114 protein-coding genes, 1 tRNA gene and 1 pseudogene (2 of these 116 running past the window's edge) are annotated in these 111,028 nt (G+C 63.9%); 60 read left to right on the top strand and 56 right to left on the bottom strand.

Annotation, left to right across the window (positions count from 1 at the left end; all coding sequences use genetic code 11):
• Positions 1-597, bottom strand: the 5' portion of a protein-coding gene (locus tag RQH14_RS01910) for an MFS transporter (protein ID WP_311211645.1). Its footprint begins 1,029 nt before the window's first position; only the first 597 of its 1,626 coding nucleotides appear in the window; it begins with the start codon at positions 595-597; its stop codon lies off the left edge, out of view.
• Between the two features lie 263 nt (positions 598-860).
• Entirely contained in the window at positions 861-1,643 is a 783-nt protein-coding gene (locus RQH14_RS01905) for a putative protein N(5)-glutamine methyltransferase (protein WP_311211644.1), read from the bottom strand.
• A 304-nt stretch (positions 1,644-1,947) separates the two neighbouring features.
• Here RQH14_RS01905 and RQH14_RS01900 point away from each other — a divergent pair, with 304 nt between their 5' ends.
• Complete coding sequence (locus tag RQH14_RS01900) at positions 1,948-2,181, top strand: hypothetical protein (protein WP_311211643.1); 234 nt, start codon at positions 1,948-1,950, stop codon at positions 2,179-2,181.
• A 51-nt stretch (positions 2,182-2,232) separates the two neighbouring features.
• Positions 2,233-2,493 (top strand): hypothetical protein, encoded by a 261-nt coding sequence (locus tag RQH14_RS01895; RefSeq protein WP_311211642.1) that lies wholly within the window; start codon positions 2,233-2,235, stop codon positions 2,491-2,493.
• Between the two features lie 93 nt (positions 2,494-2,586).
• Here RQH14_RS01895 and RQH14_RS01890 read toward each other — a convergent pair whose 3' ends face one another.
• Entirely contained in the window at positions 2,587-5,166 is a 2,580-nt protein-coding gene (locus RQH14_RS01890) for an ATP-dependent DNA ligase (RefSeq protein ID WP_311211641.1), read from the bottom strand.
• A gap of 38 nt (positions 5,167-5,204) precedes the next feature.
• On the opposite strand from RQH14_RS01890, the pseudogene RQH14_RS01885 reads away from it, so the two are divergent.
• Positions 5,205-6,068, top strand: a pseudogene (locus tag RQH14_RS01885) (Ku protein); the annotation flags it as partial.
• 107 nt (positions 6,069-6,175) lie between these two features.
• Here RQH14_RS01885 and RQH14_RS01880 read toward each other — a convergent pair.
• Both RQH14_RS01880 and RQH14_RS01875 read right to left on the bottom strand, forming a co-directional pair.
• Positions 6,176-6,826, bottom strand: coding sequence for a DUF6766 family protein (locus tag RQH14_RS01880; RefSeq protein ID WP_311211639.1), 651 nt, complete (start codon positions 6,824-6,826; stop codon positions 6,176-6,178).
• Between the two features lie 63 nt (positions 6,827-6,889).
• The gene (locus tag RQH14_RS01875) at positions 6,890-7,414 is read right to left on the bottom strand and encodes a DUF6328 family protein (RefSeq protein WP_311211638.1); all 525 of its coding nucleotides are present in this window, start codon (positions 7,412-7,414) and stop codon (positions 6,890-6,892) included.
• Positions 7,415-7,530: 116 nt separating this feature from the next.
• On the opposite strand from RQH14_RS01875, the gene RQH14_RS01870 reads away from it, so the two are divergent.
• Positions 7,531-7,752 (top strand): hypothetical protein, encoded by a 222-nt coding sequence (locus tag RQH14_RS01870; protein ID WP_311211637.1) that lies wholly within the window; start codon positions 7,531-7,533, stop codon positions 7,750-7,752.
• A gap of 111 nt (positions 7,753-7,863) precedes the next feature.
• On the opposite strand, the gene RQH14_RS01865 is transcribed toward RQH14_RS01870, so the two are convergent.
• On the bottom strand, positions 7,864-8,034 hold the full coding sequence (locus tag RQH14_RS01865) for a DUF4175 domain-containing protein (protein WP_143711595.1): 171 nt from the start codon (positions 8,032-8,034) through the stop codon (positions 7,864-7,866).
• Between the two features lie 309 nt (positions 8,035-8,343).
• Here RQH14_RS01865 and RQH14_RS01860 point away from each other — a divergent pair, with 309 nt between their 5' ends.
• Complete coding sequence (locus RQH14_RS01860) at positions 8,344-8,823, top strand: Dps family protein (RefSeq protein ID WP_024819119.1); 480 nt, start codon at positions 8,344-8,346, stop codon at positions 8,821-8,823.
• Between the two features lie 42 nt (positions 8,824-8,865).
• Positions 8,866-9,822, top strand: coding sequence for a DNA topoisomerase IB (locus RQH14_RS01855; protein WP_311211636.1), 957 nt, complete (start codon positions 8,866-8,868; stop codon positions 9,820-9,822).
• A gap of 85 nt (positions 9,823-9,907) precedes the next feature.
• Here the strand turns inward: RQH14_RS01855 and RQH14_RS01850 are convergent, their stop codons facing one another.
• The 5 genes from RQH14_RS01850 to RQH14_RS01830 form a co-directional block, all read right to left on the bottom strand.
• Entirely contained in the window at positions 9,908-10,186 is a 279-nt protein-coding gene (locus tag RQH14_RS01850; RefSeq protein WP_017197107.1) for an HPr family phosphocarrier protein, read from the bottom strand.
• A 71-nt stretch (positions 10,187-10,257) separates the two neighbouring features.
• Positions 10,258-12,288 carry a fructose-specific PTS transporter subunit EIIC gene (locus tag RQH14_RS01845; RefSeq protein WP_311211634.1) on the bottom strand — a complete coding sequence of 677 codons (2,031 nt, stop codon included), beginning with the start codon at positions 12,286-12,288 and terminating at the stop codon, positions 10,258-10,260.
• Positions 12,285-13,277, bottom strand: a complete 993-nt coding sequence (locus tag RQH14_RS01840) for a hexose kinase (RefSeq protein WP_311211633.1) — start codon at positions 13,275-13,277, stop codon at positions 12,285-12,287. The genes RQH14_RS01845 and RQH14_RS01840 overlap by 4 nt, the downstream gene beginning before the upstream one ends.
• Positions 13,274-14,065 carry a DeoR/GlpR family DNA-binding transcription regulator gene (locus RQH14_RS01835; RefSeq protein WP_311211632.1) on the bottom strand — a complete coding sequence of 264 codons (792 nt, stop codon included), beginning with the start codon at positions 14,063-14,065 and terminating at the stop codon, positions 13,274-13,276. The genes RQH14_RS01840 and RQH14_RS01835 overlap by 4 nt, the downstream gene beginning before the upstream one ends.
• A gap of 741 nt (positions 14,066-14,806) precedes the next feature.
• On the bottom strand, positions 14,807-15,238 hold the full coding sequence (locus tag RQH14_RS01830) for a hypothetical protein (protein WP_311211631.1): 432 nt from the start codon (positions 15,236-15,238) through the stop codon (positions 14,807-14,809).
• A gap of 178 nt (positions 15,239-15,416) precedes the next feature.
• Between RQH14_RS01830 and RQH14_RS01825 the strand changes: the two genes are divergently transcribed.
• The 3 genes from RQH14_RS01825 to RQH14_RS01815 all read left to right on the top strand — a co-directional run bounded on the left by RQH14_RS01825 (position 15,417) and on the right by RQH14_RS01815 (position 18,084).
• A complete protein-coding gene (locus tag RQH14_RS01825; RefSeq protein ID WP_311211630.1) occupies positions 15,417-16,190 on the top strand; it encodes a GAF and ANTAR domain-containing protein in 774 nt (257 codons plus the stop codon).
• A gap of 240 nt (positions 16,191-16,430) precedes the next feature.
• Positions 16,431-16,886, top strand: a complete 456-nt coding sequence (locus tag RQH14_RS01820; RefSeq protein ID WP_311211629.1) for a hypothetical protein — start codon at positions 16,431-16,433, stop codon at positions 16,884-16,886.
• Between the two features lie 37 nt (positions 16,887-16,923).
• On the top strand, positions 16,924-18,084 hold the full coding sequence (locus RQH14_RS01815; RefSeq protein ID WP_311211628.1) for a glutamate--cysteine ligase: 1,161 nt from the start codon (positions 16,924-16,926) through the stop codon (positions 18,082-18,084).
• A gap of 106 nt (positions 18,085-18,190) precedes the next feature.
• Here the strand turns inward: RQH14_RS01815 and RQH14_RS01810 are convergent, their stop codons facing one another.
• Complete coding sequence (locus RQH14_RS01810) at positions 18,191-18,592, bottom strand: VOC family protein (RefSeq protein ID WP_207595927.1); 402 nt, start codon at positions 18,590-18,592, stop codon at positions 18,191-18,193.
• A gap of 10 nt (positions 18,593-18,602) precedes the next feature.
• Positions 18,603-19,070: a helix-turn-helix transcriptional regulator gene (locus tag RQH14_RS01805; protein WP_311211627.1), complete on the bottom strand. Its 468-nt coding sequence runs from the start codon at positions 19,068-19,070 to the stop codon at positions 18,603-18,605.
• Positions 19,071-19,096: 26 nt separating this feature from the next.
• Here RQH14_RS01805 and RQH14_RS01800 point away from each other — a divergent pair, with 26 nt between their 5' ends.
• The 4 genes from RQH14_RS01800 to RQH14_RS01785 all read left to right on the top strand — a co-directional run bounded on the left by RQH14_RS01800 (position 19,097) and on the right by RQH14_RS01785 (position 24,046).
• Positions 19,097-19,747 (top strand): phospholipase, encoded by a 651-nt coding sequence (locus RQH14_RS01800; RefSeq protein ID WP_311211626.1) that lies wholly within the window; start codon positions 19,097-19,099, stop codon positions 19,745-19,747.
• A 154-nt stretch (positions 19,748-19,901) separates the two neighbouring features.
• The gene (locus tag RQH14_RS01795; RefSeq protein ID WP_311211625.1) at positions 19,902-20,921 is read left to right on the top strand and encodes a LacI family DNA-binding transcriptional regulator; all 1,020 of its coding nucleotides are present in this window, start codon (positions 19,902-19,904) and stop codon (positions 20,919-20,921) included.
• A gap of 14 nt (positions 20,922-20,935) precedes the next feature.
• Complete coding sequence (locus tag RQH14_RS01790; protein WP_311211624.1) at positions 20,936-21,661, top strand: HAD-IA family hydrolase; 726 nt, start codon at positions 20,936-20,938, stop codon at positions 21,659-21,661.
• 30 nt (positions 21,662-21,691) lie between these two features.
• Entirely contained in the window at positions 21,692-24,046 is a 2,355-nt protein-coding gene (locus RQH14_RS01785; RefSeq protein WP_311211623.1) for a glycosyl hydrolase family 65 protein, read from the top strand.
• A 34-nt stretch (positions 24,047-24,080) separates the two neighbouring features.
• On the opposite strand, the gene RQH14_RS01780 is transcribed toward RQH14_RS01785, so the two are convergent.
• Positions 24,081-25,730 (bottom strand): helix-turn-helix domain-containing protein, encoded by a 1,650-nt coding sequence (locus RQH14_RS01780; protein WP_311211622.1) that lies wholly within the window; start codon positions 25,728-25,730, stop codon positions 24,081-24,083.
• A 129-nt stretch (positions 25,731-25,859) separates the two neighbouring features.
• Between RQH14_RS01780 and RQH14_RS01775 the strand changes: the two genes are divergently transcribed.
• The 6 genes from RQH14_RS01775 to RQH14_RS01750 all read left to right on the top strand — a co-directional run bounded on the left by RQH14_RS01775 (position 25,860) and on the right by RQH14_RS01750 (position 31,158).
• Positions 25,860-27,161 carry an alpha-hydroxy acid oxidase gene (locus tag RQH14_RS01775; RefSeq protein WP_311211621.1) on the top strand — a complete coding sequence of 434 codons (1,302 nt, stop codon included), beginning with the start codon at positions 25,860-25,862 and terminating at the stop codon, positions 27,159-27,161.
• A complete protein-coding gene (locus RQH14_RS01770; protein WP_311211620.1) occupies positions 27,161-28,102 on the top strand; it encodes an ABC transporter substrate-binding protein in 942 nt (313 codons plus the stop codon). The genes RQH14_RS01775 and RQH14_RS01770 overlap by 1 nt, the downstream gene beginning before the upstream one ends.
• Before the next feature lie 11 nt (positions 28,103-28,113).
• Positions 28,114-29,037, top strand: a complete 924-nt coding sequence (locus tag RQH14_RS01765) for an amino acid ABC transporter permease (RefSeq protein ID WP_311211619.1) — start codon at positions 28,114-28,116, stop codon at positions 29,035-29,037.
• A complete protein-coding gene (locus RQH14_RS01760; protein ID WP_311211785.1) occupies positions 29,037-29,801 on the top strand; it encodes an amino acid ABC transporter ATP-binding protein in 765 nt (254 codons plus the stop codon). Before RQH14_RS01765 ends, RQH14_RS01760 begins: the two co-directional genes overlap by 1 nt.
• Positions 29,802-29,841: 40 nt before the next feature.
• Entirely contained in the window at positions 29,842-30,222 is a 381-nt protein-coding gene (locus RQH14_RS01755; RefSeq protein ID WP_311211618.1) for a RidA family protein, read from the top strand.
• Between the two features lie 162 nt (positions 30,223-30,384).
• Positions 30,385-31,158: a sigma-70 family RNA polymerase sigma factor gene (locus RQH14_RS01750; protein ID WP_311211617.1), complete on the top strand. Its 774-nt coding sequence runs from the start codon at positions 30,385-30,387 to the stop codon at positions 31,156-31,158.
• A 15-nt stretch (positions 31,159-31,173) separates the two neighbouring features.
• Here the strand turns inward: RQH14_RS01750 and RQH14_RS01745 are convergent, their stop codons facing one another.
• A complete protein-coding gene (locus tag RQH14_RS01745) occupies positions 31,174-31,560 on the bottom strand; it encodes a hypothetical protein (RefSeq protein WP_311211616.1) in 387 nt (128 codons plus the stop codon).
• Positions 31,561-31,735: 175 nt separating this feature from the next.
• On the bottom strand, positions 31,736-33,223 hold the full coding sequence (locus RQH14_RS01740; RefSeq protein ID WP_311211615.1) for an MFS transporter: 1,488 nt from the start codon (positions 33,221-33,223) through the stop codon (positions 31,736-31,738).
• A 241-nt stretch (positions 33,224-33,464) separates the two neighbouring features.
• Here RQH14_RS01740 and RQH14_RS01735 point away from each other — a divergent pair, with 241 nt between their 5' ends.
• Positions 33,465-34,631, top strand: coding sequence for a glycosyl hydrolase (locus tag RQH14_RS01735; RefSeq protein ID WP_311211614.1), 1,167 nt, complete (start codon positions 33,465-33,467; stop codon positions 34,629-34,631).
• Here the strand turns inward: RQH14_RS01735 and RQH14_RS01730 are convergent.
• Positions 34,570-35,097: a MarR family transcriptional regulator gene (locus tag RQH14_RS01730; RefSeq protein ID WP_311211613.1), complete on the bottom strand. Its 528-nt coding sequence runs from the start codon at positions 35,095-35,097 to the stop codon at positions 34,570-34,572. The two genes, RQH14_RS01735 and RQH14_RS01730, sit on opposite strands and share 62 nt — an antisense overlap.
• A gap of 64 nt (positions 35,098-35,161) precedes the next feature.
• Here RQH14_RS01730 and RQH14_RS01725 point away from each other — a divergent pair, with 64 nt between their 5' ends.
• Positions 35,162-35,920 (top strand): class I SAM-dependent methyltransferase, encoded by a 759-nt coding sequence (locus RQH14_RS01725; protein WP_311211612.1) that lies wholly within the window; start codon positions 35,162-35,164, stop codon positions 35,918-35,920.
• Positions 35,921-36,029: 109 nt separating this feature from the next.
• Positions 36,030-36,365 carry a hypothetical protein gene (locus tag RQH14_RS01720; protein ID WP_311211611.1) on the top strand — a complete coding sequence of 112 codons (336 nt, stop codon included), beginning with the start codon at positions 36,030-36,032 and terminating at the stop codon, positions 36,363-36,365.
• 43 nt (positions 36,366-36,408) lie between these two features.
• On the opposite strand, the gene RQH14_RS01715 is transcribed toward RQH14_RS01720, so the two are convergent.
• Together RQH14_RS01715 and RQH14_RS01710 are read right to left on the bottom strand one after the other, a co-directional pair.
• Entirely contained in the window at positions 36,409-37,887 is a 1,479-nt protein-coding gene (locus RQH14_RS01715; RefSeq protein WP_311211610.1) for an HNH endonuclease, read from the bottom strand.
• Positions 37,888-38,021: 134 nt separating this feature from the next.
• Positions 38,022-38,840 (bottom strand): tryptophan-rich sensory protein, encoded by an 819-nt coding sequence (locus tag RQH14_RS01710; protein ID WP_311211609.1) that lies wholly within the window; start codon positions 38,838-38,840, stop codon positions 38,022-38,024.
• 113 nt (positions 38,841-38,953) lie between these two features.
• On the opposite strand from RQH14_RS01710, the gene RQH14_RS01705 reads away from it, so the two are divergent.
• On the top strand, positions 38,954-39,502 hold the full coding sequence (locus tag RQH14_RS01705; protein ID WP_311211608.1) for a MarR family transcriptional regulator: 549 nt from the start codon (positions 38,954-38,956) through the stop codon (positions 39,500-39,502).
• Here RQH14_RS01705 and RQH14_RS01700 read toward each other — a convergent pair.
• The 6 genes from RQH14_RS01700 to idi are packed head-to-tail and all read right to left on the bottom strand — an operon-like array spanning position 39,497 to position 45,296.
• Positions 39,497-40,726 carry a prenyltransferase gene (locus tag RQH14_RS01700; protein ID WP_311211607.1) on the bottom strand — a complete coding sequence of 410 codons (1,230 nt, stop codon included), beginning with the start codon at positions 40,724-40,726 and terminating at the stop codon, positions 39,497-39,499. The genes RQH14_RS01705 and RQH14_RS01700 overlap by 6 nt on opposite strands.
• Positions 40,723-41,079, bottom strand: a complete 357-nt coding sequence (locus tag RQH14_RS01695) for a lycopene cyclase domain-containing protein (protein ID WP_311211606.1) — start codon at positions 41,077-41,079, stop codon at positions 40,723-40,725. Before RQH14_RS01695 ends, RQH14_RS01700 begins: the two co-directional genes overlap by 4 nt.
• Positions 41,079-42,731 carry a phytoene desaturase family protein gene (gene crtI, locus RQH14_RS01690; RefSeq protein WP_311211605.1) on the bottom strand — a complete coding sequence of 551 codons (1,653 nt, stop codon included), beginning with the start codon at positions 42,729-42,731 and terminating at the stop codon, positions 41,079-41,081. The genes RQH14_RS01695 and crtI overlap by 1 nt, the downstream gene beginning before the upstream one ends.
• Positions 42,728-43,648, bottom strand: coding sequence for a squalene/phytoene synthase family protein (locus RQH14_RS01685; RefSeq protein ID WP_311211604.1), 921 nt, complete (start codon positions 43,646-43,648; stop codon positions 42,728-42,730). Before RQH14_RS01685 ends, crtI begins: the two co-directional genes overlap by 4 nt.
• The gene (locus RQH14_RS01680; protein ID WP_311211603.1) at positions 43,645-44,745 is read right to left on the bottom strand and encodes a polyprenyl synthetase family protein; all 1,101 of its coding nucleotides are present in this window, start codon (positions 44,743-44,745) and stop codon (positions 43,645-43,647) included. Before RQH14_RS01680 ends, RQH14_RS01685 begins: the two co-directional genes overlap by 4 nt.
• Complete coding sequence (gene idi, locus RQH14_RS01675; protein WP_311211602.1) at positions 44,742-45,296, bottom strand: isopentenyl-diphosphate Delta-isomerase; 555 nt, start codon at positions 45,294-45,296, stop codon at positions 44,742-44,744. Before idi ends, RQH14_RS01680 begins: the two co-directional genes overlap by 4 nt.
• A 104-nt stretch (positions 45,297-45,400) precedes the next feature.
• Here idi and RQH14_RS01670 point away from each other — a divergent pair, with 104 nt between their 5' ends.
• Complete coding sequence (locus tag RQH14_RS01670) at positions 45,401-46,009, top strand: MarR family transcriptional regulator (protein ID WP_311211601.1); 609 nt, start codon at positions 45,401-45,403, stop codon at positions 46,007-46,009.
• On the opposite strand, the gene RQH14_RS01665 is transcribed toward RQH14_RS01670, so the two are convergent.
• On the bottom strand, positions 46,006-46,824 hold the full coding sequence (locus RQH14_RS01665) for a CPBP family intramembrane glutamic endopeptidase (protein ID WP_311211600.1): 819 nt from the start codon (positions 46,822-46,824) through the stop codon (positions 46,006-46,008). The two genes, RQH14_RS01670 and RQH14_RS01665, sit on opposite strands and share 4 nt — an antisense overlap.
• A gap of 171 nt (positions 46,825-46,995) precedes the next feature.
• Here RQH14_RS01665 and RQH14_RS01660 point away from each other — a divergent pair, with 171 nt between their 5' ends.
• The gene (locus RQH14_RS01660; RefSeq protein WP_311211599.1) at positions 46,996-48,117 is read left to right on the top strand and encodes an EAL domain-containing protein; all 1,122 of its coding nucleotides are present in this window, start codon (positions 46,996-46,998) and stop codon (positions 48,115-48,117) included.
• Between the two features lie 90 nt (positions 48,118-48,207).
• Here RQH14_RS01660 and RQH14_RS01655 read toward each other — a convergent pair whose 3' ends face one another.
• A complete protein-coding gene (locus RQH14_RS01655) occupies positions 48,208-49,089 on the bottom strand; it encodes an SGNH/GDSL hydrolase family protein (protein ID WP_311211598.1) in 882 nt (293 codons plus the stop codon).
• 87 nt (positions 49,090-49,176) lie between these two features.
• Positions 49,177-50,406, bottom strand: a complete 1,230-nt coding sequence (locus RQH14_RS01650; protein ID WP_311211597.1) for a beta-ketoacyl-[acyl-carrier-protein] synthase family protein — start codon at positions 50,404-50,406, stop codon at positions 49,177-49,179.
• A 65-nt stretch (positions 50,407-50,471) separates the two neighbouring features.
• Between RQH14_RS01650 and RQH14_RS01645 the strand changes: the two genes are divergently transcribed.
• Complete coding sequence (locus RQH14_RS01645; RefSeq protein WP_311211596.1) at positions 50,472-51,074, top strand: TetR/AcrR family transcriptional regulator C-terminal domain-containing protein; 603 nt, start codon at positions 50,472-50,474, stop codon at positions 51,072-51,074.
• An 84-nt stretch (positions 51,075-51,158) separates the two neighbouring features.
• On the opposite strand, the gene RQH14_RS01640 is transcribed toward RQH14_RS01645, so the two are convergent.
• Positions 51,159-51,986: a helix-turn-helix transcriptional regulator gene (locus tag RQH14_RS01640; protein WP_311211595.1), complete on the bottom strand. Its 828-nt coding sequence runs from the start codon at positions 51,984-51,986 to the stop codon at positions 51,159-51,161.
• An 86-nt stretch (positions 51,987-52,072) separates the two neighbouring features.
• On the opposite strand from RQH14_RS01640, the gene ilvD reads away from it, so the two are divergent.
• A complete protein-coding gene (gene ilvD / locus RQH14_RS01635; RefSeq protein WP_311211594.1) occupies positions 52,073-53,935 on the top strand; it encodes a dihydroxy-acid dehydratase in 1,863 nt (620 codons plus the stop codon).
• Positions 53,936-54,026: 91 nt separating this feature from the next.
• Here ilvD and hxlA read toward each other — a convergent pair whose 3' ends face one another.
• Positions 54,027-54,650 (bottom strand): 3-hexulose-6-phosphate synthase, encoded by a 624-nt coding sequence (hxlA, locus tag RQH14_RS01630; protein WP_311211593.1) that lies wholly within the window; start codon positions 54,648-54,650, stop codon positions 54,027-54,029.
• Between the two features lie 91 nt (positions 54,651-54,741).
• Entirely contained in the window at positions 54,742-55,338 is a 597-nt protein-coding gene (hxlB, locus tag RQH14_RS01625) for a 6-phospho-3-hexuloisomerase (protein WP_311211592.1), read from the bottom strand.
• 141 nt (positions 55,339-55,479) lie between these two features.
• Here hxlB and RQH14_RS01620 point away from each other — a divergent pair, with 141 nt between their 5' ends.
• Positions 55,480-56,775 carry a LuxR C-terminal-related transcriptional regulator gene (locus RQH14_RS01620; protein WP_311211591.1) on the top strand — a complete coding sequence of 432 codons (1,296 nt, stop codon included), beginning with the start codon at positions 55,480-55,482 and terminating at the stop codon, positions 56,773-56,775.
• A 134-nt stretch (positions 56,776-56,909) separates the two neighbouring features.
• The gene (locus tag RQH14_RS01615) at positions 56,910-57,131 is read left to right on the top strand and encodes a hypothetical protein (RefSeq protein WP_311211590.1); all 222 of its coding nucleotides are present in this window, start codon (positions 56,910-56,912) and stop codon (positions 57,129-57,131) included.
• A gap of 84 nt (positions 57,132-57,215) precedes the next feature.
• Here RQH14_RS01615 and RQH14_RS01610 read toward each other — a convergent pair whose 3' ends face one another.
• Positions 57,216-57,713, bottom strand: a complete 498-nt coding sequence (locus RQH14_RS01610; protein WP_311211589.1) for a hypothetical protein — start codon at positions 57,711-57,713, stop codon at positions 57,216-57,218.
• Positions 57,714-57,947: 234 nt separating this feature from the next.
• Between RQH14_RS01610 and RQH14_RS01605 the strand changes: the two genes are divergently transcribed.
• Positions 57,948-58,685: a GAF and ANTAR domain-containing protein gene (locus RQH14_RS01605; protein WP_311211588.1), complete on the top strand. Its 738-nt coding sequence runs from the start codon at positions 57,948-57,950 to the stop codon at positions 58,683-58,685.
• A 20-nt stretch (positions 58,686-58,705) separates the two neighbouring features.
• Here RQH14_RS01605 and RQH14_RS01600 read toward each other — a convergent pair whose 3' ends face one another.
• Complete coding sequence (locus tag RQH14_RS01600; protein WP_311211587.1) at positions 58,706-59,557, bottom strand: LysR family transcriptional regulator; 852 nt, start codon at positions 59,555-59,557, stop codon at positions 58,706-58,708.
• 85 nt (positions 59,558-59,642) lie between these two features.
• Here RQH14_RS01600 and RQH14_RS01595 point away from each other — a divergent pair, with 85 nt between their 5' ends.
• On the top strand, positions 59,643-60,563 hold the full coding sequence (locus tag RQH14_RS01595; RefSeq protein ID WP_311211586.1) for an EamA family transporter: 921 nt from the start codon (positions 59,643-59,645) through the stop codon (positions 60,561-60,563).
• A 2-nt stretch (positions 60,564-60,565) separates the two neighbouring features.
• Here the strand turns inward: RQH14_RS01595 and RQH14_RS01590 are convergent, their stop codons facing one another.
• Together RQH14_RS01590 and RQH14_RS01585 are read right to left on the bottom strand one after the other, a co-directional pair.
• Positions 60,566-60,871, bottom strand: coding sequence for a hypothetical protein (locus RQH14_RS01590; RefSeq protein WP_311211585.1), 306 nt, complete (start codon positions 60,869-60,871; stop codon positions 60,566-60,568).
• A 95-nt stretch (positions 60,872-60,966) separates the two neighbouring features.
• A complete protein-coding gene (locus RQH14_RS01585) occupies positions 60,967-61,683 on the bottom strand; it encodes a hypothetical protein (protein ID WP_311211584.1) in 717 nt (238 codons plus the stop codon).
• A gap of 404 nt (positions 61,684-62,087) precedes the next feature.
• Here RQH14_RS01585 and RQH14_RS01580 point away from each other — a divergent pair, with 404 nt between their 5' ends.
• Positions 62,088-62,468: an META domain-containing protein gene (locus tag RQH14_RS01580; protein ID WP_311211583.1), complete on the top strand. Its 381-nt coding sequence runs from the start codon at positions 62,088-62,090 to the stop codon at positions 62,466-62,468.
• A gap of 44 nt (positions 62,469-62,512) precedes the next feature.
• Positions 62,513-63,535, top strand: coding sequence for a glutaminase A (gene glsA, locus RQH14_RS01575; protein WP_311211582.1), 1,023 nt, complete (start codon positions 62,513-62,515; stop codon positions 63,533-63,535).
• 35 nt (positions 63,536-63,570) lie between these two features.
• On the opposite strand, the gene RQH14_RS01570 is transcribed toward glsA, so the two are convergent.
• The 3 genes from RQH14_RS01570 to RQH14_RS01560 form a co-directional block, all read right to left on the bottom strand.
• Positions 63,571-63,978 carry a DUF6855 family protein gene (locus tag RQH14_RS01570; protein WP_311211581.1) on the bottom strand — a complete coding sequence of 136 codons (408 nt, stop codon included), beginning with the start codon at positions 63,976-63,978 and terminating at the stop codon, positions 63,571-63,573.
• A 29-nt stretch (positions 63,979-64,007) separates the two neighbouring features.
• Positions 64,008-65,330 (bottom strand): MFS transporter, encoded by a 1,323-nt coding sequence (locus tag RQH14_RS01565; RefSeq protein ID WP_311211580.1) that lies wholly within the window; start codon positions 65,328-65,330, stop codon positions 64,008-64,010.
• A 74-nt stretch (positions 65,331-65,404) separates the two neighbouring features.
• A complete protein-coding gene (locus tag RQH14_RS01560; RefSeq protein WP_311211579.1) occupies positions 65,405-65,572 on the bottom strand; it encodes a hypothetical protein in 168 nt (55 codons plus the stop codon).
• Positions 65,573-65,770: 198 nt separating this feature from the next.
• On the opposite strand from RQH14_RS01560, the gene RQH14_RS01555 reads away from it, so the two are divergent.
• Genes RQH14_RS01555 through RQH14_RS01545 form a run of 3 tightly spaced genes read left to right on the top strand, consistent with a single transcriptional unit; the run spans position 65,771 to position 68,203 of the window.
• Positions 65,771-66,604, top strand: coding sequence for a hypothetical protein (locus RQH14_RS01555; protein WP_311211578.1), 834 nt, complete (start codon positions 65,771-65,773; stop codon positions 66,602-66,604).
• Positions 66,588-67,337, top strand: coding sequence for a 5-oxoprolinase subunit PxpA (locus RQH14_RS01550; protein WP_311211577.1), 750 nt, complete (start codon positions 66,588-66,590; stop codon positions 67,335-67,337). Before RQH14_RS01555 ends, RQH14_RS01550 begins: the two co-directional genes overlap by 17 nt.
• A gap of 53 nt (positions 67,338-67,390) precedes the next feature.
• Complete coding sequence (locus RQH14_RS01545) at positions 67,391-68,203, top strand: biotin-dependent carboxyltransferase family protein (RefSeq protein ID WP_311211576.1); 813 nt, start codon at positions 67,391-67,393, stop codon at positions 68,201-68,203.
• A gap of 47 nt (positions 68,204-68,250) precedes the next feature.
• Here the strand turns inward: RQH14_RS01545 and RQH14_RS01540 are convergent, their stop codons facing one another.
• Genes RQH14_RS01540 through RQH14_RS01530 form a run of 3 tightly spaced genes read right to left on the bottom strand, consistent with a single transcriptional unit; the run spans position 68,251 to position 70,948 of the window.
• Positions 68,251-69,060 (bottom strand): MBL fold metallo-hydrolase, encoded by an 810-nt coding sequence (locus RQH14_RS01540; protein WP_311211575.1) that lies wholly within the window; start codon positions 69,058-69,060, stop codon positions 68,251-68,253.
• A gap of 14 nt (positions 69,061-69,074) precedes the next feature.
• A complete protein-coding gene (locus RQH14_RS01535) occupies positions 69,075-69,503 on the bottom strand; it encodes a VOC family protein (protein ID WP_311211574.1) in 429 nt (142 codons plus the stop codon).
• Positions 69,504-69,553: 50 nt separating this feature from the next.
• On the bottom strand, positions 69,554-70,948 hold the full coding sequence (locus RQH14_RS01530; protein ID WP_311211573.1) for a DUF445 domain-containing protein: 1,395 nt from the start codon (positions 70,946-70,948) through the stop codon (positions 69,554-69,556).
• 50 nt (positions 70,949-70,998) lie between these two features.
• On the opposite strand from RQH14_RS01530, the gene RQH14_RS01525 reads away from it, so the two are divergent.
• The 4 genes from RQH14_RS01525 to RQH14_RS01510 are packed head-to-tail and all read left to right on the top strand — an operon-like array spanning position 70,999 to position 73,429.
• On the top strand, positions 70,999-71,886 hold the full coding sequence (locus tag RQH14_RS01525) for a glycerophosphodiester phosphodiesterase family protein (RefSeq protein WP_311211572.1): 888 nt from the start codon (positions 70,999-71,001) through the stop codon (positions 71,884-71,886).
• Positions 71,887-71,922: 36 nt separating this feature from the next.
• Positions 71,923-72,357, top strand: coding sequence for a hypothetical protein (locus tag RQH14_RS01520; protein WP_311211571.1), 435 nt, complete (start codon positions 71,923-71,925; stop codon positions 72,355-72,357).
• The gene (locus RQH14_RS01515) at positions 72,354-73,121 is read left to right on the top strand and encodes an AzlC family ABC transporter permease (RefSeq protein ID WP_311211570.1); all 768 of its coding nucleotides are present in this window, start codon (positions 72,354-72,356) and stop codon (positions 73,119-73,121) included. Before RQH14_RS01520 ends, RQH14_RS01515 begins: the two co-directional genes overlap by 4 nt.
• Positions 73,118-73,429 (top strand): AzlD domain-containing protein, encoded by a 312-nt coding sequence (locus tag RQH14_RS01510; protein WP_089593385.1) that lies wholly within the window; start codon positions 73,118-73,120, stop codon positions 73,427-73,429. The genes RQH14_RS01515 and RQH14_RS01510 overlap by 4 nt, the downstream gene beginning before the upstream one ends.
• Here the strand turns inward: RQH14_RS01510 and RQH14_RS01505 are convergent.
• Both RQH14_RS01505 and RQH14_RS01500 read right to left on the bottom strand, forming a co-directional pair.
• Entirely contained in the window at positions 73,426-73,986 is a 561-nt protein-coding gene (locus RQH14_RS01505) for a DUF5684 domain-containing protein (protein WP_311211569.1), read from the bottom strand. The two genes, RQH14_RS01510 and RQH14_RS01505, sit on opposite strands and share 4 nt — an antisense overlap.
• A gap of 82 nt (positions 73,987-74,068) precedes the next feature.
• Complete coding sequence (locus tag RQH14_RS01500; RefSeq protein ID WP_311211568.1) at positions 74,069-74,698, bottom strand: helix-turn-helix domain-containing protein; 630 nt, start codon at positions 74,696-74,698, stop codon at positions 74,069-74,071.
• 92 nt (positions 74,699-74,790) lie between these two features.
• Here RQH14_RS01500 and RQH14_RS01495 point away from each other — a divergent pair, with 92 nt between their 5' ends.
• The 6 genes from RQH14_RS01495 to RQH14_RS01470 all read left to right on the top strand — a co-directional run bounded on the left by RQH14_RS01495 (position 74,791) and on the right by RQH14_RS01470 (position 78,878).
• Entirely contained in the window at positions 74,791-75,123 is a 333-nt protein-coding gene (locus tag RQH14_RS01495) for a thiamine-binding protein (protein ID WP_089593387.1), read from the top strand.
• 40 nt (positions 75,124-75,163) lie between these two features.
• Positions 75,164-75,835, top strand: coding sequence for an O-methyltransferase (locus RQH14_RS01490; protein WP_311211567.1), 672 nt, complete (start codon positions 75,164-75,166; stop codon positions 75,833-75,835).
• A complete protein-coding gene (locus RQH14_RS01485) occupies positions 75,835-76,332 on the top strand; it encodes a GNAT family N-acetyltransferase (RefSeq protein WP_311211566.1) in 498 nt (165 codons plus the stop codon). The genes RQH14_RS01490 and RQH14_RS01485 overlap by 1 nt, the downstream gene beginning before the upstream one ends.
• A gap of 103 nt (positions 76,333-76,435) precedes the next feature.
• The gene (locus RQH14_RS01480) at positions 76,436-76,765 is read left to right on the top strand and encodes a BatC protein (protein WP_311211565.1); all 330 of its coding nucleotides are present in this window, start codon (positions 76,436-76,438) and stop codon (positions 76,763-76,765) included.
• Between the two features lie 2 nt (positions 76,766-76,767).
• Positions 76,768-77,973 (top strand): cupin domain-containing protein, encoded by a 1,206-nt coding sequence (locus RQH14_RS01475; RefSeq protein ID WP_396136265.1) that lies wholly within the window; start codon positions 76,768-76,770, stop codon positions 77,971-77,973.
• Positions 77,974-78,038: 65 nt separating this feature from the next.
• Entirely contained in the window at positions 78,039-78,878 is an 840-nt protein-coding gene (locus RQH14_RS01470) for a sucrase ferredoxin (RefSeq protein ID WP_396136266.1), read from the top strand.
• Positions 78,879-78,906: 28 nt separating this feature from the next.
• Here the strand turns inward: RQH14_RS01470 and RQH14_RS01465 are convergent, their stop codons facing one another.
• Positions 78,907-79,062, bottom strand: a complete 156-nt coding sequence (locus tag RQH14_RS01465; protein WP_311211563.1) for a hypothetical protein — start codon at positions 79,060-79,062, stop codon at positions 78,907-78,909.
• A gap of 118 nt (positions 79,063-79,180) precedes the next feature.
• Between RQH14_RS01465 and RQH14_RS01460 the strand changes: the two genes are divergently transcribed.
• The gene (locus tag RQH14_RS01460; RefSeq protein ID WP_311211562.1) at positions 79,181-80,101 is read left to right on the top strand and encodes a fused MFS/spermidine synthase; all 921 of its coding nucleotides are present in this window, start codon (positions 79,181-79,183) and stop codon (positions 80,099-80,101) included.
• Here the strand turns inward: RQH14_RS01460 and RQH14_RS01455 are convergent.
• Together RQH14_RS01455 and RQH14_RS01450 are read right to left on the bottom strand one after the other, a co-directional pair.
• On the bottom strand, positions 80,084-81,838 hold the full coding sequence (locus RQH14_RS01455) for an ABC transporter ATP-binding protein (RefSeq protein ID WP_311211561.1): 1,755 nt from the start codon (positions 81,836-81,838) through the stop codon (positions 80,084-80,086). The genes RQH14_RS01460 and RQH14_RS01455 overlap by 18 nt on opposite strands.
• Positions 81,835-83,658 (bottom strand): ABC transporter ATP-binding protein, encoded by a 1,824-nt coding sequence (locus RQH14_RS01450; protein WP_311211560.1) that lies wholly within the window; start codon positions 83,656-83,658, stop codon positions 81,835-81,837. Before RQH14_RS01450 ends, RQH14_RS01455 begins: the two co-directional genes overlap by 4 nt.
• 40 nt (positions 83,659-83,698) lie before the next feature.
• On the opposite strand from RQH14_RS01450, the gene RQH14_RS01445 reads away from it, so the two are divergent.
• The 6 genes from RQH14_RS01445 (at position 83,699) to RQH14_RS01420 (ending at position 89,545) form a co-directional block, all read left to right on the top strand.
• Complete coding sequence (locus RQH14_RS01445; RefSeq protein ID WP_311211559.1) at positions 83,699-84,532, top strand: AraC family transcriptional regulator; 834 nt, start codon at positions 83,699-83,701, stop codon at positions 84,530-84,532.
• A gap of 135 nt (positions 84,533-84,667) precedes the next feature.
• Complete coding sequence (locus RQH14_RS01440) at positions 84,668-85,621, top strand: ABC transporter substrate-binding protein (RefSeq protein ID WP_311211558.1); 954 nt, start codon at positions 84,668-84,670, stop codon at positions 85,619-85,621.
• Positions 85,618-86,499, top strand: a complete 882-nt coding sequence (locus RQH14_RS01435; protein ID WP_311211557.1) for a siderophore-interacting protein — start codon at positions 85,618-85,620, stop codon at positions 86,497-86,499. Before RQH14_RS01440 ends, RQH14_RS01435 begins: the two co-directional genes overlap by 4 nt.
• The gene (locus RQH14_RS01430; protein ID WP_311211556.1) at positions 86,500-87,630 is read left to right on the top strand and encodes an iron chelate uptake ABC transporter family permease subunit; all 1,131 of its coding nucleotides are present in this window, start codon (positions 86,500-86,502) and stop codon (positions 87,628-87,630) included.
• Positions 87,594-88,697 (top strand): FecCD family ABC transporter permease, encoded by a 1,104-nt coding sequence (locus RQH14_RS01425; protein WP_396136264.1) that lies wholly within the window; start codon positions 87,594-87,596, stop codon positions 88,695-88,697. Before RQH14_RS01430 ends, RQH14_RS01425 begins: the two co-directional genes overlap by 37 nt.
• Positions 88,694-89,545 (top strand): ABC transporter ATP-binding protein, encoded by an 852-nt coding sequence (locus tag RQH14_RS01420; protein WP_311211554.1) that lies wholly within the window; start codon positions 88,694-88,696, stop codon positions 89,543-89,545. Before RQH14_RS01425 ends, RQH14_RS01420 begins: the two co-directional genes overlap by 4 nt.
• Before the next feature lie 19 nt (positions 89,546-89,564).
• Here RQH14_RS01420 and RQH14_RS01415 read toward each other — a convergent pair whose 3' ends face one another.
• Positions 89,565-90,461, bottom strand: a complete 897-nt coding sequence (locus tag RQH14_RS01415) for a LysR family transcriptional regulator (RefSeq protein WP_311211553.1) — start codon at positions 90,459-90,461, stop codon at positions 89,565-89,567.
• Between the two features lie 137 nt (positions 90,462-90,598).
• On the opposite strand from RQH14_RS01415, the gene RQH14_RS01410 reads away from it, so the two are divergent.
• Positions 90,599-91,987 carry an MFS transporter gene (locus tag RQH14_RS01410; protein ID WP_311211552.1) on the top strand — a complete coding sequence of 463 codons (1,389 nt, stop codon included), beginning with the start codon at positions 90,599-90,601 and terminating at the stop codon, positions 91,985-91,987.
• Positions 91,988-91,991: 4 nt separating this feature from the next.
• Positions 91,992-92,741, top strand: a complete 750-nt coding sequence (locus tag RQH14_RS01405) for a 3-hydroxybutyrate dehydrogenase (protein ID WP_311211551.1) — start codon at positions 91,992-91,994, stop codon at positions 92,739-92,741.
• A 106-nt stretch (positions 92,742-92,847) separates the two neighbouring features.
• Here RQH14_RS01405 and RQH14_RS01400 read toward each other — a convergent pair whose 3' ends face one another.
• Positions 92,848-94,308, bottom strand: a complete 1,461-nt coding sequence (locus tag RQH14_RS01400; RefSeq protein ID WP_311211550.1) for an amino acid permease — start codon at positions 94,306-94,308, stop codon at positions 92,848-92,850.
• Positions 94,309-94,576: 268 nt separating this feature from the next.
• On the opposite strand from RQH14_RS01400, the gene RQH14_RS01395 reads away from it, so the two are divergent.
• Both RQH14_RS01395 and RQH14_RS01390 read left to right on the top strand, forming a co-directional pair.
• Positions 94,577-96,685 (top strand): ALF repeat-containing protein, encoded by a 2,109-nt coding sequence (locus tag RQH14_RS01395; RefSeq protein ID WP_311211549.1) that lies wholly within the window; start codon positions 94,577-94,579, stop codon positions 96,683-96,685.
• Positions 96,686-96,869: 184 nt separating this feature from the next.
• Complete coding sequence (locus tag RQH14_RS01390; RefSeq protein WP_311211548.1) at positions 96,870-97,676, top strand: IclR family transcriptional regulator; 807 nt, start codon at positions 96,870-96,872, stop codon at positions 97,674-97,676.
• Between the two features lie 46 nt (positions 97,677-97,722).
• Here the strand turns inward: RQH14_RS01390 and RQH14_RS01385 are convergent, their stop codons facing one another.
• A complete protein-coding gene (locus RQH14_RS01385; protein ID WP_311211547.1) occupies positions 97,723-98,160 on the bottom strand; it encodes an SRPBCC domain-containing protein in 438 nt (145 codons plus the stop codon).
• Between the two features lie 162 nt (positions 98,161-98,322).
• Between RQH14_RS01385 and RQH14_RS01380 the strand changes: the two genes are divergently transcribed.
• The 3 genes from RQH14_RS01380 (at position 98,323) to RQH14_RS01370 (ending at position 102,097) form a co-directional block, all read left to right on the top strand.
• The gene (locus tag RQH14_RS01380) at positions 98,323-100,050 is read left to right on the top strand and encodes a urocanate hydratase (RefSeq protein WP_311211546.1); all 1,728 of its coding nucleotides are present in this window, start codon (positions 98,323-98,325) and stop codon (positions 100,048-100,050) included.
• 8 nt (positions 100,051-100,058) lie between these two features.
• Positions 100,059-101,651, top strand: coding sequence for a histidine ammonia-lyase (gene hutH / locus RQH14_RS01375; RefSeq protein WP_311211545.1), 1,593 nt, complete (start codon positions 100,059-100,061; stop codon positions 101,649-101,651).
• A 197-nt stretch (positions 101,652-101,848) separates the two neighbouring features.
• Entirely contained in the window at positions 101,849-102,097 is a 249-nt protein-coding gene (locus tag RQH14_RS01370) for a hypothetical protein (protein ID WP_311211544.1), read from the top strand.
• 178 nt (positions 102,098-102,275) lie between these two features.
• Here RQH14_RS01370 and RQH14_RS01365 read toward each other — a convergent pair whose 3' ends face one another.
• From RQH14_RS01365 to RQH14_RS01335, 7 genes are all read right to left on the bottom strand, one after another.
• A complete protein-coding gene (locus RQH14_RS01365) occupies positions 102,276-102,497 on the bottom strand; it encodes a hypothetical protein (RefSeq protein WP_311211543.1) in 222 nt (73 codons plus the stop codon).
• A 102-nt stretch (positions 102,498-102,599) separates the two neighbouring features.
• Positions 102,600-107,549, bottom strand: a complete 4,950-nt coding sequence (locus tag RQH14_RS01360; RefSeq protein WP_311211542.1) for an NAD-glutamate dehydrogenase — start codon at positions 107,547-107,549, stop codon at positions 102,600-102,602.
• 166 nt (positions 107,550-107,715) lie between these two features.
• Positions 107,716-107,789 (bottom strand) — tRNA-Cys (locus tag RQH14_RS01355).
• An 88-nt stretch (positions 107,790-107,877) separates the two neighbouring features.
• On the bottom strand, positions 107,878-108,843 hold the full coding sequence (locus RQH14_RS01350; RefSeq protein WP_311211541.1) for a glycoside hydrolase family 43 protein: 966 nt from the start codon (positions 108,841-108,843) through the stop codon (positions 107,878-107,880).
• 133 nt (positions 108,844-108,976) lie between these two features.
• Positions 108,977-109,456 carry a hypothetical protein gene (locus RQH14_RS01345; protein ID WP_311211540.1) on the bottom strand — a complete coding sequence of 160 codons (480 nt, stop codon included), beginning with the start codon at positions 109,454-109,456 and terminating at the stop codon, positions 108,977-108,979.
• Between the two features lie 57 nt (positions 109,457-109,513).
• The gene (hutG, locus tag RQH14_RS01340; protein WP_311211539.1) at positions 109,514-110,464 is read right to left on the bottom strand and encodes a formimidoylglutamase; all 951 of its coding nucleotides are present in this window, start codon (positions 110,462-110,464) and stop codon (positions 109,514-109,516) included.
• Between the two features lie 157 nt (positions 110,465-110,621).
• Positions 110,622-111,028, bottom strand: partial view of an NCS2 family permease gene (locus RQH14_RS01335; RefSeq protein ID WP_311211538.1) — the final stretch only. The gene runs 1,036 nt beyond the window's last position; only the last 407 of its 1,443 coding nucleotides appear in the window; its start codon lies beyond the right edge, outside the window — the gene reads right to left on this strand; it ends in the stop codon at positions 110,622-110,624.

Here is a 111,028-nt window from a genome sequence, read left to right as displayed (position 1 = left end):
GCGCTTATCCGGCGCGTACTCGCTGACGAAGGTTGTGGCACCGGCGTATTCGCCACCGGTGGAGAAGCCCTGGACGAGCTTCAGGATCACCAGCAACGCGGCGGCCCAGATGCCGATCTGCGCGTAGCCGGGAAGGAGACCGACGGCGAACGTACTGGCCGCCATCAGCAACAGTGTTGCTGCGAGTACCTTCTGGCGGCCTACCTTGTCGCCGAGCCAACCGAACACGATGCCACCGAGGGGGCGTGCGATGAAGGTTGCGGCGAAGGTGCCCAGAAGGAAGAGTGTTTGGACGGACTTGTCTGCTTCCGGCAGGAAGACAGGGCCCATGGTGGTGATGAGGTAGCCGAAAACACCGACGTCGTACCATTCCATGGTGTTGCCGACGATCGTGCCGCCGAGTGCTTTGCGCAGCATCGGCTTGTTCACCACGTTGACGTCGGACTCTTTGAGCCGGCGCTTCGGGCGAAGCTTCGTTTTCTTTGGTGCGTTCTTTACTGCGTTCGTGGCGGCCGGGGTTGGGCCTGCCGATACCTGGTTCCCGGTGGCGTTCCTTGCGCCATCCGGAGAGACGGTGTTGCTTTGGTCTGTGGGCATTTGGGCTTCTCCTAGGGAGGTCATTTGCTTGCGACTTCTGCTGCCCCGCTCTGGGCAGGGTTTCAATTTTACGCGTTTTGGGCCGAAAACCCGAGTTGAGATCGGATTATTGGGCTATTTGAGGGTGCAAATTGCCTAGGTGTGTTGCATCTCATTGCCCGCTCTTGCCCTGCAATCATGCGGATCCGGGCCTGTTTTTGCCCTCCGGAGCACCTTGTTACCAAATTGTTTAGCTGAGCCGACTTAACGGAGTCGATTCGGGCCTAGAAAGCTGATGAATGGGGTGAACCGAGGACCAGTGTCGCGTCGAGATCCTCGTCCGAAAGCACTGTCGGGAGCAATCCGGCCCTGGCCATGATCCCGGCCGTCCCGGACGCCTGTGTTTCCGACGTTTCCATCAACAACACCCCGCCGGGCGCCAGCCACGCAGCCGCCCCCTGCGCAACCCGACGCTGGACCGCCAAACCGTCAGCGCCGCCGTCGAACGCCACCAGCGGCTCGTGAAGCCGCGCCTCCGGTGGCATCATGCCGATGGAGTCCGTGGGAACATACGGCGCATTCGCGAGCAGCACGTCCGCCCGTCCCAGAAGTTCACGGGGGAGCGCAGCATAAAGATCGCCATGGTGGACCCTTCCGCCACGGGGCTCAACGTTGCGGCGTGCACAGTGGACCGCCGCTGGGTCGATGTCCGCGGCGTGCAGCTCGCAGCTCCCCAGAAGGTCGCTCACCGCCGCGCCCAACGCTCCGGAACCACAGCAAAGGTCGACGACGACGGCACCCGGCTTGGCGAGCATGATCGCCCGGCGCACCAGGAACTCCGTTCGACGCCGCGGGACGAACACGCCGGGTTCAACAGCCATGCGCGTCCCGCAAAACTCTGTCCAGCCCACAATGTGCTCCAGGGGCTGTCCACTGACCCTCTGTTCCACCATGCGGTTGAGCTCGTCCGGATGATTGGCGGCGTCCAGGAGGAGGCGGGCCTCGTCCTCGGCGAAGACGCAGCCCGCGGCACGAAGGGTGGTGGCTACGTCGGATCCCCGGGTCATGGTGGCCATGCTAGCCGAGGAGGAATCCCGGCGGTTGGAAGGCTGGTTGGACAGTGAATTGGAAGCAGCTGCAGGTGAGGGGTTCACAAATCTGCCGGGACTTGGTTAGGGTATGAAGCATGGGAACACTGATTTTTGAGTAGACCGGCCTCTGCCCGTGTGGCACAGCCGAGTTTCACCTGACAAAAATCCACGCCTGTTGAGGCCCTGCCTCCATGCCGTTCCCGTTCCCGACGCCTTTTTCCCGAACCGCAACGACATGGGATACGTGTCTCTTCAGGACTCAGACTTAAGGAGTCCACGAATGACTGCCAACCCTTCCGAAAACAACACCCCTGAGACCCCGACACCGGAGAGCTCAGCCCAAACTCCAGCGTCCGGCGGCATCAAGTCCAAGCTGACCGACGCCCAGAAGGCCATGCTGGCCAGCAAATCCGGGGGCGGTGCACCGGCCGGCTGGCAGAGCACCGGCAAGGGGCACAAGCCCACCTCCGCCAGCGGCAAGCAGGCTAAGACCGAGAAAAAGGTCCGCTGGTAAAACCTGCGGACAAATACACCGGAAATACAGGCACACTGGAAAGGAAGAACCATGACTGCGAATCACGATTCAGAACGCATCAATCCTGAGGTTGCAAGCCACTCGGTGGAGTCCATGGACATGGCCCCGATGCCCGAGCCGACCACCATCGCCGTTGCACTTGGCGGTGACCAGAGCCGGCAGTGGCCTGACGGTAACGGTAAACGCCGCCACCCGAAGGATCGCGACCAAGCCCACGGCCGTAGCGGCCAGGGAGCAGCTGTAACGGCGATCCACAGGACCAGCCGCCCGCAGATGCCGCACTCCTCCTAGCAACACCCGAACCACCCGAACCACCTGCGTAGCCAGCCCAACTGGGGGACAGTAAACGCCCTATTGAACCCTCAATAGAGCGTTTACTGTCCCTCAGTTGGGCTGGCTTACGTCCTCAGGGGACTTGTCCGGGCGCCACCCGCGCCACACGGGATGACGCAAACGGCCGGGCCCCGTCCATTCTCCGAAGGTCACCTCAGCTACCAGATCAGGGCTGACCCACGTGGCCCCCGCTGCATCTTCACGGGGGATGTCTGCGAACGGGGAAACCGCCGCTACCCGGGGCGTCAGGTTGTCCATGATGTCCCGCAGTTGCCAGTCCTTGAATCCGCTGCCGACCCTGCCCACATAGTGCAGTTTGTCGCCGTCCGGGATGCCCAACAACAGGGAACCGAACGTCCCGCTTCGAGCCCCCGCACCCGGACGCCAACCACCCACCACCACTTCCTGGCTTTGCTCGAGTTTGAGCTTGAGCCAGGACCTGCTGCGGCGTCCGATCACGTAACGGCTGTCGGCTTTCTTCGCCATCACGCCCTCCAGGCCCAGCTCGGCGGCGCTGGTCATCAGGTCCTCAACGTCATGGTCCAGCACTGCTGAAAGGTGAAGCGGGCAACCTTGGGGCAAGCGCTCCGCAAACCCCGAGAGTTTTTCCCGACGCTCTCGGAAAGGCAGACCGCTCAGGTCCGTGCCGTCGTCGTACAGAAGGTCGAACAGCATGAGCTGCACCGGGACCGCTGCCCGTGCCCGCTGGATGTCGGCGGTTTTGACCAGGTTCATCCGGAGTTGCAGCCGGCCAAAATCAGGCCGAGATCCTTTGCCGAGCGCCACAATTTCGCCGTCAGCCACAAAGTCGCCGTCGGGCCAGCAGGCGCGGTCCGTCAGCTCCGGGTACGTGGCCGTGAGGTCATTTCCATTACGGCTCATGAGGCGGATCCTGCCCTCGGTGCCGGTGATGATCGCCCGGATTCCATCCCATTTGAGCTCATACAGCCAGTCGTCGCCGTGGAGGTCAGCGGTGGTGCCCGAGGTAGCCAGCATGGGGGTGTAAGTCGGCATGGGTTGCGGGGCCGCCGTGGATGGAGGGGGCTGCGCCGGCCCGGACCGGGGTGCCGTGGCTTTGGCTGCAGATGCTCCGACCCGCCGCCCTCCGGGCTGCTCCTTCATCAGATGAATCAGCCAGTTCTGACCCGTATTGATGAGTGCGAACCGTTTGGTCCCGCCAAGCCCGCCGCCCGGATCGCCTGTAAGGGTGGCGATCACTTCCCTGCCGTCGCGCCACTTCTCGCAGGTGAATTCGCCGCGGTCCCAGATGCTGACCGTCCCCGCGCCGTACTCGCCCTTGGGGATGACGCCCGCGAAGTTGGCATAGTCCATGGGATGGTCTTCGGTGTGCACGGCCAGGTTGTTCCGGTCCGGAGTTTCCGGCACACCGCGGGGGAGCGCCCATGAAACCAGGACACCGTCGCGTTCCAGTCGGAAATCCAGATGGTAGCGGCGGGCGTGATGCTCCTGGATGACAAAGATGCCGCCCGGCGGCGGCGGGTCGCCGGGTTTCGGTTGCTCCGAGGAAGGGCCCCCGGTTTGCGGGGCGGCGGAAACGGCCGACGACGACGGGAACGGCTCCGGGGTCTTGCCCGGATCGCGCATCCCGACATACTTGGCGAGACGGTTCTCCACCGTCACCACGCGCTCGCGGGAGGTGCCCGAGCTGCTGCCGGTGCCCGCACGGCTTGCGGGAGCACCGTCGTCGTCCTTCTCATCTTCGCCGTGAGGCGGAAGGTGCCGCTCGGAAATCGGTGCGAAGTGGTCCTTGCCGGTCTTGACACGCTTCATCACGGCCGGAAAGTCCAAGTGCTCCAATGAGGCGGAGGTGAGCTCACGCCACGTGCGCGGCGCTGCGACGGTAGGGCGTGCCTTGCCCCGGAGTGAGTAGGGGACGATGGTGGTCTTGTTTCCACTGTTCTGGCTCCAGTCCACCAGCACCTTGCCGTGGCGGAGGGACTTTTTCATGTCGCTGACCACCAGTTCGGGGTGGTCGGACTCCAGGGCGCGGGCAAGCTCTTTGGCGAAGGCCGACACTTGCTCGGACTTCAGGGTCCCATCCAGGCCTGTGTAGAGGTGGATGCCCTTGCTGCCGCTGGTGACAGGGACCGGGTCCATGCCCATGTCCTGCAGGATGGAGCGGGCAAGCTTGGCCACCTCTACACACTCGGGCAGTCCCGCCCCGGGCCCGGGGTCAAGGTCCAGGACGAAGCGGTCGGGGCGGAGCGGCTTCCCGGAGGGATCCACTTGCCACTGCGGAACGTGGATTTCCAGCGAGGCGATCTGGGCCATCCACGTGAGCGTGGCCAGGTTGTTGACCATGGGATAAACGTTGGTGTGGTCCGAATGCTGAATGGCGGCACGGGGAATCCACCGGGGGGCGGAGTCCTCAAGGTTCTTCTGGAAGAACACCTGCCCGGGATGCTCAGCTGTGCCCACTCCGTTGACCCAACGCTTGCGGGTCACCGGCCTGTTGGCCGCAGCGGGAATGAGGAAAGGAGCGACGGCGGCATAGTACTCCAGCACTTCGGCCTTGGTGGTGCCGGTTTCCGGGTAGATGATTTTCCCCAGGTTGGTGAGGGTGAGCTCGTGGCCTTCCACGTTCACGCGCTCTTGCTGCTTGCCTGCCACCTCTTCTCCTCTGCTGTGTTGTGCTGTTGACTGGGTGCATGAGGGCCATATGGAAGGGATCCATCGCGTTCGGTCTGGTCAACGTACCAGTGAAGCTCTACAGTGCTACGGAGGATCACGATATTAGCCTGCACCAAGTCCACAATAAGGACGGCGGGCGTATTCGGTACCAGCGGAAATGCGAAATTTGCAGCGAAGTCGTGGCGTATGAGGATATCGACAAGGCTTACGAAGAAGAAGGCCGCACCGTTGTCCTGACGTCTGCGGAATTGAAGTCGCTGCCGGAGGAGAACAGCCGCGAAATTGAGGTGGTGGAGTTTATCCCCGCTGAACAGCTGGACCCCATCATGTATGAACGCAGCTATTTCCTGGAGCCGGATTCCAAGTCGCCCAAGGCCTACATGTTGCTGAGGCAGACGTTGGAGGACACGGACAGGATTGCCATTGTCCAGTACGCACTGCGGCAAAAGACCCGGTTGGGTGCGCTGAGGGTTCGCGGTGATGTGCTGCTGTTGCAGGCTTTGCTGTGGGGCGACGAAGTCCGCGAAGCTAAATTTCCCTCCCTGGAGACCGACATCAAGATTTCGAACAAGGAGCTGGAGATGTCCTCCGCCCTGGTGGAATCGATGGCTCATGACTTTGACCCCGATGAATACACCGATGACTACCAGGTCCAGTTGAAGACGTTGATCGAGGCCAAACTTGATAAGGGCGAGGCCCTGGACACTGAGGCCACGTTCGGCGTTGTTGAGGGCGAAGGTGAAGGCGGCGACGTCATCGACCTCATGGAGGCGCTCAAGCGCAGCCTGGACAAGAAGCGCGGCAAGGAAAAAGCGGACGACGACGACGCTGCCGCCGGCAAAACTGCCAGCAAGCCAAAGGCGAGGGCCAAGAAAAAGGCCTGAACCGGCGTCGTTATCTGCTTTTATCGGCTTTAGTGATTCCGCAGCATGGAAATGAGCTCGGACTTCTTCTTACCCGGCATGGTGCGGTCCTTTCCCTTAGTTGGCTAGGCACCAGTCTCGTAATGCGGCTCTGCCACTGGCTTCGACTCCGGCGAGCCTCTCTCGCGGAGATATACGGAGGCTCCCACCAGGACGGCGACGGCAAGGAACTCGCTTTGCCAGTTCTGGAAAGATTCGAACCAGAACTGGCTCGATCCGATGTACTCCCAAGTGGAGACTTCCGCCAAGCCGTGGCTGCGCTGCTCGTCGTTGTAAGCGGCCGCACCGCCCACCGCGTGCAAGGTGAAGGAGGCCAGGAACAACAGGCCCAGCAGGCCGGAGAGTGAGTGCTCATAGACCTTCAGCACCCAGCCGCCACGCCGTACCGGCCACGGGGTCTTGGCTGTCTTCTTGGCATCACGGGGGTCCTCGTCCTGGGGCGCATCCTTGTCCACCGGCTTTGATTCGGAGGAGCCCCTTTGGAACAGGAACACCGTAAGGACCACGTACATGGCCATCTGAAGGAACTCCGACTCCCAGTTCTCAAAGATCGCTTCCCAAAAGCTGCCTGACGTAAGAAATTCCGGGATGCCGGTGGCCGGCTGGCCGTGGGCCTGTTGTTCCTCGCTGTAAGTGGCCGCTCCTGAGACGATCATTCCGCCGAGGAAGACGACGAACAGGCCCGCGTTGACCAGCAACAAACCGTGGTCCTTCACCCAATGGCGCCTTTTCTCCTTGTCGGGTGTTTGAGGATCTTGAGCAGATCGCAGCATTTCCGTTCACACCTCTCGTGCGTCGCCGCCGTTGCCATTGCCGTTCCGGACGGCGCGGCGATGCAGCCATAGCGGGGTGCCCACTACAAGGAGCAGCAGCACCAGGATGATGAATCCGGCAGCCACAAGCCCGGCGGTCCGTCCAGCAGTGAAGTCGAAGACCAAAGTGGCGGAGCCAACGATCAACAAGGCCACGCCAGCCAACGCCCACTTGGTGACGACGTCGGCGCTGGACACGAGTGTGGCTTTGAGGCCCCTGCGGAACAGTCGGCGATGAACACTGACGGGAAGCACAATGAGGACGGTGGTCAGCGCTGCCACCATCACATTGAACAGGTAGAGATTCCGTTGCCAGTCGTCCAGGAGTTCGAACCGTTCCTGAAAGGGGAGCGTGAGCAGGAAGCCGCCAAGGATCTGTACCCCTGTTTGGAGAACCCGTAATTCCTGGATGAGTTCCATCCAGTTGCGGTCCATGCGTTCCTCGGTGGACTCGTTCCTGCCGATCCTGGGAGCCTGCTCCGGCTCTACCATCTGTGCACCTCCATGGTGGTTTTGGTGGACTGCGACCATGCACGGGACTACCGTCGAACTGTCAGCACTCCTCGGTCTTTGCATCGGGGCCTCATCGGATTTCCAAGGAGGACGCTATGAGCCAGGACGAACACCGGGTGGACCCGGAGAGCGAACCCGGGGGTTATGGAACGCCTACCCCCGAACAGGAAATGCCCGGTCAAGGGGATGAACGCGAGACGCCGGAACGGCCCGCGCAGGGTGCGCCTGAAGTTCCCGGCGACGAGTTTCCTACCCCAAAGGACCCTGATGCGGCCCCGCCGCCCTCGGCCACCGGGGATGCGCCGGGCCGGGAGTAGTGCAGGGCGGGGTCACGTCAGCGAGGAGGCGGGCTCGGCGCTGGGACTGGCTCGGCATGGAGAGCAGGATCGCCGGAGGCAAATGCCCCCGGCGATCGGCCCTGGCCGGGTCTATACCGTGTGTCCCCTGCGACCCGACATGAAGCTCAGCAACCAGCCAATGGCTGCGATGACGAGGAGGATGACGCCTACCCACAGCAACCAGTTAAGGGCTTGCGAGAAGCCGCCCACAAGGAGAAGAACAATTGCTACTACACCAGCAATGATCAGAAGCGTATTCATGGTCAGCACATTCCTTTCTGGGGGAATCTTTGACTAATGTCGACGGATCCCAACTATGCATTCCGATTACTTCGATTGAGTTATACCGGTACTTGGAGGCGTTCCGCCGCCTCAAAGTGCCTTTGTCGTTATTGCCTGCCGGCGGTCCTCCGGAGTGGAGTTCGCCAGTCGTGAACACTAACACTCCTCATTGTACTACTAAGCTTCCTTATGAAAGGCTTATTGAAGTCGTCACCTGATGATTGGGCAGTTGCTGCAGAAGTTTTGCGGCACGGTTTAGGCTCACATGAACGTCTATGAGAGGAACACATGAAAGCGTCACAGCAGCTTGCAGACAACCTTCAGATCGTCCTGACAGACCTTATTGAGCTACAGCTTCAAGGAAAGCAGGCGCACTGGAACATTGTGGGGCCGAACTTCCGCGACCTTCACCTCCAGCTGGACGAGCTGGTAGTGGCCACGCGCGAGTTCGCTGACGATACCGCCGAGCGCATGAGGGCCCTCCACGCACTTCCCGACGGCCGCAGTGCGACCATCGCCAAGGGCACCCGCCTGGAGGAATTCCCGGCAGGCCTGGTCAATACCAAGAACGCCGTCAAGCTGGTCACCGACCGCGTGGAACGCGCAGTCCAGACCATGCGTGATGTTCATGACGAAGTGGACGAGGAAGACCCCACGACGGCGGACCTGCTGCACGCGTTCATCTCCCGCCTTGAGCAGCTGGTGTGGATGATCAACGCCGAGATCATGAATGCCGGCGCTGCCGTGACGGACCCGGACGAGGCGTAGCCGGCAGCGGACCGGGCCGATCGCGAAAAGGGCCGAAGAACCGTGCCCAGGCTCAAGCGCACCGACCTGTCCAAGCCCGGCATCATCCGCCGCAAGGTAGGAAAAGGGTTCAGCTACCGGCACCCGGACGGGAGCCTGGTCAGCAAAGAGGATCGCCAGCGCATAAATGCGCTGGCGATCCCGCCTGCGTGGACCGATGTGTGGATCAGTCCTTTCGATAATGGACACATCCTCGCCACGGGCGTCGACGATGCAGGGCGCAGCCAGTACATCTACCACCCCACGTGGCGGGAGCGGAAGGACACCGAGAAGTTCATCCGGGCAGCCAAGCTGGGACTGGTCCTGCCGGCGATCCGGCGCAACGTCACCGTCCACCTGCAGAACACGGAAGATCCCCGGCAGCAGACCCTCGCCGCTGCAGTACGGCTGATGGACCTTGGCGCGCTTCGGGTTGGCTCCGAGGTCTATATGAAGCAAAACGGTTCTTATGGGCTCACTACGCTTCGATGCCGTCATGCACGGGTGGAAGGGCCGGACGTCTTCCTGAAGTTCCCCGGCAAAAGCGGCCAACTGTGGGACAAATCCATCCACGACCCCGCCCTGGCCGCCTTTTTGGAACCACTGGCCGAGCGCCCGGGCAAGGAACGCCTGCTTGCCTACCTCTCGGAGCGAACGTGGGTCTCCGTGGACGCGTCCATGATCAACGAATACCTGCGCGGCGTCGCAGGCGACGCATACTCCTCCAAGGATTTCCGCACGTGGAAGGGCACCGCGGCTGCGGCTCTTTGCCTGATCAAATCCGGTCACAAGGGAACTCCCCGGCAAGCGATTGTGCGGGCCATCAAGGAAGCTTCGGAGCTGCTGGGCAACACCCCGTCCGTGGCCCGCTCCTCCTACGTGGACCCCCGCATCATTGAGGCTTACCTCTCGGAAGAACTGAAAGACGTGAAGCCCACGGAGGCTTCCGTGGCGGGCTTCCTGAACGGCGAAGGCTCCTAGGCGCACCGGCCACAAAAGAGCCTGGCGACCCCCGAATCCGGGAGTCGCCAGGCTCTTTGCGCAGCGCTGAGGGGTTTGGGGCTCCCTACTCGGCGTCGTGGTCCGTTTCGAGGATTTTCACCAGGCTGTCCAGCGCGGCGTCCGCGCCTTCGCCCTCGGCGCGCAGCACTACGACATCACCGTGGGAGGCTCCCAGGCTCATGAGGGACAGGATGCTTGCGGCGTCCATGGCGTCGTCGGCGGGTTCACCTTGGCGGGCGATGGTGACGTCGAGGTCCAGGTCTCCGGCTGCCTCAGCGAAGATGGCTGCCGGGCGTGCGTGGAGGCCGACGCGGCTTGCGATGGTGGCTGTACGTTCTGGCATTGGTGCTCCTTTTGATGAAGGGTGGCGGTTATGGGAGGTGGCTTTGTGGGAAGTCTAGACCGTGTTGATGTTTAGACGCTGACGGTGGCGGGGGCGGCTTCCGCTTCCACCGGTTTCTTGACGGCAAAGCGCTTGAGGGCGATGACGGCCAGAGCGCTGACCACCATTCCGGCCACGATTGCGATGATGAACATTGGCAGGTTGCCGATGGCGAAGAAGACGAAGAAACCGCCGTGGGGGGCCTGGGAAGTTACTCCGGTGGCCATGCAGAGCGCACCGGTCAGTGCGCCGCCCACCATGCTGGCCGGGATGACGCGCAGCGGGTCGGTTGCGGCGAAGGGGATGGCGCCTTCGGAGATGAAGGAGGCACCCAGCAGCCAGGCGGCCTTGCCGTTTTCACGTTCGTTGAGGGTAAAGAGCTTCTTGTTCAGGACCGTGGCAAGGGCCATGGCCAGCGGCGGAACCATTCCTGCTGCCATCACTGTGCCCATGATCAGCCACGGCGCTTGGTTGTCGGCACTGCCCGCGGTCAAGCCGGCAACTGCGAAGGCGTAGGCAACCTTGTTGACCGGACCGCCGAGGTCGAAGCACATCATGAGGCCAAGGATGATGCCCAGAACCACTGCTGAAGCGCCACTCATGCCCGTGAGCCAGTTGTTGAGAGCCAAGGTAAGGCCGGCGATGGGTCCGCCGAGGACAAGGAACATCAAACCTGAAGCAAAGATGGAACCGAGGAGGGGGATGATCACCACGGGCATCAAGCCACGGAGCCAGCGCGGTACCTGCCAGGTGCCGATCAGGTAGGCGATGTAACCGGCCAGCAGACCGCCGATGATGCCGCCGAGGAACCCTGCGTCCATGAAGCTGGCCACGGCTCCGGCAACGAAGCCGGGGGCAATACCCGGCCGGTCGGCGATGGCGTAGGCGATGTAGCCAGCCAATGCCGGGACCAGGAAGCTCATGGACAGGTTGCCGATCTTGAACAGGACCGCACCAAGGTAGATGGAGAGCCCCCCTTCAGGCAGGTTGCCGAAGTTGTTCTCCAGCACCACCTTGTCCGCTACTTCAGTGATGTCGTAGCCGCCCAGCAGGAAGCCCAGCGCGATCAGCAGGCCACCACCGGCAACGAACGGAATCATGTAGCTGACGCCGGTGAGGAGGGCACGCTTCAGCTTCTGGCCAATGTGCTCGCCCTTCTCCTCCTCAGCACGCTCGGCCTGCTCTTCGGCGCCGGCATGGGGAACGCGGCGTGCGCGGGGGTCGTCAGCGGCTGCAAGTGCTTCCTCGACCATCTTGGTGGGCTCGTCGATGCCGCGCTTGACGGGAGCGTTGATGACCGGCTTGCCGGCGAAGCGCTCCTTGCCGCGAACATCAACGTCGACGGCAAAGATCACCGCGTCGGCTGCAGCAATCACGGCCGGGTCCAGCGGCTTGGCGCCTGAGGAACCCTGGGTCTCGACCTGCAGGTCCACGCCCATTTCCTTGGCAGCAGCAACGAGCGAGTCAGCAGCCATGTACGTGTGTGCAATACCTGTGGGGCAGGCGGTCACGGCGACGATGCGCTTTGGTGCGGCAGACGAACCGGCCGCTTCGCCGGCAGCAACAGTGCCCGCAGCGGCAGGCGCAGCCTCTGCAGGTGCAGCAGCCGGCTTGTCGGCCAGGGCGCCGTCCACGAGGTCCACAATGTCCTGCTCGGTGGCAGCCGCACGCAGTGCTGCCGTGAAGTCCTTTTTGATGAGGGACCGGGCCAGCTTGGACAGCAGCTTCAAGTGTTCCTGGTCCGCGCCATCCGGGGCGGCGATGAAGAAGATCAGGTCAGCGGGACCGTCCTTGGCGCCGAAGTCCACCTTGTGGGACAGGCGGGCCATGGCCAAGGCAGGCTCCTGGACCGCAGCAGAGCGGCAGTGCGGGATGGCGATGCCGCCGGGGACGCCGGTTGCGGTCTTCTGCTCGCGGGCGAAGGCGTCGGTAAAGAGCCCTTCAACCTCGGAAGCACGGCCGGTGGCGGCAACTTTGCCGGCCAACACGCGGATGACGTCGGCAGGGGAGTCGCCCAGGTTTTGGTCGAGGGTGACCAATTGGGTTGTGATCAGCTGGGTCACTGTGAGTCCTTCTGGAGGGCCGTGATGGTTACGGCATTGGGGGTTGTCTGGTGGACTGCCGGGACAGTGGAGCCTGGCAGGGAGGCAGCAGCGGCACCATGTGCCACGGCCTGACGAAGGCAGTCCTGCGCGGAGCCGCCTTGGGTTGCAGCCAGCAAGTAGCCGGCCAGTGCAGAGTCCCCGGCGCCTACCGTGCTGACGGCTTTGATGGGCGGATGCGTGGCCAGCCACGCTCCGTCCGCCGTCACCAGGATTGCTCCTTTGGACCCGAGTGTTGCGAGAACGGCGCCTACACCGCTGGCGACGACGGCGGCCGCGGCTTCAGCGGCTTTGGCCGGGTCTGCTTCCAGCTCGTCAGCTGTGGAGACGTTGGTGAAACCGGCGGCAGCGGCAAGCTCTGCGAGCTCTTCCGCGTTCGGCTTCAGGAGGTTCGGCTTCCCGGAGGCCTCGCCCACCAAAGACGCCGCAAGCGGCGCTCCGGAGGAATCAATGGCGATGCTGGGGGCGGCCGTTCCATCCGCATTCGACCGGAGTCGGCGAGCAATTGTGGCGTAGAAATTCGCAGGAACTCCTGGTGGGAGCGAGCCTGCGAGTACCACCCAGCTGGCGCCACGGGAGCGTTCCAGCAGCAGCCCGATCAGGGCTTCCTGCTGCTCATCGCTCAGCTCCGGGCCGGGTTCGTTGATCTTGGTGGTGACGCCGTCCGGCTCGGTAAGCGTGACATTGCTGCGCAACGCCTGGCCGATGGGCAGCGCCGCGAACGGAACGCCGCCGTCGTGCAGTCCGGAAAGGACAGGATCCGAATCCGCGCCCGGAAGCACTGCGAGGGTGTCGAGGCCGGAGGCAACGAGCGCGCGTGAAACGTTGACGCCCTTTCCGCCGGATTCCTGATGGACCGCCACAGCGCGCTGCACCTCACCGCGGGCCAGGGCGCCGGGGAGTTCCACCGTGCGGTCCAGGCTGGGGTTGGCAGTCAGGGTGACGATCATGCGATCACCACGTCAACGCCGGCGTCGGCCAAGGCCGCGGCGAGTTCCGCGGACGGTTCGCTGTCTGTAATCAAGGTGTCAACATCCTTCAATGTGGCGAACTGGACCAGCGTTTCGGAGTCCAGCTTGGAAGAGTCGGCCAGGGCCACAACGCGGCGGGCTGAGGTGACGAACGCAGCTTTGACCGCTGCTTCCTCAGGATCCGGGGTGCTGAGGCCGAAGGTTGCGTGGATGCCGTTGGCACCCACAAAGGCGATGTCCGGGCGAAGTTTGCAGGCGGCTTCCACGGTGGACTGCCCGACGGCGGCCTGCGTCAGTCCGCGGACCCGGCCGCCAAGGATCTGCAGTGCGATGCCCGGCGTGGAGGAAAGCTTGCCTGCGATGGGAATGGCGTGGGTAATCACCACGAGTTCGTCGTTTCCGTTGGCTGCGGGTGTCCGTTGTGCCAGCAAGTCCGCCAGAATTTCCGTGGTGGATCCTGCGTCCAGCAGGATACTGCCCGTCGTCAGTTCCGGGATGAGCGCGAGGGCTGCGTTGGCGATGCGAAGTTTCTCAATCTGGCGTTGCACTGCGCGCTCGAGGATGCTTTCCTCGCGGGTGCTCAGGCGGTCCGAAGGTACTGCACCGCCATGGACGCGGCGGAGGTTTCCGGAGACTTCGAGCGCCGCGAGGTCGCGGCGGATTGTCTCAGTGGTGATGCTGAAACGGTCGGCAAGGTCAGTGACGCTCACCCGTCCGCGCTCTGCGACGAGTGCGGAGATCAGTTGCTGGCGTTCTTCGGCGAACACTTGCCCTCCATTGCGGTCAACCAGGTTTTCAGGACGGCCACTTGCGTGACTGCTGTCACAACGATGTGGAATTGTTTGACTCTATCTTTGTTTAAGTTGGTAAGTCAATAGAAACCAACATAAACAAAGATCAACGGCGAACCCCGCTCCCGGGCACACCAAGGGGCATGCCGCGCTCCCTGTAGCGCGACATGCCCTGGTGCGGATCCTGACTGGGGGATTTGCCAGGATCCCGTCTGTGGAGATGGCCGGGAGCTATGTCCCGGTGTTCGGATGTGCTGAATTCGCCGTCACGTCAGGGGAACAGGCGGTTCCCCTTGTCCAGGCGGGGACGGCACCGCGGGTCCCGGCGTGGGGTCAGGAACCGGAGGTGGTCCCGGCTCCGGTAAGGGAACGGGCTCGGGTGTAGGACCGGGTTCGCGGGTCGGATCCGGGCTTGGACCGCGGGTGGGGTCGGGGTGCGAAGGGTCCGGCGGGAACCCGCTCACGGTCGAGCACCCCTTCCACGTGGCGAATGGTGCGGTCCGGGGTTCTCCGGGACGGACGAGGGATACCAATTGGCGTCCCATCCGTAACTCCGGTAGTCGATCGGCAGATTATCCGGATCCGGCGGGTCAGGAAGTTTCCGCCTGGAGGCCGGCTTGAGCTGCGAGCCGGTTGCCGAAGGTTCTTTCCTCTGTGATTCTGTGTGCATGCTATCCCTCCCGGTAGCTCCAGAATTGGTGTTGCGGACACTGATCCTCATTCGGGGATCTCCATGCGGAAGCCGCAATGGCATCCAAGGATGCGGGTGTTGATGAGAACCTCGTACATCCTCAACTGACTGCCGGGCCTTAGGACCAAGGGGGCCTGGATCCGGCGCAGCTCGCAGCTCTTGGTTTTCATGGGCTCGCCACAGTGCAGGTACTGGCCGCCGAACTGAAGCACCCCCTGGGTCACGCCTGGGCGATTCAGTACCAGCGCCACCCTCTGGACGGATGCAACCTGTTGGTAGGAGTACCTGCAGGCGTGGCACTCGTAGGTGACTTCAACCATGTTGGGCGCGGGTGGATAGTGCGATTGGATGGAATTCACCAGCAGGTTCTTGTCCGAGTCGCAGTGGTGGCACCACAAAGGCTCATCGGGCGGTTGGTGTGCTTCATCCGGAACTCTGGACGCTGGCTGGGCCGGCATGGGTCTGTACCTCGGCATCGAAAAAAATGCGGCACGCCCGTCTGCTTGAGCTAAAAGCCTGGGTCCTGTGATGGGGACTTTAGCTAGATTGTGCACATAGGTGCACCGCAGATGCAAGGATTTTGTGGGCATCCCCAGAGAGGTGACAAGCTGAACCCGGACGACCGTAAACTAAGGCATGAGCGAAATGAACGTTGACTTGGTGCTGCCTGATGCCGCCTCAGCGCCTGACGACGATTCGGTACCTGAGCGGCTCCAAGACCTCGTCATCGACAGCGAGGACGTAGGCGGATTCCTGGCAGAACTAGCCGTTTTTTCGGCAGCGGCTGTGTCCCAGGCTGTTGGCACGGCTGTGCATTGCGGCATCACCCTCAGCCGTCGGCGACGCACGGCAACGGTGGCCGGAAGCACCCCCGAAGCCAGGTTGATCGACGAAATTCAGCAGGCGTACGGGGACGGGCCGTGCCTGGAAGCGATGCGAAGCCGTGCCACCGTGCACGTTCCGGACACCTCCTCCGAAGAGCGGTGGCCGGAATACTGCGCCGTCATCGCCGAGCGAGGTCATCTGTCGGCACTCTGCGTCCCCTTGGAGTTGGACGAAGGCGCCACTGCTGCACTGAACTTCTTCGCACCCCAGGCCGGCGTCTACGACGAAGCCACCATCCGAAACTGCGAGCTGTACGCAAGCCAGGCCGAACGCTCGCTCCGGTTGGCGGTGCGCATCGGAGTGAAGCAGCAGCACGCTGACGATCTCCAGGACGCCATGCAGTCCCGGACTGTCATCGACTTGGCCTGCGGCATCATCATGGGGCAGAACCGCTGCACCCAGGAAGAGGCGTTCCAGATCCTCAAGAAGGCGTCAAGCACCCGGAACCAGAAGCTCCGGGACGTCGCGGAGTCCCTGGTCACCAGTGTGGCCAAGCAAGCGCCCGTGGCCCATTTCGAGGCCTGAAGGCCCTTCAGCGATCGTTGGCTCGCAGTTTCCGGTAGCAGTCCGTGGCCAATCCGTGACTTGTGACCCGCGCCACTGGTGAACTACATTTTAGGTGGGTTAAGCAGATAGCCCTTGGAGCCTCATGTCACCTGGTGCCATCTCGGATGGTCCAAGAACTGCACTTTTAGCCGTGGCCGCTATCGGCCGGCTCTCCGTGCACGCATGCGGGCTCCTTGGAGAAGTAAAAGGAGAATGGCAATGACGCTTGGATCCCTGCCCGTCCCGAAGCCTGCCAGAGGGACGGATCCCGCAACCGATGAGACCGGAGCGCGGCCGTGGTGCACAGTGTGCGGCACTGATTCGTACATTTTTGTTGAAACGGTGGTTGAAGCCCAACCCAACCAGTCCGAGGTAGTAGAAGTCAGCTACACCTGCAGCGAGTGCGACACGTTCTATGCCCACCCTGTCCGCTTGGAGGCCTTGGTGCCTGAGATCCAACGGGAATTTCTTTCCACGTCCGCAGCGGGACTCTGGTTCAGCTGCACCCATTGCGGCGATCCCATGACCTTGGGACGTCCCACCGAGCGGGTGATTGCGGCGCCCCGGACCACAGACGATCCGGACAGCCCCAGCCTCCTGGAGGTCTACTTGCAGACGCAGGTGCTGCACTGCCGTTGCGGTTTCCAAATGGAGGTTCCACGCCACGTTGGATGACCGCCGTCTCTGAATAATCAACAGCGGGAGGGTGGCTATGCGCACGTTTGGTGTTGAAGAGGAACTGTTGATCGCGGATCCCGCGGACGGCACTCCCTTGGCGCTGGCCGCAGACATCCTGGACGTGGCGGCTCCCCTCTACGGGGATGCAACCGGAGTAACTACCGCAGAAACAACTGCAGAGAACGCGACGTTGAAGTCGGAGTTCAAGCAGGAGCAGGTGGAAGTCAACTCGCGTCCTTGCCGGACAGCGGCCGAACTCAAAGCCGAGATCCGCGCCGGGCGGGCATTGTCCGACAAAGCCGCCCGGGCCGTGGGCGCGCGTGTCGCGGCGTTGGCCACCCCACCTGTTTTCCACGCCACGCCCACCATGGGCAACCAGCGGTACGCGGCGATGGGGACGGAATTTGGCTTGATTTCGCGTGAGCAGCTCACCTGTGGTTTCCACGTCCATGTGTCCATCGAATCACCGGAAGAAGGGGTCGCAGTCCTTGACCGGATGAGGCACTGGCTGCCGGTCCTCCTGGCCCTGAGCGCCAATTCTCCTTTCTGGATGGGAGCCGACACCGGCTTCGCCAGCTACCGCACGCAGATCTGGAACAGGTGGCCCACGGCCGGCCCCATGGACGTCTTCGGTTCAGCGGAGGGCTACCAAGCGATACTGTCCGAGCTGCTGGGGACAGGTGTTCCGTTGGATGAGGGCATGATCTACTTCGATGCCCGTCTCTCCAGGGGGCACCCCACCGTTGAGCTGCGGATCGCCGACGTTTGCCTCTACGCCGAAGACGCCCTCACCATCGCCGTCATTGCCCGTGCCCTGGTGGAGACATCAGCGGCTGAATGGCGGCAGGGAAAACCGGCGTCAAGCACGTTGACGCCGGTCATCCGCATGGCGAACTGGAAGGCCAGCCGCTTTGGCATCAACCAGCAGTTGTTGCACCCGATGGAACAGCGGCCCTACCCCGCTGCGGACGTTGTGGGCGCCCTGCTCCGGCACGTTCGTGTGGCCTTGACGGGGGCCGGCGACCTCGCGCTCGCCCGGGCGGGCGTGGCCAACATCCTTCGCCGGGGCACCGGCGAACGGCTGCAACGCCAGGCCTACAGCCAGCGGCGCAGGTTGTCCGACGTCGTGTCCGCCGCCATCGCCTCGACGCATCAGGATGGCGAAAGGTCCGACGCCGGACTGCTGAGTCTGTGACCAACGGCCCGCTGGGTTTTGGCCGGGAAAGCGGTCGTCAGCGGGAAAGCCGCCGCCAGTGGAAAAGCGGCCGCCAGCGGCAGCCACCGCCGCCAGCCCTGGTTGTTCAGCCCTGATTGATGCGGATCATGTTGCCGGAGGGATCGCGGAAGGCGCAGTCGCGCGGACCCCATGGTTGGTCGATCGGCTCCTGGAGAACCTCGGCGCCGGACGCGCGGAGCTTCTCGAAGGTGCCGTCCAGATCATCCGTGGTGAACACCAGCATGGGCATGACGCCTTTGGTCAGCAGTTCCTGGATGGCATCGCCATCGGCTTGTGAGCGGCCGGCGTGCGGCGGGGAAAGAACCAGTTCAAGGTCCGGCTGGGCATCGCTGCCGATGGTGACCCAACGCTGGCCGTCCGAGCCGACGTCGTTCCGGACGTCGAAACCCAATGCGTCGCGGTAGAAGGCGAGCGACTCATCCACATCGTTGACAGTGACATGTGCGTACTTCAAGGAAATGTTCATGAATCACACGCTATTGCAGCTGTGACGTGGGCGCTTCTTCAATCCTGCTCAGTATTTCAGGAGCGGGAGTCCTGCCTTTGCCGGTTCTTTCAGGGCGGGTGTGCTGTTTCGCGATGCAGTTGGGCATGGCCTTGACCGCGTGGTGTTCGCGGGAGCGGTACTCGCTGGGGTTGATGCCCACGATTTCCGTGAAGCGCGTGCTGAAGGATCCCAAGGAAGTACAGCCCACTTCCATGCAGGCGTCCGTGACGCTGGTCCCCGCCCGAAGCAGGGCCATGGCCCGTTCGATCCGCCGGGTCATGAGGTAGTTGTAGGGCGATTCTCCGTAGGCGGCTTTGAACTGGCGGGAGAAATGCGCGGGCGACATGAGGGCGCCGGCGGCCATGGTGGGCACGTCCAACGGACGCGCATACTCGCGGTCAATGAAGTCGCGGGCGCGCCGCAGATGGGCCAGGTTGGCCAGTTCCTGCGGAGTCATGGCGCCAGTCTACTAGGCTCATGCCCATGGATTCAGTGGTGTGGTCAAAACCCGAAAACCAGCGCAAGGGCACTCCATTGCTGGTGATGATGCACGGGTACGGGACCAGCGAACAGCGTATGGTGGACCTCTTTCCGCATTTACCCGGCGAGTTCACGTGCGCTGCGCTTCGCGGCCCCAAGGTGATCGGCGACCATTACGGTTGGTTCCTGCTGGACTATTTCCTGACCAACGACTTCGCTGACGTCATAGCGTCCACCAACTCGGTGTTCAACTGGATCAACTCCGTCAAGGACAACCACAGCAGCGTCAGCCTGCTGGGCTATTCGCAGGGCATGGCCATGGCCAGCACGCTGCTGCGCTTGCGGCCCCACGCCTTCAAGGCCACGGTGGGCCTGTCCGGATTTGTGCTGGACAACGACCTCCTTGCCCTGAGCGAGTCCTTCGACACCCCGCCGCCGTTCTTCTGGGGCCGGGACAAGGCCGATCCCGTGATCAACGAGGACGCCATTGCCCACACTGCGGAGTGGCTGGAGGCCAACGTCGCCCTGACTTCACGGACCTATCCTGGCATGGGCCACAGGATCGAGCCGCCTGAGCTGGTGGATGTCAGCGCGTTCCTGAAGTTCTACGCTCTGGGGTGGAGCCCCGGATTAGAAGGCATTCGGGCTCCGTAATCAATCCCATGGTGAGATTCGCGTCACAATTTCGCATTCGACTGCACTCTATTGAATGACAAAATTGTAAGCGCTTACACTTTTGGCTGGTGACCCGGTGCGGGTCTCACGTGAAGGCGTCAGGCGAGCAGGGAAAGGGTTGAGGCCGTGTTGCATGGTTAGGACTCACAGGGCGACAATCCAGGACGTAGCAGTCCTCTCCGGGTTGTCCATTTGCACGGTATCCCGGGCACTCAGGAACCTCCCCAATGTTTCTGAAAGGGCGCAACAGCAAGTAGCCGGCGCCGCCGCCAAGCTCGGCTACAAGGCATCGGCCGCAGCGTCCAGGCTGGCGGGCGGGAGCACCGGCCAGGTGGCCATAGTGGCCCCGACTGCCACGGCGTGGTTCTTCGCCCAGGCCGTGGAAGCGGCAGAAGAGGTCTTCGGCGACAGCGGCTACCACACCGTCCTCATCAGCCTGCGCAACAAAGCCAGCGTGCGGAGGGAGTTCTTCGCCGACCTGGCAAACCTGGCGCAGAGAGTGGACGGGCTGCTCTTGCTCAACATTGACTTGGCGCCCGGAGAAGTAGAGGCGCTGGAAGCCTCCGGGCTGGCAACAGCCAGCGTGGGTATGGTAAATGTTCCGTGGGACAATGTAGGTATCGATGACGAACACGCGGCCTGGCAGGCAACCCAACACCTGCTGGGGCTGGGCCATTGGGACTTGGCCGTTCTCTCGAGCAATGAACATCCCGTTGTTACTGAGACTCCACGGTTCCGCGGCTTCAGGCGTGCGCTGGATGAACACCACCTCACCGTCCACCCGGACCTTGTGGTGGGTGCCGGGCCAAGCATCGACGACGGCAGGCGGGCAATGACCGAACTCATCGCCCGTGGCGCCAGGCCCACGGCGGTGTTTGCCCATTGTGATGAAGCAGCGTTCGGTGCGTTGACGGCGCTCCGCGACCATGGTTTGTCCGTGCCCAAGAACGTGTCAGTGATCGGAATCGACAACCACCCCATGAGCGGGTTCCTTGGCTTGAGCACCGTGGCGCAGCCCGTGGCAGACCAAGGCGCCTTCGCCGCAAACCTGCTGTGCGAACGACTCCTGAATACTGAAAACCCCCATCAACCCTCCAACCACCTGCTCGATACCAAGCTCATCGAACGCAAAACCACGCGCCACAAGCGCTGAACGGAATACTGCACATGACTGATCTTCGTAATGCCTGGACGGGCGCTTCGGCGCTGTTGTTCGACCTCGACGGCGTGCTGACGCCCACTGCCGTGGTGCACGAGCATGCGTGGCAGGAACTGTTCGACGGTTACCTGGCCCGGACGGGACACCCGCAGGGGTATCAGGCGAGCGATTATTTCGACCACATTGACGGCAAGCCGCGGTTCGATGGGGTCCGGGACTTCCTGGCATCGCGCGGCATTACGTTGCCCGAAGGCCCGGTCCATGACGATCCGGACAACCAGACTGTGCAGGGCCTGGGCAACCGCAAGAATGCCATCTTCAACGAGATCGTGAATTCCCGCGGTGTTGAACCGTACGAAGGCTCGGTCAAATTCATCAATGCAGCGGTGGAGTTGGGCCTGAAGGTGGCGGTGGTCTCTTCCTCCCGGAACGCCCCCGCCGTCCTGAAGGCCGCCGGGCTGGACCACCACTTCGAGGTGGTGGTGGACGGTCAGGTGGCTGCCGCCGTCGGGCTTCCCGGCAAGCCGGACCCTGCCACCTATGTCTACGGTGCGGGCCTGCTGGGCGTGCCTGTGGAGGAATGCATTGTGGTGGAGGATGCGGTGTCCGGTGTGCAGGCCGGCGCAGGCGCCAACTTTTACGCCGTGATCGGCGTGGACCGCGGCGCGGGTCGCCAGACGCTTCTGGACGCCGGCGCCACGCTGGTGGTCGACGACCTCAATGATCTTCTCTGACCCTACTTTTTAGAAGGACTTCAACCGCCCATGGCACTCATCAGCTCCGATCGGCTGCGTTTCCCCTGCGAGCCCTGGAAGCTCGTGGAGAATATCCACGTCCCCGGTGACGAGGGAACGCTGGAAACGCTGTTCGCGCTTGGCAACGGCCACCTTGGTATCCGTGGCTCGCACTCAACAGCGGGCGACGGCGAACTTCCCGGCACGTTCATCAACGGTTTCCACGAGATCTGGGACATCAAGCACGCCGAGAATGCCTACGGTTTCGCCCGGACCGGCCAACGGATCGTTTACGTTCCGGATGCCAACAACTTCACGGTGTCCATCGATGGCGAGGCCCTGAGCCTGGCTGAGTCCACCGTGACGGATTACCGCCGCAGCGTGGATTTTTCCACAGGCGTGTACGAAGAGAGCATCACCTGGGCGTGCCGTTCGGGCGCGACCGTCACCACGGTGGAGCGCCGGGCGGTGGGATTCGATTCGCGCGGATGCCTCGGCCTGGAGCTGTCCCTGACAGCTGACCGGGACGTGTCCGCGGACATCATCTCCGGCGTCGTTAACCGGCAGGACCAGCCTGTGGAGGACCAGTCGGCCCACGATCCGCGCCGTTCGGGCCGGCACGCCGGCCGGGTCCTGCTGCCGCTGCACCTGCAGGGTTCCGACGGTTCGCTGCGCCTTGCGTGGGAAACCGCCGAATCGCGCCAGCGCGTGGCCATGGCCGTGGATCACTGGATCTCCGCCGAAGGCCAGCCATTCGAGACGTTGGTGGGCGAGGACGACTCATCCGTCCGCTACGTTCTGGCAATCCACGACGGCGACACGTTCCGTTTGGAGAAAACGGTCAGTTACCTGGTGGCAGGCGCCACGGATGCCGAAGACCGTGGCGAAAGCCTCGCCTTGGATGCCGAAGCAAACCTCGTGCCGTTCGCCGATATCCTGGCCCAGAGCAAAGCGCACTATGACGAATACTGGACCACGGCCGACATCCTGATCGGTGGCCAGCCGGAGATGCAGCAGGCAGTTCGGTGGGGACTGTTCCAGCTGGCGCAGGCCACTGCCCGTGCCGGTGTGGCGGGAATCCCCGCGAAGGGCGTGAGCGGTTCCGGCTACGAAGGCCACTACTTCTGGGACCAGGAAATCTACCTCCTGCCGTACCTGACATACACCAATCCTTGTGGTGCCCGGAAGGTCCTGGAATCGCGGCACGCCATGCTGCCCGACGCCCGGGTGCGGGCCAAGGAGCTCAGCGTGGACGGTGCACTGTTCCCATGGCGGACCATCAACGGCCTTGAAGCCAGCGCCTACTACGCCGCCGGCACGGCCCAGTTCCACATTGCCGCGGCCATCGCCTTCGCGGCCAACCGCTATGAATGGGCCAGCGCAGATACCACCTTCCGCGGGGAGCTGGGTGCCGACCTGCTGATCGAGACAGCACGCATGTGGGCCTCGCTGGGCTTCTTCGGCAAGGACGGCATGTTCCACATCCACGGCGTCACCGGCCCGGATGAGTACACGGCCGTGGTCAATGACAACCTGTACACCAACGTGATGGCGCGCTTTAACCTTCGCGCAGCCGCGGCGTTGGAGCACAAGGGCATCGCTGACACCGAGCGTTTGGTGTGGCGCCAGGCAGCAGAGCGGATGTTCCTCCCGTACGATCCGCACCTGCAGCTCCACAGTCAGGACAACGACTTCATGACACTGGAGCCGTGGGACTGGAACACACCAAAGTCCAAGTACCCGCTGCTGCTGAACTTCCACCCGTTGGTGATCTACCGGCACCAGGTCCTCAAGCAGGCCGATACCGTGCTGGCGATGTTCCTTCAATGGCAGGACTTCTCGGCCGAGGAAAAGCAACGCGCTTTCGACTTCTACGATCCCATTACCACGGGCGACTCCACCTTGTCCGCCTGCGTGCAGGGCATCATGGCCGCCGAGGTGGGGTACGGCGACGTCGCGCTCCAGCACTTCACCGAGGCGCTGTTCATCGACCTCGACAACTCGCACGGCAACACGATCGACGGTGTCCACATCGCCTCCACCGGAGGGATCTGGAGCTCCTTGGTCAGTGGTTTCGCCGGCATGCGGGACCAGGGCGAGCTGCTGCGCTTCGACCCGCGCCTGCCTGTGGAGTGGGAAGGCCTGTCCTTCCGGCTCAAGGTCCAGGGACGCCTGCTGGCCGTTGACCTGGCACAGGGTTCCATCGCGCTGACACTCATCTCCGGGCCGGACTACAGCGACGAGCCGCTGCACGTGAACGTGCGGGAAAACGTTGTCATGGTCGGTGCGGATACCGTCCTGGTTTCGCTGGAAACGGTACCGGTGCCACCGCCGTCGATCTTCCCCAGCGTCTTCCCGACGGCGGGACTTCCGATCCTCCGGTAGTCTTCAGGCTGCGCGTGGCTACTGGAGCCGTGAGCTACTTGGACGCAAGGTCCATGGTGGTCAGGCGCAGCCACAACCACAGCCGTTTTTGCGGATCCGCCAGGTCCAGGTTGAAGTCCTCGGCCAGGCGGGTCACGCGGTAGCGGACGGTGTTGTTGTGGACATGGAGTTGGGCGGCCATGGCCGAGATGTTTCCGTTGCTCGCCAGGTAGGCGCGGAGGGTGTCCAGGTAATCCGTTTTCTGCTCGGCGTCCCGGGCCTGGATACTGGCGATTTCGTCTGTGCCGCCCAGCCCGTTCTCCTCAATGAATGCCCCGATCTTCATCAGGTTCAACGGGATCTGGAAGTCCTCATAAAGGGCCACTCCCGGTACCTTCCCGGTGCCGGCCGCCTTTCCGCCGCGCGCCTGCAGGTTCAGCAGGTGGTTCATCGTCTGGACGGCCTCGGACCGGGACCGGGGTAGGTCCTCGATTCCTTGGGCTATGCCCCCCACTGTGGCGATGACCGGGAACGGGCTGATGGTGTGGGAGTACGCCTCAATTTCCTGGATGATCCGCCCATGCACGGCCCGGGGCGAAGTCCCCTTGCAGGGCAGGAGTGCGTAGACCACCGAGCCGAGCAGGGCGCTGTGCCCGGTGCCGAACTGCACGTTGCTGACGGTGGTCACCAACTGCAGCAGCCGGTGGATGTCGCGCACGGATTCCAGGCTTCCGGTCTCAGGGCGGACGATCGAGAAAGCGGCCACGGCCAAACCGTTGGCGGCATCCAGGCCCAGTTGGGCGGCGGCGAACGGGGCATGCGGAGCGTCGTCCATGAGCGTCCGGATGAGGTCCGCATTGCGGCGCTCCCCGAAGTCCGAGGCGGATCGGGCATGCAGCATGTGCAAACCGGCCAACGGCGCCATCCTGTCCAGTGCATTCAGTGCCGCAGCCCGGTTTTCCTGGCCGGGATCGATGATCCAGATGGAACCGAGCAGCTCACCCCCAGCCCGGACGGCCAGCGCAAGGCGGGCCATGCCGTCGTCGGGCGCTGGCACCAGAACCGCTCCCGGGGCGGCGTAGACGATCTTGAAATCCTGGTCGAAAGCCGGCGGTATGGTTTCCTCCAGGGTGAGCGTGGTGATGCGCCGGAGCTCATCGATGGGCTGGCCAGGCAAGGTGGAATAGCCGAGGATCCTGCCAAGCGGATCCACGATGCTCGCGGCGCCGTTGGTGATGGAGGCCGCGGCGTTGGCGAAAGCGTAAAGATCTCCCAGGCGGACCCCGGCCACCGTGTCGGCTGCTGCACCCATGACAGAGGCCCTGGCCAGTGCCACCAGCCGCGTCCAATCCGCGTCATCAGGTGCCACCAGCACGGACAGGCTGTACCCAAGGGCAGCCCCGCGCAGCTGCTCCATCTTGGCGCCATGTGCTTTGACGATCACCGCGGCGGCGTTGCTGTTTGCTGCCCTGTGGAGGAGCTGATCAAAATCCGGTGAGCCGTAGGTGCATCCGACGGCCAGGATGATGCGGTCATCCACGCTGGACCAGTGGTCCAGGGGGTCGTACATCAACACGTCCGAGACGGGGTGTCCCAGGTTCTCCGGCGTGGGGTTGGCATGTACCAGTTCCGCTTGCATCAACTGGATGCAATCGGACAATCGAACCACGGATTGCTGGATTCCTGATTGCTGACCCGTGTCCATATGTGGACGTTATCACAAGGCCCATCAGCATCTTATAGAGGAATTCACATATAGCACGGGAGAGATCTGCGTCACTATTGGGAAAGGAGCTGGGCGGGTAACCCAGCAGGAACCCAGAGGACCAATTCCATGAAACTCAAGGACATCAAGGCGCTCGCCTCGGTGCAGCGACCAGCCCGTTCCGTCGCAGAGCGACTGTCCCGGAAGTGCTACAGCGTGGAAGACATGCGCAAGCTGGCAGCCAAGCGCCTGCCCAAGAGCATCTTCGAATACATCGAAGGTGGAGGCGACGACGAGGTCTCACTGCGCCGCAACCAGTCGTCGTTCCACGACTGGTCCTTCCTCCCCAAATGGGGATCGGTGGAGAACTTCGACCTCACTTCAACCCTCCTGGGCGGACCGGCTTCCATGCCGGTGACCCTCTCGCCCACAGGCGGTACCCGGCTGTTCCACCCGGAGGGAGAGTCCGCGGTGGCCCGGGCGGCGCTCGCTGAGGGAATTCCCTACGGACTGGCCCACCTCAGCACCACCACCATGGAAGACGTCAGCGCTGCCGCGCCTGGGCTCCGCCGGTGGTTCAACCTGGAACCCACTCCGGACAAGGGCCTCCTGCAAGCCGTCCTGGACCGGGTGTCCAACGCCGGTTACGAAGCACTGCTGGTCAACGTTGATTGCCGGGCCATCGGCCACCGCGAGCGCGACTACCGCAACGGGTTCACCGCACCCCCGTCCATCAAACCGAAGACGGTGGTGGAGGGCATGTTGCACCCCGCGTGGGCACTGGGATTCCTGGCCAACGACGCCATCGCTTTCCCCAACCTGGATGCGGACGTTCCGGACGGCCCGCTGGCCAGTTCCCCGGACATGTGGCGGACGCTGCTGGCCGGGTCCTATGAGCCCACGGATTGGGACGACATACAGGATCTGCGGGCCCGCTGGAACGGACCGATCATCCTCAAGGGCGTCGTCAACCCCAACGACGTCGCGCTGGCCGTTGCGCTGGGCATCGACGCCATCCAGGTCAGCAACCACGGAGGACGGCAACTGGACCACATGGCCGCTCCCTTGGATGTCCTTCCGGACATTGTGGACAGGGCAGCCGGCCAGTTGGAAATCATCGTCGACGGCGGCATCCGCCGCGGTTCCGACGTTGTCAAAGCACTGGCGCTCGGCGCGGACGCCTGCTCCATCGGGCGCCCCTACCTTTACGGTTTGGCCGCGGCTGGCGAAGCCGGCGTGGCGCACGTCCTGAAAATGTTCCGATCCGAAATGACCCGCACCATGATGCTCCTCGGAGTGTCCACCATCGAAGAACTGCGGACGGAAGGCCGGGACTTGATCCGGCACCGCAACGAAGCCTTCGCCCGCACCCAACCCACCCGTATCCCCAAGGCCGCCCCCATGGGCCTTGCACCAATGAGGACTCCCTAATGAACAATGTCTTAAGCACCCAGCGAAACAGACGTGCCTTGCCTGCCGTCGTCCTGACAGCAGCGCTCATGCTGGCGGTGACCGCGTGCAGCCCCACCGGCAACGCATCGACGTCGGGCCCGTCCGGTGGTTCCGCAGCAGGTGGCACGGGCGTGCCTGCGCTGGAAGTCAACCAAGCCGCCGTCGAGCTTCTGCCGGAGTCCATCAAGGCGTCCAAGGTGCTGCGCGTTGCCATCCCCACCAACGAGCAGCCCACGCAGTTCTACCGTGAAGGTACGCAGGAAATGACCGGAACCAACCCGGACGTGGCCCGTCTCATCGGCGAGGCATTGGGTGTCAAAGTAGATATCCAGGTGGCCAATTTCGACTCCATCATTCCCGGCCTGGCGGCCAACCGCTACGACATGACAGTGTCTTCCATGACCCCCACGGAGAAGCGCATGGAAGTCCTGGACTTTGTTGACTACATGCAGATCGGCAACGCGATCGCCGTCCCCAAGGGCAATCCGGCAGGCATCAAGGACGAGAACGCACTCTGCGGTAAGAAGGTAGGGCTGCTGACTGGTTCCTACCAGCTGACCGTGAACGTTCCTTCATACGACGAAGCGTGCGCTGCAGCCGGCAAAGACGCCATCCAGAAGAGCGAATTCCAGGACACCCGGCAGGCGATCTCAGCCTTGACCAGTGGCCGGTTGGACACGGTGCTGGCCGACTCGCCCATCCTGAACTTCGCAGCCACCCAGAACCCGCAGATCGAGATTGCCCGGACGTACGAATTCGCCCCAGTGGGGGTGGGTGTGCCTAAGGATTCCGGCCTGGTGAAATCCGTCTCCGCCGCACTGGATGCCGTGATCAAGAGTGAGTCCTACACCAAGGTCCTCGGGAAGTACGGGCTGGAGACCAGCGCCATCACCGAAGCCCGCGTCAATTTCGCCCAGTAAAGGTGATAACCATGCAAAAGCAACCCTCAGTTCCCGATACCAAGGAGCCGGCCGCAGCGGCTCCGAGTGATTCGATTCCCGTGGTGCCGCTGAAGCATCCAGTCCGTTTGGTGCTGGCTGTGGTCCTCATCCTGGTGGCGCTCAGCGCGGCGTGGGATGTGGCAGTGAACGAACGGTACCGGTGGGACGTGGTGGTGTCCTACCTGTTCGCCCCGCAGATCCTGGCCGGAGCCGGGCTGACCATCCTGCTGACTGTGGTGTCCATGACGGTCGGTATCGCCCTGGGTACGCTGCTCGCGATCATGCGGCTCTCCGAGAACCCCATCCTGAGCACCATCAGCCGCGGCTACATCTGGTTCTTCAGGGGTACGCCCCTGCTGGTCCAGTTGATCTTTTGGTACAACATTGCGGCCCTCTACCCGGTCATTGCCTTCGGGCTTCCGTTCGGTGGACCGTCCATGGTCCTGGGATCGGCCAATGTCCTGATCTCCCCGTTGGGGGCAGCCCTGCTGGGGTTGTCCTTGAACGAGGCCGCCTACATGGCGGAGATCATCCGTGGCGGCATCGGTTCCGTGGACAAGGGCCAGTACGACGCCGCCCGCGCTTTGGGTATGAGCGGCGGGAAGCTCATGAACCGGGTGATCCTGCCACAGGCCGTGCGCGTGGTGCTGCCGCCCACCGGCAACCAGGTCATCTCCATGCTGAAGGGCACGTCCCTGGTGAGCGTCCTGGCGATCTCGGACCTGCTCTACTCGGCGCAGATCATCTATGCGAACAACTACCAGACCATTCCGCTGTTGATTGTTGCCAGCGTCTGGTACCTGCTCATGACCACCGTCCTGAGCTTCTTCCAAAACAAACTCGAACGCAGGTACGGGCGCGGTTTCGACTCAGCGCCGCGACGAACCCGCACGCCCAAGACAAGGACAGCATGATGACTACGGCCATGGTGGAAGCCCGGGGAGTCCGGAAGAACTTTGGTGTTGTCGAAATCCTGAAAGGCATTGACCTCAGGGTTGAAAAGGGATCCGTGACCTGCCTGATTGGCCCGTCAGGTTCCGGCAAGACCACGTTCCTGCGGTGTATCAACCACCTTGAAAAAGTTGACGCCGGCAGGCTCTACGTCGACGAGCACTTGGTGGGCTATACCGAGCGCAACGGGAAGCTCTACGAGATGAAGGAACGCCAAACCGCCCGCTCACGGCTCAACGCGGGCATGGTGTTCCAGCGCTTCAACCTCTTCCCGCACATGACCGTGCTGGAGAACATCATTGAAGCGCCGGTGCACGTTCTTGGCCGGCCCCGCCGTGAGGTGGTGGTGGAAGCGCAGACCTTGCTGGACCGTGTTGGCCTGGGCAACCGGGGACACTCCTATCCGCAGGAACTCTCCGGGGGGCAGCAGCAGCGCATCGCAATTGCCAGGGCGCTGGCCATGAAGCCCAAACTGATGCTCTTCGACGAGCCCACGTCCGCGCTTGACCCCGAACTGGTGGGCGAAGTCCTGGACGTCATGAAATCCCTCGCCGAGGCCGGGATGACCATGGTGGTGGTCACCCACGAGCTGGGGTTCGCCCGGCAAGTGGCCGATCAAGTGGTGTTCATGGACGGTGGCGTGGTGGTGGAAAGCGGCCCGCCCGAGCAAGTGCTGGGCAGCCCCCGGCACGAACGCACCAAGGCGTTCCTCTCCAAAGTTTTGTAAGCAGCAACGTTCCTTCAGCACCACGAAAGGCATCACCATCATGACCCGTCTCCAAGTGGCAACAGACCTGGCACCAAGCCCGGCCGGCCCTTACTCCCAGGCAATTGTGGCCAACGGGCTCCTGTACACCGCAGGCCAGACGCCGCATGATCCCATCACGGACGAGCGTGTGGGGATCACCATCGAGGAACAGACCATCCAAGCCATGGAGAACCTGAGGCACGTACTGGGTGCGCATGGCCTGGACTTCTCCCACGTGGTCAAGGCGACCGTCCACTTGCACCATCCGCGCCGGGACTTTGATGGCTTCAATGCCGTCTACGAAAAGTACGTCGTGGCGCCTTACCCGGCGCGGACCACCGTAGGTTCGTTCCTGGGCGACTTCCTGGTGGAGATCGACGTCGTAGCGGCCATCCCGTAACTACCCGCCCCCGGCAGGAACGTCCACCACCTTTCACGCGGCCCCGTCCGATGCATGCCACAGCGCATTGGGCGGGGCCTTCCTTGACTGCGTCCTCAGCCCAGCCGCGTCATGTCAGTCCAGGCAGCTCCATCTTGCTGTTCCGTCCCTTGAAAGGCCGCCATGTCAGCCCAAACAATGCCCTACCCAAACCGCGGTGACCCGGCTTCCGCGGAACCGCTGTGCGACCAACAGTTGCTGGCCATGGTGCGTGGAGGTGATGTTGCCGCCTTCGGCGAGCTGTTCATTCGGTACCGGAGGGTGGGAGGGTTCGTGGCCCGCGCGGAGTCAGACAACCCCAGTGACGCCGCAGACATTGTGGGTGAAGCGTTTGCCGCCGTCTTCCAAGCGATCATCGAGGGCAGGGGGCCTGTGGAGTCGTTCCGGCCCTACCTGCTGACTACCATCCGCAGGATGGCCCACCGAAAGAACCAGACGTCGGCCCGACTCGCCCTCACTGAATCCGGCACGGTGGATGCCCTGGCGTTTACCGGTGACGATCACGTCCTGGGCACCCACGAGACCATCATTTTGGTGCAGGCCTTCCGTGAACTTCCCCGGCGCTGGCAGGACGTGCTCTGGTTCGTCGACGTTGAGGGCCTCAAGCCGGCGCAGGCCGGCCCGTTGCTGGGGCTGACCCCGAACGCCCTGTCCGCTTTGGCAATGCGCGCACGCGAGGGGCTCCGGCAGATGTACCTGCAGAAGCATGTGGGCGAGCCCACCATTCAGTCCTGTGCACACTATCTGAGACATTTCGGCAGGTACGTCCGCAACGGTTTGAGCGGAAATGCGCACGCCAGAATAAAGCAGCACACGGATCACTGCATCCACTGTTCAGCTGTCTTGGCGGAACTCCGGGAGCTTCAGGCTTCCATGCGGACCACGACGAACAACTAGCTGTCCCAGCGCGTACTAGCCGGCCTCGGGGCTGACTTGCTCCTCAACAGGCGCTTGGTTCCCACCCGATGCCTGATTCCCCACCAAACGTCGACGCTCCAGCTCGCAATTGATCAGATCCAGCAGCGCCTGCGCTGGTTCGGACAAGTGATGTGTGTCGGGTGAGCCGAGTTGGTCACAATGGACCAGCACGTGGCGGATTCGTTCGAGTTCTCTCGACGGCACCAACGGCCAGCGGTGGAACAACTGCCGGACGGCTATTGCTCCGAGCAGGGCGTCGGGTTTGTTGGCCACGCCGTGATTTCCGTGGGTGGCAGCTGCCCTGCGTCTGGCAATGCTGGCTGCGGAGAGCACCACGCCATGGGCCATGAGATTCTCGGCCTTGAGTGAGTTCGGGGCCATGGGGCACCTCCCCGGGGTAGGGCGAAGGAAGCCGGCTGCGTGACTTTGAAATTAGCTTACAGAATGTGACTTATGTCATGTCAATAATTACGCGAGATATCCGCCGTCGTGATCTGAAGTTCAGTTCCGCGGCGCGGAGGCGCCGCCACCCGGGCGGGGTGACGGCGCCGAGGGTTCAGCCCAGGTGAACGTGCGGGGTGTCGCTGGTTCCACTGAAGGTCTTGCGGTCGATCCTGATCAGGAGGAGTGCGGCCGGGGCTATCAAGACCGCCACCCCGGCCGCCCAAAGGAACACCATGGAATAGCCCGAGGTGAGCGCCGCCAAGGGCTCGCCGGGGGCGGCCGTGGTGGTAGCGGCCGCGATGGCACTGAAGAGTGCGATGCCCAGCGATCCGCCGATCTGCTGCGAAGCGTTGACCAGGGCGCTGGCCACCCCGGCGTCGTCCTTGTCCACGCCGAAGAGAGCCAGGTTCTGCATGGGGACGAAGACCAGGCCCAGCCCGATGCCCATGAGGATCAACGCAGGCAGCATGTTCACCGCATACGTGCCGTCGGAGGTGACCTGTGTGAGCCACAGCATGGCTGCGGCCATGAAGACCGGACCAAGTGCGCTGGGTACCTTGGCGCCCAGTCGGGGCAGGTTCTTCGCCACGATGCCCGCCGTGATGATCAGCACCACTGTCATGGGCAGGGACGCGATTCCGGCCGCGAACGGGGCGAAGTGCAGAACGATTTGGAGGTAGAAGTTGATGAACAGGATGCCGCCGATCAGCACTGCCCCGGCAAGGAAAGACGCCAGGAATGCGGCGGCGCGGTTGCGTTCGGTGGCGACGCGCAACGGAAGCAGCGGGTTCTTGACCTGGCGTTCGACGGCGACGAAAAGTACCAGCAACAGCGCGCCTGCTGCGATAAAGCCCCAGGATTCCACCGCACCCCAGCCGTGTTCGGCGTTGGCGAAGCCGTAGACCAGGGAACCCAGGCCCAAAGCGGCAAGAGCGACGCCGGGCCAGTCGTATTTGGTGGAGCCTCCCGCTTTGCTTTCGCCCACCAAAGTCCACACGCCGATCAGCGCGATGACTGCGATGGGTACGTTGACGAAGAAGCACCACCGCCACGAGACGAATTCGGTGAGGAAGCCGCCCAGCAGAACTCCCACTGCTGCGCCGACGCCGCTGATGGAGCCGAAGATGGCGAAGGCGGTGCCGCGGTCCTTGCCGCCGGGGAAGGCCACCGTCAGGAGTGCCAGGGCCGCCGGAGCAAGGAGGGCGGCGAAGATGCCCTGAAGCGCGCGGGCTCCGATGAGTTCCCAGGGCTGCTGGGCCAATCCGCCGATGAGTGATGCCACCGCGAAGCCTGCTGAGGCAGTGATGAAAGTCCGCTTCCGTCCCCAGAAATCGGAAATTCGTCCGCCCAAGAGGAGGAAGGCGCCGAAGACGAGCGCGTACGCAGTGACCACCCAGGATCGGGTGGAATCGCTGATGCCCATTTCCAGTTGGAGGCGGGGGAGCGCCAGGTTCACGATGGTGCCGTCCAGGACCACCATGAACTGGGCGAGGGCCAGGAAGGGAAGCGCCCGCCAGCCGATGTTGCTTTTACCGCCCGGTGGGGCTGGTGTGTTTGCTTGGGCTTGTGCGCCTGATGTCCCCAGTAGTTGTGATGCCACGCGTCACCCATTCTTGAAAGTAGTAATACTTATAAAAGTATAAGTACTTTGATGGGAGCGCATAAGTCTGCCGGGCGTGACGTTCGTCCCAGTGGCGCCGTTCCCCTGCGCGTACCTAGGATGGAACAAAACTGCAGGTCGGAGAGGGTCGGTGGCTGTTGTGGGGGAGCAAGCCGAAGAGAGCGGCGATGCCCGCAAGGCAAATCGGACTGAGCTTTGGCGGGCCTTTACGCTCCCTGCCGTGATTGGCTTGACTGTGGTTGGCATCGCGGGGGTGAACTTCGCGAACGGCCTCTCGGAGCAGCAAGTGCAATCGGGCTCGAACGTGAAAACCTGCGAAGTCCTGTCGCGGGCCGCCCTCGCCCCGGAAGCGGGTGCCCTGTTCGGCGTGAACCTGGACTGGCATTCCAAACCGCTTGCCGCCTTCGCCAGCGACCTTGGCCACAAGCCTGCAGTCAGCGTCTCCTTCACAGGGTTTCCCCTCACAGCCAAGGACGAAGACGACCTCCGGCGGGCAGTGGAGCAGATTCGAGCCGACGGGCACATGATGCTGCTGACCCTGGAACCTCACGACGGACTCTCCACTGTGACTGAAGAAACGGCAACGGCTCTGGCGAAAGACCTCGCCGAATTCAACGACGACGGCGTACCCGTGGTTGTCAGGTTCGCCCACGAAATGAACGGCTCCTGGTACGCCTGGTCCCAGCAGCCACAAAAGTACAAAGAAGCTTTCCAAACGCTGGCCAAGGCGGTGCACTCCACCGCGCCGGGTTCCGCCATGATGTGGGCTCCCAATTACGGCGGCGGATATCCTTTCGCGGGCGGAGAGTTCGAAGCCAAACCAGGCACCCCCGAATTTCTGGCACTGGATACCAGCGGCGACGGCGCCCTGACCATGGACGATGACGCTTACGCCCCCTACTACCCGGGAGACGAGGCTGTGGACTGGGTTGGCATGTCCCTGTATCACTGGGGCAGCACCTACCCTTGGGGCGAAAATGAGCTACCGGAGGCCAACAAATTCGCGGATCAGCTCACCGGAAACTATCGTGGTGCCAACGGGGATGACAGCCTGCTTCCCGACTTCTACGGCGTATACGGCACGCAGCATGGCAAACCGGTCGCCATTCCGGAAACTGCCGCCTTGTTCGCACCGGGCTCTGGTGGCGAGTCGGAAAATGTCATCAAGGAAGCCTGGTGGACCCAGCTCTTCAGCCCCACAACACATCAAGAATTCCCGCAACTGAAGATGATCAACTGGTTCGAATGGGACAAAGACGAGGTGGAAGTCAAAGGCCGGGTGGACTGGACCGTGACCAACACCCCCGAACTGCGGGAAGCCTTCACTACGTCACTGCCGGACTGGTTCCGTTACGGCCCGGAGGAGTCGTGCCAGCCCCGGAAGTGATGCCGGGCCCGGACGCGTGTTCAGGTTCTGAAAGGAACGAAGCCAACCGCTGAAGCGCCGGAAGGCTGGCCGCGATCTGTTCGCGTTCCTCCGGGAGCAGGCGGGCGCTCGCGGCAATGAGCGCTTCCGCCCATTCGCCCTCCAGGAGTGACTTGATCCGCCGGGACTCGTCTGTGGGGTGGAGGGAAACGTAGCGCTTGTCCGAGGCGTCCTTGACACGCGTGACCAAGCCGGCAGCTACGAGCTCGCGCAATTGGGAGCTGACGTTGCTCAGCTGCCGACCGAGCCTGGCCGCCACTTCGGCGACGGTGACTCCGGGATGGCCTTCAACAACGCGGAGGATTTCCAGCACACCATTCGAGATGGGGCGGAGTCCTGTCTCGTTGAGTGACTTGCGGCGAATGTCGGACGAGATATCAATCATGCAGACGGCCAGGGCCTTGTGGTCCACAGTCTCTTCTCCCATCCCCCAAGCATAGGTGGGGCCGCGCCTCTTCAACTCCCTGGCCGTCGGCTGCAATAGTGGCAGGATGATCAACCAGCAACAGCTCTGGGACCACGACGCAGCGGAGCAGTATGACACCCCCGGGGTGGGGATGTTCTCACCTGATGTGCTTGGCCCCACTGTGGAGGTCTTGTCGGAACTCGCGTCGGGAGGTCCCGCCGTCGAGTTTGCGATCGGAACCGGACGCGTGGCCATCCCGCTCCTTGAAGCCGGTGTGCCAGTCAGCGGCATTGAGCTGTCCCATGCCATGATCGCCCGCCTGCGTGAAAAGGTGGGGGAGGACCGGATTCCCGTGGTCCAGGGCGATATGTCCCAGGTTTCAACAGGTTCCCATTACACGCTGGCATTTCTGGTGTTCAACACCATCGCCAACCTCCTGACCCAGGACGAACAAGTCCGGTGCTTCCAGAACGCTGCCCGCCACCTGGCTCCCGGCGGCCGCTTCGTCGTCGAGCTCTGGGTACCGCAACTGCGTTCACTGCCGCCCGGGCATGGCGGAACAGTGGAGGTGAGCCAGCCCGGATACCTCTTGGTGGACACCTATGACGTGCTCCGCCAACACGTTATCTCGCACCATGTGCAGTTCGGCCCCGACGTTGAGGATGGGCGCGAAGCGCGGATCGGGCGGACACCACACCGGTACATCTGGCCGAGTGAACTCGACCTCATGGCACGCATTGCTGGATTCGAGCTGGAACACAGGTGGGCCGACTGGGACCGCAGCGAATTCACCGCTGAGTCCCGCAGCCACGTGTCGGTATATCGGCTCACGAACGCCAGATGACCTGAATAAGTAGCGGGACAGCTGATAGGGGTAGAGCCGGTCACCACCCGGCCCAGAGAGCCGTCGTACGAAAAGCTCGGCTCTGCTGGTCGATTGCTAGGCTGGACTCATGACCCGTCGACTTGCAGTCCTGTCCGCCGTCCCCGTCCTGCTGCTGCTCGTAGGCTGCGGAGCCGTGGAGGAAGCCGCCGGAAACGCTGCAAGTGAGGCCGCATCAAAGGTCGCCACCGCCGCTGCCGACGAAATGACCAAGCAAATCTGCGCCGTTGTCCAGGATGGCTTGGTGGGCGTCGAAGACAAGCAGGTACTCGCTGGCCTGGTGACGGCCGCCGATGCCGCAGGCGTCCCCTCCGATATCACTACGCCCCTCCGCCAGATCGCCGACGCAGGTGACCAAGTACCAGCCGAGTCCGTTCAAGCATTGAAGGATGCTTGCCCCGCATAGCAGCTGTTGCGACGCGGGTGTGGACTATGGGCGCCACTGTGGATTACGTCTGCCGGGCCTGCTGCAGTTGTGGCTCCCGGGGACGTTCAGTTGCGGGTGGCCTGACTGGCGGCGCGGGTGACGTAGCGTCCTCGTGCCCAGGCAGACGTGGCGGTTTGGACCGGTAGATGTGCCCGGTAGGGGTTCGGACTTCCATGGTGTGCGTTTGGCCATGCGGCACACTGGCGCTCCAACCAGGGATTTCCTTGGTGTGATTGCATGCCTCGCATAGCCCCGCGCCGTTGTTGAGGGTGGTGGTCCCGCCGTTGTGCCATGGGACCACGTGGTCGAGATGCCTGACAGGCGCATCGCAATACGGGGTTCGGCAGGTGTCGTCCCGGGTCTCGATGAAGCGACGTAATCGCTGGGGGAAGATCCTCGCTTTGGAGTCCATGGTCAGGAGTTCGCCGCTTCCCGGAGCGGTGTAAAGCCGCCGGATCATCACCCGGAATTCTTGGTGCTCCTTGGTTTCCGCATCTTGTTGGCTCGGGCTCCTAGCCGTGGAATTGGCGGGCGATGCATGCGCAGGCTCGGTGGGCCCGTCGGCCAAGAGAACTCTGGCCCATTCAGCGGGGACGATTCCGTATCCCTGGATTCGGGCCGGTTCGCTGTCGCCTTGGAAGAGCGTGCGGTCGGTCATGACGAGTTGGAGGTCGACCCCTGCGACCCCGCCAGGTGTTCCAGTGAGCCGTTCTACCAAGGTGTCGGCCATGATCTGTCCACGGTTTCGGCCGTCGCTGGTCGAGCGGGCTGAATCTGCGTGCCGGCTAAGGGCAGCGTAGGCGGCGACACCCTGAGCCACGGGAAGCAGAGCGGTGAGGATTGTCATGGTGTCCGGAGCCGGGCGAAGACTGACCCTGCGTTCTGCGGCCGCGTGACTGGCCCGCTGGGCCGCCGAGCGTGGATCGCGCCGGTAGGCTGCGGCCTTCGCGGCCGCGATGATTATCCTGTCCCCGGACCCGTCGAACGTGCCCGTGTCAGGTGCCAGCTCTTCATCAACGGCGGCGCGGTCTTCAACGCTGAGGCACGCAGTTTCCTTGACCAGCAGGGTGGCACGCCATTCGTTGAGCTGACCTGTTTCGAGGGCGACCATGGTGTGCGGCATCTCGGTGACAAGCGCCCTCGCAAGTCCGAGCAGCCGGGATCCACGGTTCGGCGATTCGCGCCGCGCGAGGGCCACCTGAGCGGCGACACCGCGGCCTTGCTCTGCCGTGGGAACACCTGCTTCGGCCTGCTCCCGGCGCTGAGCCAGATCCAACGCGACAGCGGCCCTGGCCTGACGGGCAGTGATCGCGGATTTCAGGTCTTCCAAGGCGCGAATCTCATTGACCAGCCCGCTACTGCTGGTGCTCGCGGGCAAGGAACCAATAACGGCTGCGAGGCCCGCCAACGTAGAACCGGGCGGAGCCGACTCCCAGGGCATCGAGGGATCGGCCGGTAAGGGCATCGCCTTGCCCGCCTGACTGGTCCGAATCTGCTCCATGTCCCAACTCTTCCAGTCGGGAGAATCGGATATCAGGCCTCATTTCGCCTATGTGGAAAACCGCGCAAAGTACCGGCATCGTTGGGGTGAGACGAGCTAGCGGGACGGAGGGCCCGCGATGCCGCACCGCAGGGTTACCGGCCCCCGGAAGCCCCGGAAGCCCCGGCCCCAGCCAGCACCACCCGTGCCCGCACCGCGATCGCTGCGCCGAGAACCAGCGCTGCAGCGACAGCCGCCGCAACCGCCGTCGGAAATGACTCGGGTGAATCGGCGCTGCGGCCAACAGTGATCCACGCCAGACCCCACGCGATGGCGGCTGCGAGGGCGAGGCGGCCGTGTCCCTTGATGGCCAGAGCGATGCCCACAACGGCCACCACTACCAGCACAGCCACTGACCAGACTTCGGGCCGCAACCCCAAGCCTGAGAAGCCGGAGGCCTTCAAAGCGGCGGCGATGTTGGCGCACACGGCCACGCTGGTCCAGCCAAGGTACAGACCTAACGTTCCGTCCACCACAACGGCCTCAACCCACGAGGCGGCACGACTCTGGCTGTACCGCAGGAACGCCAGGACAAGGGTCGCCAGCAGGGCCAGGATCACCAGCACGCTGACAAAGAGCCACCCTGCCTGGACGGACAAGATCCACGCGGCGTTCAGGACCATGGACACGGCCACGATCCAGCCGAGGGAGCGCTGCCGCGGATTGGTCCGCTGGGACGGTAACCACTGCCACGCCGTGTAGGCAACCAGTCCGGCGTACACCACAGACCAGATGGAGAAGGCCGGGGTTGCGGGGGCGAGGAGCGTGGAGTCGGCGGCCAGTGCACCGCTCGCCGCCTGGGCGATCGGGGTTCCGCCGAAGACTCCGACGCCGATCATCGAGCCAACGATGCAGATCACCAAGCTCACGGTGACCGTGATCTGCCGCAAAAGATCCGGGTTTTGAGTTTTCATCTGCTGAGCCTCTTTCCTGGGCTGGATGTGCGGTGTCATGCATTTCATGAGGTCCGTGACTTACTATCAAATTGCTAGCAAGACAAGCTTTACGTTTATCAAAGGAACATTGGATGGACTCGGAAGGCCACGCAAAGGGCTATTGGTACGGCAAAGATCCAGGTCAGAAGGCCATTGCGATCGATGTGCTGAATGCCCTGCGGGATTACCGCGCCTCCGAGCAGGCGATGCGCCGCCGGACCCGCTCGTCCATGGGAATGGGTGAGAAGGATCTGCTGGCCCTCCGGTATCTGTTCGAAGCCGAGGCCTCGGGCACGGTGATGAAGCCGAAGGATCTTGGCGACAAATTGGGGATAACGTCGGCGTCCATGACCACCCTGATCGACCGTTTGGTGGAGTCCGGCCATATTCGGCGTGAACCCCATCCGACGGACCGGCGTGCCCTGATCCTGAAGGCGACGCCGGGCTCGGACCAGGAAGTACGGCACACCTTGGGCGGAATGCACCGACGGATGCTGGATGCGGCGTGCGCCTTGAACCCGGACGAGTCGCAAATTGTGGTGAACTTCCTGCAGCACATGCGGGAGGCTTTGGACACCATCGATGAAGAGCCTGGAGATCCAGAAGAGGCTGACCACGCTGGGAAACCAACCCTGTCATGACGTGAGGCTCCACTGCAGGATAAAGATGAGCGTCACCAGGAATCCTGACCCATAGTTGAGCCAGATAAACCGCCGCCACGCCACATTGGTGCGTGCCGCCGTCGTATCCGTCACGTTCCACCACGGCGCGCAGTTGGCGACATACGGGATGGCGATGATTGCCGCGAGCGGCCCGGGCCACGGCGTGGCGAGCATCGCGAGTCCGGCAACAAGCCAGAGCACGACGGCGAGCCTCACCGTCCGGCGGGCACCGAACACTGTTGCTATGGAGCCGATGCCGGCCTGCCGGTCGGGTTCGATGTCCTGGACGGCGCCAAAGGCGTGCGCTGCCATGCCCCAGAGGAAGAAGGCCGCCAGCAGGATCACCAGGCCGGGCGTCACCTCCGCACCGGCCAGCGCCAACCCGACGACGGCGGGACTGACGAAGTGCGTACTGGACGTCAACGAGTCCAAGACCGGGCGTTCCTTGAAGCGAAGCCCCGCGACGGAGTAAGCCACCACAGCGAAGGCGCTCACGGTCAGGCTGATCCATGCGGCAGGTCCGCCCGCAAACGCCAGCACCAGCAGGAACGGCACATTGGTGATGGCCGCGAGCCACAGCATGGGGCGGTGCAGATGGGGTTGGAGGAGCGCGCCCTCCATGCCGCCCTTGCGGGGGTTCTTCAGGTCGGATTCGTAATCGAAGACGTCGTTGATCCCGTACATGGCCAGGTTGTAAGGGATGAGGAAGTAGAAGGTGCCCACCACCAGGACCCAGTCGATCTCGCGGGTAGTGAGCAGCATTGCCGCTGCGAACGGGTAGGCGGTGTTGATCCAACTGACGGGGCGGGACGCGAGGACGGCTTGCGGGACCAAGCTTTTGAGAGGGGCGGGGCCCTTGAGTGTTGCAGGACCTTTGGTGCTGGGGTTGGATTCCCGTTTGCGCGTCAGCCACAGCCACAACCCGGGAAGCGCCACGACACCTGCCAAGGGGTACGCAAAGTCCTCGATCGGGGCGAGCCCTGCTTTGATGCCGAGGATATGCGAAGGGTCGTAGTGGAAGAGTTCCATCCCGATCATGACGGAGTCGAACACCGCGGTCAGGACAGCCAGCGCGGCAAAAGCGAGGCCCACAGCTTTCCAGTGCTTGCCCGCCTCCCCGGGATGGGCGCCGTGCCGGGCGAAGACCACGCCGGCGATCACTGCTGCGGCGATGAACGCGAGCGCGAGCCACAAGTACGTCATGCGTTCTCCCGCTCCCGCTGATTCCCACTGCGAGCGGCCGTGCTCCAGCCGAGCAGCCGCCGGGCGCCCGTGTAGAGGACCATGGTGCACAACACCAGGAAAAGCAGGAAGACGGGTTCCTCGATGGGCAGCTCCGGGCCAATCAGCAGTCCCGTGGCGATGGTGCCTTCACCTCGGAGGAAGATTCCCCAACCGATCCCGGCCAGGTCCCAGGCGAGAAGGAACAGGACCCCGACGGCGGTGACCACCGCCGCTGCTTTAGCGTCGCGCCAGAAGAACAACCGGAAGCGGTGGTCGAGCAGGAGCATGCAGATGATGCCCAGCAGCAACGACACCAAGTAGAGAACACCCATCAGCCAATCCTGCTAGCTACGGGCCTCACAGTGGTAGGGCCGGCACTGTGATCGCCGCGGATTCGTTTCAAGACCAGCTCGGCACTGATGAGGCACATGGGCACTCCTACACCGGGGGCTGTGGTGGCGCCGGCGTAGTAGAGGCCTTGCACACGCTTTGAGGCATTCTGTGCCCTGAACATGGCACTCTGGCCCAGCGTATGCGCCGGCCCCAGCATGCCGCCGCGCCAGGAGTTGTACTCCTCAGCGAAGTCGGCGGGTCCGATGGTGTTCCTGACCACCACGCGGTCGCGGAGGTCCGGGATGTTGGCCCACTGGGCGATCTGGTCGATGGCAGCATCGGCGGTCCGCTCGATGAGGACATCGCCGCTGCCGTCGGGGCCGCCTGCTCCAAGCTGCGGATCGGCCGGGACGGGAACCAGGACAAAGAGATTCTCGTGCCCTTGTGGGGCAACCCCGGTGTCGGTGGCGCTGGGTTTGCAGACATAGATGGAAGCAGGGTCCGGAATGCTGGTCTCCGCACCAAAGATGGCTGCGAAATTCGCCTCCCAATCCCTGGTGAAGAACAAGGAATGGTGGGGAAGTTCCGGCAGGGAACCTTTGACGCCCAACATCACCAGGACGGCGCCGGGTCCGCTGGTGCGGCTCTGCCAGTACTTGTTGTTGTAGCTCCGGTCCCTGACGCCCAGCAGTTGGGTTTCGGTGTGGTGCAGATCGGCGCCGGAGACCACCAGATCCGCAACGCTGTAGTGCTCCGTGCCCGAGGTGTCCCGCCACTTGACCCCGGTGACTTCGCGGCCATCCTTCCCGGACAGGGCAGGAGGGAGTTTGACGCCATCGAAGCGGCCCACCTTCCTGGTCCGGGGTGCCTCGCGGGTGGTGATCTTCAAGGCTTCGGCACCGGTATGGATCCTGACGCCGGCATCCACCGCCAGTGACTCAAGCCGCCTCACGAGCTCCCAGAATCCGCCGATCGGATACTGGACGCCGTCGCCCAGGTCCAGGGCACTCATCAAGTGGTACATGGCGGGAGCATCGGAAGGATTGGTGCCAAGGAACACCGCCGGGTATCCCAGGACCTGCCGGAGCACGGGGTGCTGGAACCGTTGGGACACGTACTTGTCCAGCGGTGTCAGGAGCAGTTGCGCGAGTTTGGGCAGGCTCCGCAGTACTTCCGGATGAAGCAGCCCTTGCAGCCTGGTGAACGGGTTGTAGAGGAAGAACCGCTCAGCCATGTCCGTGGTGTGACGCGCGGACGCGAGATAGGAGGTGAGTTCCCTGGCGCTGCCGGGCTCCACGCCCTCGAAGGTTTCCAGAACCTGGTCGCTGCCCAGCGGGACTGTCAGCGGGTCCGGCCGTACGCCGTCGTGGTTTGGCTCGCTGAAGATGCGGTACGCCGGACTGAGCGTCCGCAGGTCCAGCTGTTCCGCCGCGCTGGTGCCGAGCAGCTTGAAGAAGTGGTCGAAGACGCCGGGCATCAGGTACCAGGAAGGACCGGTATCCCAGCGGAAGCCGTCCCGTTCCAAGCTGCCGGCGCGGCCACCCACCCGGTCGCGCTGCTCCAGGAGTTGGACCTCGTGGCCTTCGTGGGCAAGGAGTGCGGCGGTGGCAAGCCCAGCAATGCCACCGCCGATCACTACAGTCCGCGTCATCGGTGCAGCTCCATCCAGGTTGAGGCGACGGCGCGTGCGGCGAGACCGGCTTTCACGGCGTCAGGTACACGGACCCTTGAGCGATACAGCTCGTCCACCGTGGTCTGTTCGATCCTGTCCGTGAGGGCCTGGAACAGCGCCAACGCGCTCCGGACAGCGGCCCTGGCATCGCGGGGCAGCATCGGAATGACGGCGTTGGCGTCGGCCAGCTGGGCCCGGACGGTCATGACCCATTCCACCCGGTCATGCTCCTCGAGGTGGTCCGAGGTGCCGAGGTAGTTGCGGCCCAACCGGGAGGTATCGTCCGCCAGGTCGCGGAGGAAGTTGATGTTCTGGAAAGCAGCGCCCAACCTGCTGGCGCCGTATTGCAAAGCTGCGGCGTCGCCGTCGTCGATGTTTTCATCCCGCATGAAGACGCGCAGGCACATCAGCCCCACCACCTCAGCGGAACCATGCACGTAGCCGTCGTGGGCATCCGCGTCGAATCGGAGTGGAGCCGGCTGCTGCGCAGAAGTGCCTGCTGACGTGCGCTCGCCGAGGTCCGTCCGCATGGAAGCGAAGAAGGGATCGATGAGGGTCTCATCAATCCCCGCCGTCCTGGCAGTCTGGGCAAAGGCATGAATAATGAGATCGCTGCTGTAGCCGAGCTTGACCGCGCGGTGGGTTTCATCGATGAAGTGTGCCAGGGCGTCGCACTGTTCCTGGTAGCTGAGGCCGGCTTCCGCGGTGACGCCATCCACGAGCTCGTCCGCCACCCGCACCAGGGCGTAGATATTGCGGACGTGCTGGCGGTGCCGGGACCCCAGCAGCCGGCAGGCGAGGCCGAAGGACGTGGAATAGGCGGCGATGACCTGGTTGGCGGCCCGCTCGGCCGTCCGGGTGAAATGGGTGAAAGAGGTATCGGTGGCGACGCTCATGATTGCCGTCCTTCCAGCTGCCCTGCAAGGTCAAGCAGTACGTTGCGTGCTTCCAACGGAATGGTGCTTGTGAGCTGATGGTTGAAGGCCGCCATCCGTTCCTCGATGAGGCTCTGGACAAATGCTTCTGCTCCGCACTCGGTGAGGTGGCGGCGGACGTGCTCGCCTTCCTCGCCGTTGAGTCCGGGCCTGCCGAAGAGGGGCGCGATGTGCGGCCACGTGCTGGTGGTCCGCGCGTGGGCGATGATGGCGGTTTCCTTGCCTTCGCGCAGGTCCGAAAAAGGATCCTTGCCGTGGCGGCGCGGATCCCCGAACGTGGACAGGAGGTCGTCCTGGAGCTGGAAGGCCAGGCCAAGATGCCGGCCGGCGGTTGCCAGTGCAGTCTCGACGGCGAAGTCCGCGCCGGCCAGCGCTGCGGCGGCGCGCAGCGGCAATTCGAAGGTATAGGTGGCGGTTTTGTACCCACACATCACCAGGATGGTCTCGAGGTCCGGGGCAATGACGCCGTCCCCCAGCCCCACGTCCAGTTGTTCGCCGGCCACCGTCTCGTTGATGGTGTGTTCCAGCAGGTCCAGAAGGCGGAGCCGTAGTTCGTGGGGGAGATCCGCGCGGGCGAATGCTTGGTGGGTTGCTGCGAGCAGCATGTCGCCCATCAGGATTCCGCCGGTCTGGGCCCAATGCAGGCCGCCGTCCGGACGGGGGATCTCGCCGGCTTCTGCGAGGAGTGAGCCGATGAGGTTGGGATGCCCGCGGCGGACGAGGTCGCCGTCGATCACGTCATCATGCAGCAGGAAAGCGTAGTGGAGGAGTTCAATGGCGGCGGCGATGCTGATGGCTGTTTCGCGTTGGCCAGGGCCTTCTTGTTCCGGCCGTGATGAGCCGCGTTGCAGGAGGGCGTCGTACGTTTCCATGAGCAGCAAGGGTCGGACAAACTTGCCGCCCAGCACGTTCTGGCCGGCCAGGCCCCACAGCCTGGCGAAGTTGGGGCCGTAGGCGGTTGCCGCGCTGGCCCTCTTGCCGATCAGCCCGGTCAGCTCGTTTTCGATGGCGCCGCAGAGGTCGGTGCGGCTTCGGAGGGATCCGGAGGTGACGGTCATGATGTGGCTCCCTCGTGTAAGGGCAATGCCCGTGCTTCAAGGAGTTGGGGGAACTGCAGGCCGAGCCAGGGGCTGAAAGCGGACGGCGTGTGTGCCAAGGCGTCCTCGAGCAGGGCCGGGGAGATCCAGGCCCAGTCAGCAACCTCGGCTGGATTCGGCTGCAGGGGGCCGCTGATCCGGGCCATGAACACCGGGCAGACCTCATTTTCGACGATGCCCGTGGGGTCCACCGCCCTGTAGCGGAAGTCCGGGAGGACCAGTTCGATCCTCTTGGCGTCCACCCCGAGTTCGAACTGCGCGCGTCGCATTACAGCGTCCTCGAACTCCTCGCCTGGTGCCGGGTGGCCGCAGAAACTGTTGGTCCACACTCCCGGCCAGGTCTTCTTTTCAGGTGAGCGGCGGGTCAGGAGGACCTCACCGGCGTCGTTGAGCAAATAGCAGGAGAAGGCTAAATGAAGGGGCGTGTCCAGTGTGTGCACTCCCGCTTTTGCGGTCTCCCCGATGGGTGCTCCGGCGTCGTCCAGGAGGACCACCATCTCTGTCGCGTTCATCCTGCGCCTACCTCCTACACCCGGTGCCTTAGAGAAACTTGAATATTGCTAGACAAGCTAGAAGAAAGGCTACCATGTAGGAAGTTAGGTGTAACATACTCAACATGTCCAGTTCTGAAGAGATTCCTGAAGAAGCCGGGACCCCGGTTTCCTCCGGTATTTATCATCTGGACGCCAACGATCCCCATGAAGAACTAGTGGACCGATCCGGTCTTTCCGACGACGACGTGCAGCAGATCAGTAACATCATGGCTGCACTGGCACGGCTGCGCGAGGCGGAACAACGGCTGGCCGATGCCTCCTTGAGGTACATGAAGCTCAACCAATCAGACATGCGTGCCCTGCACTATTTGATTGTCTGCGCCAACCATGGCGTCATTGCCACCCCCGGTGCAATTGCTTCCCGCCTTAACATCTCGACGGCGTCAACCACCAAGCTGCTCGACCGGCTGGAACGCGCGGGTCATGTCACCCGACGCGCCCACCCTTCCGACCGCAGGGCGCTCGCGATCGCCATCACCCCCGAAACGCACGAGGCCGCGATGCGGACGGTGGGACGGCAGCAAGCCAAGCGGTTCCTGGCGGCAGCCAGGCTCACTCCTGATGAACGGGACACCGTAATGCGCTTCCTGGATGACATGGCGCAGGAGATCGAGGTCTCCGAAGAGGTGTGGGCAGGTTCTGCGGGCTCCTCTGCAGCGGATCAGCGCTAGTACAGGAAGATCGGCAGCCAATCCCGGTTGTGGGCGTGGACCAGTGCCAGGAACAACACGAAGTCGAAGAGCAGGTGCACGGACACCACGTAGGTGAACGACTTGGTCAGTTTGAAGGTGTACCCCTGCAGCAAGGCGAACGGGAACGTCAGCAAAGGACCCCAGGACTGATATCCGATTTCCCACAGGAATGAGGAGAAGACCACGGCTTGCAGGAGGTTGGCCAGCCAGTCCGGGAAGTGTTGCCGCAGCAGAGTGAACGTGGTGCAAATGAAGAACAGTTCGTCCCAGATTCCTACGGCATTAACGCCCAGGAAGAGCCGCCAGAAGATGTCGGGGTCGGAGGCGTCGGGCCAGTTTTGGTAGACGCCGGTGCTGATCAGGTAGACCGGCAGGATGAAATAGCCCAACGCAACGACGCCTATCAAGTACAGCTTCGCTGCCAGAGGCCATTTTCGGCCTGTGTTGACGGGGAACTTGATGATGTCTTCCCGATACACAAAGCGGGAGACCAGCCACGGCACCAGCACTGCCAGCGCGAGCGCCCCACCCATGATGGCCATGTGCTCCGTGCTGAGGTCCGCGTTGAGCGGTACCAGACTGAAGATGGTCATGCCTGCCGCGATCAGCGCGAGGTGCCTCATCAGCCGGCTGTCAATAAAAGCGGCGGTGACAACACTGGCCAGCAGCAAGCCGTAGCCCAGCAGTTCATTTCCCACCGCAAAGAGGGGAATGCCGGACAGGGAAAGCAGCGCCGCCGGTACCAGTTTCCAGCTGATCGCTGTTCGGGGTGCTTCCGTTGAAAGGGACGTCACCCCCTAAGCATCTCAGGCCGGCAGCCGGCCGACACGGTTTGGGCGCCCGGAAAAGCACATCGGCACAACGGTGAAGTGTTCTTCTGTATTATTCGTGACAGGGCCCACAGATGGGTCGGTCGAGTTGTTGTCTGGCTTTGCCAGCGGGGGATACATATAAAGGAATAGCCGATGGCTCAAGAAGAGGGCTCTCTTTCACCGGATGGCGGTGCGGATGCCGCACGCCAGGATGGCACCAACGCGTCACCGCGCGCTGAAACGTCAGCGCCTGCTGAGGCGACCCTGCGCGAGCAAGTGAAGGACATCATCGAATCCATCCTTGCCGATACCGAGCCGCGCAGCGAAGCCGCCAGAGCCAAGCTCGGTGCGTTGTTGGAGGCGCATCCCGAGGACCCTCAGCGCGCCCTGTTGGAGCACCTGCAGGAAACCCGCAAAGATGCCGCTCCGGCATCCGCAGTGCCGGTTCACCTCGAATCCGCCAGCGTGCACCTCGAATCCGTTGACGCAGCGCGGACCGTGTCGGTTCCCGTCAGCCACGAAGTCCGGGAAGGAATCCAGTCCGTCCTGGCGGACAAACTCCTGCTGACGGCCTTCCAGCCCGTCCATGCACTGCCCACCGGCGAGGTCGTAGGCGTTGAAGCGCTCACCCGGTTCGTGGGTGAAGACGGCGCCGGCGCCGATGTCTGGTTCAGCGAGGCTGCTGCCGCAGGGTTGGGAACCGAGTTGGAGATCGCTGCCCTCCACTGCGCTCTCACCGCGGCGCACGACGTCCCGGAAACCATGTCCGTTGCCCTTAACCTCACCCCCGTAACTTCCAGCGACCCCAGGGTCCGGAACCTGCTGGCCGCTGCGGCACTCGCGCCGGACCGGATCATTGTTGAACTCACTGGCAGCCTGGCCGACGTTGGAGGCCAAACCGGCCGCGACGGACTCGGACCCCTGCGCGCTTTGGGTTTGCGGCTTGCCATCAGCGCCTCCGGGGCGGCGTTGGTAGCCTTGGAGCGGGTGGAGCAACTGCGCCCGGACATCATCAAGCTGGACCGCCACCTGATTGAAGGCATCGAAAGCAGCGAAGGCCAAAGGATCCGGGCAAGGGCGATCGTTGAGCTCGCCAGGGAGATCGGGGCCGAAGTCATTGCGGTAGGCATTGAGACGGCCGAAGAACTCGAGGAAGTCACGGCGCTGCAGATCACCGCAGCCCAGGGATACCTCCTCGGACGCCCCTCGGTTCACCCGCTGGACTGGTCGGCGTGGAGCATCCGCGCACAAACAGAAGCCCAGCCTGCCGGCTGACAGCTGTCTCATGCTCGACGGCGGCCCTCACCCCTTAAGGTGAGGGCCGCCGTCGTTCTTGACGGGTCCGTTCTCCGTCGGCTCCGTGACCTAGTCGGCCATGTGCCGCGGATCGTTGCCCACGAAGGTTCCGGGAAGCATTCCGGCGCCGAAGACGGGGCCCGGTTCCGGCCGCTTGGGGTGCCTGACGTCGTCGTCGTTCCGCTGGGTCAGGCGACGCACCACCCAGGGGAAGAGATGATGGCGTGCCCACACAATGTCGCCTGCCCGGGCCTCCCGCCAGCTGCGCTCGGGCAGGGGTTTGGGCGTTAACGGCTCAAGGAAATGTGGAACGTTGAGAGTGTTGAGGACCATGATGGCGATGGTGTGCTGGCCCAACGGCGAAAAATGGAGCCGGTCAGGATCCCACATCCGGGGATCGGTGAGCTGGCGCAAACCCCAGAGATCGGCCACCACGGCGCCATGGCGGGCCGCCACTACCCGGATGTTCTCGTTGTAGATGGCCACCTTGCCACGTGCCAACCCCAGCACCGGGGTGGCGCCCCAGTCCGGCCCGGTGAACAGCAGGATGGTGGCACCGGTGGAGGCCAGCGTTTCCACGCCGGTGTCCAGTTCGAGGGCCAATCTATCGGGATCGCTCCGGTGAAAGAGCAGGTCGTTGCCGCCCGCATTGAGCGTGATCAGATCTGGTTTGAGGTCCAGTGCCGGGCCCACTTGCTCCTCCATGATTTCATGGAGCAACCGTCCACTGATGGCCAGGTTGGCGTAGGCGAAATCCTCGTGGCCGGTGCTTAGCTCTTCCGCAACCCGGTCTGCCCAGCCTCGGAGACCGCCGGGGCTCCGTGGCTCGGGATCGCCCAAACCTTCGGTGAAGGAGTCGCCCAAGGCCACATAACGGCTCCACGGGTGCAGGCCGGCCCCGAAGCTACCGGAACCACCCTGCCCCCATCCGTTGGCACTTTGGGCGTTCATCTCCCCATAGTGCGCCTGCCGGACCCGCGGCGCCATGGCTGGACTGGCTTGGCCTGCAAGGAGTTGCCTGGGGGGCGCTGGGCAACTTCAGCCCTTGCTGAAAATCAGGCTGACATTCTGACCGCCGAATCCGAACGAGTTGGAGAGTGCTGTGGGAGGCGTTCCGCGGCGTTGTTCGCTGACAAGGTCAAGCCCGATTCCGGGGTCCACGTTTCCCGGGTGAAGGTTGCGGGTGGGTGGGATGACTTCCTCTGCAACGCTCCGGGCCGCGATGATGGCTTCGACGGCGCCGGCGGCCCCGAAAAGGTGGCCCAGGGAGGCCTTGGGGGCAGTCACCGGAATGGTGTCGCCGAAGATGGCCTTGATGGCTTTTGCTTCCGCCAGGTCCCCCAAGGTGGTGCCGGTTGCGTGGGCGTTGACGTGGCCCACGTCAGCCGGGCTTATCCCGGCGTCGCTGAGGGCTTTGGTGATGGCGGTGATCTGGCCTTCGCCGTCGTCCGCTGGTGCCGTCATGTGGAAGGCGTCCGAAGCGATGCCCACGCCGCGCAGCACAGCATGGACAGTGGCCCCGCGGGCTGTGGCGTGCTCGGCACTTTCCAGCACCATGATGCCCGCGCCCTCGCCCAGGACGAAGCCATCGCGGTCCGAGGCAAACGGGCGTGATGCAGAGGCGGGGTCCTCTGTGAGTGTTGAGAGCGCCCTCGTTTGCAGGAAAGCGGCGACGGTGAAGGGCGTTATTGCCGCTTCAGCGCCCCCGGCAATGACCACATCGGCCTCGCCGGAACGGATCAATCTGGCGGCCAGGGCGATTGCTTCTGCGCCCGAGGAGCACGCAGAGACCGGAGTGTACGAGCCGGCCTTGGCGCCGTAGCGGATGCTGACAGCCGCGGCGGGGCCGTTGGCCATGAGCATCGGCACTGCGCGCGGGGAGACGCGGCGCTGGCCGCGGTTCTCCAAGGTGTCGTCCTCCCGGAGCAGCGTGCCGATTCCGCCCACGCCCGTTCCTACCGCCACGGCCAGCCGGGTGCCGTCAACCCGGGGCGAGCCGGCGTCTGCCCAGGCTTCTGCCGCGGCAATCAGTGCGGCTTGCTGAACCCGGTCCAGTCTTTTGGCTTCGACGGCGTCAAGTCCGGTGGCTGGGTCGATGGCCATGGGTGCGGCGATGGTGACGGGAAGCCCGCTGCCCTGCAACATATCCGGCTCGACGTCCCGCACTCCTGAACGGCCCTCAAGGAGGGCAGCCCACGTGGTGTCGGCGGTGCCTCCCAAGGGCGTCGTGGCGCCTATTCCTGTCACAGCGATATCTCGTACCCTCAAGGCAACTCCTTTTCTTGTATGACATACAAGATAACCCGATAGTTGTATGAAGTACAATTTCTTGCATGATTACAGGGAGCAAGGGGAAGCGACAGTCGGGAGGCCCGTCGCAGGCCCGGGGACATTCGACCAGGGGCCGGATTCTGGACAGCGCGGTAAAGCTCTATCTGGCCGACTCTTCGGGTGAGGTGAGTGTGGCTGCGATTGCTGCAGATGCCGGGGTCTTCCCCAACCAAGTGACCTATTACTTTGGTTCCAAAGACTCGCTGTTCATCCATGCAGCTTTCCTGGCGCTCCTCCACGATGCGGAGCGTCTTGAGGCGATCGGCCGCAGCGCGCGGAGCCCTGAGTCATTTCGAAGGAACATGGCCCGCACGGCGCTGATGCTCCCGTCGATGCCGCTGGTGGTGCGGGCCTTGGCGGTGGGAACGTCCCGGCCGGCCCTGGCTTCGGTGGTGGATCAGCATCTGAATCTGCTCTTCCGGCAGTCCGAGCGTTACTTGGTCCGCCTTCTGAGGCAACGGCGCTGGGAGCTGGAACGGCCCGTGCCGGTGGAAACCAGGACCTTCTGGAGCGCAGCCTTCGGAGCCACCCTCCTGTCGCAGGCCGGCGTCACGGGATCCGGCAGCGACGTGGACCTGGCCGGCACCTTGACTGTTCGCGCGTAAGTGCGAGGGCCGGGAAGGGCGGTGTGTTTGCGGAAACGAGGTGTGCGGACGCCTGCCTGAGAGTGTAGTTCGCGGGCGCCGTCCCTAGGGCTTCATCAACCGCTGCATCTGCTGCCCGGCGTCGCTCCCGGGCGCGGGCGTGTAGACCACGATGTGCAGGTCCGGCCGGTCCGAAGGAGAGACCTGGTGGTGTTCCAGATGCAGTACGCCAACAGCAGGGTGGTGGAACTGGCGCTCGCGGGATTCGAAGCCCAGGATGTCGTACCGGTCCCAGCTTTCCTGGAACTCCGGGCTGGCCTCCTTGAGTCGTTCCACCTGGTACTCCACATCGGGATCACCGAGTCGTTGTCCTGTCTCGGCCCTGAATTCAGCCAAAAAGCGTTTGCTCGTGACGTCCCAGTCCGGGAGCAGGTCACGGATATAGGGGTCGGTGAAGACGAGCCACAGCAGGTTCCGGTCAGAGGCGTCGAACGTGCCGATGTTGGGATAGAGCGCCTCGTAAGCGCGGTTCCAGCCGGCAATGCCCCAGTCGGGTGACAGCGCGTAGGAAGGGTTGGGATCCAGCGCGTCCAGGAGGCGCTGCACGTGGGCGGGAGCGTCCGCGGCGACCGGACCGGCCGGTGGAGCGGAGGAGTAGCCGCCCAGGGACAGCACGTAGCTCATCCCGGTATCGGACAAATGCAGTGTGCGGGCCACCGCTTCCAGCACCTGGCGCGAGGGGCTGATGTCCCGGCCCTGCTCCAGCCAGGTGTACCAGGTGACGCTGACTCCGGAAAGGAAGGCGATCTCTTCCCGGCGCAGGCCGCGCTCGCGGGAGCGACCCACTGGGGGCAATCCGTAGTCGGACCGCAGGGCTTGGTTGCGGCGGGTCCTGAGGAAGAGTCCCAGTTCCTTGCGCCTCTCATCTTTCACGAACTCAACACTATTACTCTGGTACTTTCACTACTAGTAGCAGCACCGTCTTCCACCCGCTGTAGAACAACAGCAGGATGGTACGTATGCCTGCACTTCGCTCCAGAACAGTTACCCACGGCCGCAACATGGCCGGCGCCCGCGCACTGCTGCGCGCTTCCGGCGTCGCCAACACCGACATCGGCAAGCCGATCATCGCCGTGGCCAACTCCTTCACCGAATTCGTCCCCGGCCACACCCACCTGGCCCCGGTGGGCAGGATCGTCTCCGACGCGATCCTCGCCGCGGGCGCTGTGCCGCGCGAATTCAACACCATCGCCGTGGATGACGGCATCGCCATGGGCCACTCCGGCATGCTGTACTCCCTGCCGTCCCGCGACCTGATCGCCGACTCCGTCGAGTACATGGTCAACGCACACTGCGCCGATGCCCTGGTCTGCATCTCCAACTGCGACAAGATCACCCCGGGCATGCTCATGGCCGCCCTGCGCCTGAACATCCCCGTAGTGTTCGTCTCCGGCGGTCCCATGGAGGCCGGTCGGGTAACACTGACCGACGGTTCCGTGCGCTCCCTGGACCTGGTGAACGCGATTGCCGACGCCGTGGACGAGTCCATCTCCGATGAAGACATCAACCTCATTGAAGAGAACGCCTGCCCCACCTGCGGCTCCTGCTCGGGCATGTTCACCGCCAACTCCATGAACTGCCTCGCCGAGGCGATCGGCCTGGCCCTTCCGGGCAACGGCTCCGTGCTCGCGACCCACACCGCCCGCAAGGCGCTGTACGAGAAAGCCGGCGCCACCGTCGTCGAGCTCGTCAAGCGCTATTACGACGGCGACGACGACTCCGTGCTGCCGCGCTCCATCGCCACTGCCGAGGCCTTCGATAACGCCATGGCGCTGGACATCTCCATGGGCGGCTCCACCAACACCATCCTGCACCTGCTGGCCGCAGCCCAGGAAGCTGGCGTTGAGTACGGCCTGGCCGAAATGGACGCCAAGTCCCGCCAAGTGCCGTGCCTGGCCAAGGTGGCCCCGAACGTCGCTGGGGACAAGACCTATTACATGGAGGACGTGCACCGCGCCGGCGGCATCCCCGCCCTGCTGGGTGAGCTGAACCGCGGCGGCCTCCTGCACAAGAACGTCCACTCCGTGCACTCCAACGATCTGGACGGCTGGCTGGACGACTGGGACATCCGCGGCGGCAAGGCCACCGATGAGGCGCAGGCACTGTGGCACGCGGCCCCCGGTGGTGTCCGCTCCTCCACCGCTTTCTCGCAGTCGAACCAGTGGACATCCCTGGACACCGATGCGGAGGGCGGCTGCATCCGTTCCGTGGAGCATGCTTTTTCCAAGGACGGCGGACTGGCTGTGCTGCGCGGCAACGTCGCGCTGGACGGCGCCGTGGTCAAGACCGCAGGCGTGGACGAGTCCATCTGGATCTTCGAAGGCCCCGCAGTGGTGTGCGAATCACAGGACGAAGCGGTGGAAAAGATCCTGAACAAGTCCATCAAGGAAGGCGACGTGGTGGTCATCCGCTACGAGGGCCCCCGAGGCGGCCCGGGTATGCAGGAAATGCTCTACCCAACCTCCTTCCTCAAGGGCCGCGGCCTGGGCAAGAAGTGCGCCCTCATCACGGACGGCCGCTTCTCCGGCGGAACCTCGGGCCTGTCGATCGGGCACATTTCGCCGGAGGCTGCCTCCGGCGGCGCCATCGCCCTGGTGGAGGACGGCGACATCATCAGCATCGACATCACGCAGCGCTCCCTCCAGTTGCAGGTATCCGACGAGATCCTTGCCGAACGCCGCGAAAAACTCGAAGTCAACGGTGGCTACAAGCCGAAGGACCGCGAACGCCACGTGTCTCCCGCGCTGCGCGCCTATGCCGCCATGGCCCTGTCCGCGGACAAGGGCGCCGTCCGCGACGTCTCCTTGGTCGAGAACCTCTAAGTGCTTCAGTGAAGTACGACGGCGGTGCGCCGCCAACAGCAACGTCGACCTGCCCGGATGGGCAGGTCCACGTTTGCGGTAGAGAGCTGAACTAGTTGATGGCTGCCTTCAGTTCCTTGGCTGCCAGCTCGGGATCTGCGGCGCTGTAGATGGCGCTGCCTGCGACGGCGACGTCGGCGCCCGCCAGCTGTACTGCTGCGATGGTTCCAGCGTTCACGCCGCCGGCCACTGAGAACGGGACGCGTGCTTCCTCGCCCGCGTTGAGCAGGGTGCGCAGCTTGTATCCAGGCTGTGCCTGCTCATCCAGGCCTGCGTGGAACTCAACGAACTTGGCTCCCAGCGCGCGGGCTTCCTTGGCGCGGGATACCTTGTCTGCCACACCAATCAGGTCCACAACGATGCCCTTGTTGTGGGCCTTTGCGGCCTTGACCGCGCCGGCAATGGTGGAGTCGTCGGCCGTGCCCAGCACGGAAACCAGGTCCGCTCCGGCGTTGAACGCGATGTCCGCTTCAAGCTCGCCGGCGTCCATGGTCTTCATGTCGGCGAAGACGATCTTGGTGGGGTGGGCTTCCTTGATGGCGGTGACGGCGGAGAGGCCGGCAGCCTTGATGAGGGGCGTGCCGAGTTCGATGATGTCCACGTGCTCGGCCACTTTGGCGGCCAGTTCAAGGGCGTCCTCGACGGTGAGGAGATCCAGTGCGACCTGAAGTTTCATGGTGTTCTTCTTTCTTTCGGGGGTTTCGTTCGGAATTTTTCGTTGGGAACGGGTGGTGCGGGTTTCGGGGTCGTGCGGGTTTTGGCGCGGGCTACTCGAGGTTGGCGTGGCGCAGCCAGAGTTGCTCGGCAGGCTCGTCGGTGTTCTCCCAGAGGGTTTGGAACACTGCCTCGGTTGCGAGGAAAAGGGATTGCTCGAACAGGCTGCCGGAGTACTGGCGGGAAAGGCTGGAGCCGTGATCGGTCTTCTGCGCGGCGGGAATGATCACCAACGCATCGGCCAGGCCTGCCAAGGGCGATCCCGGGTTGGTGGTCACAGCAGCGACGTCCGCGCCGGCGGCGATGGCTGTTTCGGCCGCCTTGACCACGCCGGAGGTGGTCCCTGAGCCGGAGGCCACCACAAGGAGGTCGCCGGAGGTGATGGCAGGTGTTGTGGTGTCCCCGGCAACGTGGACCGTCAGTCCCAGGTGCATGAGGCGCATGGCTGCCATGCGGAGGACCAGCCCGCTGCGGCCGGCTCCGGCGAGGAAGACCCGTTTCGCCCTGTGGATTCTGCCGGCGAGGACTGCCAACTGACCGACGTCGATCGCATTGGTAGTGCTCACTATTTCGTCCTGGATCAGGGACAGGTTGAGGGCGGCCTGTGCTGGTGCTTGGCTCAGGGCGGCGTTTTCTGCGACAGCGTCCACGCTCTCTCCTTCAGTTGCCGTTGTAATATGTCTTCCCTTCCAGCTTGGTGCAGCTTGCGGGTGGGGGAAACGATGTTTTGTGACGGCTTTTCCTACCCTTTTGGGTAGTGCCCGCTCTTCGCTGGCACGTAAGCTGGGCCGATGCAGAACTGGGACCTCCTTCACTCCGTCAGCGACCTGGCTGCCGCGCCGCTGAATCGCATTGCCGACAGCCTCCGTCAGGCCACGCTCCCGTTCCTGGCAAGCAGCGCCCTGGTCATCTTCACCGAGGACTGCACTGGCCGGCCCCAGAAAAAGGCAGGCGATGAAGGGGTCGTCAGCCGTGTTTCGATCACAGAATTGGACCGGCTGAGGTCGGCGATGCCGGGTGAGGATCCGTGGCGGACTTCTGCGGTCATCGCCGGTGAGGAGCGGGAGGTACTCGCCCTGGGTTACGCCCCCAGCCAAGCGCTGTTGGTCCTGACCGACCCGTCCGTGACCGACCCATCCGGGACTGCCGGGCTGGAAGGATCGGAAGGCTCGGAAACAGAAGCGGAGGCTCTCCGTCTACTCACCTACCTATGGCGATTAACCGCCCGACGCATCCAGGAGAAAGTAACCGACGCGCCGCCGTCGTACCTTTTGGAATCGCGGGCCGCTTCCGCCGAGCGGATCCGTGTGACGGCCGAACTGGTCGACCAGCACTCCACCACGCTCGAAACCCTGCTCGCGGCCGTGCGGTCGACGTCAATGAACGACGCCGCGGCGCGCGCCTCCGTGACCGACCTCGCCGTCAAAGCCCTGGTGGATCTGCGCACACTCAGCGACCGCACCAGCGACCTGGTGGAAGAACCGGTAGTGACGGCTTTCGAGCGGCTGCGCGAGGACCTTCGGCCCCTGATGCACTTCAGCAATATCGACATTCAGTTCATCGAGCCGCCCGCCAACGGGCGTGCACTCCCTGGCGAAGTGGCCCATGCCGCCCGTGCCGTGGTCCGCGGGCTGGTCCTGGCCATCGCCGAGCAGCCGGACGTCCGGCGGGTCCGTGCGCAGTGGGATTGCGATGGCGAGAACCTGTTGATCAATGTGCGCGACGACGGTCTGGGCGCCCTCTCGCCGGATTCGCCCAGTATCGCCCGGCTGCAGCAGCGGGTGCAGGCCGTGGACGGGCGGATGTCCCTTGAAGTGATGCAAGGCTGGGGTGCGGACATTTCCGTGGTGCTGCCGCTGGATCCACCGCCTGCCCCCGGCGGCGATGTAGCCGTCTGGGATCTGGCACCCCGCGAGCTGGAGGTCCTGCAGCTGCTCACCGCGGGGCAGCGCAACCGGAGCATCGCCGGCGCCCTCCACATCAGTGAGAACACAGTGAAGTTCCACATCCGAAATCTCTTCCGGAAACTCGATGTGCGTTCCAGGGCTGAGGCAATTGCCTTGGCGCACTCGGCGGGGTTGCGTTAAAGCAATTTAGTTCGCAAGCGAGGTCCATATGGAATGCAATGTGGGCTATGTTGTTTCGTAGGCGGCCAAGATCGGCAATTCCAAAGGCTGCTTAGTATGTTTGCAATTGTTCCGTATCGATGAAAGGAAATGCCTTGGCTGTTTCTGTTGAATTGGGCAAAGCACTCGATAAAGCCTACGAAAACTCCACCCTGGACGAAATCCTCGCTGCTCCGCCATCGGCGCTGGCCGGCCTGACCGACAAACACAACGAACTGCTCGCCGAACTGGGAATCAAAACAGTTCGCGACCTCGGCAGCAACAAGTTCTTCTCCGCCGCCGGGGTGCTGGTGGCATTGTCTGGAAAGACAGGATAGTAAAAGTCACATCGGAAACTGTTTTACGCAAGCGAGCGACGGCGGGAGGTTCCCGGCGTCGTTCGCTTGCGTTTTTCTCGCATTTCAGCGCAGTATTTCCACCAATGCCACCCAGGAAAACACCACCGCCCCGATCAACGCGATGATCGTTCCGAGTGCCACAACCACCAAGCCGGCCGGCAGCGACATGACAATCAGCACCCCGCCCACGGCATAGACCACCAGTGGGAAAACGAACGACGCAATGTGCTGGGCATCCCAACGGTGCTGATGCCCGGGAGTGTCGTCTTCCAGGATGGCGCGGGACGCAAGGACAGCGATCACCCCGCCAGCGAGAGTGCCGGCCAGGACTTCCACCCCAAAGGCCCATAGCTCCTGCCCGGGAATGAGCGCCGCGCATGCCAGGACCACGCCAAGGATGAGGGCGCAGATCGCGGCCCCTGCCCTGGCCGCGAGGCCCCGTGACTCAGCGATCTGTTTGATGTTTACGGACAACGCCACGATCAGCAGCCCACCGAGCGCCGCACCGGCACCGGCAATTGCTACGTTGAACTCGCCCCACGAGGCCAGTGCGGATTCCATGGGCTCAGGGTAGCGGTCCACCCGGAACTCAGGCCAGTGCTGTGGCGTTGGCAGGTGATCCTGTGGCTCCGATGATGTTGAGGGGCTTGACGCTGACCGGGGCGTCCCAGTTCCCGGTGGTGCGCCGGGAACCATTCGCACCAGCAGGCAGCCTGTCCGAGCTCCTGATGTGCTCCGTCTACCAGTTAGCGGAAGCACGTGACGGGAGGCCCAACACTTCCTACGATTAGGCCTATGGAACCCAACGGGAGTGCCGAACACATCCGCAGCCTGCACGAGTTGGTGGTCGGAAGCTCGGATATCCATGCCATCCTCAACGGTGTGACCGGCTTTGCGTCCAACGCGATGAGCAAAGTGGCTGGTGAAGACATCGACTGTGCGCTCACGCTGCGCCGCCGCAAGCGCACCGCCACCGTTGCGGGCAGCAGCGAGAGGGCGGTTCATCTGGACAAGATCGAACAATCCCTTGGGCAGGGCCCCTGTCTGGAAGCGCTGGACGCGGGCCGTCCGGTGCTGCTGGCAGACGTTGCCACCGACACCAATTGGCCGAAATACAGCCAGGCTTTGGCGGCTGAGGGTATTCACACCGCCTTGGGCGTGCCCATGGACCTCGGCGAAACGTCCCAGGCGGTCATCAACTTCTTTGCCCCCAACGCCGGTACTTTCACGCAAGCTGTGATCGACGAGGCTGCCGCTTTCACGGAGGTCACCGGCAGTACCTTGCGTCTTGCCATCAGGATCGAAACCGTGGAGCAACTCAACGCGGACCTGAAAACAGCAATGTCTTCCAGAACTGTCATTGACCTGGCATGTGGGGTCATCATGGCCCAGAGTCGATGCACACAGGACGAAGCCTTCGAGTTTCTGACCAAAGCTTCCAGCCACAGGAACCAGAAACTGCATGCCGTCGCGTCGGACATCATCGCGCACTTAAGCGGCAGCACCGAAAACCACTTGCGGTTCGAGGACTGAACTGCGCTTGGTGGGCTGAACTAGCGGTACAACTCCATCAGCAGCTCCACAATCTGCTCCCGCTCGCGCGGCGGATCCTTCCTGGACCAGGCCGCATACACGGGAACCGGTGGGGCGTCCCGGACCAGGCGGTAGGTGACGCCCCGTCGTCGATATTGGTGCGCGGTGGATTCGGCCGTGATGCCCCGGGCTTTACCGCTGCCGATGACCGTCAACCAGTCGTCAACGTCTTGGGTGGGGACAACCTGTGGTGGCCCGGCATCCTCTGGCCAAAGCCCCAGCGTGGTGCTGCCTGTCCGCAGATCCATCGCCACGGGCTGTTGGGCGATCTGCGCCAGTGTCACCGACCTCTTCGGCGCCAACACATCATCCGACGCCATGGCACAGTAGCGTTTTTCGGCGCCTATCCGGACATGCTCGACGGCGGCCGCTTCAGGTTGGCGGCGGAGGATGGCAAGGTCCGTGCTTCCGTCCACGATGCCGGCGGTGGGTGTGTTGGAACGGACCAGTTGAAGCTCGGCGGAGGGGAAGGCGGCAACCCATCGCCGCTGGAATTCGGTGGTGTGCTCGCCCAAAGCTGACCAGGCATAGCCGATCCGGACCTTTTCCGTACCTGCTCCTGCATCGCGTTCCAGATCTGTCAGGAGGGCAAGGATGCGTCGCGCCTTGGCCACAGCGCGCTCGCCGGAAGTGGTGAGGCGGACGCTTCTGGTGGTTCGTTCCACGAGCCTGACACCCAGGGCTTGTTCCAAGCCCGCGATGTTGCGTGACACTGCTGCCTGGGACATGCGCAGCTCGATGGCGGCATCGGTGAAGGTGCCTTCGTCCACCACTGCCAGCAAGCAGCGAAGCTGCCTCAGCTCAACGTCCATAGCCCCATCCTATTCATGCACCCAGCGTATAAATAGTGGCATTCATGCATTTAGGGGATGAACACCAGGCGCGCAGAATTTCCCCATGATCGAGACCATGGGAGTGAGCGCAGCCAGCCCGCAGTCGTCCAGGAGAGTCGGTGGGGCGGCCACCCTCGTCGCCAGCGCACTGTCCAATCAGTTGGGTGCCGCAACTGGCTCGCTCGCCTTCCCTGTCCTGGGCCCGGTTGGCGTGGTGGCGGTCCGGCAACTGGTAGCGGCCATAGTGCTCTTGCCCTTGGTCCGGCCCCGGCTGCGCGAACTCAGTTGGTCCCAGTGGTGGCCCGTTCTCCTGCTCGCTGTGTCCTTTGGGACCATGAATCTTGGCTTGTACGCGTCCATTCAAAGGATCGGCCTTGGCTTGGCGGTGACGCTGGAGTTTCTGGGGCCGCTGGCCGTGGCTCTGATCAGTTCGCGACGGAAGGGCAGCGCCCTGTGCGCAGTGGCGGCCGCTGCCGGCGTCATCGCCATAACGCAACCCCAGGCATCCATGGACTTTGTGGGCATAGGGCTGGGCCTCATTGCTGCCTGCAGCTGGGCGGCCTACATTCTCCTCAACCGGACAGTCGGCCGGCGCGTACAGGGCATTCAGGGGACGGCGGCCGCAACAGGAGTGTCCGCCACGCTGTTCCTGCCCGTCGCCGTCGTGATTTTCATGAGTCAGCCTGTAGACGGGTTTTCGGTCCTGTGCGCAGTTGGTGCCGGGATCCTGGCGTCCGTGCTCCCCTATGTGGCAGACCTGATCGCGCTGCGGAGGGTTCCTGCCCATCTGTTCGGCGTGCTCATGAGCATCAACCCGGTGTTCGCAGCGCTGATCGGGGCCGTCGTCCTGCACGAGGAGCTTGCCGTGGGTCAGTGGGCCGGTATTGGATTGATCGTCGTGGCCAACGCTGCCGTGCTGTTGCTCGGTAGACGCGTGAAAGCGCTTCAGAGTCACAAGGAGAAAAGTCACGACGCCGGCGGCTGAGTCTAAGCGGCTTCGTCGTCCCGGGTGCGCGGCTGCGGCAGGCGCCCCGCACCGCCGTCGGGCCTCTTGCATTGCAGGGGGATGGTGCCGGAACCGGCAGGCGCGCTGGTTCCTTCGCGGGTCTTTTTCGGCCGAGGCCGAGCCATCAGCAGCGCGGCGAAAGGTGCCAACAACAGGAGGAGTGTCACCGCGCCCACCCCGGCCATGCCGGCGAGGAAAACCAATGCCGCCATGAACAAGAGGTGGATATCCGGTGCGTCGGTAAACGCGCGGGAGGCCGTCATGGCCATTCCGTTCAGTGACTTCACATCTTGCTCCTGGGCGCATCCTCTGGGTGTTTTCCGTCTACTGATATGTGGGCGGGCCAGCGGAAATGTGATGCGATTTCAGGAGGCGTTGTTTCTCAGGGTCGGCGCAAAGGCATGTCTTTGGCCAGTTTCACGACGATCTTCTTGTCGTTGCCCGGATCCATGGGGTCGTACCAAAGGGTGGTCTCCTGGCCGTCCACTACAGGCTCTGCGGCTGTGATCAGCAAGGCCCGTTGGACCCAGCGTTGGACCCCGCCCAGGTCATGGAACGTGAACGTGACAGTGGTGAGGATCTTCGAGCTGTCACTGAACGAGAGGTAGCCCTTGTCGGTGACCCTGGCGGACGTCATGGTGCCAGTGCTCATTACTTCCGCCTCCCGTCGGGCGGCGCTCCTGCGGGCCCTCGCGCCGATGATTCCCAGGCTGCCGAGGAACAGGAAGATGGCCACGCATCCGGCGGCAAGCCACGTGAGGATCGGTGGATAGTCCAGTTGGACGGCGGCGGCTCCCACTCCAAGCGTGGCACCCAGCCACGCCAAGGTTCCGCCCAATGCCAGCCCGAGATTGCTGCTCCTGATGGCCACGGCGGTCCACGCGATGGAGCTCAGGACGAGGAGGGGGATGCTCACGATGATGGCGGTCATGGCGAGGGTCGGAGGCTCGACGTTTTCCAGGACCGTTAGATGAGGCCAGCCGTAGCCTGCTGCGAGTCCGCCGATGAACTGGAAGCCCAGAGGCAGCACAATGCGGACCGGGCCAGGGCGTTTGTTGGCGCGGAGTTTCCTGGCGGCGATCGGATCTACGGTGCTCATGGAGCCCATTAAACCGTGCAGATGGAAGCAGCGGTGCTCAGTGCTGAAAATGTTGCCTGTTGTGGCCGAAATCGTCAAAGCCAAACATTTCGTCAAACACCGCGTCACGTTTCCGCAGGTCAGCGCACATATTGAGTGCCCAGGTCGTTGAACCGCGGACTGCGCCGTTGCCCTTTTCGGCTGCGTTGCGGTTCACCGGCGGAGTTAGCAGCGATGGGTGTGGCGGGTTCTGGGACCCGCCCGGGGCGCCGTCGCTGCGTAAACCGGGCTAGTGCGGTCGGTCGTCTGAGTCGCGACCGGCCGCACGATCCGGTTAACCGCAGTATTGTGAACGCCACCCGAAGCCTGTGGTCAGCGGGTCCGGACTCTGGTGCATGTTCCATCAGGGAACCTAGACTGACCGCATGGCGCAGACCCAGACCCGCATTGTCCGCGTTGTTTCCCTGGCGTTGCTTGCTGCTGCTTTCCTGGCAGGCTGCGCGGGGAGCGGCACCAGCCCGTTCGTCGGAGTCTGGGGTGATACCAGCGACACCAAGCAACCCTCCCTTGACGTGAAGTCCGACGGCAGCGCCACCGGAACGGATGGCTGCAACCGGCTCGTCGGCTCCTGGAAAGAGGACGGAAAAACCGTTTCGTTCGGGGGTTTCTCGTCCACGCGGATGGCGTGCCAAGGCGTGGACACGTGGCTCTCGAACGCTGCCACCGCCAAGATCCAGGAGGACGGAAAACTGGCGGTCTTCGGCCAAGGCGGGGATCAGATTGGCACACTGGCTGCCGGCAAGTAGCTCCCAGCGACAATGAGTCATCAACGGATAACTGGGGGGGAGCCGTGTTGGATTCACATGGCGAGGGTGTGGAACAGGCCGTTTCTACGGGAACTTTGCCCGGTTGGCAGCAGGTTGATTCGCTGGTGGCCGCGTCGCATGAGCGGAACCGTGCATGCAGCGACGGCGCGGTGGCGGACTACATTCCTGCCCTTGCCCAGGCCGATCCCGAGCTTTTCGGTGTCTGCGTGGTTGAGGTGGACGGCGGCGTGCATGTGGCCGGTGACGCTGATGTGAAGTTCTCCATCCAGTCCATCTCCAAAGCGTTCGTCTACGCACTGGTGTGTGAAGAGTTCGGGCACGCTGCCGTAGCTGACCTGGTGGGGGTGAACAACACCGGGTTGGCGTTCAACTCGGTGATGGCGATCGAACTCAACAATGGTCATCCCATGAACCCCATGGTCAACGCCGGGGCTTTGGCCACCACCGCGCTGATGCCCGGCATGACGCCGGATGAGCAGTGGGCCGCCATCCATTCGGGGCTGTCCGCTTTCGCGGGCCGCGACCTGGTGCTGGATGAAGAGGTCTACGCGTCCGAGGCCGCCACCAACACCCGCAACAGTGCCATTGCCCGCCTTCTGGAGAGCTACGGCAGGATGGGCCGCGATCCATTGGACGTGGTGGATGTCTACACCAGGCAATGCTCCCTGCTGGTCAGTGCCCGCGACCTCGCCATCATGGGCGCCACACTCGCAGACGGCGGGGTCAACCCGGTGACGGGCAAACGCGTGGTCTCGGCGGACGTATGCCGGGATACCCTGGCGGTTCTTGCAGCCAATGGACTGTACGAGCGGTCAGGGGAGTGGCTGTTCGAAATCGGACTCCCCGGCAAGTCAGGAGTGTCCGGTGGCCTGCTGACGGTCTCACCCGGTAAGGCCGGAATTGGAGCCTACTCGCCACGGCTCGACGCCGCGGGAAACAGCGTGCGTGGCCAGCAGGCCACTGCGTATCTCTCCCGCGTCCTCGGTTTGAACATCTTCGCTTCACAAGCGCACGTACCGGACGAAAAATCCACGATTGTCCCCTAGTGCAGCTGCGGTGGCGTGGGGGCGCACCGGGCACGCTATGGTCCGATGGCCCGCATGCTGTTGTTCCGCTTCTCATGCGTCAGTTCAGCCAAGCCGAGGGCCTCCAGCAGGGGAGGCATGTACATTCCGAACCGGCCCCGGTAGCCCTTGCGAAGTCCGTACCAACCACCCACAGGATTGTCCGCGCTCCGGCCCCACGCTTCGACGGTTCCCGGGGCGGCGTCTTTGCCCTCGTCGGCGGCGCCAAGAGGTACCCAGTCGCCTTGCTCCAGAAGCCAGGAATGGAGGTCCTCGATGCCACGGAGTTGGTAGAGCAGCGTGGTGGATCCCACGCGGCAAACCACAGACGGGGGATCAGCGGCCTCGTCCTTATACATGGTGTAGTCGGAGGATCCCGGGGGAGTGGTGAGCTGCCACGGATCGTCTTTGGTTCCTGCGGCCATGGTGTGTCCTTCCTGGGGTGGTGCCCACGCTACACAGCGTCGGGCTGGGTGTCTGCAGCTTCAGGATCGGAGGCATCGGAGGCATCGGCGGTCAGGGGGTTCTGGATCTCATCAGTCATCATGCGTGCCGCGAAGAGTGCAACAAAGGCCATGATGGGGCACGCCAAACCGCCGACGAAGAAGATCAGCCAGATCGGAACCACTTCCGCAATGGGGCCGGCGAGGGCCATGGAAACAGGCATCAGGGCCAGGGAAACAAAGAAGTCCAGGCTGGATATCCGGCCCAGCAGATGCCTTGGCACGCGCCGCTGCAGCAACGTTCCCCAGATGACGGTGCCGATCCCCTCGGTGACTCCGAAGATGAGCATGGCAGCGCCGAGCATCCAAAAGCTGTCCATGAACCCAATGGCTGCCACGGGCAGGCTGCCGAGCCCCCACGTCACGACCATGACTGTCAGGTAGCGGCGGGGGAGACGAAGGGATGCGGTTGCCAGCGCAGCGATGGCGCTCCCTACGCCCATGATGGCCAGCAGGAAACCGAACATCCTTGAGTCGCCGCCCAGCTGGTCCTGGACAACGAACGGGAGCAGGACCTCGATGGGACCTATGAGGAACAGCACTGACAGGCAAGCCCAGATCAGGGTCCACAACAGCCACGGGGTGCGGATGGTGTAGCTGAACCCCTCAGCGAGGTCTCTGAAGAGAGACGACTTCGCCGGTGTCCCATCGCTGCCCACCGCCCCCGGAGCGGCCAATCCCAGCGTTTGGCGGCTCAGGAAGTTCACGATTCCGAACGCCAGCAAATGGCACACGGCAACCCCCGCCACAGCGTGTGCCGGGGACAGTGCTGCCACCAGGATCCCGGCAAGTGCCGGGCCCGCCGCCTGTTGCAGGACCGGCCGCACGGTGCCCTCCAAACCATTGGCGGCCAGGAGATCGTCGGCAGGCAGGATACGCGGCAGGATCGCCGAATATGCAGGGAAGAAGAACGCCTGCCCCACACCCAGGACGAAAGCACCGATGGCCAAATGCCACAGTTGAAGGACGTCTAGCATGGCCAGCGCCGTGATGGTGGCGATGACGGCCAGGTTCGCGCCCTCCACTGCAATGATCAGAAGACGTTGGGGAAGTCTGTCGGCCGCAATGCCTCCGGCCAGCACGAAGCCCACCAGGCCCACGCTGGCAGCAGTGGCCACCAGGGACAATTCCAGCGGACCACCGCCGAGGTGGATCACCTCATAGACCATCGCCACTGCCCACATGCCTGAGCCAAAAATGGAAATGGACAGCGCGGAAATTAACACGCGGAATTCCCGGTGCGCAAACGGACGCAGCGCTCTTAACGCAGCCATTTCACCAGCCTAGACCTGGGAGTTGGCGCTGTGGAAGGCGCGCCTGCTGACGACGACGGCGGTAGGAACCTCGGTTATGAAGCGCCCGACGGCGGTGCGTCGTCGTCGTCGATGTCCGGGCCTTCAGCCGGGTCCTGGCTGTGGACGCCGGTATCGTGCGAAACCCAGCCTTCCGTTTCACCCTCCGCCGGGGCGTCGGTGTGGTGTCGGATGACGTGTTCGTTCTTTTCCGAGGCATTCATAACGGATACTTCCTGTCCTTGGTGGACTGCTTCCGTGAGTGCCCCCAGTCTACGCCGCGGGAGCTCAGCTGGGACGTCCGCTGTGCGCGGAATAGTATCCACATAGCGCCAAGGGGAGGTCTCGCAGGACAGGGCTGTGGCATAGGCTGAATCCAGCAGTTCCCCGTATGACGACCCAGCTGCCAAGGAGAGGTGAAGATGCCCAAGCGACCCAACCCGGCGGTGAAAATCGCCCAAGAGACAGCCCACAACGCAGTCTTCGATCAGCAAGGCAACACCAAGCCCGGCGTCCACAATGTCCTGCTGAAGGCGGTCGAAGTCCAGCGCCCGTTGGTGCTGGCAAACCTGCGCAGGCTGCAACGCAGACACCCCCATGACACCCCGGCCCAGCTCGCAGCGAAACTTGAACGCCACTACTTGCTCGCTATCTCCGGTGGAGGAGCAGCGGTGGGTGCAACGGCCGTCGTGCCTGGCATCGGAACCGCAGCTTCCCTGGGACTTTCCGCGCTCGCCACGGTCGGCTTCCTGGAGACCACCGCGTTGTATGCATCGTCCTTGGCGGAGCTCCACGGCATCCGGCTCACGGATCCTGTACGGGCGCAAACCATGGTCATGGCCATCATGCTGGGCGAGGAAGGCACGTCCATGCTCGGGGCACTGAGTGGTCAGTCGCTCGGACGCGGCAAGGGCGTGACCAACGCATGGGGCAGGACCCTCACCAAGAAGATTCCGGGAAGCGGCTTTGGCGTCATCCGCGACTCCATCCAGCGGGCCTTCCTTAAGAACCTCGTGAAGCGCCAGGGGACCGCGTTCCTGGGCCGTGCCTTGCCTTTCGGCGTGGGCGCAGTAGTGGGTGGTGCCGGCAACCTCATGATGGGCCGCGCCGTGGTTTCCACAGCCAAGGAAGCTTTCGGTCCGCTTCCGGACACCGTCCCGGGTGAGCTGCTCCCCAATGCACCAAAGAATGCTGTCGAGCCAGAAGCGGCCGAAACCCTCACGCTGGAAGGCGGTAACAGTGGACCTGAACGCTGACCTCGGGGAGTCTTTCGGCTCCTGGACCATGGGTGACGACGCCTCGATGTTCCGCATCGTGAGCAGTGCCAACGTGGCCTGTGGCTTCCACGCCGGTGATCCCCTCACCATGTTGGACAGCTGCCGGGCGGCGTTTGAACTGGACGTCCGCGTTGGAGCGCATGTGGGGTACCGGGACTTGGCAGGCTTCGGCCGACGTTCCCTGGATATGACCTTCGACGAACTCTTCGGCGACGTTTTGTATCAACTCGGCGCCCTCGATGGGATGGCCCACGCTGTGGGAGCATCGGTGGACTACGTGAAGCCACACGGGGCGCTCTACAACCGGATTGTCCGTGACGCCGAGCAGGCTGAGGCCGTAGTGGCCGCTGTCCACGCCTACGATCCCGGGCTGCCCGTGCTTGGCTTGCCGGGCTCCGAATGGCTGAAGCTCGCAGAAGAAGCCGGTCATCCGGTGTTCCGCGAGGCGTTCGTGGACCGTGCGTACCTTCCGGACGGCACACTTGTACCCCGCACCCAGGACGGCGCAGTGCTGCATGACCCCGCCGCGGTGGTGGCTCAGGCCGTAAGGCTGGCAACGCGCAAGGAAATCCTGGCCATCGACGGAACCGTTGTCCCTGTAGTGGCTGATTCCCTCTGCATTCACGGAGATACGCCAGGGGCTGTCACCATGGCCGCTGCAGTCCGGGAAGGTCTTGAGCAGGCCGGTGTGCAGATTGAGGCCTTCGCGTAGGCCTGATGCGGCGTAATCCACGTTCTGCTGGTTGGTGAGGGAGGGTTTGCTGGATGAGTGCAGTGGTGGTGGTCCCCGGAACGCTGACGCTTGCCCTCAAGCCCGATCACGCCCTGGACCGGATGTCCCTGCACTTGGCGAACGCCTTGCTGGGAAATCCTGAACATGCGGCCGGACTCGAGGTGCTGGTGGGCGGCCTGAAGCTGAGGTTCGTGACCGGGTCGGCTGTGGCAGTCACCGGCGCCGAGGGAGTGGTGACGCTCAACGGCTCGGAATTTCCGCTGAACAAAGCGGTCAGGGTAGCTCCCGGAGCAGTGTTGGACTTCGGCCCTGCGTTGTTTGGTATCCGTTATTACGTAGGGGTCCAAGGTGGCGTGTCGATGCCCGGCGAAGCGCTGTCGGCCGGTGCGGCCGTGACGTTCGGAAAGCCACACGGCCAGGGTTTTCCTGAGATCAACCACCCTGTCCGGCGGGCACTGGACCCCGAGAGACCGGTAGTTGCCAGGGTTTCCCGTATGCCACAGGGGCCGGGCGACCCGCAGACTCGGACTATCGACGCCGGCACATGGCTCCGCTTGACCACGGAACCGTGGACGCTCTCGCAGGAATCGGACCGCGTGGGTGCGCGATTGATGGGTCGGCCACTTGAGGTTGGCCACGTAGCTACAGATGCCGAAGCCCAAGCAGCCCATCCTCAACCGTTGGCCTTGGGCTCAGTGGTGCTGCCGCCGTCGGGCCTTCCCGTCATTGCGTTGGCTGGCCGTCCGGCAACGGCCAAATCGCCGGTGGTCGCCGTGGTGCGCGACGAAGACCTGGACCTGATCGGCCAAGCGAGGCCAGGGCAGATGGTGCACTTGCTCGGCTGAGAAAATGCGGTGTCGATTTTCTCAAGAACGGCATTCCATGAGAAAACTCAGCCCCGCCGTTTTTCGGCCAGTCGCTGCACCTGCCACCCATGGATGTCGGCCAACCACTCCAACGGAGCGGACGGGCCAACCCTGGGGTCCTCGGCCTCACGGTCATCCAGCAAAGCCTGCACGTAGGCGCGATCCAGAGCAATGCGTTCCCGCAACTGCCCAGCCAGGCCCACTGAGCCGTGGCCCGGGACGACGGCAACAACATCGCCGGCCACGGAATCGAAGAGCCGCAGCGCTTCAAGATAGTCAGTGAGCGGATCCGCTGCCTCGAGGTCGAGGAACGGCATCAGGATGTCGGACAGCATGTCGCCGGCTACCAGGACACCGGCCCCCTCGATCAAGAGGGCCGCGTGGCCAGGGGCGTGGGCTTGATGCTCCAGAATGCGGACGGTGGGTCCGTCCCACGGGATCTGCACAGTACCGGCAGGCAGTCCGGAAATGAGGCCGAGCAACTCCATCGGGATCTCATCTGCATGCTCCGGAGGCAGCCCTTCTGCTATCTGCTCCTTCCAGTCAGCAGCGGCCAGGACCGTCTGGATGGAGGCCGCGCAGCGCGCCGTGCCGTAGCGGGGCGGGCTGCCGAAGTCAGGGTGCCAGAGCACATGGTCCCAGTCGGGGTGCGTGGAGAAACCGGCCACGACAGGCTGGCCCAACTCGCTGAGGTCGTCCGCGATGGTGGCCATTTCGTTGACCGTAATGCCGGGGTCGATCAGCAGGACACCGTCCCGGCCCTGCACCACCGTGCAGTTGCTCTGGATGAATTCGCTCTCGTGAACCAGAACGCCCTCAGCGACGTGCTTCAGCATGGGAGTGCCTCCCTTTAGAGTTTCTGCGCCAGCATGACCAGGATCCCGCTGGGCCCGCGGAGGTAGGTGAGCTTGTAAACGCCCTCATAGTTCGCCACACCACGCAGAGGGAGGCACCCGTGCTTGGCGGCGATCTCCAGGGCTTGATCGATGTCGTCCACCGAGAAGGCGACCCGGTGCATGCCGATCTCGTTGGGAAGGGTGGGGTTGGTCTCGATCGCGTCAGGGTGGATGTACTCGAAAAGCTCCAGTTGGCCGTTGCCATCCGGAGTTTGGAGCACCGCAATCTTTGCGTGGTTGCCGTCCAGCCCTACTGCCGTATCGGCCCATTCACCGCTGACCGTGTCACGGCCCAGCACGGTGAGGCCGAGATCCGTGAAAAAGGCGATGGTTTCTTCAAGATCCCGGACCGCAATACCAACGTTTTCAAGTTTGATGGGCATGTGCTGAAGGTACCAAGGCCCACGGGATAGCTCCAGAGCGCCGCCGGTGGCTAGCCGAACAGCAGGTGCGCCACCGTAAAGATCGCGAGCCCGGCCAAGGCGCCCACCACGGTGCCGTTGATGCGGATGTACTGGAGGTCCTTGCCCACCTGCAGTTCGATCTTCTGGGACGTTTCCTCGGCATCCCAACGCGCCACGGTGTCAGAGATGACGCCTGCGATGTCCGAGCGGTACGTGTTCACCAAGTAACCCGCCGCGTCTCCGATCCAGGCGTTGACCTTGCCGGCCAGTTCGTCGTCGTTGACCAGTCGCGTACCGAAATCGCGGACGGCGCCCTTGAAGCGCTGGCTCAGTTCACTGTCCGGATCGTCGACGGCGTTGAGCAACGCAGTCTTCACGGTTCCCCACGTGCGGGACGCCAGTTCGCGGACTTCGGGGTCGCCGAGGATCTGGGCTTTAATGGACTCTGCGCGCTCGATCATGGCGGGATCATGCTGAAGGTCCTGGGCCAGATCCTTGAGGTAGGCGTCGATCGACTGGCGCACCTGATGGTTCTGGTCCGACTGAACAGCGCGGACAAATTTGGCGAGCTCCACATAGACCCTGTCGCCCACCAGGCCGTCCACGAACGTGGGCACCCACAGGGGCGAGCGATCCGAGACCAGCCGGTTGACCGTGGCGTGGTTTGCATCCACCCAGTCGGCGGCGCGGTCAACCAAGAGGTCAACCAGGGTGTGGTGGTGTCCGTCGGCGAAGATCCGTTCAGCCATCCGGCCCACGGGCGGCCCCCATGGCGGGGTGAGCAGGTGCTTGCGGACCATTCCCTCGATGACTGCCTGCACGTCGTCGTCGTTCAGGACGGTGAAGGCGCCACGGATGATCGCGCCGCCTTCCTTCGCCACGCGTTCGGCTCCGCCCGGCGCAGACAACCACGTGCCGGCCTTGCGGGCAATATCGATGCTGGCCAACTTCTCCTGCACAACTTCCTGGGAAAGGAAGTTGCTCTCGACGAAGTCACTGAGCGATTCGCCGATCTGGTCCTTGCGGCGCGGAATGATGGCCGTGTGGGGGATCTTCAGGCCCATGGGGTACTTGAACAGCGCAGTGACCGCAAACCAGTCAGCCAACGCGCCCACCATGCCGCCTTCAGCTGCCGCACGCACGTATTCCAGCCATGGATACTGCTTCTGGAACGCGAACGCCACGGTGAAGATCACCGCCATGGCGATCAGCAGCGCCAGCGCCAACCGCTTCATGCGGAGCAGCGCGGCCGCCTTTTCCAGGTCACCTGCTGAAAGGTCGACGACGGCGGCGCCCCGCCGTGCGCGGGCGGAACCGGTGCGGGCGGAACCTGCGCCTTCGGAACCTTTGAAACCCGGCTGATGGGGCAGCGGGTTGGGGTTGGTGACGTCTTCAGTTGGGATTTGTTCAGAGTTCACCTGCATGAGCCCAGCGTAGCCCCCGCAGATGCACGGAGGTGGGCTACCGTGTCTGCATGACTAGCGACGACTTCGCCCCAGTCCGGCCCAAGGTCTACGCCCATCGCGGCGCGAGTGCAGCCTACGCCGAGCACACCAGGGCGGCTTACCTGCAGGCAATCGCCGACGGTGCCGACGGTGTGGAATGCGATGTCCACCTGACGCGGGACCAGCACGTGGTGTTGCTGCATGACGCCAACCTGGACCGGACGTCCACCGGCACGGGGCCGGTTGCGGAGCACACGTTGGAGGAGCTCCGATCCTTGGACTTCTCGTCGTGGAAGGGCGCACGCATTCCCGAGGCTTATGGGGGAGTGGCCGATCAGTTCCTGACCTTGCCGGAATTGCTGGACATCCTGCGCGGGGCCGGCCGCGAGATTGGTTTGGCGATTGAGCTCAAGCATCCCAGCCCTTACCGGCTGAAGCTGGAGGAGAGGGTGTTGGCGTTGCTGGAAGAAGAAGGCTGGACGCCGGAAGAATCCCGGCTGGAGAACATCCGGATCTCCTTCATGAGCTTCGACACCGATTCCGTCCAGCGTTTGCTGCAGGGCGTGCCAAAGGAGCACGTGTGCCAACTGGTGGACGATTTCACGGTGCAGGAGCTTCGGCAGGAACTCGGGCTGGGCTTCCTGACCGGCGGCGCGGTGGCCAACGTCATGCGTGCCACGCAGCTTGAGGCGGAACGTGTCCTGGACGCAGGCGAAGCATCAATCGCCGGTCCGGGTATTGACTACATCAGGGAGCATGCGCGCAACGTGCAGCGCTGGTTGGAAGCCGGGCGTATATTCCGCGTGTGGACTGTGGATTCGGAAAAGGACGTGGCACTCTGCCAGGGACTTGGTATCCATGAGATCACCACCAACAAGCCGGCGCAGGTACTCAAGCAATTGATGGTGTCCAGCTGACTTTGGGGGCCCCTCCGGTTGTGATTGAGTGGTCTCATGTCATTTCGCTGGTCAGCACAAGCAACCCGAACCACGTCCGCAGTAGCTTTGAGCGCACTGCTCCTGGCCAGCGCCGCAAAGCATTTCCGCACGCCTAAGTTCTACTACCCGGTGGTGCCGGACTACCTATGCCGCAACGACGAGCCGGTTGGCCGCCCGAATGGACCGCTGGCAGTCATGTCCCGCGAGGAATGGGTTGCCTCGTCCGGGCTGATCGAGGTGGCTGCCGCCGTCGGGCTGCTGATCCCTGCTACGCGGAAGGTGACCGCGGATGCCACCACAGCGATGTTCACTGCATTCCTTGCCGGGCATATTGATGCACTTCGTCACGCCTACGGTCCCGATGGCACGGCAGCCGAGCGCCGCATCCATACAGTCCGCCTGCCCCTGCAGATTCCACTGATCCTGTGGTCGTGGAGTCTGCGGAAATGAGTGGCAGTGCTGCCCCCATGAAGCTGAGGGAGTCGCCGGCATTCAAGGTGGCCGTGTCCCTGAGTATCGCTACGGGTCTCTATGGGGTGTCCTTTGGAGCCCTCTCAGTGGCATCAGGGTTCGATTTCTGGCAGACCATGGTGTTGAGCCTGTTGCTGTTCAGTGGTGGATCGCAGTTCGCTTTCATTGGCGTCGTGGCAGGAGGCGGCTCCGGAGTCGCGGCCATGACAGCCAGCGCCTTGCTCGGGTTACGCAACGGCATCTACGGCATGCAGATCAACGCGATGCTCCGCCCCGGCGGATGGAAGCGTTATGTTTCGGCGCATATCACCATCGACGAATCAACAGCGACGGCGTCGGGCCAGTCCGATCCCGACGAGCAGCGCCGGGGGTTCTGGACCGCCGGAATCGGTATATTCATTCTCTGGAATATCTTCACGGCCATCGGAGCCTTGGCCGGCGATGCAATGGGAGACCCCAAACAATGGGGTTTGGACGGCGCCGCGGTTGCTGCTTTCCTGGCCCTCCTCTGGCCGCGGTTGAAAGGCCGCGAGCCCTGGGCCATCGCCGCTGCCTGCGCGCTGGCAACCATCCTGGCCGTGCCGTTCGTTCCCTCGGGCGTTCCCATCCTGGTGGCGGCGGTGGTGGCGGGTGTTATCGGTTGGTTCAGCCACGCACGCCTGGACGAAGGACTGGAGCCGGACGTGGATCCCTATGCGGAGAAACACCGGCACGAGAACCCTGGAAACGGCGGCACGAAGTGAATCTCTGGCTATGGATCCTGATTGCCTGTGCGCTGGCATACCTCACCAAGTTGGTGGGCTACTTTGTCCCGGCCAAGCTGTTGGAGAGCCCCCGCATCATGCACGTGGCCGGCACCATGACCATTGGCCTGCTGGCCTCCCTGACGGTGGTCAACGCTGTTGCCTCCGGACAAGGGCTGGTCCTTGATGCCCGCATCGGCGCCCTGGCCGCCGCCGCCGTCGCGCTGTGGCTTCGCGCACCGTTCCTGGTGGTGGTGATTTCGGGCGCCGCGGCCGCGGCTCTCCTCAGGCTGCTGGGCTGGGGCTAGCGGTACTGCTGGCCATTGGGCTGCTGGACCGGCGGCTGTTGGCCAGGCTGCTGGTACGGCTGCGGGTAGCCCTGCGCATAACCCTGCGGGTACGGCTGCGCATAACCCTGCGGGTACGGCTGCGCATAACCCTGCGGGTAGGCCACGAATTGCCGCCCGGCCGCCGGACCCAGGTAGGGAGCGGAACCGTAGGAGAGCATCGGCACGAAGACCACCGGCAACAGGACCAATCCAACGGTGTAGCCGGCGTCCTTGCCGAACGACTTGGAGAGGTCGTGGAGCGCCACGATGCTGAAGTAGATTCCTGCGAACGGGATGAGGGTCAGCAGGAACCAGTACCAGGGGCGCCCGGCGATCTCCATGAGCTTGATGCTGTTGTAGATCGGAACAAAAGCTGCCCACGCAGGGCGTCCTGCCTTGGTGAACATTCCCATGTAGAGCACACCGACGATCGCAAAGACCACTGCGAAGTAAATGACCATGAGCAGCAGGACCAGGCCGGCTGCCGCAGCGGATTCGGATCCGCTGGATGAGTATGAGCTCAGGGGAATATTCATACGACCGAGCCTAGTACCCCACAGGCTGTCCCGCGATGGGCAGGTCACACCATCCAGCGCCCGTGCGGTTGGCCAGCCTGGGCTAGAGTGCCTCGGTCAGCGTCACACCCGGGATGCCGGACTGTTCCGGAAGCGGCCGGGACGGGCGCTCGGTCCGGATGGCGTCTTCAATCAAGGCCACGGGGCGCTTCCACGCCGCAGAGCCCGGTTCCATGGTGTCCACGGCGCCAATCAGCATGGCCACCAGCCGGACCATGTCCTCGATGGTGATGTCGCGTCGCAAGGAACCCTGGCCCTGGCCCCGCTCAAGGAGGGTGGCCATGGAGCCGATGATGCCGCGGGTGATGCCGATCAGGAGTCCGCGCCGGCCTGCGACGGCGTCAAGGAGGTTCGCGTCTTCGCTGGCTACCTGCATCACGGCATCGATGACGTTGATGAGTCCTTCTGCGGCGTCCATGCCGTCCAAGGCTGCTGCGGCGACGGGGTCTACATGCTGGCGCAGTTGGCGTGACAACGCGGCGAGGACCAGTTGCTCTTTGTCCGAGAAATTGCGGAACAGCGTTGCGGGGCCAACCCCGGCGGTGGCGGCAATGGTCTGCAGGGGCACTTCGGGCCCGTGTTCCCGGAAGCATTGCCGGGCAGCGGTGATGATTTTGTCCACATTGCGTGCGGCGTCTGCCCTGAGGGGCTTGCGTTCAGAGGGCTGTTCCATGCTTGTCAGGGTAGCAACGGAGCGCCCTTGGCCCGTTGTTACGCGGGAGTAGGCCGTTATATGACAAACCAGTACGTGAAACACTGGATTTTATGTTGCTTGCTTTCTCAGTCGCCCCTTCGGGCCAGCCCGCATCCGCCGCCAACGGCGGACCCACCCCCGACGCTTCCGTGCACGACGCCGTGGCTGCCGCCGTCAAGATCGTCCGTGAATCCGGACTGCCCAACCAGACGGACTCCATGTTCACCACCATCGAAGGCGAATGGGACGAGGTCTTCGACGTCGTCAAACGCGCCACCGAAGCTGTGGGCCGCTACGGCAGCCGCGTCTCCCTGGTGATCAAGGCCGACATCCGGCCCGGTTACAGCGGCGAACTGACCGGCAAGGTGGAACGACTCGAAGAGGCGATCTCCGCCACGGACTAGATCCTTCCCCAGCGGAGCCACCGGTGCCAGACTGGGGGCCATGATTGAACACGTGGCCGAGCCCGGTTGGGTCGACGTCGAGCGTTACCTGACTGACGTCGTCGTGCGTCCTGAGCCTGCCCACCAGCGGGCCTTGTCGTCCGCCGTCGAGGCCGGCATGCCGGCGATTGAAGTAGCCCCCAACGCAGGCAAGCTGCTCCGGATGCTGGTTCAGATGTCGGGGGCCAGCCGGGTCCTGGAGATCGGAACCCTGGCCGGTTTCAGCAGTATGTGGATGGCACAGGGACTGCCCGACGACGGGCGGCTGGTGACGTGCGAATTCCTCCAAAAGCACGCGGACGTGGCACGCGCCAACCTTGATGCTGCCGGGGTGGGGCACAAAGTGGACATCCGGGTGGGCGCTGCCCTGGACACCCTTCCCACGTTGGCGGGGCAGGAATCGTTCGATTTCGTCTTCATCGATGCGGACAAGGAAAACGACTCCAATTACCTCGATTGGGCCATCCGGCTGGGGCGCCCGGGCACGGTCATCGTGGTGGACAACGCCATCTGGGACGGCGCCATCCTTGAACCCGAACGGGATGAGGTCAACGCGCCCGGCATCGTCAGGATGCTGGACATGATGGGCCAGGATCCGCGCCTGGACGCCACAGCCATCCAGACGGTGGGCAGCAAGGGCTGGGACGGTTTCGCGATAGCGCGGGTGCGCTAGTGGATTTCACGCTTCGCCCCGCTACGGTGGACGACGCCGAAGCGATGGCCCTCATGCATGTCCAGTCGTGGCGCGAAAGCTATGGGCACCTGCTGCCCCCGGTGTTTTTCGAGCAACAGGAAGCGGCGCTCCCCGACCGCATCCAGCGCTACCGGGACTACATCGCGGCGGGTCACGCCCGGATGCTGGCCCACGATCCCGACGGACTCCTGGTAGGCATCGGCGCCGCAGGCCCGGGCAGGGATGAGGACAGCCCCTGCGAGCGGGAGCTTTTCATGCTCTACACGTTGGAACGCATCCATGGCAGGGGAGTTGGCCAAGCATTGGTGGATGCTTTGATCGCCGATGGCCCGGCGTACCTCTGGGTCCTGGACCACAATCCGCGCGCCCAGGCTTTCTATCGGCGAAACGGCTTTGTTCCGGACGGCAAACAGCAACTGTGTGATCCCTCCTGGTACTCGTTGCCGGAACATCGCATGGTCCGCCCCGGGCTGTAGCAAGTTCCCACCGCACGAGCTGTTCCCACAGCTGACTCATCTGGATATGGTGATCACGGGCGGTGTCGATGAAGGCCGCCCGGTCCGATTCCCGGGAGGAAGCATGTCTATTCCAGAGCAGGATCCAAGCCAGCAGGAAGGCCCCGCGGACGGTGGCGCGGGCGGCGTCCCCGGCATGCACGACGGCGGTGCTGACGGTGGTGCCGACGGCGGCGCAGATGGTGGTGCAGAAGGCCCCGCGGACGGTGGTGCGGACGGCGTCCCCGGCACGCACGACGGCGGTGCTGACGGTGGTGCCGACGGCGGCGCGGACGGTGGTGCAGAAGGCCCCGCGGACGGTGGCGCGGACGGCGTCCCCGGCACGCACGACGGCGGTGCTGATGGTGGTGCGGACGGCGGCGCGGACGGCGGCGCCGGACAACCGGGCAGCTAGGTTTGAGCTCCACCAGCACTGATTTCCAGGACCCCGCCGCCGTGAAAGGCGGCGGGGTCCTGGAAACACGCTTGATCGACATCGGCCAGGAGAAATTCGCCAGTGACGTCTGGGGGCGAACCGCCCTGCTCACCCGTGGGGCCAGCGACTTCTCCGATGTGTTCTCAGCCGGCGCAGTCGACGAACTGGTTTCGCGGCGCGGACTGCGCACGCCTTTCCTGCGCGTCGCCAAAGGCGGTTCAACGCTTCCCGAATCCTCCTACACGTCTCCGGCAGGGGTCGGTGCCACCATCCCCGATCAACTTGATGACACCGCGCTATGGCGCAAATTCGCTGACGGAGCCACCCTCGTCCTGCAGGCATTGCACCGCACGTGGGAGCCGGTGTCGAGTTTCAGCTCGCAGTTGAGCACGGAGCTCGGGCATCCTGTGCAGGCCAACGCTTACATCACCCCGCCACAGAACCGTGGCTTCGATGACCACTACGACATCCATGACGTCTTCGTGCTGCAGATCGAGGGAACCAAGCGCTGGGTCATCCATGAGCCGGTCCACGTGGACCCGCTGCGAAGCCAGCCGTGGACTGATCGCCGCTCCGCCGTCGAAGAGGCTGCTCAAGGTGCGGCGTACATCGACACGGTCCTCGAGCCAGGCGATGTCCTCTATCTGCCGCGAGGCTGGCTGCACGCCGCCCAGGCGCAGGGGAAAGTCTCCATCCACCTCACCTTGGGTATCCACAACTGGACCCGCCATACCTTGGCCGAACATCTGGCACAGGCAGCGCTTGCCGCACTTAGCGACGATCCCGGGATGCGCAGGTCCTTGCCCTTGGGCGCCGACGGACCTGAAGAGGAGATCGCTGCAGTCCGGGAACGTCTCGCCGCCGCTGTCCTTGAAGCCGATACCACGTCCCTTTTCCACCGCGCCCGCAGGGGTCAAGGGCGTCCAGCTCCGCTTGGTCCGGTGGCCCAGCTCGCGGCCATTGACGGCCTCGGCCCCGAATCGGTGGTTCGACTTCGGGAGGCCCTGGAGGCACGGTTTGATGGCTCACGCCTGACCACCCGCGTTGGTTGGCTCGACTTCCCGGACGCAGATCTGCCGTTCGTGCGGCGCCTGCTGGACGGCGGGGATCACCGCGCGGCAAACATCGGCCTGGAACTGGCCGAAAGGTTGTTGCGCGCAGGAGTTCTTGTCCCTGTCGCACAATGACGTCACCTGCAGCCGCAACGGCACGCTTCCTCTGCGCGGAAAGTGCCCGGGTGCGCGGCGACTCAATGGCAGGCACTGCGTCACCCGGCCTCGCCTGGGTCCTGGTGGAATACCGGGGCGCGTGGCCGCCCAACGGCTTCGAAGCCCTTGATCTGGAGGCTGGGACCAAGGCACTCGTCATCTCTGCCGCGCGGACGGCGAATGCACGGATTCTCCTGATACGGCGGCCCGGACCCCGCCGCCGCCCCGGTCCGGGCAAGTGGGCAGTCCTTCGTCACCAAAGCTCCGGCGCCTATCAACAGCACTGGGGAACGTGGGAGCGGGACGAGGACCTCGCCGCGATTGTTGCAGCCTTGGCATCTCCCGGAGAGCCCGGTTTCCCGCCGGTCATCATGGTCTGCGCCCACGGACAGCACGACCCCTGCTGCGCAGTCTGGGGACGCCCTGTGGGACGTGCGCTCAGCGAGCACTGGCCGGAGCTGGTGTGGGAGTGCTCCCACATTGGCGGTGACAGGTTCGCGGCCAACGTGGTGATCGCTCCCGACGGCGTGTACTACGGAGGACTCGACGCCGGGACCGCCGTGGCCACCGTTGAGGAGCACTTCGCCGGCCGTATCCACGCGGAGTATCTGCGCGGTTATACGGATCTCTTGCCGCCGGAGCAAGCAGCGGTCGCTGCGGTGTTGGGGCAGTTCGGTCCTGCCGGCCGGCATGATTATGCGGTCACGGAGACCTTGCGCGAGGGCGATCACTGGCGCATCCACATCACTGGGCGGCCGCCCCGCCCGGCGGATATCGAGGTGGAATTGCGGTCCAGTCGTGCACCGCAGCGTCAGCTGACCTGCCGGGCGCCGGAGGAGGGCTCGGTGGTCGTCTACGAGGCCCTTTCCATCCGCAGAACCTGACAGGTGGGGACCGCCAGAACTGCCGGGCCTAGCGCGATTCCGAATCGTCGGGCGGATCCATGTCCAGCGGTGAATCGAGGAGGCCCGGCGGTTTAGGCACGCGGGCGAGCATCAGGCAGACCACCGTCAACCACGCGACGGCGACCGTCAACACCTCCGCCCACACCGATGCTCCGAGTTCCATGGAGAGATCATATGGCTCCAGAGGCCATAAAGGTAAGTAGCCTTATGTTCAAGATGACCGTCCGGAGTAATGTGGCGCTCCACTAGGCTTGGAGCATGACTCAAGCAGGGCTGAAGTAGTGGCGAAACGCGGCAAACCCAACAGGTCCCAGAGGTCGACGACGGGAGTCGTGGAGGTGCCTTCCGGCACCCGTCCTGATGGTCCGGTCGCGGGGGTCTACTACATCGATACCGGCGACTGCGAGCTCATCCCGGACCAGGACAACTCCAATGGGTGGCTGCTGAAGATCAACGGTGTGATGAGCTCGCACATTGACCTCGCGGATCCGCTGTTCCTGGATTTTGAGTACATGCGCTGGATCGCTGCCTTGGTGGAATCGCGCTGGCCGCCGGAGCAGAAACCGAAGTTGCGGGCCTTGCATCTCGGCGGGGGAGCCTGCTCCATGGCGCGTTACTTCCACGCCGCCTACCCGGAAGCCCGGCAGGTAGTGGTGGAACTGGACGGCAAGCTGGCCGACTACGTACGCGGCTGGTTCGACCTTCCCAAGGCGCCCTTGTTGAGGCTCCGGGTGGGCGAAGCCCGGCAGGTCACCGAATCCCTCACCCCGGACACCCGGGACCTCATCATCCGCGACGTCTTCGCCGGCGCCTTCACGCCCCGTGCGCTGACCACCCGCGAATTCACGGCGCAGGCGGACGCGGTCCTTGCCCCCGACGGCCTGTACGTGGTCAACTCCGGGGACGCCCCCGACCTCAAGAATGCCCGCGCAGATGCCGCGACCATTGCCGATACGTTCGAGCACACCATGATCATTGCGGACCCTGCCATGCTCAAGGGCCGCCGCTACGGCAACATGATCATGGCCGGCAGCCACGCACCCTTCGGAGATGACCCCACGCTGGCCCGCAAACTCCTGGGCGGAGGCGTCCCGGCGCACATCTGGGACGATGCGAAGGTGCGGTCCTTCGCGGCGGGAACTCCGGTGCGGCACGACCCCGTAGCCGTGCCAGCGGCCGAACCCTCAGTTGCGGCTGAGTGAGCTGTTCCACGCCTCCCACAATGTGGCGTACCGGCCCCCGCCGGCCAGCAGTTCCTGGTGCGCACCCGACTCGATGATCCGCCCCTGCTCCATCACCACAACGGTGTCCGCTGATGCTGCTTGTGATAATCGGTGTGCGATCACCACGGACGTCCGGCCAGCCAACGCGGCTTCGGCAGCCTGGTCCAGCATGGTGGCTGAGCCTGTTCCCGCCTCAGCAGTAGCTTCGTCGAGGACCGCGATGGGCGGATCCTTGAGCATGAGCCGGGCGAGCGCCAGTTGCTGTGCTTGCTCCGGGGTAAGCTGGTGGCCGCCGGCGCCTACGGACGTCTCCAGTCCGTCGTCGAGCGTGTTCATCCACGTAGCCCCCACAGCGGCGAGGACGCGCGAGAGTTCCGCGGGGGAAGCGTCCGGTTTGGCAAGCTTGAGGTCCTCGGCCAGCGTTCCGGAGAAGACATGCACCTCTTGGCTGACCATCGCGATCCTTGAATGCAGGTCCGCGGGGGCTGCCGCGGCTGAGTCGAGCCCACCCACCCAGGCGGTCCCGCTGTCCGGGTGTTCAAGGCCCATGACCACCTTGGCCAAGGTGGTCTTTCCGGCTCCCGAGGTGCCAACGATCGCTACCCGTTCGCCCGGACGCACTGTGAGCGAGACGCCGTGGAGCGCGGGTCGCTGGCCCGGGTAGGCGAAGGTGACGTTATCCAGGACGATGCCGGAATCAGTGCCGCGGGAATCGGCGGCAGGGGTGGTCTTGGCCGTGGACATGGTCAGCCCGAACATGCGCCCCAGGCCGGCAGCCGCTTTCTGGAGTTCATCGAACTGCCCCAGGACCAGCCCGATCGGATCGAACAGCCGGTAGAAGTACAGTGCCGCCGCGGTAGCCGCACCAATAGTGACGGTGCCCTCGGCGTGGAGCCAGAAGCCCACCACAAGCACTGCGGACAGGCCGATGAACTCGGCAAGGTTGAGGCGGTTGTAGAACCGGGTCAGGTAGCTGACGCCCTTGAGCGCGTGGCCGATGTTCTCCTGGGAAGCAGTCGCCACCAGCTCCGCATGGCGCGACCCCAGGCCCAACGCCAGGACCGATGGCGAGCCATGGACGGTCTCGATGATCTGTTCGGTCCGGTTGGCCTCGGTGATACGGACGGTCCGGTAAATGGGGGCGGTCCGTTTGAGGAACCAGCGCAGCGTGAACACCTGCAGGGGTGCGGCGATGAGGACGGCCACTGCGAAGCGCCAGTCGATGACCCCCAGGCCCAGCAAAGTGACGGCGATAGTGAAGGCGGCGCTGGTGAACGCGGGCAGCACTCCGGAGATGGCCTCGCTGACAGCCTCGACATCGCCGGACACGCGGGCCACAACATCGCCGATGCCCGCCTTTTCGAGCTGCGCCAAGGGCTTCCGGACAGCCGCCGCGAAGACCTCCTCACGGAGGCCGGCGAGGGCTTCCTCGCAGATCCGGGCCAGCAAGTTCTGGCCGAGGATGCCCAGCAGGGCGCCGCATCCGCCCGCCACCAGCAAGCCGATGGCCAGCCACAGCAAGTTCATGACGTCTCCGCCGCTGGCCGCGATGTTGACCATGATGCCCAGGATCGCCGGCGCTGCCAGTCCACAGCAGGCCGCCGCCAGCAGGACGAATATGGTCCAGGCGAGCCGTCCGGGGCGCTGTGCCAACAGGCGCCACATGGCCCGTCGGGTCTCGCGGGGTGTGGCGATGGGCAGGATATCGGAGCTCATGAACCCACCACCTCGCGGTAGCCGGCCGACGTCGCGAGGAGTTCCCGGTGCGTCCCGGTTTCCGACGCGCCATCGCTACCTCCCACCACCACCCGGTGACAGACGGCCAGCAGTGTGGGACTGGTGGTGACCAACACCAACGCCTTGTCCGGGAAGTTGCGGAGGCCGTCCGCGATCACAGCTTCGGTAGCGGTGTCGACGGCGGTGGTGGGGTCGTGCAGGACCAGCACCGGCTGCTGCTGGTGCAGCGAGCGGCCAAGAACCAGCCGCTGCCGCTGCCCACCGGACAGGCTCTGGCCATGTCCGGTAAGAACGGTTTCGGTGCCTTCCGGCAGTTGGGAAACGAAGTCCCCGACGGCGGCAGCCGCCATGGCGCGCTCTTGCAGGGGGATATCGGCTGCTGCCACATTGTCGCGGACACTGCCGCGGAAAAGGACGCCTTCATGGCTGTCGGCGAAAACTTTGGAGCGGACATCCAGTGGGTCCAGATCGGCGGCATCGTAGCCGTCGATGGACACTACGCCGCGGGGAGCGGGTGTGCGGAAACCAAGGGTGTCCACCAATCGCCTGGCTTGCGAGCCGTCCGATAGCACCACGCCCACGATCTCCCCGGCGGACGCCGTGAAGGGCGGGAAGGCGCTGTTGTTCGGACTGTTGCGGAGTTCGAGGAGCGGCGCCGGTTCCCCCACGAGGGTGGGCCGTGCCGCTGACCCGGCCGCCGCCGTCGTGCGTTCTGCTGCGGCGATACGGTCCCTGGAAGCAGCGCGGTGGCCGTCGGCGAGGCGTTCCCCGTCAACAGGTGCGGGCACCGCATCCGGTTCCTCAAGCAGTACCGCGATGCGTGCCGCCGAGGCCCGTTTCCGGGCGAGTTCCACGCTGAGGAAACCGAGCGCGGCCATGGGTCCCTGGACGAATTGGGCCACGCCGACAACCGCCACCAGCTGGCCTACTGTGATGGTGCCTTGCACGGCGAACCACGCTGCGAAGAAAGCGATCCCGGCCAGGAACGCAGCGGACAGCGCGGTGCTGGCGCCGTTATAGGCGGACCTGGCCCGGACAGCCCGCAGCCCGGCCAGCAGTGATGTCCGGCTGGCGGCCTGGTAACGGGTGACGGCTGCTTCCTCGGCGCCGAGACCCTTGAGGGGGCGTGATCCGGTCACGAAGTCCGTGGCCAGGGCACCGGCGCGGGCCGCCGAGGACTGTTCCACATCGCTGCGGTCCTCCAACGGTTTGGTGAGGCGCTGCATGACCACCAGCATGACGGGGGTGGCCACCAGGACTGCGATGCCCAGGGGGACCGAAATCAGCAGCAGTGTCACTGCAGAGGTTACGACGCCGGCTGCGGCGGCGAGGCCACCACCGATGAGCCAGGACAGGCCGGCAACCCTGTCTGCGTCGGAGGAGGCGATCGCCACGATTTCGCCCGGTGCGCGCCGGGCTGCCATGCCGCGTGGGTGGAGGGTGCGTTCCACCGCCAACTGCCGGAGGTCGTGCGAACCATAGAGGAAGGAGCGGTTGGTGGCCAAGGTGCCGATGCGCCAGGAAAGGGCGAGCACCACGAAGACGACAGCCAACGCGCCAAGCCACCAAAGGAGGGCCCCGGCGTCGTGCGGTGCAATTGCTTTGTCCACGGCGGCGCCGATGGTCGCGGGAACCAGGGCCTCGCTGACCTGGTGCAGAATAAAGCCGGCGCAGCCCACCAGCAGCAGCTTCCAGCGGCCATTGGCCATCAGGGTGTATTTGAAGAGACGGGAAGCCGTCCACGGTGTTGGCTTGTTACGCCCGGGTGGGCAGGACGGAATGGCGGAACGGGAGGGCATGCTTACCATAGTAAGGCTCACCTAACTTCGAGAAGGCCATATGACCCGCCAAGCTATATCGCAATCCGGACAGACCGTGCCACAGGCGACGGCAGCGGTGGAGGTGCACCAGGTCTATGGCGTCTACACGCAGTATTTCGAGTGCGCAACGCCGGCAACCTGGACTGAACACGTCCACACTACCCATGAGCTGCTCTGGGGTGCCCGGGGCGTTCTGACGGTGGAAGCTGACGGCGGCTTCTTCGCCGTACCGGCAACGCTGGGCCTTTGGATCCCTGCGGGCGTGGTCCATGCTGTGAAGTCCACTCAGGGGACGGGGTTTTACTGCTCGCACATTGACGGCCAGGTAGTGCCCCATCTGGCGAACCGTACAGTGGCGGTGACGGTGCCCGCCGCCGCGCAGGAGTTGTTGCGCCACATGAGCGATTTCGATATGGACGACTCCCTCCGTCAACGCTCGGAGCAGGTGGTGGTGGGGCTGCTGGATGTTGTGGATGCCCGGCCGATGCTGCTCCCGATGCCAACCGACCCCCGCCTGGAACTCATAGCCCGGGCGCTCCTGGATGATCCTGCCCTGGACCGTTCGCTGGAGGAGTGGAGCGTGGAGGTTGCCATCAGTGTCCGCAACCTGTCCCGCCTGTTCCACAAGGAAACCGGCATGACGTTTGCGCAGTGGCGCATCCATGCCAGGGTGCGGGTGGCCTTGGGGCTGCTGGCCGCCGGTTACCCCGTTTCTTCGGTCAGCAGGAGGGTGGGTTACAACAACCCGAGTGCCTTCGTCCAAGTGTTCCGAAAGGTGATGGGGCACACTCCTGGCTGGTATGTGGCCTCGCTTAAGGCCGGAAACCATCACTCTTTGGCCGGTTCCGAATAGATTCCAGCGGTCAAAGGAGTCCTTGCGTTGTTAGGGTAGGTATACCTAACTTCGGTAGTCGCTGACTAAGCCCATCATCGGGCCGCGGCCACCAACGGGAGCTCTCCGTCTCCCCTGAGAACCAAGAGGACCGCAGTGATTTCACGCACTAAAACCATGTCTGCCGCCGTCGCAGCCCTGGCATCCGCAGCCCTTCTGCTGAGCGGATGTGCCACTACCGATGCCAGCGCGAGCGCGAAATCGGAAACCCGCACCGTCACCAGTGAGGTCAAAGAGGTCAGCATCCCCGCAGAGCCCAAGAAAGCTTTGGGCATGTACACCACAGACCTGGACATGCTGATTACGCTGGGCATTCCGCTGGCCAGCCAGCAGCCCATCCGCGACAGCGGCTACACAGGCTTCCCGTACTTCTTTGACCAGGAAGCACTCAAGGGCATCACGCCCTTCACCAACTACCCGGAGTTCAACTTCGAGGCCATCCTCAAGGCCCAGCCGGACGTCATCCTGAATGGCCTGGGCTACGAGAAGGAGCTGGACGGCAAGCTCTCCGACATCGCTCCCACCTACACGTTCAACGGCTTCGACGGCAGCGACTGGCGCACCAAGTTCAAGACCGTAGCCGAGGCCTTCGACAAGACGGAGCAGTACCAGGCGTGGATGGACAAGTACCAGGCAAAGGTGGACGACGTAAAGAAGCGTCTGGCCGCCGCCGGCAAGAGCGACCTGGTGATTGGTCCCGTGGATTACTACGAGGACCAGGTATCGGTCAGCTGCTACGGAACGCCGTGCCTGGTCATCAAGGACCTGGGCCTGAAGGTGTCCCCGCTCGCTGACGGTGAAGGCTCCAAGCTGAGCGCCGAGCAGTTGGAACAGCTCAACGGCATCGATGCCATCATCACCACCGAGGTTCCCGAGAAGGACGGCGCCAACCCGGACGCCTTCGCCCCGCTGGCCAACAACAAGCTGTGGACCTCGCTGCCCTTCGTGGCCAACAAGCAGATCCACACGTACGACCTCGAAATGATCTACGGTTCCCCGAGCGGTCAGTACGCCCTGCTGGAGAAGTTCGAAAAGGCCCTCCTGCCATGATGAGCATCTACCGGGCCGAGGTCCTCGCTACCCGCCGTTTGACGCCTGGAATGGTGCGGATTACCTTCGGCGGTCCCGGCCTGTCCGGCTTCGACACCACGGGTGTCGGCGACGAATACCTCCGGGTCTTCCTCCCCGATCCCGGCACGCATGAGGCCCGGCTGCCCATCTCCACCGGAGACTCCTGGGACTGGTCCGAGGGCGTGGAGCCGTCCGCCATGCGGACCTACACGGTCCGCGCTGTGGACCCCGCCGCCGGAACGGTGGACATTGACTTCGTCGTTCACGACGGCGGATTGGCAGCTTCCTGGGCACAGCGCGCCCAGGTGGGTGACGTCGTCGGGCTCAACTCGCCGACCGGACTGTACGAACCCCCGGCCGACCTCCAGTGGCAGATCCTGCTGGCCGACGCTACCGGCCTCCCGGCTGTCGCGCGGTTGGTTGAGCAGACACCGCCGGGTGTTCGGACCCGGGTGCTGATCGAGGTGGAGCACCCATCGCACCAGCAGGAGCTGACCCTGGGCGCTGGAACCGAGGTCGCTTGGATCTACGGCGGCAACGGCCATAGCCAGTCCCGGCTGGACGAGGTCCTGCGTTCCATGGAACTCCCCGGCGGCGTGGGCTACATCTGGGTGGCCGGCGAAACCAAAGTGCTGCGCGGGATCCGCAAGTACCTTCGGCATGACAAGAAGCTCACTCCAGAGTCCTACAAGCTGATCGGCTACTGGACGGACAAGAGCGAAGCCTGGGAAGCGCGTTGGGAAAACCTCGACGCCGAAACCCGCCGATGGTTCGACGATCTTTGGTCCAACGAGAAGCGCGATCGCGAGGAAATCGTGGACCTGCAGGACGCCAAGTTCGAATTGCTGGGCCTCTAAATGGCGTCCGGAACCATGGCACCGCGCCCTGTCGCTGAAGCTTCTGTTGCTGAGGCCTCTGTAGCTTCGGTAGCTGACATGCAGGACGCGGTGCCGGTTTCTTCTGCACGTGAGCGCCCAGCGGGGTTGGTGGCCGTGAACCGGTACCGCCTCCTGGGACTGCTTTCAGCGATTGCTGCGCTGGCCCTGGTTCTGTGGCTAAGCCTGGTGGTGGGGTCCAAAGACGTGGACATGGGCCATCTCTGGCCTGCTATCACCGCGTACAACGGCACGCCGGAGCACGTGATCATCCACGACCTCCGCCTGCCCCGCACTGTCACCGGAGTGGTGGTGGGCATTGCCCTTGGTCTGTCCGGGGCGCTGATCCAGGCCTTGACGCGCAACCCGTTGGCGGACCCCGGCATCCTGGGCGTCAACGCGGGTGCGGGCTTCTTCGTAGTCCTCGGGGTTGCGCTGTTCGGAGTGACCAGTATCCACGAGTACATCTGGTTCTCCTTCGCCGGTGCCGTGGTTGCCACCGTTGCTGTGTACTTCATCGGTTCGCGGGGGAGAGGCGGGGCAACACCGCTCCGCCTCACCCTTGCCGGCGTTGCCCTGGGAGCAGTCCTGGGCGGAATTTCGTCAGGGATCACACTGTTGCGGCCCGCCGTGTTCGACAGCATGCGCAGTTGGAGTGCCGGGACGTTGAGCAACCGTACGTGGGAAATCTTCACCACCGTGGCGCCGTTCATCCTGGTGGGGACGCTCATAGCGCTCGCCCTTGCGCGGCCCCTTAACGCCGTGGCCATGGGCGACGACACCGCCAAGTCCCTCGGCGCCAACCTCATCCGCACCCGGGTGTGGACCATCGTGTCCGTCACCCTGCTCTGCGGTGCCGCAACGGCCGCGGCAGGACCCATCGGCTTCGTGGGGCTCATGATTCCGCACGTGGCCCGGTGGATCGTCGGGCCGGACCAGCGCTGGATTCTGGCCTACACCCTGGTGCTTTCACCCGTACTGCTACTCGTCTCTGACATTGCGGGCAGGCTGGTGCTCCGCCCCGGCGAAATGCAGGTAGGCATCATCACCGCCTTCATTGGTGCGCCTGTCCTGATATGGCTCATTCGACGCCGGAAAGTGAGCACGCTGTGACTCCGGTTGACCAGGCGCCTTCCATCAACTTCGGCCGGCGGACGCTCGCTGTCCGCCGCTTCGGCGGGCGGCTGTCACTGCGCGTCGACGTCCGTACCCTTGTTGTCACCGCCGTCCTCATCGCCGCCGCCCTGGCGCTCGCCGTCGTCGCCCTTGGCCTGGGTGAGTTCAGCGTTGCGGTGCCGGACGTCGTATCGGCTTTGCTGGGTCAATCCAGCGGAGCCGTGCACATGGTGGTGGTGGAGTGGAGATTGCCCCGCGTCCTCCTGGCCCTGTTATTGGGGGCGGCCATGGGGGTCAGCGGGGCAATTTTCCAGTCGCTGACGCGCAATGCGCTGGGAAGTCCGGACGTCATCGGCTTCAACACCGGTGCCTACACGGGTGCCCTGGTGGTCATCCTGCTGATGGGTGGCGGCTACTTTGCTGTCTCCGCCGGTGCGCTGGTGGGCGGCCTGGTGACTGCTGCTTTGGTGTACGTGTTCGCGTACAAGAAAGGCATCCAGGGCTTCCGGCTCATCATCGCCGGCATCGCTGTGAGCGCCATGTTGGCTTCCGTGAACACGTTCATGATCCTCAAAGCGTCCTTGGAACAGGCCATGTCCGCCGCCGTCTGGGGTGCCGGTTCCCTGAACAAGGTCTCGTGGGACCAGGTGCTGCCCGTGGTGGGTGTCTTTGTGCTGCTGCTGGCCGTGTTGGCGTTTTACGGCAGGCGGTTGGGGCTCCTGGAGATGGGCGACGACGCCGCCAGGGCCTTGGGCGTTCGGCTGGAAGGTTCGCGGCTGGTTCTGGCAGTGGTGGGCGTGGCGTTGACCGCGATGGTCACCGCGGCGGCCGGTCCGATCGCGTTCGTCTCCCTTGCCGCCCCGCAACTGGCACGCCGGTTGACCCGCTCCGCCTCGGTGGGCATGGTTCCCTCTGCGGCTATGGGAGCCTTCCTGCTGGTGGCCAGCGACATCGTGGCGCAGAACCTGTTCGCGCCGATCCAATTGCCCGTGGGTGTGGTGACCGTCAGTATCGGCGGCTGCTACCTCGTGTGGCTCCTTGCCCGGGAAGTGAAGCGGCAATGAGCGAAGAAGTGAAGGAGATTGCTGTGACTGATGTGTTGGATGTTCCGGTTTCTGTTGGCCCGCTGACGGCTTCCGCCCGGCTCCACGCTGAGAATGTGAGCCTGGGGTATGCCGGCCGGACCGTGTCCGAGGCACTTGACGTGCGCATTCCCGATGGTGAGTTCACCGTGATTGTTGGGCCGAATGCCTGCGGAAAGTCGACGCTTTTGCGTGCGCTGTCCCGGCTTCTGGAACCCACGTCCGGCGCTGTTCTCTTGGACGGGAAGAGCATCTCCTCATACGGTGCCAAGGAAGTCGCGCGTCGCTTGGGGTTGCTGCCGCAGACATCCATCGCCCCCGACGGAATTACCGTGGCGGACCTCGTTGCCCGCGGCCGATACCCGCACCAGAAGTTGCTGCGCCAGTGGTCAGAGGCTGACGAAGCCGCTGTTGTGGATGCTTTGGAAGCTACCAATGTGACCCCGTTGTCCGGCCGCCTGGTGGATGAGCTCTCCGGTGGTCAACGGCAACGCGTGTGGGTGGCCATGGTCCTGGCCCAGCAAACCCCGCTGCTCCTGTTGGACGAGCCCACTACGTTCCTGGATATCGCGCACCAGATTGAGTTGCTGGAGTTGTTCCGGCGGCTCAACCGCGAGGGGAACACCCTGGTGGCCGTGCTGCATGACCTCAACCATGCCTGCCGCTACGCCAAGCACCTCGTAGCCATGAAGGACGGCGCAGTGGTGGCCGAGGGGCGGCCTGCCGACGTCGTCACAGCCGAACTGGTGGAGCACGTGTTCGGCCTGCCGTGCATCGTGATCGATGATCCCGTGAGCCACACGCCGCTGGTGATCCCGCTGGGTTCCTGACTTTCCCCACCTCGGCGGGCTATTCCGCCCCCAGCAACTCTTCCCGTCTCCGCTCAGTCTCCTCCCGTAGTGCCTGCACGACGGCGGCTACCGCGGGGCGGCGCATGGAGTCCGGGCGGAGGACCATCCAGTAGGGGAGCAGCTCGGCGAAGTCCGAGGGCAGGAGACGCACCAAATCAGCGTGACGATCGGCCATGAAGCACGGTAGAAAACCAACACCTGCTCCGGCCCGGGTAGCTTCTACGTGAACGAACACGTTGGTGGAGCTCAGGCCGTCGCGCATAGTGGGGACCAGCCGGCGGGGAGCATCCAGGTCATCGACTTGGAGCATGGAATCCACAAAGTAGACCAGCTGGTGCTGCGTGAGTTCCTCGATGCTTGACGGGGTACCGTTGTCCTCCAAATAGGCGCCGGACGCATACATCCCCAGCCGGTATTCGCCCAGCCTGATGGCTTCGGCGCGGTGGACCTGCGGCGTCCCCACCACCACCTCAATGTCCAAACCGGAGCGCTGCTGCAACGCCCTTCGCGTCACCGTCACGATTTCCACGCTCAGCCCAGGATGCTCCCTCCGCAAGCGCGCCACCGCTGGTGCTGCGATATAGGCGCTGAAGCCATCGGTCGCGGTCATGCGAACGACGCCGGTAATGGGGTCGGGCGCGCGGTCGCTGGGTCCCAGCGCGCCCACCGCAGCCTCGATCCGCTCTGCGACCAGCACGGCTTCCGCGCCCAGCTCCGTCACTTCCCAACCGCCCGAGGCACGCGCGAGGATCCTGCCGCCCAGCGCCTTCTCCAGCGCCGCTATCCTGCGCGAAACGGTGGTGTGGTTGAGCCCCAAGGCTTGGGCCGCCGTCGTAAATTTTCCTGAACGTGAGACGGCGAGGAAGATGAGGAGGTCGTCCGGGTTCGGCTTCATATCTGCAATTTTGCACACACATAGTGCTGCTTTGGTCATTGAGACACAACAAATCTGCGGCAATACTCAGTGGAGCATTTCGTGTTGTGGATCACATCACGTTCAAAAGGGTCAAAGAGGACACTGAGGAGATGGATATGAGCGTAGAGCAACGCTCCGCATCAAAAGCAGGGAAGGGCGCCGGCGAAGGTTCCGGACTCAAGAAGATCGTCGCGGCCTCGATGGTGGGCACCGTGGTGGAGTGGTACGAGTTCTTCCTCTACGCCACCGCCGCCACGCTGGTTTTCGGCAAGTACTTCTTCCCGAGCACCGGCAACGAACTGGACGGCATCATCCAGGCGTTCATCACCTACGCCGTCGGATTCGTTGCCCGCCCGCTCGGTGGCATCGTGTTTGGCCAGATCGGCGACAAGCTGGGCCGCAAGCCCACCCTGCAGCTGACCATCGTGATCGTGGGCGTCTCCACCTTCCTGATGGGCTGCCTCCCGGGCTTCATGGAAATCGGGTACTGGGCACCCGCCATGCTGGTGGCACTCCGCTTCATCCAGGGCTTCGCACTGGGCGGCGAATGGGGCGGCGCCGTGCTGCTGGTGGCTGAGCACAGCCCCAACAAGTCCCGCGGATTCTGGTCATCGTGGCCGCAGGCAGCAGTGCCGGTGGGCAACCTCCTGGCCACGCTGGTCCTGTTCGTCATGTCCACCACCCTCAGCAGCGAAGCCTTCCTCGGCTGGGGCTGGCGCGTCGCATTCTGGCTCTCCGCCGTGATCGTGTTCGTTGGCTACTACATCCGCACCCACGTCACCGAAGCCCCCATCTTCCTCGAAGCCAAGGCACAGGTGGAGGAGTCCAAGGCCATCAGCTACGGCGTGGGCGAAGTCATCCGCAAGTACCCCAAGGGCATCCTGCAGGCCATGGGCCTCCGCTTCGCCGAGAACATCATGTACTACCTCGTAGTGAGCTTCGCGATCGTCTACCTCAAGAGCGTCCACAAGTACGACACCTCCTCTCTCCTGATGGCACTCCTGATCGCCCACGTCATCCACTTCCTGGTCATCCCGCAGGTGGGACGCCTGGTGGACTCGTGGGGACGCAAGCCCGTGTACCTGGTGGGCGCGATCGCCGGGGCAACCTGGCCGTTCTTCGCCTTCCCCATGTTCGACACCAGGAACGCTGTGGTGATCGTGCTTGCCGTGACCATCGGCCTCTGCCTGCACGCCTTCATGTACGCCGGACAACCGGCCATCATGTCCGAGCTCTTCCCCACCCGCATGCGCTACTCCGGCGTCTCCCTCGGCTCACAGGTCACCTCGATCTTCGCCGGCTCACTCGCACCGCTGCTGGCAACCCAGTGGCTCAAGGACACCGGATCCTGGGTTCCCACCGCGATCTACCTCGTGGTCGCCTGCGCCATCACCGTCGTCGCAGTCGTTTCGCTGAAGGAGACCAAGGGCATCGCACTGCAGGAAGTGGACGAGGCCGATGCCATCCGCCACGGGCTGACTACGTCATCTACTTCGAAAGGCTGAATCCGTGGACAACTCCTTGAACGGACGCAAAGCACTGGTGACCGGCGGGGCGAGCGGGATCGGGGCTGCCTGCGCCCGTGCGCTCGCCGCCCGCGGGGCGAAAGTAGTAGTGGCCGACGTCGATGCCTCCGGAGCTGCGGCGCTCGCCGACGAGCTGGGCGGCACAGCCTGGACGGTGGACCTGCTGGATGTGGACGCCCTGGCCGCACTCAGCCTGGACTGCGACATCCTGGTCAACAATGCCGGCATCCAGAAGGTCGCGCCGATCGAGGAGTTCGAACCCGCGGAGTTCCGGCGGATCCTGGCCCTGATGCTGGAGGCCCCGTTCCTCCTCATCAGGGCCGCACTCCCGCACATGTACGCCAACGGGTTCGGCCGGATCATCAACATTTCGTCGGTCCATGGGCTGCGGGCGTCCGCCTACAAGAGCGCGTATGTCTCCGCCAAGCACGGCCTCGAAGGGCTCAGCAAAGTCACCGCCCTGGAAGGTGGTGAGCGCGGCGTCACGTCCAACTGCATCAACCCGGGCTACGTACGCACACCCTTGGTGGAGAAGCAGATCGCGGATCAGGCCCGGCTCCACGGCATCCCCGAAGCCGAGGTCCTGGCCAAGGTGATGCTGACTGAGTCCGCGGTGAAACGGCTGGTGGAGCCTGCGGAAGTAGCGTCGCTGGCAGCGTGGATGGCCTCCGACGACGCCGGTATGGTCACCGGCGCGAGCTACACCATGGACGGTGGCTGGTCGGCCCGGTAGACGCCGGCCCCCGCGCCCCACGCCCCGCGCGCCCCTCGCGAGACTACAGTTAATGCCAATGTTCCGCGCGAACATTGGCATTAACTGTAGTTTCGGCGCAGGGAAACTAGGGTGCCTTCACCACGGGGATGGCGGCGGTCTCGTCCACCAACTCTGCCCGGCGCAGGCCGCCACCGCGGACCCACAGTTTGTAGGCGACGAACAGGAGAACCAGCCAGGTGCCGCCTACATACAGGGCTACCCGGGTGTCCTCGAAGACGCCCAGGATCACGATCACCATGGCCATGAACGCCATGGTCAGGATGGACGCAGCAGGCCACAGCGGGGAACCGAACTCCGACGCCGGGAGTCCCTTGCGCTTGATCTCCCGTTTCATGGCCACGTGCGACGCCAGGATCATCACCCAGACCCACACGGTAGCGAAGGTGGCGATCGACGCGATGAGCACAAAGACGTCCTCAGGAATCACAGCGTTCAGCACGACGCCAATCAGCAGGATGCCGCCCATCATCACCACGGTCATCCACGGAACGCCGTGACGGGAAATCTTGCTGAAGCTCTTCGGCGCGTGTCCCTGTTGAGCGAGGCCGAACAGGATGCGGCCGGCTCCGAAGATGTCGCTGTTGATGGCCGAGAGCGCGGCCGTAATGACCACAGCGTTGAGGATGTGCGGTGCCGCCGGGATGCCCAGGCCGTCGAAGATCTGGACGAACGGGCTGCCGCTGCTGCCGATTTCGTTCCAGGGGAAGATGCTCATCAGCACACCCAGGGTCAGCACGTAGAAGAGCAGGACGCGGACCGGCACCGTATTAACAGCCTGCGGAATGACCTTCTTGGGGTTGGTGGCTTCACCCGCTGTGATGCCGATCGTTTCGATCCCGCCAAAGGCAAACATCACGACGGCGAACGCGGCCAGGAGCCCCTCAAAACCGTTCGGGAACAAACCGCCGTGATTCACCAGGTTCCCCAGTCCCGGTGCCACGCCGCCGCCGTCGCCCGTTTGGAAGCCGAACACCACGATCGCCGCACCGCCCACGATCATGGCGATGATCGCCACCACCTTGATGAGCGAGAACCAGAACTCAAGTTCGCCGAACACCTTCACGCTGAGCAGGTTCATGGCGCCAAGGAACAGAATGATGGCCAGAACCCAGATCCATCTGTCCACTTGGGGGAACCAGAAACCCATATAGATACTGAAAGCAGTGACGTCGGCGATGGCCACAATGGCCATCTCGAACACGTACGTCCACCCGGTCACGAAACCCGCGAACGGTCCCAGATACTTGGACGCGTACTGGCCGAAGGACCCGGAAACGGGGTGTCGGACGGCCATCTCGCCGAGTGCCCGCATCACCATGAACACGGCCGCGCCGCCAATGATGTAAGCAAGGAGGACGGCCGGGCCGGCTTTCTGAATCGCAGAAGCAGAGCCGTAGAAGAGGCCCGTGCCGATTGCGGATCCGAGGGCCATGAAGCGGATGTGGCGGACGTTCAGGCCTCGGCTGAGCGCCGTACCCGCGGCCTGGAGAACAGAGCTCTCCGTAGCCAGCTTGGTTTGTTGCATAGTAAAACCTTCTCGTCTTTGGGAGGGGATCGCTATCCAGCACATCACTTTTGGGCCTCTTGTGATCGGACTCACGGGGGTTTGGTGTCTTTGATCGCAGACACTGCGGCTTTGGCGGACCGGACGGCTTTTGGAGGGTGGTCAAAGTCATAGTCTCCGTTCGGATATGATGACCGCGGACAGCTCATCAAACCGGTCAGGCATCCCTCGCTTTTCAGCGTCGCCCCCCTTGAATTCAGCGCTGCCACCGCATCCTTATGGGGGACTTTTGATTTCTGTACTTCGTCACACTCGACGCCGTTGGGCCGCTGCCGTTGTTGCCCTTGTGGCTGGCGCGTCTTTGCTCGTCGCAGCCCCCGCGCAGGCTTACGACACTCCTGATTTTGAGGTTCCCAGCGCATCGCAAGCTCCAGTCCCGTATGTTGAACGGGCCTCCGACGCGGCGGGCGTACTTGAGCTGTGGAGGACGGGTGGCCCGGCCACCCGCGCCGCAGCGGCGTCGGCCCTCGTGGGCGGGGCAAGTGCGGTCCAGGCATTCGTCGACGGCGGACAGGACGCCCCGCTGGCAGCGGACCGCAAGCAGTTGGTCACCGAGCTGACGGAGCGGGGGAGCGAGCATGTTCGGTCCGTTGCCCAGAAGATCCTTGCCACCGGTGATCCGGTCAGGATCGATGCCTTCCTTGCTGAGGGATGGGCGGGGACATGGCAGGGTGACCTGCGCACTGTGACCACCTATTTCCTTCACTACGGCAACGTCCACGTTCAACGGGAAGCGTCCAAAAGCCTCGAAGAAGGCGACAAAGCCGTGGAGCAGTTCGTCCTGACCGGGTGGAGGAACAAAGCGAAGATGGCAGACCGCCAATCGGCATATGGCCTCATCGCTTCCGGGAATCCTGCCGTTTCTGTCGCGGCCAAGGCAGCGCTGGCAACCGACGACTCTGAAATTGTGGCTGATTTCCTTCGCTACGGGCAGTTCGTTGCAGGCGACCATCACACTGAGTCGGCTGCCGTTTCTGCACTGCTCCAGCAGGTCAAAGACGATCTCAAGGCCAACCCCGCAGGAGCCGCAGCAGTCGCCGACCGGGCGAAGACCGCCGTCGAGCAAGCGCGAAACACCGCCGTGGCTGCACGGAAAGCAGACACGACACGTCTGACTGTTGATCGTGATCTCCTCAGTGCCCAGGCTGGTCCGCGAAATGTCCTGGACAGCGCAACCGCGGTTTCCGAGAAGCCGTTCAAGGAAACGTTCGCAAAGGCTGCCAAGGAGTTGCCCGGGCTTCTGGCGACCGTTTCGGCGCCCGGTGTCGACCTTGATGCGCTGATCGAGGAAGCCCGGCAGGTCACACTGGATCTAGCACTGGTTGGCACGCCTGAAGTGAAGAAGGCAGCCGAGGCCGCGATGTTGGGTGGCGATGCAGCGATCAAGAACTTCGTGGCCAAGGGCCACGCAGAAGCAATTGCGCGGGATTCAAGTGGAGTATCCGCTTTCGGCGCGGACCGCCAGCGCGTTTACCAACTGCTGGACCTCGGTGGCAGCCACGTGAACAAGGCGGCGGACCTTGCCCTGGGATCCACCAACCATGCGGATGTCCGCTACTTCCTTGAGTATGGTTTCGCTACTGCGCAAGACCTGGACGACCGCATCCTTGCCTACGCCACTCTCGACAAGGGTGCGGAACGGCGGGCAGCCGCCACTGTGGCGCTGGAGGGCAGCCGGGCTGACCTGCGGGCATTCGCCACCACCGGGCAGTTTGCTGCTGCCAAGCGCGACGAAGCCACCGCCGCCCACGTTGCCTCGATTGACGCCATGCTTGCCGAACTCGCCGGGTTGGCAGACAAGGCAGCGGTCGACGCCGGTATAGCAGCCGACGCTGCGAAAGCCGCCGAAGCAGCCCGTCAGGCAGAGGCAGCGAGGGCTGCTGAAGCCGCCCGAGCCGCCGCAGCGGCGGAGCAGGAGCGCGGAAAGCTTCCGTTGAACGTACCGATGGTTGATTCTTCCGAACTGTTCGGAGCAGCTCCCACTGTGGTGCCGTGGCCGCAGGCGCCCGTTTCCGCCGTCGCGCTTCCCGTCACCGGGGAGGCTCCGGACGGCGAGCCTGTTGACGCTGAACGTCCTGACATCACAGATGTCGACGTCCCGCCGGCTGCGACGTGGCCCAGCGAGTCGACGTCGGCGGAGTCTTTGTCGCAAGAGGCGGCCGCACCCTTGGCTGCTTCCTCCTCCGGTTTGGGTGGCTGGACCATCGGCCTGATTGCGGCGTTGGTCCTGGCTGCTGCCGGTGCCATCACGTTCCTGCTGCGTCGGAAAGGTTCAGTCCCGGTGCCGGCACCCGTAAAGCCGGGCACCGCGGGCACTGCCCCCAAGCCCAAGCCGTAGCCCTCGCCTGGCCCCGCCCCTGCCAGAACCCCAACCGGGGGCCTGGGCAAGCCCGGTGTCTGGCACTCCAGACACCGGGCAAGCCCAACGGGTTGGCTGCGCAGCCCGGCAGGGTGCACGCTTGAGTACGGGATACCGGACAGTCGATGGTCCGCTGGTCCCGAACCCTGAGCAGTGAGGAACCATGACAACGTCGCCAGTGGCACCGGGCAAGGCCACTTCCAAAGTCCCTGCCGCCGAGAACACCCTGCGGATACTGAAGCTGCTGGCCTCGCGACGCGGGCCGATGGCGGCGTCAAACATTGCCACGGCACTGGGCTTGCCGCGATCCAGTGTCTACCACCTGTTGGGGGTGATGGAAGCCAACGGCTTCGTCCTGCACCTCCACGAAGAGCAGCGATACGGGCTCGGCATCAGCGCTTTCGAACTCAGCTCGGCATACTCTCGCCAGGAGCCTTTGTCCCGGCTTGGGCGGCCCATGCTCGCGTCACTGGTTGATGTGATCGGTGAGAGTGCGCACCTCGCGGTGCTCCATGGCCGGGACGTCCTCTACATCGTGGAGGAACGCGCCAAGAACCGCCCCAGCCTGGTGACCGACGTCGGGGTCCGCCTGCCCAGCCACCTCACGGCGTCAGGTCGAGCGATCCTCGCGGCCCTGCCAAAGTCGCAGGTCCGTGCGCTGTATCCAAACGCCGCCGCCTTCACTTCGCGGCATGAGGTGGAGTTCCCCATCATGAAGTACTCCGCGTTGTCGTCTCACCTCGATCAGGTGCGGCAGCGTGGCTATGCCACGGAAAACGGTGAAATCACGCCGGGGTTCTGCTCCATCGCCGCCGCAGTGACGGACCACGTTGGATGGCCGACGGCGGCAGTCGCCGTCACGTTCTTGGAGGACAAAGTGCCGGCTGAGCAATGGCCGGTGCTCGCTTCACGTATCCGGAAGGCGGCAGACGAACTGTCGGTCCGGATCCACGGGCGCCCGGCGGGCTAACAAGCAGGCCGGGACTCCAGCAAGGCCGGCAGGCTGGCAAGGCCGGCTAGCCCGGCCCGGGGTTGTCGCGCTCCACCAATTGCCGGAAGGCCTCCAGCTCGCCTTTGAAGCTGCCCTTGTAGGACCCCATGGCGAAAAGCCGGGCGAAAATCGCGGAGATGACTCCCCGGGTGACGAACTCCTGGTTGATGCGCGTGCCGTCGCCCTCGGCAGTGAAGGTCACGTCCGACTCGCCCTTCAGGATCGCGTTGCCGAAACGGGTGCGGAGATGCCAAGGCCGCTGGACGGCGAGGATTTCGGTGGGGCTTGCCATGCGGCCGAACCACACTGTGTAGCTGCTGCCGGCCTGATCGATGGACCCTGCGAGGTCAGTCACGCGCGTAACGCCCCCGATCCACTCCTTGAAGCGGTCCAGGTCCGTCCAGGCCGCGAAGACGCGGTCCGGCGGTGCCGCCACGAGCGTCGTCACCCGGTACGTTGCCATGGGTCCAGCATGCGCTCATTGCCGCTCAAATGCGAGAGGGTCCACGGGTCTGTAATCCCGGACAGCACCACTCCAAAAGCCGTTCCAGCCGCGGGATAAAGGGGCTTTAGTAGAAGCAGAAGATCTTTCCACCACACACTTCCCACAGACGAAGGAGTCACCATGGCACCCGCCGATTTCACTACTGGTGCCCGTCCGGTCAAGGCCGCCCGGGGTACTGAACTTACTGCCAAGTCGTGGCAGACCGAGGCGCCGTTGCGCATGTTGATGAACAACCTGGATCCTGAGGTCGCTGAGCGTCCGGACGACTTGGTGGTTTACGGCGGCACGGGCCGTGCGGTGCGTTCCTGGGCTGCGTTTGATGCGATCACCCGGACCTTGGAAACCATGGAGAAGGACGAAACCCTCCTGGTGCAGTCGGGTAAGCCGGTGGGTGTGTTCCGCACCCACGAGTGGGCGCCCCGTGTTCTCCTCGCCAACTCCAACCTCGTCGGTGACTGGGCGACGTGGCCTGAGTTCCGCCGCCTCGAGGCTGAGGGTTTGATGATGTACGGCCAGATGACCGCCGGGTCCTGGATCTACATCGGCACCCAGGGCATCCTGCAGGGCACGTACGAAACGTTTGCCGCCGTCGGCAACAAGTTGGCTGCTGAGGGGCGTCACCCGGCACCCGCCGCGGAGGGTTCCACCGAGGGTCCGTTGGCCGGGACGCTGACGTTGACTGGTGGTTGTGGTGGCATGGGCGGCGCCCAGCCGCTGGCCGTGACGTTGAACGACGGCGCGTGCTTGATTGTGGACGTTGATGAGACCCGTCTGCGCCGCCGCGCGGGCAAGCGGTACTTGGACGAGGTCGAAACCGATCTGGATGCCGCGATCGCCAAGGTCCAGAAGGCCAAGGACGAGCGTCGTGGCTGGTCGGTGGGTTACGTGGGCAACGCCGCGGAGGTGTTCCCGGAACTGCTGCGCCGCCATAAGGCCGGGGAAGTGACCTTTGATGTGGTCACGGACCAGACGTCGGCCCACGATCCGTTGTCCTACCTGCCTGAGGGCATCACGGTGGCCGAGTGGCACACCGAGGCGGAGGCGGATCCGGAAGGGTTCACCAAGAAGGCCCAGGCTTCCATGGCCCGCCACGTCCAGGCGATGGTGGAGTTCCAGGACGCCGGCTCTGAGGTGTTCGATTATGGCAACTCGATCCGTGATGAGGCACGCAAGGGCGGGTACGAGCGGGCGTTCGAGTTCCCCGGCTTCGTCCCGGCGTACATTCGTCCGTTGTTCTGCGAGGGTCTTGGCCCGTTCCGTTGGGTTGCGTTGTCCGGGGATCCGGAAGACATCGCTGTGACGGACAAGGCGATCAAGGAGCTGTTCCCGGAGAACACGCACCTGCATAAGTGGCTCGACGCTGCTGCGGACCGGGTGGAGTTTGAGGGCCTGCCGGCACGTATTTGCTGGCTCGGGTACGGCGAACGCGCCAAGGCCGGCCTGTTGTTCAACCAGCTGGTGAAGGAGGGCAAGGTCAAAGCGCCGATCGTGATCGGCCGTGACCACTTGGACTCCGGTTCCGTGGCATCTCCCTACCGTGAGACCGAGTCCATGGCCGACGGCTCCGACGCCATTGCTGACTGGCCGTTGCTGAACGCCCTGATCAACACCTCTTCGGGTGCTACCTGGGTTTCGATCCACCACGGCGGCGGTGTCGGCATCGGCCGGTCCCTGCACGCCGGACAGGTTTCCGTAGCCGACGGCACGGACCTGGCCGCGGAAAAGCTCGAACGGCTCCTGACCAACGACCCCGGCATGGGCGTCATCCGCCACGTCGACGCCGGCTATGACCGCGCCGTCGAAGTCGCCAACGAACGCGGCGTCCGCATCCCCATGAACGAGAAGTAGGCAACACCATGACCATCACCTCCAACGAACAGCTCACCGTGACCCTCGGCTCCAGCGGCGTCACCCCGGAAGACGTCGTCGCCGTCGCACGCCACGACGCCAAGGTGACCATCTCCCAGGATGCCCTGGACAACGTGGCCAAGGTTCGTGCCCACATTGACGATCTCGCCACCAGCGATGTCCCGGCGTACGGTATCTCCACGGGCTTCGGCGCGCTGGCCAACCGCCACATCCCCAACGACCTCCGCACCCAGCTGCAGAAGTCGCTGATCCGCAGCCACGCTGCCGGCATGGGCCCGGCCGTGGAACGCGAAGTGGTCCGCGGCATCATGTTCCTCCGGGCCAAGACCCTCGCGTCGGGCCGCACGGGCGTCCGCCCCGTAGTTCTCCAGACCATGGTGGACGTCCTCAACGCCGGCATCACCCCCCTGGTCCGCGAATTCGGTTCGCTCGGCTGCTCCGGCGACCTCGCACCGCTGTCCCACTGCGCGCTGGTCCTCATGGGCGAAGGCGAAGCAATGGGTCCCGACGGCGAACTGTACGGAACCGCTGGCAAGCCGCCTGTTGCTGAGCTGCTCGCGCAGCATGGCATCGAGCCTGTCACACTCGCTGAGAAGGAGGGCCTGGCCCTCGTCAACGGCACCGAAGGCATGCTCGGCATGCTCCTGATGGCCATCGCCGACATCCGCTTGCTGCTTGCGACGGCGGACGTCACCGCCGCGCTCAGCGTCGAGGCACTGCTCGGCACTGACCAGGTGTTCCTGCCGGAGCTCCACGCCGCACTGAGGCCGCACCCCGGCCAGGCCGCCAGCGCGGACAACATGCTCCGCGTGCTGTCCAACTCGCCGATCGTTGCTTCCCACCGGATCAACGACACCAAGGTCCAGGACGCCTACTCGCTGCGCTGTGCCCCTCAGGTTGCGGGCGCCGTTCGCGACACCGTGGACCACGCCGCACTGGTGGCTTCCCGCGAACTCGCCGCAGCGATCGACAACCCGGTGGTCCTCCCGGACGGCCGCGTCACGTCCAACGGCAACTTCCACGGCGCTCCCGTGGCCTACGTCCTGGACTTCCTGGCCATCGCCGTGGCGGACCTCAGCTCCATCGCCGAACGACGCACGGACCGCATGCTCGATCCCGCCCGCTCGCACGGTCTCCCGGCGTTCCTTGCGGGAGACCCGGGCGTCGATTCCGGCCTCATGATCGCCCAGTACACGCAGGCCGGCCTGGTCTCGGACAACAAGCGCCTCGCGGTTCCGGCTTCGGTGGACTCCATCCCGAGCTCCGCCATGCAGGAAGACCACGTATCCATGGGCTGGCACGCCGCCCGGAAGCTGCGCAAGGCCGTGGAGAACCTTCGCCGCGTGCTCGCCGTCGAGCTTGTCACCAGCGCCCGCGCCATCGACATGCGGACGCAAATGTCCGACGGCGAACTCACCCCGGGTCCCGCCGGTACGGCAGTGCTTGAGGTGCTTCGTGAAGTAGTTCAGGGCCCGGGTGCTGATCGGTTCCTGTCGCCGGAACTGGAAGCGGCTGACCGTTTGGTCGGCTCGGGTGCGGTCCGCGCGGCCGCCGAATCCGCCGTCGGGATTTTGGCCTGACGTCGAATAAAACGCTCATTTGATGGGCATCTTTGTCACGCCCCGGTCTTTGTTCGCAACGCAAGCGCCGGGGCGTGGCAAATGTAGTAGAACTTATGGTGTACGTCACGTCCACAACAACGGTGTTGTGGGCTTGACGGTCAACCGTTAACAACTCAATACACAACAGAGAACATCCACAAAGGGGTAGAAGTTCAATGAAGGCACGCGGAGCAGTCCTGTCCAGGCGAAGCGCTCACTCGGCTACGGTTACGGACTGGAAGACGCTGAACGTTGGCGAGGCGGTGGAAGTGGTCAAGTATGCCCACGTGATAGCCACCGGCAGGGTCGAGGAAATCTCCAGCAGTGGAAATGTGGTGTGGCTCGAGCACTCCGGCTCGGGTGTTACTGAAGAAGGCAAGGAACTGTTCATGAAGTCCGACGGCGTGACTCTCCGCCGGGCATAGGCACCCAACTGAGTCGCAGTTGAGCGCGTTTTGGCCGCTCAAAACGCGCCTAATTGTGACCTACATGGGTGGAGTAGCAGATAAACAGAAACCGGGGCTCGTTCCCTTCCGCGGGTAGTAGATGCGGAAAGGAACGGGCCCCGGTTTTTGGCGTCGCTGCCGGAAATACGTTGGGGTATCAGGCAGCGATTACTTCGCGGGTCTGACCGAAGGGAACGGATTCGTCCAGAGCCACGGTGTAGGTGCCGGGCTCGTGGCGCGTCACCAGAATTCCGCAGGCAGCGTCTGCTGCTGCGTTTTCGATCAGGGCATCCACGGCGCGGTCGAGTCCGTCGTGGATCTCGTCTGCCTTCGAGAAGGACAGGCGAATTTCGCGTTCTGCAATCATTGCAGGGGTCATTGGGGGCCTCCTATTACATGCCGCATGCGAGGGCGACCCGTCAATCATAGTTGGTGAGCGCCGAAAATATGTAAGATGACTGGCAGCTAGGTGACCTGCGTCTCATCTCCGAACCATGGCGCGGAGGAGTTTCACGGCTACTGAAAGAGCAGCGATGTCCACCGGACCGGGCTTAATGGCCTCCCGGATGGTCTCTTGGACCCGCGCCAATTGCTCGATGTTTCCGTGCTCCCAATCCACGATCCGGTCCACAGGATCAGCGGCCACCGGAGACCGTGGAGTATGCCGGACCACCGCCTTGGTCATGTCGGCGAGAACCAGGTACATGTCATCCCTGAGTGCAGCCCGGGCCAGGGATTCCCAATGGGTGTCACGCGGAAGCATGGTGATGTGTTCCAGCAGCGGGATGGCCGAAATCCGTTCGAAGACGGCGAAGTAGACCTCCGCCACGGCCTCCGCCGGCTCCTGGAGTTCCTCTGCGATGGCCGAGATGTCCAGCAGTCCGTAACTGACCAGCAGCTCAGATGCTCGGATTCCCAAACTGTGGGGCAAGCCAACGGCATCGGTGTGGGCGAGCCGCTTCTGGGAGTGTGCCAAGTTGATGCCGTGCAGGAAACCCGTGAAGTTGGCCCGCATCAGGGACATCGGTTGCTCCAGCCGGGCCAAAGCATCGGAAAGGGGCTTGTCGCGGAAATCGTGGGTGACGTACCAGCGCACCGACCGGTCCAGGAGGCGTCGCATGTCCAGGGCCACTGCGGCACCGTGCTCGCTGGGCGTAGTGGCCGGTAGTTGGGCAATTGCCTGGGTGACAGAGTCCAGATCCCAGAGCTTCCGCATCACCACGAACCCGCGCGCCACGGCGGCCGCGGACACCGTGGTTTCTTCCATGGCCCGGAAAGCGAAGGCGATACCGCCCATGTTGATCATGTCGTTGGCCACCACGGTGGCAACGATGTGCCGGCGGAGCGGATGCGTTGAAAGATGTTCGCCGAACCGCTCCGCGACCTGCCTGGGGAAGTACTCGCGCAGTGTTTCCGAGAACCATGGATCATCAGCGAGTCCGCCTTCCGTGAGCTCCCGGGCGAGCTCGATCTTGGCGTAGGCGGCCAGCACGGCGAGCTCGGGAGTGGTCAGACCCTTGCCAGTGAGGACGCGCGCCTGCAGTTCGCCGTTACTGGGGAGGGACTCCAGTTCCCGGTCCAGGTCCGTTACGGATTCCAACCAGTCCATGGTCCTTTCGAAGCTGGGGCTCCATTCGACGGCCAGTTGCTTGTCATTGAGGAGCAGGACGTTCTGCTCATCATTGGTTTTGAGCACCAGCCGGCCAACTTCCGCCTGCAAGGACTGCAAGAACGCCGTCCGTTCCGATGCGGTCATCTTGCCTGCTGAAATCATGCGGTCCAGGAAGATCTTGATGTTCACCTCGTGGTCCGAGCAATCCACGCCCGCCGAATTGTCGATCGCATCGGTGTTCACCAGGATGCCCGTCAGCGCAGCCTCGATCCTGCCGCGCTGCGTGACGCCAAGGTTTCCACCCTCGGCGATGATGTGGGTGCGGAGCTTGTTGCCATCGACGCGGATGGCGTCGTTCGCTTTATCTCCGACGTCGGCATGGGACTCCGTGGACGCCTTGACGTAGGTGCCAATTCCGCCGTTGTACAAAAGGTCCACCGGCGCCATAAGGATCGCCTTGAGAAGGTCCGGCGGGCTCATTGCCAACTGGCCCGTGGGCTCGGCGCCTTCATCCAAACCCAGTGCGAGCCTGACCTCGTCGGTGATGAGGATGGATTTGTCCGTCCGCGGAAAAACACCGCCTCCCGGGCTCAGCTTGGCGGGATCGTAGTCGGCCCAGCTGGATCGGGGGAGCCTGAAGAGCCGCTCCCGCTCCGCATAGGACTCGACCGGGTCCGGCGTGGGGTCCAGGAAGATGTGCCGGTGGTCGAAGGCAGCGACCATTTTGATGTGGTTGGACAGGAGCATGCCGTTGCCGAAAACGTCACCGCTCATGTCGCCGATGCCCACCACTGTGAAGTCCTCAGCCCTGGAATCGATCATGAGCTCACTGAAGTGATGCCGAACGGAAACCCATGCACCCCGGGCGGTGATGCCCATCTGCTTGTGGTCGTAGCCCACCGATCCGCCCGATGCGAAAGCGTCCCCCAGCCAGAAAGCGTACTCCGCCGCAACGGCATTGGCGATGTCGGAGAAGGCAGCGGTCCCTTTGTCTGCAGCGACCACCAGGTAGTAGTCGTCGCCGTCGTGCCGCACCACCCGGGGTGGCGTGATGACGCGACCGTTGCTGCCGCCGTCGGGATCCGGTACCAGGTTGTCCGTGACGTCCAGCAGGCCGCGGATGAAAGTCCGGTAGCTGTCCTGGCCCTCCGCGAGCCAGGCAGCGCGGTCCTCCGCCGGGTCGGGGAGCCATTTGGGGAAGAATCCACCTTTGGCCCCGGTAGGAACAATCACTGCATTCTTGACCGTTTGCGCCTTGACCAACCCCAGAATTTCGGTTCGGAAATCTTCGCGCCTGTCAGACCATCGGAGGCCACCGCGGGCGATTGGACCGAAGCGCAAATGGACCCCTTCAACCCGTGGTGAGTAAACCCAAATCTCGAAGCGTGGCCGTGGCGGTGGGGCCGCCGGGAGCCCGGAGGGATCGAGTTTGATGCTGATATACGGCTTGTCCAGGTAGAAATTGGTGCGCAGGGTTGCATCGACCAGGCTCGCGAGCGTCCGGAGGAGACGGTCGGCGTCAAGGACCGGGATGGCGTCGATGGCTTCGGCCAGGGTGGCCCTGGCAGTGTGGATTGCCTGCGTCCGATGACTCAGCCCACTGTTGCCCTCCTCGAAAACATCGCCAAGGGATGTGGCCCCGGAACGGTGGGCGAGCTCAGGATCAAACAGGTCCGGTGCGTAACTGTCCGGGTTGAACTTCGCCTCAAAGAGTTCCAGCAACGCGTGTGTCGCCTGGGGGTTGGTCCGGAGCGTGTCAGCGATGAATCCGTACGAGTTGGTGCTCCCCAGTTGCCGTAAGTACTTGGCGTAAGCGCGCAGAATGGACACTCTCCGCCCGTCGATGCCCTCCTTGATGACCAACGCATCGAAGGCGTCAGACTCCGCGTCGCCACGCATGGCGGCGCAGAACGCGCCCGCCAGCAATTCGCCCGTCGTCAGGGGATCCACGCCGCGCGGGTACTTGAGCCCGAGGTCGTACAGGAAGAACTGCCTGCCGTCTCCACGCTGCACGTCGAAGGGCCGCTGGTCCAGGACTTTCAAGCCGAGGTTGTGGAAGAACGGGAGAATCTGGGTGAGGCTCCTGGGGCGGGTCAGATACAGCCGGATCCGGGCGTCCTCGTTGAGCACAGCGGTGCCGGGCCTCGTATAAACGGTCAGCAGGGGATCGGGTTCCGGATCGTTAGTGGCCGGGAAACTCTCGAACGCCGAGATGTCCTCAACAGCGTCCTCCACCTCAAAATCGGCCTTATAGCTGGCCGGGAACGCGGCGGCCCACTCACGGGAGAGCCGCACCGCCTCTTCTGAGGGATACCGCGCCTGCAGCGCCTCGGCCAGACCCTGTGCCCAGGTCCTGGTGGCGGCGATGATCCGAGGCTCCAGGATTGCGGCATCCACGACGCCGGGTGTCCCGCCGGGCGTCCGGCCGGACGGCCCGCCGGGCGTTCCGCCGTGCGTCGAAGCCGCTTGCGGAAGGAGCACCCGGAAGAACACCCGGGCCATGGCGGACTCGCCCAAACGAAGCTCAAACTCGATGGCGTCCGAACCGAAGGCCTCGCGAAGTTCACGTTCAATGCTGAGCCGAACGGCGGTGCTGTAACGGCGGCGTGGCAGGAACACGAGCGCGGTCATGAACCGCCCATAGGAGTCCGGACGGAGGAACAACCTGGTGCTGTGACGCTCCTGGAGGCGCAGGATCTCGCGGGCATGGTCGGCCAGTTGCCCGGAGTCGATGTGGAACAGCTCATCGCGGGGATATCCCTCCATCACGGCCAGAAGTTCCTTGCCGTGATGCGAGCCGGGCGGGTAGCCAAACGCCCGGATCACTTCGTTTACTGTGTCGCGGATGACGGGAATCTGCAGGGCTGAATGTGCCATGGAACTGGGGGCGAAGAGCCCCACAAAGCTGTGCCGGGCGGTGCGGTGCTGATCTGTACCGTGTTCAGCGGCACCTCGTTCCGTAGTCCCGGCCGCTTGCACCGTGATTTCGTCCAGGTAGGCGGGGCGCAGGACCGTGGAGCGCTGGGTGGACTTGGTGAGGGTGAGTAGCCGGGGTTCCGCGTGGTCCATTTGGTCCACCTCCACCGGATCCCGCAGCACGCCCAGCCCCCGGCGCCCGTGATACCCGAGGAACACAAAGTTTCCTTCACCCAGCCATTGCAGCAGCTCGCGGGCTTCCTTGGCCTCCCTGGTTTCAGGACCCGAGCCTCTCACCTCGGTCAACGCCTCCACCTCGCGGGCCAATTCCTCATGGATTGCAGCATGGTCCTCTGCGGCCGCCCGCACGTCGAGCAGGACCCTCCGGAGCCGGGCCACCAGGCGGTCCGTGGCCGCGTCGTCCGGGAGCCGGGGGACGTCGATTGCCATCCACGCTTCGGCGAGCGGTCCGCCGTCGTGCTCTTCGTATGGGGTGGGCAACTGCGGACTGCCGCCGGCAGCTGAAGGTTCGACGCCGGTGGGCAGCCCGATGCGCTGAGGCGCCCTGTGGATGGTGGTCAGGCGATGGGTGGCTGGGTCGCGGGTGACGGTGAAGGTGGGGTGGACCAGGAGCCGGATGGATGCGGTGTCCCGGGCGATTTCGGCGGTGACGGATGGCAGCAGATAGGGCATGTCATCGCTGACGATCGACACCACGCTGGCGTCGGGCTCATGCAGGATTCCGATCACGTCCTGCCCAGGCTCCCGCCGCTCGGCCAAAGACCGGTGGTAGCGGGCCCGTTCCAGCAGCGTTTCCGGCGTGTAGCTGCGGACGTCGTCCTCTGCCACGTGCTGGTAGTAGTCGGTCAGGAATCCGTCCGCCGCCTCGATGCTGGGTGACATGGTGCTGCGCCTCCGCTGCGCAAAGGAGCGGCCGTGCTGTTGCGGTCGGCAAAGTCCCTGCGCCTCCCCTCATGCTCCCGCGAGGTGGCATTTAATGGCAATGATTGAGCGAAACATTGCCATTAAATGCCACTTCGCGGAGGGGGTTCCGGGCCTCGGGATCCCTTGGACGTGGTGGCGGGATTCGAACCCGCGTACGCTGCTTTGCAGGCAGCTCCCTGGCCTCTCGGGTACACCACGTGCAAACGACACTAGGCGTCTCAGTGCGGCCGGATCAATGTTCATTTCGCGGCCTTTCGCTGCGCTACGCAGGCCGTCGCCGGGCTACTCAGCGTTGCGCAAGGTTGCTGCCCGTTAAGCTGTGGACGCCTTTGGGCGACTCAATGCGAAGGAGGGTGGTGCGTTCGTGAGGTGAGTCGTTCGGAGTGTGGAACACCAGGTAGTCAGATCCGTCGGAGGCGCTCAGGATCATTCCATGGCCACCGTTGCGTGCCCAGAGCGGCGTGTCTTCCTGGATCCACGGTCCAAGAATGGTGCCGGTAGGTGAGTTGGCTACTCCCATGGCATATCCTTCGTCGCCAAAACTGGACCACAGCATCTGGAGACTCCCTGTGGACGTCCGGCGTATGAAGGGCCCATCCGTGAAAAGCGGGTCCTTGGCGAGCCGCAGCGCAGGGGGTGGCTCAACGCCCTCCGGAAAACGCAGGGGCTTGCTCCACGACGCGGAGGATGCCCGGAAGAGCAGTTGCGGATTACCGACCGCTTCCTTGAGGTCGTCGGAGAGCTGCATGGCATACATTTCGCCATCCGCCAGCGGCGGTTCTCCTGCGGCGGTGGCTTCCGCTCCGCGGCTGTACACCAGCCATGGCCGGGACTCATCGTCCAAGAAAAAAGTTCCGTCAAGGCAGGGAACTCCCAAAGGTGTGACGGGGCCGTCGCTCCACGGCTGGAAGGGGCCGGTGGGCTCGTCTGCGACCAGGATCGCGACTCCGCGCACCTGGGAGGCGCTGGCGACGAACGTGCCGAACAAGAAATAGCGTCCCGCATGGGCGTGGACTTCAGGAGCCCAGAACTGCGAGTCGGACCAGAAGCCCTCAGGCGGTCGGAACGCAGGGAGGGGACCGTTCCAGTGCTCCAGATCATCACTGGTGTAGCAATCGAATCCGGTGGCAGGGCCGCCCCACACATTCTCATCCGTGGTACCGAACAGTACGTACCAGCCACGTGTGGGCTCCATGATGAACGGGTCCCGGATCCGGATATCCGACAATTTCTTCAACGGGCCCTCGGTCATATCCATATCCTTTGTTGGCAGCAGCCTGACAGGCCAAACAGTACAAAGGACGGGCCCCGCGGAAGAGTCCGTATGCCATTGACTGAAAACATAGCTGCCTCGCTCCTGTGCTCAGCTCAGCAGGACTGGCTTGTCAGAGGCTGTGGTTCTCACGTCGAAGCGGCTCTTCACGTTTCTGCGCTGCCAGCTTGGACACGCCTGCGGCCACCAGCAGCGTGAGGATCGCAGCCGCCATGTGGGTGTAGAGGAGGAGGTGAATGTCGCCGCCACCGGATGCGGTGCCGCCCGGCACATCCCCGCCCGGCACACCCCCTATGACCTGGCCGCCGTGCAAGTGGTCCAGGAATCCGCTGCCGGGAAAGTACCCTCCGAAAGCCTCGAAGCCGAAGTGCAGCAACTGCTGTGCCAATCCGGAAAGGAACAGCAGCAGCAGCGGCCCGTGCACCCAGCGGGAAACGAGCTGGGCGGCCAGGGCACACAGCGCGGCGAATGCCAGGAGGACGGGTATGGCAGGAGCGCTTCCGCCCGCGAACATGTGCGCTGCGAGTCCCAGAGCCACAGCCGTCGGCCCGGCCACCCAGGCCCACTTGTCCTGCACAGGAGTTCCGCGCATCGCCATCCTTCCCTCCCCACAGAGTAGGCGGCGGACGCCGGCTGGAAAAGGGAAAAGCTAGGCGAGGAGCGTGTTCACCAGCCGCGCAGCCACTTTCGCAGTGCGGTGATCGATATCGAACGCGGGATTCAGCTCAGCTACGTCCAGGTGGAGGAGCTTCCCACTGGCAGCAACCTGCCGGCAGACCGCACTGATCACCGGCAAAGGCACGCCATAGGCGGCGGGTGCGCTCACCCCAGGGGCCACCGATGCTGGCATCACATCGAGGTCGATGGTCAGGTACAACACGTCCACGCCTGCCAGGAAATCGGCAACAAAAATCTCCACTGCCTCGGGGGTGCACAGCTCATCCAGCAGGTACTTCACTCCCACGCGATCGGCGGTATCGAAGAGGGTGCGCGTGTTGTTCGGCTCAGAAATTCCGACGACGGCGTACTGCAGTTCCCGCCCGGCGGCGGCTTCTGCGTGGGCCATCTGGAGGAACGGCGTACCCGAGCTCGGCGTGGGTTCGTCCCGCAGGTCGAAGTGGGCATCAAGGTTCAGGACACCCAGCCGTTTTCCGCTAACCACGTCAGAACCGGCCACGCCAAGGTAACTGGCAAACGCGGTCTCGTGGCCGCCGCCGAGCACCACGGTGAGGTTTCCGGCGTCGAGCAGTCCCGAAATGGCGAGTCCGGCGCGCTCTTGGCCCGCTTCCAGTGAGTCGTCCTCCACCACCACATCACCGGCGTCGAACACGTCACGGTCAAGGTGGAACGCCAGCGGACCCAGCGCCGTGCGGATGGCGGCCGGCGCCGCAGCAGCACCCACTCGGCCTTTGTTGCGCAGGACTCCGGCATCGCTGCAAAAACCAAGCACGACGGCGGGACGCGAGGCCGTTGCGGGAACGGACGACGTCAGGGGTGCTATCGCCTGCCACCAGCGGCGGTGTTCGGTTCCGTCTCCGTCAAAGCGGCCCGTCCAAGGGGTGGGGCTGACGTCTACGGCAAGGGTGCTGCTGGTTTCCATGCTTCAAGCACACCCGACGCGGGGTCCAAAAACCAGCTGTCTCACCGGGTGGGTGTCTGAAACCCCGGACGACCACTCCCCGGAGACGCCTCGAGACGGCATTTAATGACAATGTTCTCGCCAAACACTGTCATTAAATGCCGTCTCGGCGAAGGGCCTACTTGACCCCCAGCAATTCCTCCACGGTTCCAATGCCGAAGAACAGCAGGAACGCAGCGGCCACAGCCCACATGAGCGGGTGGACTTCGCGGGCGCGGCCCTGGAAAGTGCGGATGAGGACGTAGGAGATGAAGCCGGCGCCGAGACCGTTGGCGATCGAGTACGTGAACGGCATGAGGGAGATGGTCAGGAACGCGGGAATGCCGACGCCCCAGTCCTGCCAATCGATCTTGCCCACCTGGGAAACCATCATGAAGCCCACAACCACCAAGGCCGGGGCCACGGCTTCGAAGGGGACAAGGTTGATCAGAGGCGTGAAGAACATGGCCACCAGGAACAGCACGCCGGTGACGATCGACGCCAGGCCGGTGCGGGCGCCTTCACCGATGCCGGCGCCGGACTCAA

Source organism: Arthrobacter sp. WCS2018Hpa-7 (genome assembly GCF_031843805.1).
In the GTDB taxonomy this organism is placed as follows: domain Bacteria; phylum Actinomycetota; class Actinomycetes; order Actinomycetales; family Micrococcaceae; genus Arthrobacter.
The sequence above is the reverse complement of the archived record's forward strand: the minus strand, read 5'-3'. Positions and strand labels throughout refer to the sequence as shown.

Bases quoted from the DNA above. Each gene is read 5' to 3' on its own strand.
- RQH14_RS01745 (WP_311211616.1), bottom strand. From the start codon at position 31,560: ATGGCCCCGAACTCACTCAAGGCCGAGAATCTCATGGCCCATGGCGTG.
- RQH14_RS01750 (WP_311211617.1), top strand. From the start codon at position 30,385: ATGTCAGCCCAAACAATGCCCTACCCAAACCGCGGTGACCCGGCTTCC.
- RQH14_RS01760 (WP_311211785.1), top strand. From the start codon at position 29,037: ATGACTACGGCCATGGTGGAAGCCCGGGGAGTCCGGAAGAACTTTGGT.
- RQH14_RS01445 (WP_311211559.1), top strand. From the start codon at position 83,699: ATGACCCGCCAAGCTATATCGCAATCCGGACAGACCGTGCCACAGGCG.
- RQH14_RS01900 (WP_311211643.1), top strand. From the start codon at position 1,948: ATGACTGCCAACCCTTCCGAAAACAACACCCCTGAGACCCCGACACCG.
- RQH14_RS01450 (WP_311211560.1), bottom strand. From the start codon at position 83,658: ATGCCCTCCCGTTCCGCCATTCCGTCCTGCCCACCCGGGCGTAACAAG.
- RQH14_RS01580 (WP_311211583.1), top strand. From the start codon at position 62,088: ATGGCGCAGACCCAGACCCGCATTGTCCGCGTTGTTTCCCTGGCGTTG.
- RQH14_RS01780 (WP_311211622.1), bottom strand. From the start codon at position 25,730: ATGGACACGGGTCAGCAATCAGGAATCCAGCAATCCGTGGTTCGATTG.
- RQH14_RS01770 (WP_311211620.1), top strand. From the start codon at position 27,161: ATGAACAATGTCTTAAGCACCCAGCGAAACAGACGTGCCTTGCCTGCC.
- RQH14_RS01815 (WP_311211628.1), top strand. From the start codon at position 16,924: ATGCGCACGTTTGGTGTTGAAGAGGAACTGTTGATCGCGGATCCCGCG.
- RQH14_RS01720 (WP_311211611.1), top strand. From the start codon at position 36,030: ATGACCCGTCGACTTGCAGTCCTGTCCGCCGTCCCCGTCCTGCTGCTG.
- RQH14_RS01765 (WP_311211619.1), top strand. From the start codon at position 28,114: ATGCAAAAGCAACCCTCAGTTCCCGATACCAAGGAGCCGGCCGCAGCG.
- RQH14_RS01505 (WP_311211569.1), bottom strand. From the start codon at position 73,986: ATGAATATTCCCCTGAGCTCATACTCATCCAGCGGATCCGAATCCGCT.
- RQH14_RS01370 (WP_311211544.1), top strand. From the start codon at position 101,849: ATGAAGGCACGCGGAGCAGTCCTGTCCAGGCGAAGCGCTCACTCGGCT.
- RQH14_RS01345 (WP_311211540.1), bottom strand. From the start codon at position 109,456: ATGCGCGGAACTCCTGTGCAGGACAAGTGGGCCTGGGTGGCCGGGCCG.
- RQH14_RS01540 (WP_311211575.1), bottom strand. From the start codon at position 69,060: ATGCTGAAGCACGTCGCTGAGGGCGTTCTGGTTCACGAGAGCGAATTC.
- RQH14_RS01710 (WP_311211609.1), bottom strand. From the start codon at position 38,840: ATGAAAACTCAAAACCCGGATCTTTTGCGGCAGATCACGGTCACCGTG.
- RQH14_RS01430 (WP_311211556.1), top strand. From the start codon at position 86,500: ATGGCGTCCGGAACCATGGCACCGCGCCCTGTCGCTGAAGCTTCTGTT.
- RQH14_RS01875 (WP_311211638.1), bottom strand. From the start codon at position 7,414: ATGGTAGAGCCGGAGCAGGCTCCCAGGATCGGCAGGAACGAGTCCACC.
- RQH14_RS01490 (WP_311211567.1), top strand. From the start codon at position 75,164: ATGATTGAACACGTGGCCGAGCCCGGTTGGGTCGACGTCGAGCGTTAC.
- RQH14_RS01810 (WP_207595927.1), bottom strand. From the start codon at position 18,592: ATGAACATTTCCTTGAAGTACGCACATGTCACTGTCAACGATGTGGAT.
- RQH14_RS01850 (WP_017197107.1), bottom strand. From the start codon at position 10,186: ATGCCAGAACGTACAGCCACCATCGCAAGCCGCGTCGGCCTCCACGCA.
- RQH14_RS01705 (WP_311211608.1), top strand. From the start codon at position 38,954: ATGGACTCGGAAGGCCACGCAAAGGGCTATTGGTACGGCAAAGATCCA.
- RQH14_RS01530 (WP_311211573.1), bottom strand. From the start codon at position 70,948: ATGCAGGTGAACTCTGAACAAATCCCAACTGAAGACGTCACCAACCCC.
- RQH14_RS01790 (WP_311211624.1), top strand. From the start codon at position 20,936: ATGACTGATCTTCGTAATGCCTGGACGGGCGCTTCGGCGCTGTTGTTC.
- RQH14_RS01555 (WP_311211578.1), top strand. From the start codon at position 65,771: ATGCCCAAGCGACCCAACCCGGCGGTGAAAATCGCCCAAGAGACAGCC.
- RQH14_RS01350 (WP_311211541.1), bottom strand. From the start codon at position 108,843: ATGACCGAGGGCCCGTTGAAGAAATTGTCGGATATCCGGATCCGGGAC.
- RQH14_RS01480 (WP_311211565.1), top strand. From the start codon at position 76,436: ATGTCTATTCCAGAGCAGGATCCAAGCCAGCAGGAAGGCCCCGCGGAC.
- RQH14_RS01525 (WP_311211572.1), top strand. From the start codon at position 70,999: ATGACTAGCGACGACTTCGCCCCAGTCCGGCCCAAGGTCTACGCCCAT.
- RQH14_RS01725 (WP_311211612.1), top strand. From the start codon at position 35,162: ATGATCAACCAGCAACAGCTCTGGGACCACGACGCAGCGGAGCAGTAT.
- RQH14_RS01435 (WP_311211557.1), top strand. From the start codon at position 85,618: ATGATGAGCATCTACCGGGCCGAGGTCCTCGCTACCCGCCGTTTGACG.
- RQH14_RS01680 (WP_311211603.1), bottom strand. From the start codon at position 44,745: ATGACCGTCACCTCCGGATCCCTCCGAAGCCGCACCGACCTCTGCGGC.
- RQH14_RS01400 (WP_311211550.1), bottom strand. From the start codon at position 94,308: ATGCAACAAACCAAGCTGGCTACGGAGAGCTCTGTTCTCCAGGCCGCG.
- RQH14_RS01785 (WP_311211623.1), top strand. From the start codon at position 21,692: ATGGCACTCATCAGCTCCGATCGGCTGCGTTTCCCCTGCGAGCCCTGG.
- RQH14_RS01465 (WP_311211563.1), bottom strand. From the start codon at position 79,062: ATGGAACTCGGAGCATCGGTGTGGGCGGAGGTGTTGACGGTCGCCGTC.
- RQH14_RS01895 (WP_311211642.1), top strand. From the start codon at position 2,233: ATGACTGCGAATCACGATTCAGAACGCATCAATCCTGAGGTTGCAAGC.
- RQH14_RS01865 (WP_143711595.1), bottom strand. From the start codon at position 8,034: ATGAATACGCTTCTGATCATTGCTGGTGTAGTAGCAATTGTTCTTCTC.
- RQH14_RS01360 (WP_311211542.1), bottom strand. From the start codon at position 107,549: ATGTCACCCAGCATCGAGGCGGCGGACGGATTCCTGACCGACTACTAC.
- ilvD (WP_311211594.1), top strand. From the start codon at position 52,073: ATGCCTGCACTTCGCTCCAGAACAGTTACCCACGGCCGCAACATGGCC.
- idi (WP_311211602.1), bottom strand. From the start codon at position 45,296: ATGAACGCGACAGAGATGGTGGTCCTCCTGGACGACGCCGGAGCACCC.
- RQH14_RS01840 (WP_311211633.1), bottom strand. From the start codon at position 13,277: ATGATCGTCACCCTGACTGCCAACCCCAGCCTGGACCGCACGGTGGAA.
- RQH14_RS01535 (WP_311211574.1), bottom strand. From the start codon at position 69,503: ATGCCCATCAAACTTGAAAACGTTGGTATTGCGGTCCGGGATCTTGAA.
- RQH14_RS01660 (WP_311211599.1), top strand. From the start codon at position 46,996: ATGGCTCAAGAAGAGGGCTCTCTTTCACCGGATGGCGGTGCGGATGCC.
- RQH14_RS01820 (WP_311211629.1), top strand. From the start codon at position 16,431: ATGACGCTTGGATCCCTGCCCGTCCCGAAGCCTGCCAGAGGGACGGAT.
- RQH14_RS01825 (WP_311211630.1), top strand. From the start codon at position 15,417: ATGAGCGAAATGAACGTTGACTTGGTGCTGCCTGATGCCGCCTCAGCG.
- hxlA (WP_311211593.1), bottom strand. From the start codon at position 54,650: ATGAAACTTCAGGTCGCACTGGATCTCCTCACCGTCGAGGACGCCCTT.
- RQH14_RS01685 (WP_311211604.1), bottom strand. From the start codon at position 43,648: ATGAGCGTCGCCACCGATACCTCTTTCACCCATTTCACCCGGACGGCC.
- RQH14_RS01860 (WP_024819119.1), top strand. From the start codon at position 8,344: ATGAAAGCGTCACAGCAGCTTGCAGACAACCTTCAGATCGTCCTGACA.
- RQH14_RS01390 (WP_311211548.1), top strand. From the start codon at position 96,870: ATGACAACGTCGCCAGTGGCACCGGGCAAGGCCACTTCCAAAGTCCCT.
- RQH14_RS01520 (WP_311211571.1), top strand. From the start codon at position 71,923: ATGTCATTTCGCTGGTCAGCACAAGCAACCCGAACCACGTCCGCAGTA.
- RQH14_RS01410 (WP_311211552.1), top strand. From the start codon at position 90,599: ATGAGCGTAGAGCAACGCTCCGCATCAAAAGCAGGGAAGGGCGCCGGC.
- RQH14_RS01595 (WP_311211586.1), top strand. From the start codon at position 59,643: ATGATCGAGACCATGGGAGTGAGCGCAGCCAGCCCGCAGTCGTCCAGG.
- RQH14_RS01870 (WP_311211637.1), top strand. From the start codon at position 7,531: ATGAGCCAGGACGAACACCGGGTGGACCCGGAGAGCGAACCCGGGGGT.
- RQH14_RS01800 (WP_311211626.1), top strand. From the start codon at position 19,097: ATGGATTCAGTGGTGTGGTCAAAACCCGAAAACCAGCGCAAGGGCACT.
- RQH14_RS01695 (WP_311211606.1), bottom strand. From the start codon at position 41,079: ATGGGTGTTCTCTACTTGGTGTCGTTGCTGCTGGGCATCATCTGCATG.
- RQH14_RS01425 (WP_396136264.1), top strand. From the start codon at position 87,594: ATGGCTCATTCGACGCCGGAAAGTGAGCACGCTGTGACTCCGGTTGAC.
- crtI (WP_311211605.1), bottom strand. From the start codon at position 42,731: ATGACGCGGACTGTAGTGATCGGCGGTGGCATTGCTGGGCTTGCCACC.
- RQH14_RS01775 (WP_311211621.1), top strand. From the start codon at position 25,860: ATGAAACTCAAGGACATCAAGGCGCTCGCCTCGGTGCAGCGACCAGCC.
- RQH14_RS01515 (WP_311211570.1), top strand. From the start codon at position 72,354: ATGAGTGGCAGTGCTGCCCCCATGAAGCTGAGGGAGTCGCCGGCATTC.
- RQH14_RS01585 (WP_311211584.1), bottom strand. From the start codon at position 61,683: ATGAGCACCGTAGATCCGATCGCCGCCAGGAAACTCCGCGCCAACAAA.
- RQH14_RS01500 (WP_311211568.1), bottom strand. From the start codon at position 74,698: ATGGAACAGCCCTCTGAACGCAAGCCCCTCAGGGCAGACGCCGCACGC.
- RQH14_RS01565 (WP_311211580.1), bottom strand. From the start codon at position 65,330: ATGGCTGCGTTAAGAGCGCTGCGTCCGTTTGCGCACCGGGAATTCCGC.
- RQH14_RS01380 (WP_311211546.1), top strand. From the start codon at position 98,323: ATGGCACCCGCCGATTTCACTACTGGTGCCCGTCCGGTCAAGGCCGCC.
- RQH14_RS01805 (WP_311211627.1), bottom strand. From the start codon at position 19,070: ATGACTCCGCAGGAACTGGCCAACCTGGCCCATCTGCGGCGCGCCCGC.
- RQH14_RS01455 (WP_311211561.1), bottom strand. From the start codon at position 81,838: ATGAGCTCCGATATCCTGCCCATCGCCACACCCCGCGAGACCCGACGG.
- RQH14_RS01795 (WP_311211625.1), top strand. From the start codon at position 19,902: ATGGTTAGGACTCACAGGGCGACAATCCAGGACGTAGCAGTCCTCTCC.
- RQH14_RS01560 (WP_311211579.1), bottom strand. From the start codon at position 65,572: ATGAATGCCTCGGAAAAGAACGAACACGTCATCCGACACCACACCGAC.
- RQH14_RS01415 (WP_311211553.1), bottom strand. From the start codon at position 90,461: ATGAAGCCGAACCCGGACGACCTCCTCATCTTCCTCGCCGTCTCACGT.
- RQH14_RS01605 (WP_311211588.1), top strand. From the start codon at position 57,948: ATGGAACCCAACGGGAGTGCCGAACACATCCGCAGCCTGCACGAGTTG.
- RQH14_RS01495 (WP_089593387.1), top strand. From the start codon at position 74,791: ATGTTGCTTGCTTTCTCAGTCGCCCCTTCGGGCCAGCCCGCATCCGCC.
- RQH14_RS01470 (WP_396136266.1), top strand. From the start codon at position 78,039: ATGGCAGGCACTGCGTCACCCGGCCTCGCCTGGGTCCTGGTGGAATAC.
- RQH14_RS01545 (WP_311211576.1), top strand. From the start codon at position 67,391: ATGAGTGCAGTGGTGGTGGTCCCCGGAACGCTGACGCTTGCCCTCAAG.
- RQH14_RS01905 (WP_311211644.1), bottom strand. From the start codon at position 1,643: ATGACCCGGGGATCCGACGTAGCCACCACCCTTCGTGCCGCGGGCTGC.
- RQH14_RS01830 (WP_311211631.1), bottom strand. From the start codon at position 15,238: ATGCCGGCCCAGCCAGCGTCCAGAGTTCCGGATGAAGCACACCAACCG.
- hutG (WP_311211539.1), bottom strand. From the start codon at position 110,464: ATGGAAACCAGCAGCACCCTTGCCGTAGACGTCAGCCCCACCCCTTGG.
- RQH14_RS01730 (WP_311211613.1), bottom strand. From the start codon at position 35,097: ATGGGAGAAGAGACTGTGGACCACAAGGCCCTGGCCGTCTGCATGATT.
- RQH14_RS01420 (WP_311211554.1), top strand. From the start codon at position 88,694: ATGAGCGAAGAAGTGAAGGAGATTGCTGTGACTGATGTGTTGGATGTT.
- RQH14_RS01385 (WP_311211547.1), bottom strand. From the start codon at position 98,160: ATGGCAACGTACCGGGTGACGACGCTCGTGGCGGCACCGCCGGACCGC.
- RQH14_RS01755 (WP_311211618.1), top strand. From the start codon at position 29,842: ATGACCCGTCTCCAAGTGGCAACAGACCTGGCACCAAGCCCGGCCGGC.
- RQH14_RS01670 (WP_311211601.1), top strand. From the start codon at position 45,401: ATGTCCAGTTCTGAAGAGATTCCTGAAGAAGCCGGGACCCCGGTTTCC.
- RQH14_RS01655 (WP_311211598.1), bottom strand. From the start codon at position 49,089: ATGAACGCCCAAAGTGCCAACGGATGGGGGCAGGGTGGTTCCGGTAGC.
- RQH14_RS01715 (WP_311211610.1), bottom strand. From the start codon at position 37,887: ATGGAGCAGATTCGGACCAGTCAGGCGGGCAAGGCGATGCCCTTACCG.
- RQH14_RS01620 (WP_311211591.1), top strand. From the start codon at position 55,480: ATGCAGAACTGGGACCTCCTTCACTCCGTCAGCGACCTGGCTGCCGCG.
- hutH (WP_311211545.1), top strand. From the start codon at position 100,059: ATGACCATCACCTCCAACGAACAGCTCACCGTGACCCTCGGCTCCAGC.
- RQH14_RS01365 (WP_311211543.1), bottom strand. From the start codon at position 102,497: ATGACCCCTGCAATGATTGCAGAACGCGAAATTCGCCTGTCCTTCTCG.
- RQH14_RS01600 (WP_311211587.1), bottom strand. From the start codon at position 59,557: ATGGACGTTGAGCTGAGGCAGCTTCGCTGCTTGCTGGCAGTGGTGGAC.
- RQH14_RS01610 (WP_311211589.1), bottom strand. From the start codon at position 57,713: ATGGAATCCGCACTGGCCTCGTGGGGCGAGTTCAACGTAGCAATTGCC.
- RQH14_RS01700 (WP_311211607.1), bottom strand. From the start codon at position 40,726: ATGACGTACTTGTGGCTCGCGCTCGCGTTCATCGCCGCAGCAGTGATC.
- RQH14_RS01645 (WP_311211596.1), top strand. From the start codon at position 50,472: ATGATTACAGGGAGCAAGGGGAAGCGACAGTCGGGAGGCCCGTCGCAG.
- RQH14_RS01570 (WP_311211581.1), bottom strand. From the start codon at position 63,978: ATGGCCGCAGGAACCAAAGACGATCCGTGGCAGCTCACCACTCCCCCG.